Source organism: Streptomyces sp. 11x1 (assembly GCF_032598905.1).
GTDB lineage: Bacteria > Actinomycetota > Actinomycetes > Streptomycetales > Streptomycetaceae > Streptomyces.
Genome location: NZ_CP122458.1, coordinates 56,230 through 170,948, shown reverse-complemented (window position 1 = coordinate 170,948; position 114,719 = coordinate 56,230). Strand labels below are relative to the sequence as shown.

Below are 114,719 nucleotides of genomic sequence, written 5' to 3'. Positions count from 1 at the left end.
ACCAGCGCTCTGCCCACTTCGCCCCATCGTTCGTCGGGTACGCCGATCACCGCGCATTCGGCGACCGCGGGATGCTGGTAGATGAGTTGCTCGACCTCGGCCGGATAGACGTTCTCCCCGCCGGAGATGTACATGTCCTTGATTCGGTCGACGATCGTGACGTACCCCTCCTCGTCGACAGTGGCCGCGTCTCCGGAGCGGAACCAACTTCCTTCAACGAAGGCGTCCTTGGTCGCTTCGGGCCACTGCCAGTAGCCCTTCATCACGTTGAGGCCCTCGATGATCACCTCGCCGACCTCGCCCGGTGCGACATCGGTGAGGTCGGGCCGTACCACGCGTACGTCGGTGAAGAAGCAGGGTGTGCCGGCCGAGCCGGCCTTGCGGATGCTGTCCGGTGCGCGCAGGCCCAGCGCGGCGGGAGCGGTCTCGGTCAGGCCGTACGCCTGGAGGAAGGTCAGGCCACGGTCCTGGTATGTGTGGATGAGGGCCTTGGGTACGGGTGCCGCCGCGCACATCAGGATCCGGATCGACGACAGGTCGGCCGTCGCCCACCGCGACGACCGGGCCATGGCCTGGTACATCGCGGGCACGCCGAACATCCTCGTCACCCGGTGCTCGGCGATGACGTCGAGCACCCGTTCCGGGTCGAAACCGCGCATCAGCACCGACGTCCCTCCTTTGAGGAAGCCCGGCAGGAAGACGGTGTTGAGGGCGGCGGTGTGGAACATCGGTGCCACCACCAGAGCGACGTCGTCGGAGGCGATGTCCACGTCCAGCAGGATGTTGAAGCAGTTCCAGGCGATGTTGGCGTGGGTGAGCATGACGCCCTTGGGACGGCCGCTGGTGCCCGAGGTGTACTGGATCATGCACACCTCATCGAGGCCGACCGTCTCGTCCAGGGGGTTGTCCGGCGCGCTCGCGAGTAGCTCCTCGTACGCCTTCCCCACCTCGACGTAGTGCTTCACCTCGACGTCGCCCCTGAACGCGTCGACGATGTCGGTGAGTTCGGCCCCGAACACCAGCACCGGCGCTCCCGAGTCGCCCAGGATGAAGGCCAACTCGGGTGCCGCGAGGCGGGTGTTGAGCGGGACGAAGACGGCACCCAGCGCGTTCGCGGCGAACAGGGTCTCCGCCAGGGCCGGATGGTTCGCGCCCAGGTAGGCCACCCGGTCGCCGTGGCCCACCCCCAGGGCACGCAGGGCGTGAGCGAGCCGCGTCACGCGCGAGGCCAGCTCTCCGTAGGACAGGGATCCACCGTCGTGCACGACGGCGGTGGCCTCCGGTGCCATGCGGGCGCGCCGCGCGGGCCACGAGCCGAGCCCTTGATTGCGCATGGTGCGTCTCTCTTCTCTCAGGTCTCTCAGAGCCAGTCGGGCCAGGTGTAGTCGGCGGATTCGTCGTGGTCCCGGCGGGGCGGCAGCGGCGCGAGCCGCCCCCGGGAGAAGACCAGCGGCGAGACGCCGGTCTTCTCCACCCCGAGTTCCCGGACGCGGCCGAGGACGAAGTAGTGGTCGCCGAGGGTCCACACGTCGGCGATGTCGCAGTCGATCCAGGCGGCGGCGCCCGCCAGGACGGGGCTGCCCGAGGGCGCGCCGCGCCACGGGTGGCGCTCGAATACGTCGGGTGCCTTGGCGCTGACGTCCCGGCAGAGGTCCTCCTGGCCGGCGGCCAGCACGTTCACGCAGAAGGCGCCGCCGGCCATGATCCTCGGCCAGGTGGTGGAGGAGCAGCCGGGGAAGAACGCGACGAGCGGAGGGTCGAGGGACACCGAGGTGAACGAGCCGATGACCATGCCGACCGGGGTGCCGTCGGGTTCCTTCGCGGTGACCACCGTGACACCCGTCGGGTGGTGGCCGAGCACGTGCCGGAACCGGCCGGGGTCGTCCGCCGGGCCGCCGGGCGTCGTCGCGGCGGACGTCGACCGGTTCACGCCGGGTTCTCCACGCCGAGCAGGGAGCGGGCGTATCCCGTGGCCCACCAGCTGTGCTGGGCGTTGATGTGCGTCTTGTACGTGGCGATGTCGCGCAGGTACCGCTGCATGCGCTGGCCGTTCGCCAGCGCGCTGGAGCCACTGGCCGAGGCCAGCATCTCGACGGCCTGGCAGGCGAGTTGGCCGGACTGCCGGGCCGTGAGGGAGAGGGCCTGGTCGTCCAGTTCGGAGAAGGGCTCGCCCCCTGCCAGGCCCCGGGCCGCGTAGGCGGTGTAGTCGTCGGTGACCGACAGGATGATCCGCTGCGCGCTGTCGGCCAGGGCCGTGGCCAGGCCGAGGTTGCGCTGGTGTTCCGGATCGTGGCTGCGCGGCTTGAAGGGCGGCAGCGGGCTGTTCTTGGTGGTGATGATCCGCCGGTACTCGTCGACCGCGGCCCAGGCGGTGCCCGCCACGATCGAACACAGCTGGATGTTGAAGAACGACATCAGCCGGCCCGCGTACATCGGGTTCCCGTGCAGTTCCCCACCCGGTCCGTCGGTGGCGTCGCTCGCCGCGAGGTGGGTCCTGGACACGTACTCCTGCGGTACGAGGACGTCCTCGGCCACGACGCTGTTGGAGCCGCTGCCGCGGAAGCCCAGGATCTCGCCCCAGTTGTCGAGCATCCGCCAGCCGGAGGGCACGAGCACCATGCCCGGCGTGGGCATGCCGCCCTCTTCGTCGATGATGAGCACGCCACCCAGGAAGTGCGTGGAGACGTTGACTCCGGAGGAGTAGTCCCAGCGGCCGTTGACCAGGTATCCGTCGGGGGTCCTCGTCGCGGTGGCGCTCGGGGCGATCGGCAGCGGGGCCCGGAAGTCACCGTCCGGCCCGAACACCTCGCGCTGGGTGCTCTCGGGGAAGCGGCCGGCCACCACCAGGCTGTGGGAGGCGGCCAGACACAGGTTCCAGCCGCTGGACGGACAGCCGCGGGCCACCTCGGTGACCATCCGGGAGTAGGTCCGCAGGTCGAACTCGTAGCCGCCGAAGCGGCGTGGCTGGAGGGACCGGTAGAAACCCGCCTCTTGGAACGCCTTGTGCGTGTCCTCGGAGATGCCGGTCCGCTGTTCGGTCTCGTCCTGATGATCACGAAGCCAGGCCCTCATGCCGACGGCCCGGCGCACCAGTTCCTCCGGTGTCAGGTCCGGCTCCGGCTGCGGAATCTCGATCATTTTCTCGGCTGCCTCGGTTGTCTCGGACAATTCGCACCTCATCCGCTGCTGTTCTGGGTCGGCCTATAGGGAGTGTCGGCAGCGCGGCGGAGGACGGTCCAATGCCGGTAACTGCGGGCTTGATGAGTGCCGCGCATCACAGCAGGTCGGAGGGGGTGACGGGAATGCCGCACATTTCTTCCTGGTGACGTGCGGGGAAGCGCGCTGTAACCTGGCGCCGACCACGACGTCGTGGACCTCGCCTTCCTGGAGGGCTGAGTGGAACTCCGGAGCCTGCGCCATTTCTCGGCGCTCGCCGAGACCTTGAACTACCGGGTCGCCGCCGAGCGTCTGCACCTGACCCAGCCCGCGCTGACGCGATCGATCGCCGCCCTGGAGCGTGAGCTGGGTGTCCAGCTGTTCGACCGCGACAAACGGCATGTGGCGCTCACCGCCGACGGCGCGGAACTGCTCGAACGGGCGGGCGAGGTGCTGGCCGACGCCGAGCGGCTCTCCGCCGCCGCGGGCGCCATCCGGGCCAGGCGACGGGACGAGGTACGGGTCGCGTGCTACGGCGTGGCTCTGGCCGAACTCACGCATCCGGTCATCGAGGCGTTCTGCGAGCGGTATCCCAGCGTCACGATCCGGGTACACGAAGTGGACTTCCACCAGGGTCTCGCCCCGCTGCTGGTCGGCGACTACGACGTGGCGCTGGTGCCCCTGAACGTCGACATGCCGGGCCTGACACGCGTACCGATCTTCACCGAGCCCCTTTCCCTCGCGCTGTGGAAGGGACATCCGCTGGCCTCGGCCGCCGTGGTGGACGTGACCGAGGTCTTCGATCAGCCCTGGGTCACCCCCGAGCCGGGCCTCGACTTCTGGGTCGGCGGACGAAACGGGCACGACGACGCCCCGACGGTCGGCTTCCACGCCCGCTCGGCCCTGGACGTGTCCTTGAAGATCGCCTACCAGCACATGGTGGGACTGATGCCGCTGTCGGCCACCCGGATGTTCCCGCACCCGGGAGTGGAGAACGTCGCTCCGAAGGAGCCCCTCGGCCTGGTGGCCGCCGTCGCCTTTCCGGAGACCGGTCACTCGCCCGCCGCCCCGGCGTTCGCCGAGGTCGCACGCCGGGTGGCCCGACGTGCGAGCGGCGTTCCGTACGCCGAGATCTCCCGGTAGGAGGGGTCAGCCGCCGTACGGCGGCTCGCCCGCCCAAGCCGCGTGCAGGACGGCGCGCAGATCGTCGGCGGAGGCCGGGCGGGGATTCGCGTACGGCGCCCCGAGAGCGACATCGACCGCACGGTCCACGTCGGCGGCTGTCAGGCCCAGGTCGGCGAGCGATCGCGGGATGCCCAGCCGCTCGCCCAGCTCGTGCAACTCCCGTACCGGATCCGGGACATCGAGCGCCCGGCGCAGCGCCGCCAGTGCCTCGGGAACCGCCGGCGCGTTGAACGCCAGTACATGGGGCAGGACGACGGCGTGTGTCTCGGCGTGCGGCAGATCGAAGGTGCCGCCGAGCACATGGCAGAGCTTGTGGTGCAGCCCCATGGTGGTCGCGCCGAGACAGGCACCGCACAGCCACGCCCCGTACAGCGCGCGGCTGCGCGCGTCATGCCCCGAGGGGTCGGCGACGATCTCGGGAAGGGCCGCGGCCAGCGCCCGCACACCCTCCTTTGCCATGAGGGAGACGATCGGAGTGGAGTCCGGGGCGTACAGGGCCTCGACGGCGTGCGCGATCGCGTTCATGCCGCTCGTCGCGGACCCCACGGGCGGCATGGTGAGCGTGAGCAGCGGGTCGTACACGACGCTGCGCGGCAACACCTTCGGATCGCGCCCGGTGCGTTTGACCGCGCCCTCGGTCAGGCCCCAGACAGGTGTCATCTCCGATCCGGCGTACGTCGTCGGGACGGCGACGACCGGCAGGCCGGTCCGGAGCGCGACGGCCTTGGCCAGGCCGGTCACGGAACCGCCACCGACCGCCACGCAGCCGTCGGCCCGGGCTTCGCGAGCCGCCTCGACGGCCAGGTCGGCGACCTCCACCGGGACGTGCGTCACCGCCCCCGCGTGCAGCCCGGCGCAGGCGTCGCCGAGAGACGCGGCGACGGCACGGGCCGTGTCCAGGCCATGGTCGTCGCACAGCACGAGGACGCGGCGCAGGCCGAGAAGCGCGACCTCGTCGGGCACCGCGTCCGGGACGGCACCCGACCGGAAGAGGACGCGCATCGGCTGGGCCTGGTAGGCGAAGTCCAGGGCCTCCCCCTTCACACGATCACCGGTTGCAGCACGATGTCGAAGCGCGCCCGGCGGAAGGGGTTGGCCAGGCCCAGCTCCGCGGCCTCCTCGGGGGAGTCCACCTCGACGAACTCCTCGACCAGGCTCTCCTTCACGGCGAAGACGGCGTCCGAGTCCAGATAGTCGCTGCCCGCCACGAAGATGTGCGTCGTCACCGGGCTGTACCCCTCGGCGCCCACGATGAAGTGGACATGGGCGGGGCGATAGGGGTGACGGCCGGTCGCCTCCAGCAGCGAGCCGACCGGCCCGTCCGTCGGAATGGGATACGGGCTCGGAACGCACGAGCGGAACCAGAACCGCCCCTCCGCGTCCGCTGTGAACAGCCCGCGCCCATTGCCCGGCGGCTGCTTCTCCGGCTGCTGGACGTCGTAGAAGCCCTGGTCGTCGGCCTGCCACACGTCCAGCGTCGCGCCGGGCAGCGGGGTGCCGTCGACGGAGACGACCCGTCCGCTGATCACGCAGGGCTCGCCGCCGCCGACCACATCGATGGTCGCCCCGAGTTCCCGGACCGGGGACTCGGTCATGTGGAACGGGCCGAGCACCGTGGAGTCGGTCGCAGCGGCCGCCGTGTGGTCGTTGATCGTCTCGACGAGCATCGACACACCCAGGACGTCCGACAGCAGGATGAACTCCTGCCGGGTGTCGTCGCACATGTGCCCGGTCGCGGTGAGGAAGTCGATCGCCCGCTCCCACTCGGCCTGGGTCGGCTCGATGTCCCGGACGAAATCGTGCAGGTGACGCGTCAGAGAGGCCAGCACCTCGCGCAGTCGGGGATCGGAGGTGTGGGCGAAGCTTTCCAGCACCGCCGTCGTCGTCGTGGCGGTCGCCGTAGTCGTCGCGGTCTTCGCGGTCGTCACGGTCTTCGCCGCCTTCGCGGTCTTCGCGGTGAGGTCCATGGCCGCTCAGCCCCGTCCGAGGATCTGCCGCAGTGCGTCCCGCAGTGCGGTCGTGACGTCACCGGTGGCGTCCTGGCGGCGGAAGGCCACGTGGTTGTCCGGCCGCACCAGCAGCGCGCCCGAGTCGCCGGTCTCCCGTAGCCGGGCCCAGTCCCCGTACGGGTCCTCGTACTCCTGACCGGGGCCGATGACCGCCGTGGCGATCTCCAGGCCGAACTCCTTGCCGAGGATGCGGGCGGCCTCCGTCCAGGGCTCGCCGCCGATGCCGGTGATCAGGGTGAACCGGCCGTTCCCGCCCAGGTCCAGGGTGGACAGATCGCGGGTGCCCGCGGAGAGCCAGGCGTGCGGGAGCTTGGCGCCGGGGCGGGTGCTCGGCTGGAAGTGCAGCTCGGCGTTCCGTGCGAAGCCGGGGTCCTCGGTGCCGTCCGGGACGATCGCGGCGGAGGTGTAGCGCTGGTTGAGTTCGACGCCGTGGGCGTTGAACTCGTATGCCTTGAAGGCGATCGCCTCCCGCAGCCGCGCCCGCTGCTCCTCGGCCTCCGTAGTGGCGTCCTTGCGGGCGGCGATGTTCCGCCACAACTGCTCGGGGGTCTGCGGCGCCAGGCCGCCGAGCGCCTCGAAGACGGGTGCCGTCTCACCGATGGACTGGTTGGCCCGGGTGACGACCTGCTTGCCGACCGGAGCCCGCTCGTCACTGTAGGTGTCCAGCAGGGACGGGGACGCGGTGCCGTCCAGGACGAGCTTCAGCTTCCACGCCAGGTTGTAGGAGTCCTGGATGGAGGTGTTGGAGCCCAGCCCGTTGGACGGTGGGTGCCGGTGGCAGGCGTCGCCCGCGCAGAACACCCGGCCGCTGGAGTACGTCTCGGCGTACATCTCGTTGACCGTCCACGCGGAGGACGACTTGATGGTCACCGGGATCTCGTCGTCGCCGATCAGCTTGCGGACGACGGACAGGGCGTACTCCTCGGTGAGGTCCGGCGGCCCGGCGTCGACGTCGTAGCCCCACACGATCAGCCACTCGTTCCACGTCCGTACGCAGCGCACCAGGCCGGCGCCGATGCCGCCCACGGTCGCGCCGGGCGCCAGCACCCAGTAGAGGGTGGCGGGTCGGTGCGCCACGTACTTGCTGAGGTCCGCGTCGAAGACGATGTTGATGCTGCCGGCCACGCCCATCTGGCCGCCCATCGGCAGCCCGGCGTCCTCGGCCACCTTGCTGCGGCCGCCGTCCGCGCCGATCAGGTACTTGGCGCGGATGGTGTACGTGTCGCCGCGCAGCCGGTCACGGACCGTGGCGGTCACACCGTCGGCGTCCTGCTCGTGCGACAGGTACTCGGTGCCGAACCTCAGTTGGCTTCCGCGGGCTATGGCCGCGTTCACGAGCACCGGTTCCATGAGGTGCTGCGGCATGTCGCACATCCGGGTGGGGCTGGCCAGCTCGTGCGCGGCCTGCACGAGCGGTTCGTTGCCCCAGGACCTCAGCCGGCCGAGTTCCTCGCCCGCGAGGGCGGTGCAGAAGACGGTGTTGCCCATCAGATGCTGCGGGGTGGCCTGGGCGATCACCTCCTCTTCGACACCCAGGTCACGCAGCACTTCCATGGTGCGCTGGTTGGTGATGTGCGCCCGGGGCGTGTCCGCGAGGCGTGAGTAGCGGGTGACCATGACGTTCGGCACGCCATAGGTGCTCAGCGCCAGTGCGGCGCTCGCTCCCGCGGGCCCGCTTCCCACGATGAGCACATCGGTCTCGACGGCCGGCGCGGTCGGTACGGTTGTCATCGGGACGTTTCCTCCACATCCGCCAGTCGCTTGTCCAGCCAGGTCATCAGTGCCTCGGCCACGTCGTCGGAGTTCTTCTCGCCCATGGGCAGATGACCGTTGCCGGTGAGCCCCAGGTCCGCCAGGCGCAGCAACTCGACGTCCGCACCGGCCTGGGCGAGGTAGTCGGCGACACCGTGCTGGAACGGCGCGAACGGCGAGGTGTCGGCCGCGACCACGGCGATCGGGAAGCCCTGGAGCCCCGGCAGGGACCGCACGGGGCCTGCCTCTTCGTCCTGGACGAGGCAGTCCTGCAGCCCGTCGCCCCCCGCCTCGCGCAGCCGAAGGCGCAGTTCCTCCGGGGTCCGCGCCGGCGGCTCGTAGGTGATCGGGGCCGCGGTGAGCCCCCACTCCAGCTTTCCGAGGCCGGGCAGTTCGATGAACGGCGGCCCGATCGGCTCGATGGAGACAACGGCCTTCACCAGCCCGGGCCGGGCATCGGCGACCAGCCAGCCGAACGGCCCGCCCATGGAGTGGGTGATCAGCACGGCCGGTCCGATATGGTCCAGCAGCTCGGCCCCGCAGCGCCGCATCTGCTCCTCGTTCTCGGCGAAGGTGGGCAGCGTCGGGCCCTGGCTCGCCATCAACTGGTCCAGCGCGGAGTCGTCGCCGATCTCGCCGCTGCCGGGCCACTGGCTGCCGGGTCGTTCCGCCCCGTCGCAGAACAGCCAGCGGATGAACTCGTACGTCGGCGCCGCGCCCTCGATGGGCCCGAGGACATCGGGGTGGTACGGGGAGCGCCCGTGACCTGGCCGGTCGACCACGTACACGGCGTAACCGGCCTGGAGGAACCGGGTGGCCCAGCCGGGGCGGCCGTCAGGCGTCGACAGGTAGTCCGTGCCCTGGCCGCCGCCCCCGTGGACCATCACCACGGGCAGCGGATGCCGGAGATCGGCCGGGATCTGGTATTGGACGTACATCGCGGCCTCGGCGGCGGTCCCGGCCTCGGTCGGCTTGTGCCCGACGCCGACCCAGAACGCGCCTTGCTCGCTGATCGTCAACGGCGAGGCGGCACGGGCCGGCTCGGCGGTTCCGGGTGGTGGGGAGCTGGTCATCGGCGAACCTCCGTCACGGCGTCTGCGCCCATGCCCAGCACTATTGGTGACCGGCTCCGGGCCGGTCCAATGCCGGTTGGGGACGCCGTGATGCATGGCGCTCATCAGCGTCCCCGAGGGCGGCTACTTCACCGGGAAGGTGCGCGTGGCGGCGAGGGTGACCAGGGCGTCGGTGCAGAGCGCGGCCTCCAGCTGCTCGACGACCGGCAGTTTGTGCAGCGGGTCGCGGTCGGAGAGGCCGGTCACGTGGAAGCTGCCGGTGCCGACCCACCGCTTGGCGCGTACGACCTCGAAGGATCTGCATCCCCTTTTTCGCCGCGTCGGCCGCCATGACCGCGAGGTAGGCGTGGGCGAGCATGGCCAGGGTGATGTGCCGATACCAGCCGATGTAACGACGGACCTCGTACTGGTCCAAGCCGCACTCGTTCTTCGCCGCCTGAAAGCACTCCTTTCGGACCACGCTGTCGGCCGTGCGACCTCGGGCGCACGCAGACCGAAACTCCCCTTGTCCAGCGGGGGGCAAGGGGAGTTTCGGTGGGCTTGAACCGAATACCGGTGTCAGCGGGAGCGCGAGCCCGCGAAGCCGACGCGGACGAGCTTCCACTGCTGGTTCACGCCGCCCCAGTCCGAGTACTGGACGATGCCGGTCCCGTCGGCGGGGGAGAAGCCCGGTACCTCGACGGCCTTCCCGCTGTTGCGGTTGATCAACCGGACGTATCCGTCCGGTGAGTCCGCCAACCGGAACTGCTGGTTCGCGCCACCGTGGTCGCTCCACTGGTTGATGGCGGCGTTGTCGGCCGTCGACCAGCCGGAGACGTCCAGCAGCTTGCCGGAGTGCCTCGCCTTCAACCGGTAGTAGCCGTCACCGGAGTCCACGGACTGGAACTGCTGGTTGGTCCCGTCGATCCGGGCCCACTGCGTGACCGCGGCGCCGTCCTCGGAGCTCACGCCCGCCACGTCCAGTGCCTTGCCGCTGTTGCGGTTGACCACGACGTACCAGGCGTTCGTGTCCACAGTGCCCGGTTGCGCCGCCGGCGCGCACGCGCGCAACTCGAAGCGTTCCACCCGCACTTTGCCGCCGAGGGGGGTGCACCCGTCGGAACATGTCTGGATCTGGAGAAGGCGGCAGGGCGCGGTTCCGGGAGGAGCCTCGGCGCAACCTATTGACGCGATTCGGGCAGGGCCATAATCTCCGCTTGCATTTGTTCGGTACGCGGACGAATGTTCGCAATGCGCACGTACTCGTTCCTGTTCAGGAGGCCCCATGCAAAGGCGCGTTCTCGGGCTTGCCATAGCGGTAGTGAGCCGTTTCCAACCTGGGTGATCGGCAGGCGACTTGGCGTGGGAACGGCGATGGGGACGAGATGAAGCTCCTGGTAGATGGGTTGTCGACTAAGATCAACCTGTTCGCCTGGAGCTTCACGTGCTTGTCTATCCATCGGGAATCGATCTGTCCAGCGCGACCCTGCGTTACCTGACCGACCTACTCGCCGCTCGGCGTCGGGAGCACGGGACACGGTGGCGCAGGCTGACCTGCGGCCGACAGGCCCTGCTTGTTCTGGCCCACCTGCGGTGCGGTCACACCTACACCCAGCTCGCGGCCGGGTTTGGCGTCGGCGTCGCCACCGTCTATCGGTACGTCGCAGAGGCGGTTGAGATCCTGGCCGCCCACGCCTCCAACCTCGCAACTGCCGTCCGCTCCGCGACCCGCAAGGCGTTCGTGATCCTGGACGGCACCCTGCTGCCGATCGATCGCATCGCTGCCGACCGCCCCTTCTACTCTGGCAAGCACAAGAAGCACGGTATGAATGTGCAGGTCATCGCCGATCCCCTCGGTCGGCTACTGTGGGCCTCGCCCGCGTTGCCCGGCGCAGTCCACGACGTCAAAGCCGCCCGCACGCACGGCATCGTCGACGCCCTGACCGACGCCGGAGTGCGCTGCTGGGCCGACAAGGGCTACCAGGGAGCCGGCGGTACCGTCTGCGTCCCCTACCACGGCCGCTGGGACAAGCTCTCCGCAGGCCAGCGGGCCGTGAACGTCTCCCACGCCAAGATCCGCGCCCTCGGCGAGCAGGCCATCGCAGCCCTGAAGACCTGGCGGCTGCTGCGCAAGCTCCGCTGCAGCACCACGCGCATCACCGACCTGGTCAAAGCCATCCTCGCCCTCCATCGGGTGACATCACGCTGAGTCGAAAAGTGGCTCACGGCCATCCAGGGCATCATCACCCGGCGCCCGCACGGCGGCGCACCCTGATGTCGGACGAGACAGCGGTCACAGGGCACGCCACGCACGTGCCCGGCGCGACGATCACCATCGTCGCCGCCGGGCGTCAGCAACGATCTGAGCGGGTCCCATTTCGTTGACCGGGGCCGCGGACACCGTCCCGGCCCGGCTCAGGGCGCCAGCACAACCCTGCCGAACACCTTCCCCGCGTCCATCTCACGGTGGGCCAGCACCGCCTGGTCCAGCGGCAACACTGCATGCACGACTGTGCGCAGGTCTCCGTGCGCAGCATCGGCGAAGTGGGACGACCGCACGGCCTGCCGGTCGGGGCCGGGCATGGTGTCAGAGCTGAAAGTGGCGAACGACAACGACCTGCGGAAGGCGTCCATCAGCCGCATGCCGAAGTCCGCCGGCGGCTGCCCACCGACCACACCGACAGCCACGTACCGCCCGTTGGAGGTCAACTTGTCCAGGAAAAGGGAAAGCTGGGGACCCCCCACGACATCGATCACCACGTCGAAGCCCGCCGGTGCGTCCGAGCCGCCCTCACCGGAGCGGTCAAGGACATGAGTCGCGCCCAAGTCCCGCAGGCGGGCGCCACGCTCCTCCGACGAGGTGGTGACCGCCACCGCGTTCGCACCGCCCCTGGCTGCGAGCTGGACCGCTGTAATCCCGATGCTGCCCGCAGCACCGCGCACGAGCACCGTCTCGCCGGACGTGAAACGGGCCCGGTCCAGGGCGAAGTGGGCGACCACGCCGGAGCCGCCGAGGGTCACCGCGTCAGCGCCGGTCAGGCCGTCGGGCAGCGGAAGGACGTCCTCGATCAAGGCGACGGCCTGCTCGGCGTACCCACCGGACAGGCCGGTGAACGCCCACACCCGCCGCCCGATCCACGAGGCGTCCACGCCCCCTCCCACCGCTGTGACCTTTCCCGCGACCTCGCTGCCGAGGATATGGCCCTCCCGGAAGCCGTAGGCGGCAAGCGTTCCCCGGCGGATCACGGCGTCCACGCCGCCTACCCCGATCGCCTCCGTGGCGATCCGCACCTGCCCCGGGGCAGGAACGGGCACGGGCACATCGACGATCTCCAGGCCATCGGGGTCTCCGAACGTCCTGATCACGACGGCTTTCATCTCGGCTCCTCGGGTCGGTGGAAGGACGGATCGCAGCTGCTGCGGCCGCGGGCGTCGAGCCGGCCCCCACGGCCGGGGCACCACCGGCGAAGTGCCGGGACGGGGCGGCAGCACCGCCATCGGACCGTAACGGACGCCCCCGTCCGTTTGGCTAAAGTGAGAAACGATGACCACTCGTTTGCCTCAGACTGTGCGCTCCGACGCCCGTGACAACCGGGCCCGCATCCTGGACGCCGCCCGCGCGGTGTTCGGCGAAGAGGGCCTGAGTGCGCCCATGCGCGAGGTCGCCCGGCACGCAGGCGTCGGCCCCGCCACGCTGTACCGGCACTTCCCGGCCAAACAAGCACTGATCGCGGAGACCTTCGCCGAGCAGCGGCGAGCCTGCCACGCCGCCGTCCGCGACGCCCTTTCGGACCCGGACCCGTGGCACGGATTCCGGAGCCTGATCGAGCGGATCTGCGAACTCCACGCGCACAGCCGGGGATTCGCCGACGCCTTCATGACGGCCTTCCCCGAGGCCATGGACTTCGCCGCCGACCAAGAGCAGACTCTGCGCGCGGTCGGAGAACTGGCCCGCCGCGCCCAGGAGACCGGCCAGCTGCGCCCCGGCTTCGTCGTCGACGACCTGATCCTCATGCTCATGGCCCACCGGGGCCTCCAAGGCACGCCGCGTGCCGCCCGGGCCACGGCCTCCCGCCGCTTCGCCGCCTACGTGATCGAGGCGTTCCGCGCCGCACCAGAGACAGGAGCGCCTACGCCGCTGCCGCCAGCACCACGCCTGCAGCTCACAGACTCCCCCAGCACGCCGTAAATTCGTCACCTGCAGGTCCGTCAACCGCGCAGCAAGACAGCCTTGCCGGGTCCCTGCCGCAGCCAGGTTGGAAAGGGCTCACTTCCGGCTTTGCATCATCGTCGTGGCTCCACACGAACGCGCCCATCACCAGAATCCATGCCCACACGCCCACCAGCACGATTCCCGCCAGGGACAGCAGCCCGATCGCCGTCCACCGGAACCCGGCGCCCACTGCCTGCAGCGCCCTCCGCCACCAACTTCCCGAGCCCTTGCTCACGCCCGCCCCTCAACCGCCCGAATCCCGTTCGGATCGTAGTACCGCGCAGCAGCGAACGAGATCCTGGACGGTAGGCTCACCGAACCGTTGATTCCTGACAGGTCGCCGACGCTGTCGACCTGCGGTTTCGGGGTCTGTAAAGCGAGCGGCTCTGGCCCGTAGTCGGTGAGCGTACCGACCCTCCACCGATCGTCGGATAGGACGTCCGTCACTGTCAGTAGCAGCGGTGACCTGCCGTCTCACCGCAGACAGAGGTGAGCGGGGCCCGGACCGGTGGCGTAGTTGATTGCAAGGGCTCCCCCCTCGGCCTGCTGCGAGTCTGATGGCCGTGGTGGTAGGTGACCAGCCAGGGCAGCGGCTTCGGACCGAAGGCTGTCGTCTTCTGCGGCATGAGGACACCGTCCGCGGCCAGCCGGTGGATCTCATCCTCGCGCGGCGGAGCTAGCAGCACCAGGGTGTCCTCGGCAGTGGCCTCTGCGGGATCGTGCACGTAGGCAGGCCCGGGGACGCCCGTCCCGATCCGCCAGACGCGGCCGATGAAAAGGTAGTGGAGGACGGCCACGTCCAGGGAGACCCAGGCATCTGGACAGCCGTGGAGCGCGGCACGCACCCGCCTGGGACACACGTCACGAACCGACCAGCGGCGGCCGGAGCCGATCAGGACGAATTCCCCCGAGTGCGGCGCGGGCGGCGGGCCGGCGCCGGTGATCTCCTCGACCGTCGCCACCGCGGCGGCGCGTGCCGCGGCCTCCTCGGCCGGCAAGCCGGGCAGGCGGCGATGGATGGCCCGCAGTTCCAGCGGATGGCGGGAGGTGTCCACCACCAGGGCCAGGTGCCGATCCCAGGGACCGGGGCGGCCGCCGAAGCTCCGGTGGTGCTCAAGCGCCGCCGCCAGGCGGTGGTGGCCGTCGGCCAGCAGGGCGCCGTGTCGGGACAGACCGGCGGCGATGACGTTCCGCCGGTCCGGGTCCGTACACCGCCACAGGAGGTGGCGGCTGCCGTCCGGGCCGGTGACGGCTGTGTCCGGCGCGCCCTCGGTGATCCGCGCGAGCACGGAGTGGACGTCCTCGGTGCCGCGGCAGGCGAGCAGAATCGGTTCGGGATTGCCGCCGACGGCGCGCAGGACCGTGCGCTGCGTGGCCACCTTGTCCGCGAAGACCTGCTCGTGCGGATGTACCGCCCGCTGCGCCGATCCCAGGTCCAACGCACCGATCACGCCCCGCTGGAGCAGCGTCGGCCCGCGGCGCTGCTCCAGCACGTAGTAGGCAGGCACGTGGTCGCGCGCGAAGGCGTGCCGCGACCGGCGGATACCCAGGAAAGGGTGCAGGTCGAGTCCCGTCGGTGCTCCCCGGTCGAGGGTGTCCGCCGGATGGGGAGTCCGTACGCTCGTTCGCATTCGCTGCTTCCTCCTCGGTCCAGGGATGCCGCGCCGCCCGGGCCGGGGACGGCGTGCGGTCGGCGGGCACTCCCTAGAGGCTCAGCTTGGTGAAGGCTTCCTCAAGTCGGGCCAGCACGGCCGCGACATGGGGCAGGCTTCGTGCGTCGGCCGCCGCCAGAGACTGCTCCTGCTCTTCTGCCGTGTCGCCGTAGAGCATGCTCGTGGCGGCCTTGAAGCGCAGCGCCCCTTCGTCGTCGCCCAAGTGGTGACCGCCCAGGACCAACACCCCGTAGTTGTCGAGGAGATGGCGCTGGAGGCTGGGCGAGTCCGTCACGCCGAGCGAGGACAGGTGGGGGCGGAGCGGCTCGAAGTCGGGGTACACGTAGAAGCCGCCGGTGGGCGGACGGCAGGTGGCGCCCGCGTTCACCATGATCCGGTGCACCTCGCGGGCGACGGTGCCGTGCAGCCGGGCGCTGGCGGCGAGCCGCCGGCGGACATCCTCCGATTCCGCGAACGCGTAGGCCGCCACCGCCTGCATGGGGCCGGCCAGGGTCGACCAGACCTCACTGGCCACCGAGACGACGCCCTGCCGGACGGCCGCTCCCCAAGCGTTGCCGGGGAAGCGGCAGACGCCGATGCGCCAGCCGCCCAGCGCGAGCGTCTTGGACAGGCCGTTGGTGACGATGGTGCGGTCGGGGGCGACCTCGGCGGGGCTGAGGAACGGTGTGGCCGGATCGTGGACGATGTCGCGGTAGATCTCGTCGGACACGATGACGAGGTCCAGTTCCGCCGCCGCGGCGCACAGCTCCCTGACCTGCGCCGGAGGAGCGAGCGTACCGGTGGGGTTGTCCGGCAGGGTGAGGATGACGACCTGGGGGTCGCCGCCCGCGGCGCGGGCCTCGCGCACCACCTCGCGCACCGCGGCCGGGTCGGGGATGCCGCCGCACTCGGCCGGAATGGGCACTTCGTACGCCCGCTTGCCGGCGAGCCGGACCTGCGGAACATAGGAGTTCCAGGCGGGGCGGGGAAGCAGCACGTCACCGGGCAGAACGTGCTGAAGGGCCATCAGCAGGGGCTTGCTCCCGGGGCCGACGACGATCTGTTCCGGCTCGGTGGGCATGTTCCGGCGGCTGAAGTAGCCGGCGACGGCCCGGCGTACCGGCGCTCCACCGGCCACCGGCCCGTAGGCGTTGTGCTCCGCACCCTGGGCCAGGCGCGCGGCCAGCGGTGCGAAGGCGGGAAGCCGGGATTCGCCGAAGGCGAGGTGCACGATGTCCTGGCCGGCCGCGCGGCGGTCGGCGACCAGCTGGTTGAGGGCGAGGTTCGGGGAAGTTCGCCAGACGGAGGCCTCAGGCACGGGCGAGCTCCGGGCTGAGCCAGGACGCCGACTCGATGGCGTCGGTCACCGCGGGCAGGGTGCCGCCGATCGCGGCGGCGATGTCGGCGGGCGTGTCGTCGGCCAGCCGCAGGTCGTCCAGCCAGGCGGCGGTCTCGGAGTAGTGCGCCCGAAACGGCCGTCCGACCAGCCGGGGGTCGCGGGCCTGGAGCATGCGCAGCTGGAAGTACCGTCCGTCGGGCGTCTCGGTGACGCCGTCGACGACCACCTTGCCGGGCGTCGCCGACATGACCGGGCCGCGCACGGTGCGGGCCAGGCCGGGCAGGGTCAGGTACGCCGACCGGAAGATGTCGTGGGCGCGGGCGAGCGGCACCTTGAAGTACTCGTACGGGCCGGTGTCCCGCTCGACGAACATGTAGTAGGGCACGGCCCCCGCGGCCAGCTCGGCGCGCCAGGTCGCGCTCCAGGTGTCCGGGTCGTCGTTGACGTGAGCGACCAGCGGCGCCTGGCAGTAGGCGAGGGCGCCGGTGGCGCGGATGCGCTCGACGGCCCGGCGGGCGATGTCGGACTCCAGCTCGCGAGGATGGGTGAAGTGCATCATCACCGCGAGGTTGCGCCCGGACGCGACGACCTTCTCGAAGAGCCGGAGCACGTCGTCGGCGTCGGAGTCGGTGACGAAGCGCTGGGGCCAGTAGGCGACGGACTTGGTGCCGATGCGGATGGTACGGACGGTGGTTACGTCGAGCAGGGGCTCGAGGTGGCTGCGGAGCCGGTCGGTCGACATGATCATCGGGTCGCCGCCGGTGACGAGCACATCGTCGACCTCCGGGTGCCGGCCCAGGTAGTCGATCAGGCGGCTGGGCTCGGGAACGGCGAAGCGCAGGTCGGCGTCACCCACGAACTGAGCCCAGCGGAAGCAGTAGGTGCAGTACGCGTGGCAGGTCTGGCCCTGGCCCGGGAAGTAGAGGACGGTCTCCCGGTACTTGTGCTGCAATCCCGGTACCTCCTGCCCGTCCTCGGTGGGGACGTTGAGCTGCTTCTGGCCGGAGGGGTGCGGGTTCAGGCTGCCTCGGATCTGTTGGACCGCGAGCCGGAGCTCCTTCTTCGCCGCGGGGTCGTCCACCAGCTCCGCGAGCCGCCGCTCATCCTCGGCCGGGAGCATTCCGCTTTGCGGGAAGACCATCTGGAATATGGGGTCGCCCGGAATGTTGTCCCAGTCGACCAGATTCGCGAGAACGTATTCGTTGACGCGGAACGGCAGGACGGCGGCGAGGGCTTTCATGGACCTGGCGATTGGCTGAGGAATTCCGAACCGTGCGCTCAGTTCGTCCACGTGACGGGCACCATAGGCCCGGAACCTTTCCGTTTCCATGGCAGCGGGAGGCGTAAAAGGCATGCAAGTTCCTCCGGTTCAAGGAAGCTGACCCGAGCAATTTCCTTGATCGTAGGCTGTCGGCAGCCAGCTGGAACAGAAAGTTCGGCAGCCGGCCGATAGGGCCTTCGAATGCCCTGATAAACGGCTTGCAGGGGCGGGCGGACGAGCGGGACGCACACGGGTCAGTCGTGCGCGGGCACCGCGTCCGCCTCCGCGAGCGCGGCGGGGGTCACCGTACGCAGGAAGGGAACGATGGTCAGGACGGTTGCCACGGCGAATACGGCGAACGCGGTTCGCATGCCGAACCACTCGGCCAGCACGCCCACGAGGCCCGCACCGAGCGGCATGGCGCCCCAGCTGAAGAGCCGTGCCGCGGCGTTGTAGCGGCCGAACATCGCGTCCGGGACGAGGCGTTGGCCGATGGTGCGCGCGTTCACGGTCCACAGGATGCCGCCCATGCCTCCCAGGAAGGCGCCACCCGCCACCACCCACAGATTGGTGGTGATCACCGGAGTGGCGACCATGGCGGCGGTTCCGAGGAGGTCGGCGAACATGGCCCAGCGACGCCCGAGCAGTCGGTTGACGGAGGTGACGGTGAGCGCGCCGACCAGACCGCCGGCGCCGAGCGCGCTGAGCAGGATGCCGTACTCGCGCGCGTCGAGGTGCATCAGCGTGGTGGCGAGCAGCGGCATCAGAGCGAGCCAGGCACCCCAGCAGGCGGAGAGCACGGTCAGGGCGAGCGCCATCAGCCGAAGCAGCCGCTGCTGCCAGAGGAAGCGGAGGCCTTCGGTGATGCGTTGGTTGACGGAACCGGCCGGGCGCATGTCGTCGGACTGCGGCTTGAAACGGCCGACGAGCAGGATCAGGATCAGCGTGCCGATCAGGTAGCCCACCGCGGTCCAGCCGAGCGCCACACTGGCGCCGGCGGCCACCAGCAGCCCGCCGACGAACGGGCCGCAGAACTCGTTGCAGGCGGTCTCGGCGCCGGCCACCCAGGCGTTCGCCCGTTCCTGGCCGGCCGGGGCCACCGCTGAGGGGACGAGGGCGGCTGCGGAGGTCAGCGCGACGACCTCGGCGACGCCCAGGGCGAGGCCTCCGGCGTACAGGGCGGGCACGGTCACGTTGTCGCTCAGGGCCAGCAGGAGAAGCGCCCCGACGACGAGGAGGCGTGCGCCGTCGGCCAGCCACAGCAGCAGGCGGCGGTCGAAGCGGTCCACCAGGACGCCGACGTGCAGGGCGACGAGCAGCCAGGGCAGCGTGAGGGTGAGGCCCACACCGGCCACTTGCGCGGGGGAGTCAGTCAGTGCGGTCGCCATCAGTGGCAGGACGACCTTGGTCACGCCGTCGGCCAGGTTTGTGATCGCGGTGAAGCCCACCAGGACGGCGGTGTTGCGGCTGCTGTGATCGCGGGGCGCCGCCTTCCCGGGCGTCGGCCCGGCCACCGTTCCGTGCGCGGGCTGGTCCGTCGCAACGTCCATGTATAACCTCCTAAAGCCTTTTGGTGGTCAGTATGGCAGCGGTATCGTGGGGGTGCAGCGTCATTCGGACATCGGGCCATCACGACGTCCGATGGCCTCATCGGGGTCTTCCATCGGACCTCCCGTCAGTTCTCCACAGCGAGCAGGAAGGCGGCGCGTCCGTGCTCCAACCCTCCCCGGCCGCAGAGTTGGTCGAGGCCTTCACCAACACCGTCGACCTGGAGAGCGGTGACGACGACGTCGCGACCACCGACGCACTGGCGCGCTGGCTGACCGGCCGGCGCCTGGCGGAGCCGTCCCTCCGGCTGACCGCCGACGACCACCGGGGCTTCCTCGACCTGCGGGCCGGTATCCGCGAGGCTCTGGACACCGACGACCCCGTCGCGCCGCATCGACTCGCGGTCGCCGACGCGGCGCTGTCCCAGGTCCCGCTCCTGGTCCGCCTAAGCGACCCGCGCGCGCCTCTGGTTCCCGCTCCGGGCGGCCCGCCGGCCCGGACGGCCCTCGCCCGCCTCGCCGCCGCGTGGGCGGAAGTCGTGTTCACCGGTGAGGTCCATCGGCTCAAGCGGTGCGCCGAGCACACCTGCGGCTGGGTCTTCTGGGACTCCTCGAAGAACCACAGCCGCCGCTGGTGCTCGATGCGGGTGTGCGGCAACCGCACGAAGTCACGGCGGTACGCCGCCCGGCAGCGTGACCTCACCGTGTGACGCCCCGTGGCACGCGCGCGAACTGTACGGCGCTTGATGCCCATTGCGGCAAAGACTTCCGTGGGAATTCACATGAGGCCATAGGGGAAGCGAATAACCCCAGGCAGCGCATATCTTCGACTCTCGCCCGGATTTATCGCCGGCATCCATGCGCACCTGGCCCAGCGGTCGGTCATGATGACCTCATCCGCCATCCCTATTGCCTCGCCCTCGCATTACCTTGACCGTGATGGAGTCGATCTCCGTAGCATGGCCGTGCTTCATTCGGCATCCCGAATGAATTCCACGCACGCCATGACAAGGAGTCCGGAATGGCGGATAAACTCGCCGTTGTCACCGGCGGGACCAGAGGAATCGGACTGGCTCTGAGCCGGCGCCTGATCCGAATGGGACATCACGTCGTCGCCTTCTACGGGGCAGACCGGGAAGCGGCCGAGAAGGCGGAGCGGGACAACGCCGGCCATCTGACCGCGATCCGCGCCGACCTCTCCGACGCCCAGCAGGTGGCCGACGCCGCAGCCACCGTCCTGCGCGAGCACGGCACTCCCGCCGTCCTCGTGAACAACGCGGGCCTCAACCGCGACCGCTCCTTCCTCGAACTCACCGACGAGGACTGGCGCCGAGTCCTGGACACCAACCTGTCCGGGCCGTTCTGGCTGATTCGGGCGCTGGCCCCCGCGATGCTCGCCGCCGGCGGCGGATCCATCGTCAACGTCGGGGCGACGACCGGGATCCGCCCACGCGTCGACGGCGCCAACTACTGCGCGAGCAAGGCCGGCCTGCTGCAGCTGACCAAATGCCTCGCCCTTGAACTGGCCCCCACCATCCGGGTCAACTGCCTGATCCCCGGCATGATCGACACGGAGGAGCTGCGCACGCGCTGGCGCCTGGACGACCCACAGCGGATGGCCCAGACGCTGGACGAGATCCCCACCCATCGCATGGGGACGACCGAGGACATCGCCGACGCGCTGGAGTTCATGGTCGGTCCGGCGGCCACCTACCTCAACGGCCAGAAAATCATCATCGACGGTGGGCAGTTCATGTGGTGACCGAGACCTCCGACCTCATCCTCCGCCGGGCCCGCGCCGCCTTCGACTCCGCGCCCCCGCTCGGCGATCCGGCCTACGTGCGCTACTGCCAGGAACTCTGCCTCCGGCTCAAGGAGCACTGGCCCGCCATCCAGGCCGCCAACCAGGCCGACATCGCCCGCGCGGAAATGCGGGGCATACCGCCCACCCTCGTCAACCGCCTGCGACTGACCGACGAGCACCTCGACCGCATGGTGGAACTCACCGGTGCCGTGGAGCGGGAACTCGGCGTCGTCCTCGCCGATGGCGAGGGCATCCCTGCGGGCGACTGGGGCGTCGTACGGCGCGTGCCCAAGCCCCTCGGCGTAGCGCTGATGATCTACGAGGCCCGTCCGACCGTGACCGTGGACGGCGCACTGCTGCCGGTCGCCGTCGGCAACGCCGTACTCCTGCGCGGCGGCAAGGAGAGCGCGGCCACCGACGCCGCCCTCGCCACGGCCATCGAGGCCGCCCTCACCGCCGCCGGTCTGCCGGCCGGTCTGGTCACTGTCATGGAGGACCCGGACCGCTCGCTGATGAAGGCCGTGCTGGCCCGCCCGGACCAGGTGGACGTGCTCATCCCGCGCGGCAGCCCCTCCCTGATCGAGTACTGCCGTACGGCGAGTTCCATCCCGCTCATCGCCAGCGGCGGCGGGGTCAACCACCTGTACGTGCACCGCTCGGCCGACCTGGCGCTGGCCGCCCGGGCCACTCTGAACAGCAAGGTCCCCGAGCCGGCCGGATGCACCTCGGTGGAGATGGTCCTGGTCGACCAGGAGGTGGCGGCCGACTACCTGGCGGCCTTACTCGCCGAGTGCGAACGGCAGGAGGCCCCGCTGACGATCCGGCTGGACTCCTCCATGGCGGGCCCGCCCGCCCGCGGGGACTCGCCCTGGCGCACCGAGCCGCTCGAACCGCACGACCTGGGTCGGGAGTTCCTCGACCCGGTCATCGGACTGCGGCCGGTCCCGGGTCTCGCCGAGGCCGCCGAGCACATCCGCGCCTACGGCTCACGGCACACCGAGGGCATCCTCGCCCAGGACTCCGAGGTGTCCCGGCAGTTCGCACGGCTGGTGGACGCGGCAATGATCGTCGTCAACGGCTCGCTGCGGCTGCACGACGGCCCCAAGCTCGGCCTGGGCTCGGAGATCTCCATCGCCACCGGCCGGCTGCACGTCCGGGGCCCGGTGACGCTGGGCGCCCTCGTGACCAGTACCTGGGTCGTCGAGGCCAACGGCGAACTGCGCGGCTGAGCTCGGCCCGTCGAGACACCCCACCCCAGCACTCCATCCATCTCTGCGAGAGGCAGTCATGACCACCGTTTCGCACCTTGACCGGGCCACGGTCGGTGACACCGTCAAGCGGGTCGTCGTCGCCGAATCCCGGTTGTCCATCGACCCCGCCACGATCGCCGACAGCGAACCGCTCGTCGGTGAGCTGCTGCGCGTCAATTCCCTGGGTTTCGTGGGCATGCTCGTCCGCATCGAGGACGAACTCGGCACCACCCTGCCCGACGACCTGTTCGTCGGGCGCAGCTTCCAGACCGTCGGCGACCTCATCGACGTCGTCCTCTCGGGCACGGAGACCACCCGATGACCGTCGAGCTCCCCACCAGTTGGCGCAGCGCCCTGCCGCACCTGTCCGAGCCGATGCCCCCGGACCTCACCCCGGAGACGGCGGCCGGCAACGGCGTCGGCGTCAATCTGCCCATGGAACTGGTGCGGCAGAGCGTCCTGGAGCGAGAGTTCTGGAAGATCCCGGAGCCGGTGCTCGACGCCTACCGCCAATTCCGGCCCACCCCGCTGTGGCGGGCGACCGGCTTCGAGCGAGCCATCGGCGCCCGCGTGCCCGTGTACGTGAAGTACGAGGGCGGCAACATCTCCGGCAGCCACAAGCTCAACACCGCGCTGGCGCAGGCCTACTACTACAAGCAGGCCGGTGTGAAAGAGCTGGTCACCGGTACCGGAGCGGGTCAGTGGGGCACCGCGCTGGCCGCAGCGTGCGCGCTGTTCGGACTGCGCTGCCGAGTCTTCATGGTCGACTCCAGCCTGCGCCGCAAACCGTACCGCGGGGTGCTCATGCGCATGCTCGGCGCCGAGATCCACTCCAGCCCGAGCGGACTCACCTCGGTCGCCGACCGGCGCGGCGAGGGCATCGGCAACAGCCTGGCGCTGGCGATCGGCGAGGCGGTCGAGTACGCCTCCACCCATGACGGGGTCGCGTTCTGCATCGGCAGCGGAGAGACGTACAGCATCCTGCACCAGTCGGTCATCGGGATCGAGGCGCAGGGCCAGCTCGCGGAGTTGGACGGCCAGGTGGACATGGTCGTCGGCGCGGTCGGCGCCGGCTCCAACTTCGGCGGCATCGCCCTGCCCTTCCACGCCGAGGCCCGGTCCACCGGAACCCGGCCGCCCACGCTGGTCGCGGCCGAGTCCTCGACAGCGCCCAAGCTCACCCGAGGCGTGTACGCGTACGACAAGACAGACGCGACGGGCTCCGGGCCGCTGGAGGCGATGTACACCATCGGAAGCGACTACCCGATCCCGGACGCCCACTCCGCCGGCCTGCGCTTCCACGGCGCCGCCAAGATCATCTCCGCCATGCGGCACACCGGTGACGTGGCCGCCACCGCGGTCACCCAGCAGGAGGCCCTCGACGCGGGCCGGCTGCTCACCCGCAACGAATGCGTGCTCCCCGCGCCCGAGTCGGGCCACGCGCTCGCCGCGGCCGCCAAGCTCGCCACCTCCGGCGCGGACGGCATGCGGGCCGAGCAGGGCGTGCTGGTCTGCGTCAGCGGCCACGGCTACCTCGACCTCGCCGCATACGAGCAGCTGCTGAACGACGAGCTCGGTGACGAGGCGCCGAGCGAGCAGGCGCTGCTGCGCGCCGTCTCCGGGCTCACCCCCGCCGGCACAGGAGCCCCCGCCCCCCTGCTCGCCGGGGGTCCGCGGTGACCACGACCACCGAACCCGCCCCGCGGCGCGACCGCACGGCGCCGTCCGTCCGTGCCGAGCTCCTCGACTGCGTCCAGTCCAACCTGGCCGTGCTCGCCGACCGTCACCACGGGCCCGGCAGCCACCTGGCGCTCGGAGCCGTACTGCGGTTCACGCCCAGGACCGGACCGGACGGACTTCCCACGGTCGAGCCCGCCGCGGCCGACCAGCTGGCCGCCGTCGCGGACATCGGCCTGACGGAGCGCCTCCGTCTGCACGGGGTCGCACCGGCCCGACTCGCCGCCCTGGCCCGGGAGTACGGCCCGCTCTACGTCATGGCCGACACCTACGACATGCCGTGGCTGCCGTACCACCGGCAGCGGCACATGGAGCACAGCTACCTGGTGGCCGCCGAGGGCGACCGGGCACTGATCGTCGACGCCTACCACAGCCACACCCCCTGGGGCCTGGCCTCCCCCGGCGAGTGGACGATGGACTGGTCCGAACTGCCGGTGTCCTCGCTGGTGGTGGTGTTCGAGCCGGCCGCGGCTGGAGCGCCCGCGGTCGCCCCCGTCACCGAACACGGCGACATCGACGCCTACGTCGCCGCTTACGCCAACCACCCCGACCGGTTCGCCGCCCTCGACCGGTTGACCACCGAGACATGGCTGCTGGCACGTTCCCGGCGGTTGCACGCCGCCTTCCTGGCACGCGAGGGCCTGCCCACCGGACCGGAGACCGCCGCCTACCTGGAGCGGCTGGACCGCCTCGCCGAGCAGGCGTTCCTCGCCATGCGCCGAGTGCAGCGCGGACGCCCCGAACCGGACCGGCTCCTCACCGACCTGGCCGACGCACTGCGCGCCGACCGCGAGGTCTTCGCCGGCCCCGACCCACTGCGCGCCCGCGTGACCGACACCGTGGCGGACGTGCTCGGCACCAACACCGCCACGGTGCGGGCCGCACCCTCCCTCACGGAGATCCCCGGTTTCAACTCCTTCCAGGTCGTGGAGATCGTCGAAGCCCTGGAGGAGCGGCTCGGCGTCGAGTTCGCCGCCGAGGACCTGCTGCCGGAGAACCTCCACCGGATCGACGACCTGTGCCGGCTCGCGCAGGCTGCCCGGACCCGCTGAACCGACCCGACGTCCGACAGGAGCATCACCATGGAAGCCCGTTTCACCGAACTGCTCACCCCGTTCCTCAAGTACTTGGGCGACCAGGAACTCACCGAGGACTCCGACCTGCGCCGGCTCGGCCTCGACTCGATGCAGTCGATCGAACTGCTCTTCGCCATCGAGGACACCTTCGGCATCTCCCTGCCCGACGAGGACCTGAACGACGCGACCTTCGCCACGGCCGGCACGCTGTGGAAATCCATCACCGCGGCCGCCGGCGCGCAGGGTCTGGCGGACGCGGCATGAGCGCCACCCAGGCCGTGGCCCCCGGCACCGCGAGCCGCGCCCCGAACGACGGGCCCCTCATGGAGCGCGCCCGGTACGTGGCGGCCGTCGCCGCCGAGCACGCCCGTCGACACGACCGCGACGCCGACTTCCCTGTGGAGGCGCTGGCCGCCATGCGGGAGACCGGACTGCTGGGCCTGACCGTGCCCGGCGACCACGGCGGACTCGGCGGCACGCTCACCGACCTCCTCGACGTCTGCATCGAGCTGGGCCGAGCCGACATGTCCGTCGCGATGATCCTCGGCATGCACTGCCAGCAGGTCGCCGCGGTGACCGGACAGGCCGCTCCCCGGCTGCGCGACGAACTGCTGCCGCGGATCGCCGTCGGCGAGCTCTACCTGGCCTCCGTCACCACCGAGGCCGGCAAGGGTGGCCACCTGCTGACCGCCACGTCGGCGGCGAGCAGCGACCACTCCGGCATCGGCATCGACCGGTTCGCGCCGATCGTGACCGGCGGGGCCCACGCCGACGGATTCCTCATCACCGTGCAGGCTCCTAACGCCGCCTCGCCGAGCGAGGTCTCGCTCATCTACGCCGACCGCGGCCAGCTCACCATCGAGGAGAGCGGCGCCTGGAATCCCATGGGGATGCGGGCCAGCCACAGCGTCGCCCTCCGGCTCACCGGACATGTACCCGCCCATCAGGTGGTGGGCGAGCACGGCGCCTTCTCCGTCATCGCAGGCGAGGTGTTCGGACCGCTCGCCCACCTCGCATGGTCCGCCGCCTGGCTCGGCACGGCGACCGGCGCCCTGTCCCGGGTCGTGCGGATGCTGCGCAGCCCGGCCGGCCGACGCCGCTTCGACCTCGGCTCCGAGCTGCTGCTCGGCCGGCTCTCCGCCGCCCGTCAGAAGCTCGACAACGTGCACGCCCTGCTCCGCCACACCGAGCAGGCGGTACGCGCCACCGCGGACCTGTCCCAACCGAGGATGCAGCTGTTGCTCAACGCGTTGAAGATCACCGCCTCGGAGCAGTGCCACGCGGCCGTCGACGACCTGGTCACTGCCGTGGGACTGCGCGACGGCTACCTCAAGGACTCGGAGACCGGCCTGGAGGCCGCTCTGCGCGACCTCCGCTCGGCACCCATGAACTACAGCAACGACCGTCTGCACCAGGCCGACGGCCGCCTCACCCTGCTCGACCCGGAGGTACGTCTTGCCTGAACAGGCCCTGCTACGGCTCGCGCCACCGACGGCTTCCGACTCCGGTCGGCTGCCGATGGAGGCGGACGGGCGCGCAATATGGGCGACTCTCGGCGAGGCCGGCCAGCTGGCCGGCGTCTACCGCGACGGCGACCCGGCGGCCGGAATCCTCACGGACCACCTCGACCGGCTGATGACCGACCTGGACGCCCGCTTCGGCATCGCCTCCACGCTCCCGGTGTGCATCCAGATCGCCACGACCGTACCGCTGCTCGCCCTCGGCGGCGAACCGGCCGCCCGCGCTCTTCGGGACGCGCTCGCCGGCACCGCGGTCGTCGCCCTGGCCGCGACCGACGAGGGTTCGGGAGCCGACCTCGCGGGTCTCGGTACCACAGTGGCCATCGAGGACGACGTGCTGACGGTGACCGGCGGCAAACGGTGGATAGCCGGCGCCACATACGCCGACCACCTGCTGGTACTCGCCCGCCACCGGGAGAGCCGGCACTTCACCAGCTTCACCTGGGTTCTCGTGCCCGCCGACGCGGCCGGGGTGACGATCGAGCCCGCCGACACGACGCTGTTCGAGGGTTCCGGTACCGGACACATCCGGCTGGACGGGGTACGGCTCCCGCGCGAGCACATCGTCGGGCGGGTGGGGCGCGGACTGACCTCCTTCGCCTCGCACATCGCGGTCGAGCGCCTGGCCGGCGCCCTGTGGGCGGTGGCGCTGTGTGCCCGTACCCTCCGGCAGACCAAAGCACGGCTGGAGGAACGCGCCCACGGCGACGTAAACCTCTGGCAGCTGGAGAGCATCCAGCAGCGGTTCGCCCTCGCCCTGCTGCGCACCCACCAGCTCGACGCCGTCGTGCACCGGCTCGCCGAGCGCGTCGCCGGCAACCGGGACACCGCCGCCGCGGCTCTGCTCAAGGCCGCCGCGGCCACCACGGTGGAGGCCGTACTCACCGACTGCGCCCAGTTGCACGGAGCCGAGGGCTTCACTACGGCCGGCGCCCAGTGGACGAGGGCGCAGGCCGCCTTGTGGGGCATCGGCGGCGGCACCACAGAAATCGTCCTCGGCACCGTTGCCGGGGCCGCCGACGGACTCCTTGCGGAGTTGCCCGCATGAAACCGATCGAGATAGCCCCCGATGTCTGGGCCGTGTGGGGACGAGGCACCACGGCCACCCGCGGGCACCCGGACGACCATGCGGCGGCGGCCGGCATGGCGACCTGGCGGGCCCAGGAGTTCCTGGCCGGCCGGGCCACACTGCGCCATCTGCTCGCCGAGGTCGTGCCCGAGGCCGCCCTCCTGCCGGTGGTACCCGGACCGAACGGCAAGCCCTGGCTGCCCGACCGGCCCGACCTCGGCATCAGCATCGCCCACGACGAGGGCCACTTCGCCGCGTGCGTGGGGTTGGGCCGCGCCGTCGGCATCGACATCCAGCAGCCCGTCGCGCACCTCGACCCCGGTGTCGTACGGCGGTGTGTCCGCATCGGCCACGAGAACCTCAACGCACTGCCGGCCGCCGAACGCTCGCTGGCGTTCGCCTGGATCTGGACGGCCCAGGAGGCCTGCGTCAAGGCCGAGGGCAGCGGTCTGGCCGGCGGCCCGTGGACCGTGGACGTCAGCCCTGGCCAGAGCGCGGGCACCTGGAAGGGCTTCACCTGGCGCAGCCTGCGCGAGACATCGGAGACACCCCTGAGCTGCGCCTGGGAGGCCGCATGAGCAACAGCGTGATCAACGATCCGTCGAACGCTCCCGCCGATGGCATCGCGGTCCATGTGCCGGCACCGGAGTTGAGCTGCTACACGGCCAACCTCGTGGCGTACCTGGAACCGGAGCTGCCGCAGGTCACCGACCGGCTCGCCGAGGCGGTCCGACTGGCGGTCCGCACCGACCATCCCAGCGGCCGGCTGGCGTTCTCGCACCACCACCGCGTCGACGGCACGGCCAACCCCGGCCGGCTGGTCTACCGCAGCGCCGCCGACTGGTCCGCGGCCCGCGCGGCCCTGTACGAGGAGGCCGAGCGCAACGGCCGGGTGCTGGCCGTCGCCAACACGCGGACCGTGCCCTGGTCCCCGGCATACGGCACGTCCACCGCGGCGCACTGGGTGCTGCTGGAGCCCGCGCCCGGCGGCCCCGGCACCTGGCTCGTGACCGACCGGTTCGCCGCCCTGCTCCCTGAGGGCGAACAGCACGCGTACACCGGGGTCGTCGACGACGCCGCCCTGCGCGTGCTGCTCACCCCGCTCGGCGTGCTGCCCGCGCAGTATGAGCTACGGGACGTCCATGCGCTGGGCAACGCCTCGGAGCTGCCGGACCCCGCCCACTACCGGTGGCTGGTACGGCACTCGGCACCGCCCACCCCACCTCCCGTGGGCCGGTGGCTGTACCGGCCGCTGGAGGTCCTGGAGTTCGTCGCCGACCGGCTGGGCGCGGACCCGGCGCTGCTGGCAGCCCACGCCGACGACCTGTGGGCCGCCGCCCGGCACCAGCGGCTCCGGCTGAACCTCCTGGCGCGCACGGGTGCGGTCTCGCCGCGGGCGGCCGAGGCCGCCGCGGCCAGCTGGGGGGAGCTGCCGCGCTCCCTTCGCTTCGCCGTCACCTCGGCCGAACGCCGCCGTCCCCGGCCCGGCGTGATCGCCAAGGCCTTCGCCGACGTCGTCGCCACCATGACCCGCGTAAAGATGGAGGAACAGAGCTGATGTCCCACCAACCCCGGCTCCACGACTGGTTCGCGCGGTCCGCGAAACGGTACGCGGACACCCGCACCGCCCTGGAGGTGGACGGGCACCACCTCGGCTACGCGCAGCTCTCCACCCTCGCCGACATCGTCGCCGACGAGATCCTCGGCCGGCACGGCCGCCCGCCCGCCCGAGTGGGACTGCTCGCCTCTCGCTCGATCCTGGCCTATGCCGGCTACCTCGGGATCGCCCGGCTGGGAGCCACCGTCGTACCGCTGAACCCGGCCTTCCCCACTGCCCGCAACAGCGAGGTGGCCAAGGTGGCGGACCTGGACCTGGTGGTCGCGGACGCCGCTCTGCCCGGGCTGGACGAACTGCCCGTACCGGTGCTGCCGCTGATCGACCCGCTTCTCCTCGCCCGCTCCGCTGGCCCCGCCCCGCGGCTGCCGGAGGCGGACGTCGCCGGCACCGACCTGGCCTACATCCTGTTCACCTCCGGGTCCACCGGGCGTCCCAAGGGCGTCCCGGTCACCCACGACAACGTCGCCGCCTACCTCGGGCATGTGATTCCCCGGTACGGTCTCGGTCCCGCCGCCCGGGTCTCGCAGACTTTCGACCTCACCTTCGACCCGTCCGTGTACGACATGTTCGCGGCCTGGGGGTCGGGCGCCACGCTCGTCGTGCCCACCCGCAATGACCTGCTCTCCCCGGTGCGGTACGTCAACCAGCGACGCATCACCCACTGGAACTCCGTGCCGTCCGTCGCCGCCATCGCGCTGCGGCTGCGCGCCCTGAAACCGGGCGCCATGCCCGGCCTGCGGTGGAGCCTGTTCTGCGGCGAGGCGCTCAGGACGGCCCACGCCGAGGCCTGGCGCGCCGCAGCCCCCAACAGTGCCCTGGAGAACATCTACGGGCCGACCGAGATGACCGTGACCTGGACCGAGTACCGGCTCCCGGACCGGGTGCAGGACTGGCCGGACACCGGCAACGGGACCGTGCCCATCGGCACGCCGTACCCCGGCCAGGAGCACCTCGTCCTGGACGAGGAGGGCCGCCCGGCCGAAGAAGGGGAGCTGTGCGTACGCGGCACCCAGCGCTTCCCCGGCTATCTCGACCCGGCGGACAACGCGGGCCGGTTCCTGGTCTTCGACGGCCGACGGGCCACGGTGTACGACGGGACCGGACCGGTCACCGCCGAGCACTGGTACCGCACCGGAGACCGGGTGAAGCGACTCGACGGGGTGCTGGTGCACCTGGGCAGGCTCGACCACCAGCTGAAGCTCCACGGCTACCGGGTCGAACTCGGGGAGATCGAGTCCCTGCTGATGCGCCAGCCGGGCGTGACCGACGCCGTCGTGGTGGCCGTACCCGGCCGCAAGGGCGAGCCGGTGCTGCGCGCCGTGTGCGCGGGCGGCCCGGGCGACCCGGCACGCCTGCTCGACGTCCTGCGGGCCAGGCTGCCCGCCTACATGGTGCCCGCTGGCCTCGACTTCGTACAGGTATTGCCCCTCAACGCCAACGGAAAGGTCGACCGAGTCGCGCTCGTCGACTCCTTGCCCCGATCGACAGCGGCCTGATAGGCGGACCATGACCATCGAGACGACTATCCCCGCCGTCACCTCGCTGGACCAGGGCACCTTCCGGCGTGTCATGGGGCGCTTCCCCACCTTCGTGACGGTGATCACCACGGAGTCGCCCACGGGCCCCGCCGGGTGCACCGCCACTGCCGTGCTCTCCCTGTCCCTGGCCCCGGCCAGCGTCATCGTGTCGCTGCGCAGCGAGGGCCGGACGCTTCAGGATGTCCGCGCCTGCGGTAGCTTCGCCGTCAACGTCCTGTCCTGGGAACAGCGCGGCTACGCACAGCGGTTCGCCACCGGGGACCCCGGCCGGCGCTTCAACGGAGTCCCGCACTCCCGCCGGGATGGCGTGCCGGTGCTGGACGGCTGCCCGAGCACCGTCGTGTGCCGGCTGCGCGACACCATCGAGGTGTTCGACCACACACTCCTGATCGGCACCGCGGAACGGGCCGAGTGCTCCGACGACGACCCCATGGTGCTGCTGGACGGACAGGCGCACCGGCTTGCCCGGGCGGAGTTCCCCTCCCTGTGATCCCCGTGACCTCTACGATTCGTACAGGAGCTGCCACGTGACCCCTTCCGCAGCCTCCGCCGCGGTCGCCCACGCCGCGGCGGGCCAGACCACCGCCCACCACGAACTGCTGCATTCCCTACTGCTGTCCAAGGCGGCGGTGGACCCGGACGCTCCGGCCGTCGTCGAGTTCGTGGCCAACGGCAGCGTGCGTACCACCCGTTATCAGGAACTCGGCGACCTCGCCCGGGCGTACGCCGCGGATCTGCGCGCGCTGGGCCTCGACATCGGGGACCGGGTGATCCTCGAGTCCCACACCTCGGCGCACGCCATCGCCATGTTCCTCGCCTGCTCGATGGCGGGACTGCCGTTCGTGCCGGTCAGCCCCGAGACCCCGGACCAGCGACTGTCGACCATCATGGAGGCCACGGGAGCCGCCCTGCACCTGCAGACCGAGGAAGGAGCCCGGGAGGGCGTTCCCGCGGAGGCCGGCCTGGCCAGGTTCGGGTCCGGCCGGCTGGCCGTGGAGCGGGCACCGCGCCCGCGGACCCGTCGGCGGACCGAGCTCTGCCCCACGGACACCGCCTACATGATCTTCACCTCCGGTACCACCGGACGCCCGAAGGGCGTGGTGATGAGCCACCACGCCGTCACCTCCTTCTACCGGGGGATGCTGACCCAGGGCATCGTGGGCCCGGGCGACCGGGTCGCGACCACCTCCCCGCTCCAGTTCGACTTCTCGCTGCTGGACATCGGCCTCGCCCTGGGCAGCGGAGCCGCCGTGGTGCCGGTGCCGCGCGGCCTGCTGCGCTGGCCCAACCGGTTCCTGCGGGTCCTCTCCGACACGGGGGCCACCCAGGTCAACGGCGTGCCGTCGATCTGGCGGCAGAGCCTGCGGCACCTCCCGGACGGCATCGCCGCACTCACCGGGGTGCGCGGAGTGCTCTTCTGCGGCGAGGACTTCCCCCTGCCCGAACTGCGCCGCCTCCAGGAACTGCTGCCGCAGGCCAGGCTGATCAACTGTTATGGCGCGACGGAGTCGATGGCGTGCTCCTTCACGGACGTGCCGCGGCCGCTGCCGGCGGATCTGGAGAAACTGTCCATCGGCTACGCCCACCCGGGCGCCGAGATGCTCCTGGTCGACGAGTCCGGCGCCGTCCTGGAAGAGCCCGGGGTGCTCGGCGAGATCCATCTGCGCACCCCGGCGCTGTTCACCGGCTACTGGGACGACCCCGCGGCCTCGGCCGCCGCCCGGGTTCCCGACCCGGCCGAGCAGCGTTCGGGCCAGCTGGTGCTGCGGACCGGCGACCTGGCGTATCGCGGACCGCAGGGCGAGCTCTACTTCTGCGGACGCCTGGACTCCCAGGTGCAGATCCGGGGCAACCGCGTCGAACTCGGCGAGGTGGAGCGCAGGTTGCGGGACCACCCCGCGGTGGCCGAGGCCGTGGTGCTGCTCGTCGAGCGAGAAGGGCTCGAACTCCGGCTCGTGGCATGTCTGGTGACCCGGGACGGCACGGACCTCCCGGCCGACGGCCGGCTGACCGCGTTCTGCTCCGAGGCACTGCAGAGTTACATGGTCCCCGACGAGTTCCACTTCCTCGCCGCGCTGCCTGTCTCCCCGAACGGCAAGGCCGACCGCCGGGCGCTGGCCTCCCGTCTCGCCGAGGTGGCCTGACCGTGTGGGACGTGGAGACGGACCCACCCGACCGATCGGCGCACGGGGTGCCCGGCGAGCAGGTGTATTTGAGCTACGCCTATCTCAACGCCGGTGACTACGACGCCTTCGCATCGCTCCTCGCCGACGACGTCACCGTGCAGGGTCCGCACGGCACCGCGGGCCGCGGGCGCGACGGGGTGATTGCGGCGGAAACGAGCCGGCAGTTCCGGTACTCCGTGGAAGACGTGTGGGTCGCTGGACCACGCATTGTGGCGACCGGCATTATCTATACCCGTCAGGAACCCGTTAGGGAAACCGATTTCGCGGCCATCTTTACTCTGTCAAAATCTGGCCTGATCTCCTCTTGTCGGACATATGTATCGCACATCTCCGCTGATCAGGCCATGGAGGTCAATTGAACAGAAGGCCAGGTCCGCGCGGGGATCCGGATCACCGACTGCTTGCCGACCGGATGTCGGTACCGTGTTAGCTTGACGATCATCGCATTCGACCGGGGGGATCCGATAATGCCGACTACCGACAGCCCTGTATTCCGTGTCCTCGGGCCACTTGAGGTTACGGGAGCGTCGGGCGCGGTGTGTCGTATTCCCCGAGGTCGGCAACAGGTCGTACTGAGCGCGCTCCTTCTCGAGGCGAACCGAGTCGTCAGCACCGAAAGCCTTGTCGACGCGATCTGGGGCGACGCGCCTCCCGCGACCGCGCGTACGCAGGTGCAGACGTGCGTATCCGCCCTGCGGACCAATCTCGCCGTGATCGGTGAGCACACGAGTCTGCTCACCCGGGAGCCCGGATATGCCATGGAGGTCACCGGTGGCCGACTGGACGCGGCGCTGTTCTCCCGGTACCGCAAAGAGGCCCACGAGGCGGCCGAGTCGGGCAGCCTGGAGGAGGCCGCGGCTCTCACTCGAAGAGCGGCCGATCTGTGGCGCGGCCCCGCGCTGAGCGGGACCCGGAGTCACAAACTCCAGTCGATGGCCGCACAGCTCGACGAGTACCGGCTGATCAATCTGGAGACGTACGCCGACCTGGAACTCCGGCTCGGCCGGCACGCCCGGGTCGTTCCCGAACTCTCGGCCCTGGTGGCCGAGTACCCGCTACGCGAAGGACTGCGGGCGCGGCTGATGCTGGCCCTGTACCGGTCGGCCCGGCAGGCCGAGGCACTGGAGGTGTTCCGGGCCGGCCGGGCGATCCTCGTGGACCAGCTGGGCATCGAACCGGGCGACGAACTGCGGCGGCTGGAGTCGGCGATCCTGGCGGGCGACCCGGAACTGCGGCACCCGGACGCGGATTCCGTCCCCGGCATCGCGCCCGTCACCCCCGCGCCGGACCCGGCGTCGGCGCCCACTCCCGCCGCCGAGCCCCCGGAACCGTCCGGGCGGGTCGTGCCCTTCCAACTGCCGCCCGACAACGCGCACTTCACCGGACGCGTCAGCATGGTCGCAACGGCGAAGGACGTGCTCCTGGCGGGCGGGGAGAGCCGGCCCACCCCCGTACTGGTCCTGGCGGGCCCTTCCGGGGTGGGGAAGAGCACGATCGCCGTGCACCTGGGCCACCGGCTGATGCACGAGTTCCCCGACGGGCAGTTCTACTGCGACCTGGCCGACGCCGGGTCCTCGCCGGCCACGGCCCTCGACGCGCTGGGCCGGTTCCTGCGCGCCATGGGCATACCCGGCGCGCAGATACCCGAACCGCTGGACGAACGAGCCGAGATGTACCGCAGCCTGCTGGCCGGCCAACGGACGCTGATCGTCCTCGACAACGCCTCCAGCAGCCACCAGGTGCGCCACCTGCTGCCCGGCAACGGCACTTCCTCCGTCATCGTCACCGGCCGCTCCGGCATCACCGGCCTGCCGGGAGCCCGGTCGCTGTACGTGGACGTGTTCGACCCGGAGGAGTCGATCGAGATGCTGGCCGCGGTCGTCGGCGCGGACCGAGTAGCGGCGGAGCCGGACGCGGCCCAGGACCTGGTGCGCATGGTGGGGCGACTCCCGCTGGCCCTGCGCATCATCGCCGCCCGGCTCGCCGCGCGTCCCAACTGGTCGCTGGAATGGATGCGGGACCGGCTCTCCGACGAACGGCGCCGGCTGGACGAGCTGTCCCACGGTGAGCTGGTCGTCCGTTCCAGCCTCGCCCTCACCTACGACGGCCTGACCGAGGCGTGCCGCCGCCTGCTGCGGCTGCTGAGCCTGCAAGACGGCGGCTCGGTTCCCACCTGGGTGGCGGCCGCCCTGCTGGACACCGACCTGTACAGCGCCGGCGACCTGCTGGAGTCGCTGGTGGATGCCCAGATGCTGGAGATCGACAGCACGGGGGCGCCGGGAGAGCCGCACTACCGGTTGCAGTCGCTGGTGCGGCTGTTCGCCCGGGAGGAGCTGGAGCGGTACCGGGACGAGGATGGGGCAGACCTCGCGCTGACCCGGCTCGTCGGAGGCTGGCTGGCGCTGGCGGACGAGGCCCACCGCCGACTCTACGGCGGCGACTTCGCCATCCTGCACGGGCAGGCGCCACGCTGGCACATGCCCGGGGCACAGGTCGACCAACTGCTTCGCGACCCGATGGGCTGGCTGGAGAACGAACGGGCCAACCTCTGCCACATCGTGGACCTCTCCGCCGCGGCCGGACAGACAGAGGCGTGCTGGAACCTCGCTGTCACCCTCGTGACGATGTTCGAGTCGCGCTGCTACTTCGACGACTGGCAGCGCACGCATGAGAAAGCCCTGGAGGCGACATCCAGCGCGGGGCTGCTCCGCGGGCGGGCGGCCATCATGTGCTCCATGGGCTCGCTGTGCCTGACTCGTGCCCAGTTCACCGCCGCCCGCGCCCTGCTGGAACCGGCCCAGGAGTGCTTCGCCTCGCTGCACGACACCCATGGGCTGGCGTTGACCCGGCGTAACCTGGCCCTGCTGGCCCAGCGCCAGGGGGACGAGCAGGCAGCCCTCGCGCTGCACCGCCAGGCAGTCGCGGACTTCCAGGCCGTGGGCGACCTGGTGGGCCAGACCAACACCCTGGCCCACCTCGCCCGCCTCGCCCTGGAGCAGGGCTGCCTCGACGACGCGGAGAATCTGCTCGACGAGGCGCTGGACATCTCCCAGCACACTGGAAGCCGTCGTATGGAGAGCCAGGTCAGGTTCGTCATGAGCGACCTCATGCAGCGCCGCGGACGCTATCAGGAGGCTGAAGGCCAGTTGCGCGGCGTGCTGGAACTGGTGCGCTCCCGCGGGGACATCGCCGGTGAATCCCGGACCCTGCATCGCCTGGGAACCGTCAACGCCTGCTTGGGCCGGATTTCCACGGCGCAACGGCTGCTGAACGAGGTGCTGGCCATCCGAGAGCGAACCATGGACAGGGTGGGCGCGGCGGAGGTCCGTCTGGAACTCGCACAGCTGGAGGCCGAGCACTCGGCACACCCGCCCTACGTCGGATTCGGATCAAGTGGCACGGCCTTGGGATCCGCAGGCCGCTGACCCCCGCGATCCACGCCGCCCGGCCACGAGAAGTCCGTGAGCTACGCCGCCCTGACGGAGGGAGAGGGCCACGGCGTGTTGTCGGCCGCGTTCTGGTGGGCTGCGGCCGAGGGCCACGGGGTGTTGCCGGCCGTCACCCGGACCTGCTCGCGACCTGCGTCCACCACGTGCATGCCGAACATGGTGACGACGGCTGCGGTAGCGGTCAGGAGGGCGGTCGTGACGCCCGTGAAACGAGTACCCACTGAAGTCTCCCCTTGTGAGGTGTGAACGGTGAGCCGCATGGCTGGTTGGCTGTTCACGAACGTAGGAAGCCGCGCCACTGATCCGCTATCGCTCCCGCACCGTTCCACCCCTCACGACGCCGCCGAGGCCAGTGCCGGAGCAGTAGGGCAACGATAGGGAGCCTGCGCAGGGTGGAGGTCGACACAGCAGTCCTGTTCCGGACGGAGGGGATTTCGGACTGTGGACACTCCTCAACTCGACGCCTTCGTGGCCGTGGTCGACATCGGTAGCTTCACCAGGGCCGCGGCCCGGTTGAACCTTTCGCAACCGACGGTCACCACCCGGGTCAAGTCCTTGGAACAGGGACTCGGCGTCACCCTCCTCGAGCGTCTGCCGAGCGGTGTGAGACCCACTGCCGCCGGCCGTCAACTCCTGCCGTACGCACGCGAGATCATCTCTCTCACCGGCCGTGCCCGGCAGGCCATCGTCTCAGGCGGCCAGCCCCACGGCCGCGTGGACGTCGGGACGGTGGAGAGCCTGACCAGCTACCGGCTCCTGCCCATGGTCGAGTACCTCTACCGCCGCTACCCCAAGGTTCAGGTCGCGCTCCACGCGGGCGCCGGACCGGACGCCGTCGCGGCCGTCCGGGAAGGGCGGCTGGACTGCGCCTTCGTCGTCGGCTCGCCCGAGGAGCACGAGGGCCTGGACACCCTGATCCTCTGCCCCGAGCCCATGGTGCTGGTGAGCAGCCCCGGGCACTCGGCCGCCGGCCGTGGTCCCGTCTCCGAGGACGTGCTGCGGGCGACGCCGATCATCCGGGCCGACACCCGGGCCGGCTACCAGCTCCAGTTCGAGCAGGCGCTCGGGCTGGCCGGCCCGGATCGTCCCCGCGTCTTCGACCTGGACTCCATCGACGCGGCCAAGCGCAGCGTCGCCCTGGGCATCGGCATCGCGTTCATCCCTCTCGTCTCGGTAGAGCGGGAGCTCGCCGAGGGCACCTTGTCCGCGGTCGACTGGGCCCCGCCCTTCGAGACGTGGACCCAGGTCGTCCGCCGCAGGACCAAGACCCCGAACAGCGCGCTGGACGCGCTGGTGGCCGCCGCTCTGGACGTCGCCGCCGAACACATCGACGACCGCGTGCTCGCGGCCGGCTGAGAATGCGCCGCCCCGCGGGCCGGCGCCTCGACACACCATCCATCTCCCGTACCAAGGAAGGTCCGCACACATGACCGTCTCCGCCGAGGAGCAGTCCCCTGCCACCTCCACTCCGCCCGCCGTCAGCGAGAGGGTCCACGCCGCGATCGCCCGGCGCCTCGGGGACGAGCAGTTGACCCCCGACACGGAGCTCACCGCGCTTGGCATCGACTCCCTGCTGCTGCTGCGCATTCTGGGCGACCTCGCCGTCGACCCGTCCCAGGAGATCGACCCTTACGCACTCGCCGATGTCGTCACGGTCGCGGACCTCGTGGCATTCGTCGCCGCCTGGAACTGAGGAAGCAGCGAATGAGCGCCATTCCCGTCACCGCGTCGCAACGCAGTCTCCTCTTCATCCAGGAGGCCATGGAACGCAAGGATCTCTACAACATCAGCTTCCGCATCACCTTCGACGGCGAAGCGGACCCGGACATGATGCGCGCCGCGTTGCGCCGGCTGCTGGACCTCCAGCCCACATTGCGCACCGAGTTCGGATTCGATGGCGGTGAACCCCGGGCGCGGATCACCGAGACGTCGGACGTGCCCCTCGTCGTGACCGCCACCACGTCCACCGGTGCGGAATGGGAGCGCCTGCTCGAGGAGGAGAGCACCGCCTTCGCGCGGCTCGCGGTGGACCTGCGTACAGCACCGCTGTGCCGCTTCAAACTGCTCACCGCCCCTGGCCGCAGTGCCTTGCTGTGCAACATCCACCACTCGGTCAGCGACGGGGTCTCCATGAGCGCCCTGCTCGACGAACTGTGCGAGGGGTACCGTCTCGCCGACGGCACACCCGGAGCCGCCGCGGCCACCGCGGCGGACCGCGCGGAGCGGGAGCGCCTGCTCGCCGCCGAACTCGCTGCCCAGGTGCGGGCCACGGACGCCGCCGTGGCGGCCGACGAGGTCAAGCGGCTGGCCGCGCAACTGGACGGCGTCCCGCCCACCATGCTGTACCCGACGCCGACCCGTCCGGTGAACACCAGGTTCGCCGGCGCCGATCTCAGCCTGCTGCTCGGCATCGAGGAACGACGGCTGGTCGAGAGCACCGCGCGCATGCTGTCCACCACGCCGTTCGCAGTGCTGCTCGCCTGCTACGCGGCCCTGCTGGGCGAGTACGCCGGCCAGGAGCGGGTTGTCGTGGGCAGCCCGTTCTCGGCCCGCCGCACCATCGCGTCACACGACCTGGCCGGGTTCTTCGTCAACACCCTGCCGCTGGTACTGCCCGCTGAGGACGTCCCGTTCGGCGCGCACTGCGCAGCGGTGACCGAAGTGGTGCGTGAGGCCAAGCGCTACCAGTCGGTGTCCTTCGACGCGCTCGTGGCCGAGGCCGCACCGGAGCGCACCACCAACCGCAACCCGCTCTTCCAGTGCATGTTCGCCATGCAGGACGAACTGCGCACCCGGGTGAACCTCGGCGGCGGACTGAGCGGAAGACTGGAGTTCGTCTCGCAGCGAGCTGCCCGCTTCGACCTCTGGCTGGGTGCCACCCCCGTCGAGGACGGCCTGCTGATCGAGGTCGAGTACGACAAGGACCTCCTGCCCGCCTCCTACGCCGAGAGGTTCCTCGACGAGTACCGGCAGATACTGCTCCGTGCCGCCGCAGATCCGGGGATCGCGCTGCGGGAACTCGTCGCCGGGCTCGGCACCCGCGCCGTCACCGGATTCCGGCGCGGCCACGAAGCGCGCACCGACGCGCCGGGCGGCCTGGTCGGCCTGGTCCGGGAAACGGCTCGCCGCCATCCCCAGCGGCTCGCCGTCACCGATCCGGAGGGGGCCGGTCTCACCTACGCGGAGCTGCTGGAACGTACCGAGCACGCGGCTGCGGCGCTGTACGACCGCGGTGTGCGCCGCGGCGACGTGGTCGCCGTGGTGCCGGAGACCCTCCCGGACACCGTGGTCGCCATGCTGGCCATCCTGTGGTGCGGCGCCGCCTACCTGCCTCTGGACACCACCCTCCCCGCGGACCGGCTGAGCTACATGATCAGCCACTCGCAGTGCTCCTTGATCATCGGCTCCCGCCCCGTGGTGCCCGGAGAGCCGGAGCGGACCACCGTCGCCGAACTGCGGGAGCGGGGCCGCGGCGGCGCGGGGCCGGCGCTCCCCGACGGGACCGCGCCCGTTTACGTCATGTTCACCTCCGGCTCCACCGGGCGGCCCAAGGGCGTCCTGATGGGCCAGCCGGCCCTCGTCAACCTCCTGCACTGGCAGACCGACGAGCTGCGGATGGGCCCGGACACCCGCTTCCTGCAGTTCGCTCCGCTCGGCTTCGACGTCTCCTACCAGGAAATCTTCCCCACCTTGGCGGTCGGCGGCACGGTGTACGGGCTGGGCGCCGTCGACCGCCGCGACCTTTCCCAGGTCGCCGCGCTCGTCGAGGAACACCGACTGACGCACGTCTACCTGCCGGTCGCCGTCCTCGGTGCCTTCGCCGACGCCGTCCACGAGGGCGGCCACGCGCTGGAGCACGTGGGACACATCTGCGTGTCCGGTGAACAGCTCCATCTGGACAGCCGGTCGCGCCGCCTGCTGAACCACCACGACCGGCTCACCCTCGTCAACCTCTACGGCCCCACCGAGACGCACGCTGTGACCTGGCACGTTCTGGCCGGCGGCACCGACACCGAGTTGCCCGCGCACGTCCCGATCGGCCGGACCCTGCCGGGGGTCGACACCCACCTCCTGGACCCGCAGGGCCGCCCGGTACCCCCTGGCGCAATCGGAGAGCTGTACTTCGGCGGAATCTGCCCGGCCGAGGGATACCTCAACGATCCCGAACGCACCGCGGCCGCCTTCCTGCCCGCCCCCGACGGGACGAGCCGCGTCTACCGCACCGGCGACCTCGCGATCCTCACCGAGGACGGCACGCTGGTCTTCCTCGGCCGCCGCGACTCGCAGGTCAAGCTGCGCGGACACCGCATCGAACTCGGCGAGCTGGAGACCACGGCCGAGAAACTGCCGCAGGTCAAGGCCGCCGCCGCCGCGGTCCACGGAACCGGTGAACAGGCGGCCCTGTGCCTCTTCGTGCTCCCGGCGCCGGGCGCGACGGTGGACGCGCGAGCGCTGCGCGACACCCTCCGGGCGGACCTGCCGACCTACATGGTCCCGCGGCACGTCCTGACCATCGACGCCATGCCGCTGACCGGCAACGGCAAGGTCGACCGCAAGACCCTGCTCGACCGCTTCGCCGGCGGAGAGCTGACGGAGGCCGTCACCGGAAAGGCCGGCGACTGGGAGCCCACCTCGGCGGAGGCCGCGATCCGGGACGTCTGGACACGGCTGCTAGGCAGCGAGCCGAGCGGCCCCGAGGAGTCGTTCTTCCTGCTCGGCGGCAACTCCTTCGACGTCCTGCGGTTGCTCACCGCGGTCACCGAACAGACCGGCACCCGCGTCCCGGTGGCCGAGTTCTTCCAGAACCCCACCATCCGTGCGCTGGCCGACCACCTCACCACCGACCGCGGAGAGACCACATGACCGCCACCACTCCCTCCCTCCCCGGCGCCACGGTCCTCGACCTGATCGAGGCGCACGTCGAGCGCCACCCCGACAAGACCGCAGTCCTCTGTGGCCAGGACCGGATCAGCTACCGCCGTCTCTGGGACGCCGCGCACGAGACCGCCGACCGGCTCATGGCCAACGGCTGCTCCCGAGGAGACACCGTCGCCCTGGTAGGCCCCGGCAACGCCGAGTTCATGACCGCCGCCCTGGCCGCCTGGCTGGTGGGAGCCGCCTGGGTCCCGATCGACCCCCGGCTGCCCGAGGAGCGCATCCGGTACGTCCTCGACGACACGGGCGCACGGGTCGTACTGGCTACCGCCGAGGTGAGGACCGGCACCGGAGTTCCCACGGAACGGGTCCTCGCCGACGCGCCCGCAGCCGACCCCGCCCGCGTGGAGCGGCTGCGGCGGCAGCGGGCGACCGCCGACGACCGCGCGTACCTCATCTACACCTCCGGGTCCACCGGCCGGCCCAAGGGCGTGGCGGTCGGACACCACGCCCTCGCCGTCCACCTCCTCGGCACCCTGGACGCCTACCGGCTCACCGCCGACGACATCCTCCTGTCCTTCGCCTCCCCCAGCTTCGACGCCGCAGTCGAGGAGATGTGGGCCCCCGTGGCCGGCGGCGGCACGGTGCTGCTGCGCGGCTCGGCCCTGTGGACCGGCCGGCAGCTGTTCGAGCGTGTCCGCGCCCACCGGGTGACCTACGTGTCCTGCACCACCGCCTACTTCGAGGCCTTCTTCGGTGAGGAACTGACCGCCGAGGACGTGACCTCCCTCGCCTCGCTGCACGGGATCATCTTCGGCGGCGAGGCCGTGAACCCCGCGGTCGTCCGGCGCTGGGCCAACGGGCCCCTCGGCTCGGTGCCCGTGTGCAACACCTACGGCCCCACCGAGACGGTCGTCACCGCGACCCTGTACTGGATCGGGCAGGGCTGGCAGGGCGACAGGGTGCCGATCGGGCACTGCCTGCCCGGACACGTCGGTATCGTCCTGAACGCGGACGGCGAGGAGGTCGCCGACGGCGAGAGCGGCGAGCTGTACCTGGGCGGACCGTGCGTTGCCGAGGGGTACCTCGGGCGGCCCGATCTGACCGCGCAGCGCTTCGTCGAACTCCCCGGAAGGGACGGCATCCACTACCGCACCGGCGACCTCGTCGCCGTGCAGGGCCAGGAGCTGCTGTTCCTCGGCCGAGCCGACCGACAGGTCAAGATCCGCGGCTTCCGCATCGAGCTCGAGGAGATCGAGGCCGCGCTCCGCGGCACCGACGGGGTGCGCAACGCCGTCGTCGGGGTCGAACAGCGGCCGGACGGCGGAGACCGGCTGGTCGCCGACGTGGTTCCCGTGGACCTCGCCGACCGGGAAGCGCCCGCCGCGTTCCGCGCCGCCCTGCGCGGCGCCCTCGCCCGCTCCCTGCCCGACTACATGGTGCCCTCGGAGTTCAGGTTCCACGCCGACCTCCCGCTGGGCGTCACCGGCAAGGTGGACCGGGCGAGAGTACTGGCCGAGGCGGGCAGCACCGCGTGACACCGCCACCCGCCGGAGCCCCGCGCCAGATCGAGGCGGGGCCCGGCGTATGGGTGGCCACGGCCGGCGCACCCTGGGACACCCTCCTGGCCCGGTACGCGACCGGGGCCGACCGCACGGATGTCCGTCGGCCGGCCCACCGGTGCCACACGGAACGCCTGCGCGCCCGCGGCCTGTTGCGGACGCTGCTCGGCAGTCACTTCCCGGCGGTTGCCGACGTCGGCATCGGCTACGCGCGCTCCGGCCGCCCTGTGCTCGTCGGCCAGGCGCGGCTGGGCATCAGCCTCAGCCACGCGGATGGCGTCTACGCCGCCTGCGTGGCCTTGGACCGGACCGTCGGTGTGGATGTCCAGCCACCGCCGGCGGACCTCTCGGACCCGGTTCTCCGCTGGTGCGCGCCCGCCCGGCGGCACGCGCTCGCCGCACTGCCCTCGGAGGCGAGGGCCCGCGAATTCGCCTGGATGTGGACCGTCAAGGAGGCGTGCGGAAAAGCCCTTGGCACGGGGCTGGCGGGCCCCGCCCTCACCCTTGACGTCCCGCCTGGAGCGAACAGCGGCAGCTGGGGCGAGTACCGGTGGGTGAGCCTGCGTCAGCAGTCGTCGATACCTCTGAGCTGCGCCTTCAGCAGCGTCGTCGAGAGAGGAACACCACAGTGAACCAGCAACGCTGGCTACAGCCCTTGAAGGTGGACGGCGGCCAGGAGGCCGCGCCGCTTGCCACACTCGTGTGCCTGCCGCACGCCGGAGGCGCGCCCTCCTTCTTCCGGGACTGGCCCGAGGAGCTCGGCCCCCGCATCGAAGCCCTCGCGGTCTGCTACCCCGGCCGCCACGACCGGTTCGCAGACCCCGTCGTCACCGACATGACGGTCATGGCCCGCTGTGTGGCCTACGCACTCGCCGTCCTCGCGGACCGGCCACTGTGGCTCTTCGGGCACAGCATGGGCGCCGCCGTCGCATACGAGACGACCCGCCTTCTGATCGACGTCCACGGGGTCCGCCCCGCCGGCCTCATCGTCAGCGGGTTCCCCCCGCCGCACCGCGTCCAAGGCGGCACGGTCCACCTCCGGGGCGACGACGCGATCATCGCCGACGTACTCGACATGGGCGCCGCCGACAGCGCACTTTTCGCCGAGCCGGAGCTGCGAGAGCTGTTCCTGCCCGCCCTGCGGGCCGACTACCGGCTCATCGAGACCTACCGCCCAACCGCCGGGGAACCGCTCGAGGTGCCGCTCACCGTCTGCTACGGCGTCGACGACGAGGACGCCGCCGTCCGGGCAAGCGAGTGGGCCCGGTACACGACCCGCCCCACCGAGGAGCTGGCATTCCCCGGCGGCCACTTCTACCTCCAGGAGCAGGCCCCGGATCTGCTCGCCCGGCTGGAGGAGCAAATCCTGGCCGCACCATCCTCGCCTGCTTCGGAGAAGAATCGGGAGCAGTGGTGACCGAGGCGACCGGCCTACGCGGCAGGCGTGAGCGGGTCGGCGACCGGACCGCCGACCCGGTCGGCCGATGGCTGCTGTCCGGCCCACCCCGCCCCGGTGCCCCGCGGCTGTACTGCTTCCCACACGCCGGCGGCAATCCGGTCGAATACCTGCGGTGGGCCGAGCTGCTGCCCGGCACCGAGGTCCAGGTCGTGCAGCTGCCGGGCCGCGGCCCTCGCTACGGCGAACCGGATGCCGCTGACATGGCGGACCTCGTCGCCGGCATCCTCGACGGCATCCGAACCGAGGCGCCCTTCGCCTTCTTCGGCCACAGTTTCGGCGCCCTGGTGGCCTACGAGACAAGCCGGGCGCTGCGGGACACCGGCCGGCGTCTGCCTCGGGACCTCGTGGTGTCTGCCTATCCGGCGCCCCACTTGGCCGTCCCCTGGTGCGACCCGGGTGGTCTGTCCGACGGCGAACTGCTGCGCGCGGTGGCCGACCGGCATGGCGGCATTCCTGCGGAAGTCGTGGAGTCCCGGCTGCTGCATTCCCTGGTCGCCCGGCCGCTCCGGGCCGACCTGCGGCTGATCGCCGGGCATGGGCACCAGCCCGGGGTACCTATGCCGGTGCCACTGACGGTGTTCGGTGGTACCGGCGATCGGCTGTCCCGCCGTTCGCTGTCGTCCTGGCAGGATCACACCACCGAATCGTTCACGGTGCGGATGTTCCCTGGCGGACACTTCTATCTGCGTGAGCACGAGGAGCTAGTGCTAAGCGCCCTGCGCGACCTGATCGTGCCCCTCGGCGCAGAGCCCAGCCCAGCCGGACCGTCCAGCCTGCAGTGCTGATCCCGCTCGGCTCCGGTCCTGGACTAGCTGTTCTGTCCCGGGAGGTTGTGACGGGTGAGCCAGGTCTCGGTTGAGGGATCTTGAACAGGTGAGGGCCTTCCGGTTCGGTGTGGATTGCGACGTCTACACCTGACCGAAAGGCCCTCGTGCCCCACCGTAATGCACCCCTGACCGAGACCGGACGGCTGCGCCTGGCCCGCTGAGTGGTCGAGGACCACTGGCCCCTCAGGCGCGCCGCGGAACGCTTCCAGGTCTCACCGACCACGGCCCAGCGCTGGGCCGACCGCTACCGGCAGCTCGGCGAGGCCGGCATGAGCGACCGGTCCTCCCGCCCGCACGCCAGCCCGCGCCGCACCCCGACCCGCACCGAGCGCCGGATCATCAAGGTCCGCCTGCTGCGCCGCTGGGGACCGGCCCGCATCGCCCACCTGCTGCACCTGGTGCCCTCGACCGTGCACCGTGTCCTGAACCGCTACGGCCTGGCCCGGCTCACGCACCTGGACCGGGCAACGGGCCGCGTCATACGCCGCTACGAACGAGAACGTCCGGGCGAGCTGGTGCATGTCGACATCAAGAAGCTCGGCAACATCCCCGACGGCGGCGGCCACAAGGTCCTCGGCCGGGCAGCGGGCCGCAGGACCCGGTCCGGCGCCGGCTACAGCTACCTGCACACCGCCGTCGACGACCACTCCCGCCTGGCCTACAGCGAGATCCTCACCGACGAGAAGAAAGAGACCGCCACCGGCTTCTGGCAGCGGGCCCACGCCTTCTTCACCGAGTGCGGGATCACGGTCGAGCGGGTGCTGACCGACAACGGATCCTGCTACCGCTCACGCGACTGGCGCGACCTCATGGCAACAGCCGGGATCACCCACAAGCGAACCCGGCCCTACCGGCCCCAGACCAAACCTCTGTCATCACACTGCACCTCATCGGGTCGTTTCGGAGTATTCGGGGTCCAGGACGCTTCGCCGAGGTCGGCCGATGACGGGGCGGACGAACCCGGGTCCGGGCAGGTGGAAGACGTACTCGCCCTTGTCGTTGGCGAGGACGCCGGTGAGGTAGACCGGCTTTTGGTGCCGGTAGCGCACGGTCATCCGGCGGCCGCACTTGCCGCAGGAGACCACATGTCGGCGTACACGGAAAGTCCGTACCGACACCACACCCTGCAGCAGCGCGGCGCCCTCGCGGGGCGGGGAGGCTTTGCGGTCGCTGCCGCGGGCGGCGGCGAGTTCGGTGAGCCGGGTCTGATTGGCCGCGAACTCGCTCCAGGTGAGGTATCCGGGGTGGGCGTCGGTGATCAGCACGGTCCACTCCTCGCGGGGCAGCACGTGGCTGGTGGTCTTGCCGCCGGGGCCGCGGCGTTCGCGGCGCCGTCCGTCGAAGAACGCTCCGGCATAGCGCGGGTTGTGCAGAACCTGCAGGACTCGGTGGTGCTGCAGGATGCCCCAGGTCAGCTCGCCCTTGTTGGGGCCGGTGCGGATCCGACGGGGAAACTTCAGGCCCGCGCCGGCGAACGCCTTGACGACGGCGTAGGCGGAGCCGGTGGCGGCGAACGTGGTCAGCAGATGCCGGATGGCCTGCTGCACCTGGGCGTCCGGGTCGAGGATCACGCGGTCGGCGTGGTCATAGACCAGGCCGACGGGCAGCGGCTGGATGAGCTCGCCGCGTCTCGCCTTGGACAGTGATCCGCCCCGCAGACGGGCCTTGAGCAGGTGCAACTCTCCGTCCGCCCGCAGTCCGTAGATTCCGTCAGGAACGAGTGGGGGAAGCGGTGACCCGTTAGCGCGCGCCTGGGAGATGGCAAGGCGCCAGGACTCCGGCTGTATGGGGCCGTCCCGGTCCATGAAGCACGTGAGCTGGATCCCCGGGTACTGGGCGTCGGGCAGGACTTGGTCCTGGGTGACGAACTGCCAGCCGAACGCGCGGATGTCGGAGAGGGAGCCGCCCCTGTTCTCCACCACGACCGGCTCCGGCAGTACCAGTAGCCCTGTCGGGATGGGGATGTCCCTGTCCTTGGTGAGGGTGGCGACGTCTGCGGGCTCCAGGGTGGCGGCCGCCGCCATGACCGCCGTCCTCCGCCGTGCCGTTCTCGATGGCCTGCTGGGCGCCGGCGTAGTCGAGCCGGGCCCGACTTCGGATCATGGCCCGGCTCACGGACGAGTCGGTCAGATTGCCGTGGGCGTCGAGGTCGTGCTGCCACAACAGGGCGGGGCGGTCCTTGTTCGGCAGCAGGCTGGCCGCGCCCTCGGACAGGACGGGCGGGTACAGGGGCACCTTGAGATCGGGGAAGTACAGCGTTTCGATCCTGTCGTGCGCCTCGATGTCCAGAGGGCTGCCCGCCCTGACAAAGGTTGCCACGTCCGCGATGGCGTAGTACACGCGGTAGCCGCCGCCGGGCCGCCGTTCCAGGTGCATGGCCTGGTCGAGGTCCTTCGAGGTCGGCGGATCGATCGTGAAGAACGGCAGGTGGGTGGCGTCCTTGTCGGGCAAGCGCGCCTCACCCGCAGCCTTGTCGGCCGCTTTGAGTACGCGCTTGGGGAAGCTCAGGGGGACCTTCAGCTCCACGCGGAGTTCCTCCAGCGCGGTGCGCAGAGCGGCCTGGGCCTCGGCCGACAGGTGCATCCGGCGGCGTTTCATGCCCCGAGCCTAGTAGGGCTCCGTTAGGTTGCTCTGGCTCTTGGGTTCTGGCTGGTGGTGGATGTTCTGGGCAGGGGGCGGTGGCAGGTGGTGCAGGTGCCGGTCCAGCAGTTCAGCAGGTCCTGGATGGCGTCGAGGATCTGGTAGAGGGTGAGTCCGCTGTATCGGCTTTTGGGGACAGGCGCTGTTCGGTGAGGAAGGCGTGGGCGGCGGTGACCAGGGTGACGTGGTGGTGCCAGCCGTTCCAGGAGCGGCCCTCGAAGTGGTCCAGGCCGAGGCCGTGCTTGAGTTCCCGGTAATCGTGCTCGATGCGCCAGCGGATCTTGGACAGGCGGACCAGTTCGGTGATCGGTGTGTCGGCGGGCAGGTTGGACAGCCAGTAGTCGGTGGGTGCTTCGGCGCCGGCGGGCCATTCGACCAGCAGCGTCACCTCGGGCAGGACACCGTCCCAGTGGCCGTGCTCGGCAGTGGCGGCGGCTTGGGCCAGACGGCGGGCCCTCACCCCGGCCGGCCGCACCCGCAGCGCCAGAAAGCGTGAGTGCATCGGCCCGCGGGAGCCTTCACGCCAGGTCACCTCGGTGAACGCCTGCCGTCCGTGCTCCTGAGCCAGCGCTGCCACCGAGGACGGCTTGTCCCGGTAGCGGGGCTGCGGCCTGCGACCGTTCCCGGACCACGCCGGGGCGGTGGGCCGCACGTCGTGCGGGTGGACCGTCACGTCCGAACGGACCGCCACGACATAGCCGATGCCCCGCTCGCTCAGACCGTCGCGGAAGTCGGCGTTCTGCCCGTAGCCGGCGTCGGCGACCAGCACCGGCGGAACCAGCCCCCACCCGGCCAGCTCGTCGAGGATGTCCAGGGCCAGACGCCACTTCTCCCGGTGCCCGACCTCCGGCGGTATCCCGGTCTTCTGCCGCCGCACCGCATCGTCCGCCCACTCCTCGGGCACGAACATCCGCCACTGCAGCGGACAGGACGCCGTGTCGGAGACCGCGTGCACACTCACCGCGACCTGGCAGTTGGCCCGCTTGCCCAGCGCCCCGCAGTACTGGCGCGCGACCGCCACCGACATCTTCCCGTCCTTGGGGAACGACACGTCATCGACCGCCCACGCCTCCGGGCCGATTCTCGGCACCATCCGCTGGGCGATCCGCCGCCGCACCGGCACCGGATCCCACGTCGACTGGTTCACGAACTGCTGCAGGTTCTGCTCGTTGCCGTCCGGCAGCCGTTCCGCCATCGGCTGGATCGACTTCCGCCGTCCGTCCAGCATCAGTCCCCGCAGGTAGCAGTCGCCCTTCGCCCGCTGATCCTTACGCGGCACCGACGCGAACACGTCAGCCACGAACAACGCCAACGTCGCCCGAGCCCGGTTCACTTCATGTGCGTCCACACCTTCAGCGTTCCCCCAAACAGGACCGACAGACAGACGTAACGGAGCCCTACTAGGACGCTGATGGGAACGCGATCGCGGTGAAATGCGCCTGTGAGACTTCGTGCGTGGGCGCGCTCGAGTGGCATGGTCAGCCCTCTGGGTCGAAGCCTCGGTCGAAGCCGTGCAGCAGCGGCTCCAACTCCTGCGCCGCGCCGCACAGCGCACACAGCCGGACGCCAGCCTTCTCGGCAGCGTCCAGGGCGCGCTCCAGCTCCAGCACCGGCGCGCCTTCTGGCGCCTCGTCACAGTCCCGGGCGTGCAGGACAGCCTGGCCGGGCCCGTGGCCGCCGCTCAGCTTCTGCAGGACCCACCCGGAGGGTCGGCGCGGTCCCAGGGCCTCACGCACCGGTGAGGGCTGCTCCAGGGGCTCGGTGGGCACGGCGTCGTACGAGACGCCGTCAACGGGGCGTACGTGCTCGGGTGCGCGCACCCACACGCGATACTCGGCTGGCTCCACGCCGCCCTCCAACTGGTGGAGAGGCTGTATTCCGAGGGTGCGCTATTCCGGCGTGAGGACGACACCGAGGACTCCGCACAGGTGCGCCGCCGCCTGTTCACCGACAGCAGGATCGAGGTACGCACCTTCGACTGGCTGCTGCGAGCGGCCGAGCAAGCCGATTCTCGCACGCTCGGCCTGCTCGACCTCGAGGCGGGCGACGACACGGACGAGTGGTGACCCGCCTCCCGAACGCCGAGTCGCGCTCCCGGCGCGGGTCCGTTTGCGGGAGTCAGGAGGCGCCGGGTGCACGGCGACTTCGGCGGCGGCAGACGCGTACTCGCCAAGGGGGTCCAGGATGGGTTTTGGCGCGGCTTCTCATGAACTCACCGCGTGGTGTTACCTGACTTCGACGGCATACGAGGCGCCGGGAAACTCCCAGCCGTCGGTGCCTTCGCCGATGTCCTCAACGATGACGTCGTCGATGAAGTGGTCCTCGAACTCGTCGTCGGTGAGTTCGCCGGCGAGCCAGAGCTCCTCGATCTCGTCCCAGTTGCCCCTGCTGCCGTCGATCCGCAGGGGCGCGGCGTCCACGGTGCCGCGGGTGCGTTCGTCGTCCCCGGTTTTGACGACGCCGCTGATTTCGTACTGGCCCCGCTTGATGTGACGGGGGATCGGGTCGGCTGGGACGACGGCGACGTTCTCGTACGCGGTGTGGATGATGTCCAGGTAGCTGCGGCGGACGTTGTACTCGGCGTCGGACAACCAGTTGACGAGGGTCTTGGTCGTGACGTGGAGACCGGCGTCCGCCAGGGCCTGCTGCCCGCGGTGGGTCGCGGTGAGCTGACTGAGCTGGGCGTGCCAGTGCTTGGCGCTGTACGACGACAGCCGGTGGCGGGGAGTGACCTGGGAGCGCAGGAGGTCGTTGAGGGCGGCACCCAGGGATCCTCCGTGGCCAGTGGGGCCGGCCATCAGTCGTCACCTTCGAGGATGGTCTCGCCAGACTGGACGAACTTGCGCTTCACTTCGCCGAAGCCGGTCCCGATCCGGTACGTGGACGGCGGCGTGCCGGGCGGGGTCCAGAAGATGGCCTGGTCGACGTTGCGCAGCGCGACAAGGGTGTGGCCTTCCTGGACGGCCTTGAACGCGACCGTCCAGTGCCGGACGGAGGCCTCGGCGACCATGCTCATACGCCAGTCCGGCCGCCAGAACGGGGACCGCTGAGCGGGACGCTTGGGCCACAGCAGACGCAGCGCGATGGACAGCCGGGTCTTGTACGCCTTGTAGGGTTCGCCGCCGGCCTGGACGAGTTCGGTGCGTGCCTTGCGGGTGGCCTCGTAGAAGGGCTTGAACAGGGACTCGTTGGCCTTGCCGGTCCAGGAGTCGTGGATGGCCGGCATGCCGGCGAGGTGGCCTGCCCGGACGAGCTTCTCCAGTTGCTTGATGTGGGGGGTGGTGACCCACACGTGGCCGTTCTCGTCGGGTCGGTCGATGATCCGCCCCAGGGGGTGCGGCATGTCGGTGCGGGTCCACTGCGGGATGTCGATGAGGTAGATGCCGGCCCCGGCCTTGTCGTACGCGTCGAGCGGGCCGGTGTGCAGAAGCTTGTTCGGAGCGAGGGGAACGGCCGAACAGGCGGAGGGGAAGGACCCGTTGCGGTCGATCAGGCACAGCACGCCCTCTCCGAAGGAGTCGGGCACGTCGAGCTGATCGCGGCGTACCCGCTTGCCGTTCGCCCGGATGTGGGGAACACGGGTGGCGGTGACGTCGGGGTGGACCCAGCGGGGCTCACCGTCCATGTGCTCGCTGATCAGAGTCCACGGGGCGCTGTCGCGCGCCTCGGTGCGGATGACGGGGATCGGGTGCATCTTCGAGCGGCCAACCGAGTCCTTGAGGATCTTCAGAGCAGGGAAGACGTGACCCTCGGGCTCGTCCTCCTCATCCCCCGGCGTCAGACCGTCCTCGCCGTCTTCCTCGTCTTCCGCTACGTCATCCTGCCCCTGGCCGCTGCCTGCCGGGGCGTGCACAGGGGCACCGGCAGCAGCGGCCTGACCGGCGCTTCCGGCAGTGTCGGCGGACATGGGCGTGCTGAAGGGCCGCAGTGCGGCGGCGAGGCGGTGCCCTTCGTGAGTGTCCGGCATCTCCGATACCGCTGCGGCGGCCTGGAGCAGCGACGGCAGGATCTCCTTCAGGGCGTCCTGGTCGCCGCCTGCGACTGCGGTCCGCCATGCCGCCAGCTCGTGGGTGAGGGCGGCGGGGATCCCCTGGTGTCCGCCGGACGTGTAGGCAAGGGCGGCTTCGGCCAGTTCCAGCGCCGCGGTTCCCGTTCCGCCAGTGGCAGGCGAGAGCCCTGGGCCCGCCGGGCTGTGGGCGCGGTCGATGGGTCCGATTCCTACGTCGAGGAAGCGGGCGTGGAGCAGGTCGGGCTGCAGGTATGCCGAGCCGATCGCGCCGAAGTCGCGTTCGGTGACCGTCACTTGGACCTTGCCCAGGTCGGCGGTCGCAGTGAGCGTCACGACGACGTCGGCGTCCAGGAGTGCCAGGAGCGTGGGGTCGTCGCTGTCCACGACGGCGAGGACCGGTACGTGAAGGGCGCGTGCGAGGCCGGCCAGGACCTGGGAGGCATCGGGGAGACGCTCTCCGGACAGCGGGAGGCGGGCGCTGTGGGCGGCCTGGAGGCGGTCCACGACCACGAGGGCCAGGCCCTCCATGTGCGGCGCGGTTTCCGCGATGTCCTCGGCCCTCAAGTTGGTGCCGTCATCGATCATCAGCAGGTCGCCCGCCTGGACCAGCTGCCGGGCGACCTGCTGCTCCTGCTCGGTGAGACGCCCCTGCTTCAGGCGCGGGTAGTCGCCGCCGGTCTCGGCGGAGATGATCCGGCGGAAAATGTCGTCCCGATTCGGTCCCGACGCCGCATACAGGACCGTGTGGCGGTCGACGAGCGCGGTCTGCCGTGCGGCGGCAAGACCCAGCAGGCTCCCGCCGACGTTCGGGGCGGCCGCCACGAGCGTCAGCCGGCCCGGCTGCAGACCGCCCGTCGCGGCGTCCAGGCCGGGCAGCCCGAACAGGGCTTGGCCGACCGGGCCGTCGGTGAGTACGGAACCGATGGCGTCGCCCAGCGTGGCGAGCCTGCGCGGCGCGCTGCTGCGGTCCTGGTTGCCTTGGCTGTTCACCGCACCTCCTGCGGTCGCCGCGCCGGGGTACGCGGCCGTGTCGGACGAGAGGGCACTTGAGGCAGGGTCGGCGGGGAGCAGTACCGCGACCGGCGTGGTGTTGCGAAGGAGGACTTGTGGTTGGCCCTTCGCTGCCAGCGTGACGAGGTCACCGAAGTCCTTTTGTGCCGTACTCAGCACGTGGGCCGGGAAGGCATCGGCCTTCCGGGCTGCGGGGAACCGGTCCAGCGGCGCGAGCAGAGCGCGCACTTTGTGCTTGGTGATCATCGTGGTGCGCCCCTCCTCTTCGACGAGCTTCACCAGCGAGTACAGGTGGGTCCGTGCTGCGGACGCGCTGACAGCGCTTTCTTCCTGCGGTGACTGACTCACTCACCCTCCTCCACTCAACTCTCCATTACGGTAACGAAATCAACTCATTCAGTGAGTAAGGTCACTATATATTTTGAGAAACTCACTCATTAGTGGTGTGAATTGATGGGTCGGGATGCCTCCTGGGCCGATCGGTAGCTGACAGAGCGGCAGCCGGAGCCCCGGCTGCCGCTCCACACCGTCCGCCGAAAAGTCTGCGGAGGTCCGCCGCGAGGCGGAACGCGCCCGGGCGTTGGCGAGCACCAGTCCGCCGTCACCCTCCAGTACCAGGCCGCCCGCGCCTGGTGTGAACTGCGAGCGGGACCGGCTCACCGCCGGACTTGAAGCCCTCCGCACCGCGCGCCTGAGATGAACAAGCCCGACGCGGGGAGTCTCAACCAGGGGGAACCGGCTGAACAACTGCCCTGCATCGGGCGCTCCGCGCGTTATCTGGACGGTGTCAGTGCACAACCATCGACCACTTGCCGCGCGAGAGGGTGAGGACTCCGTCCAGGGCGATCCGGGCCTGCGCCCCGTACACCGGCAGGGCGCCCTCACGGTTGAGCCGGTTGCGGATCCGTTCCAGCTCGTCCCACAGACGCCTCGGGCCGCCCTGATGCACCGTCGGGGAGTTGAGGAAGCCGGTCGCGGTGGCGCGGGCCCACGAGCTGTCGGGGTGCAGGAGCCACACGGTGCGGGTCTCACCGTCCTGCCCGTAGCGGTAGTCGATGCCGGGCAGGTGCAGTGCGAGCATCGACATGACGTCCCATGCGTCCGGGGGATACAGCAGCGGGTACCGGCTTGTGTGGTGGCCTCGCCGTCGCCCTCCAGGGCGCCCTTCCAGAGGTCGTCCGCCGGGTGCTCGTAATCGGCGCAGTGCCGGGTGGCCATGAACCCGGCACGGTCCCACTCGATCCGGCCGACGGCGCCGCCGTCGGCGGTTTTGTCGGCGGTGAGGATCAGGCCCGTGCCGGCGAGCGTCGTCACGAACCGGCCGCCCGGCCGCAACGCCTTCAGCCAGGACACGGGCACAGACCGCACGGACACCGTGGCGACGATCCGGTCGTACTCGCCCGGCAGCGGCCCGGTGATGTCGCAGACCTCCACGCTCGGGGCCTCGTCGATCAGTGCGAGCCGATCCCGTTCGCTCGTCACCAGGTGCTCGTCGACGCCGACGCTCGTGACGTGCTCGCTGCCGAGCCGGGCACAGGCCAGGGCGGTGCCGTAGCCGGTGCCCGTGGTGACGAGCACCTCGTTGCCGTCGGCGATCATCGCGGCCGGTACATCCGCACGACGAGGCTGGGCAGCGTCGACGAGGAAGTAGGCGTGCCGTCGCTGACGATGCCGACGCCCTCGGCGGCCGCGATGTCGGCGTGACAGGGGCCGACACGGGTCACCAGCGTCTTGTCGGCGTAGGCCGCATCGAGCCAGGTCTCCAGATCGCTCGAGCCGTCGCGCAGCATCCAGACGCCGCCGTCCGCCTCCCACCACCGAGGCACGAACTGGTGGCGCGGCACGTTGGCCACGGCCGCGTGCCAGCGGGATTCCGGCCGTACAACCGCACATGCCAGGCTCTGTGCCCGGGGTAGCCAGTTCATCGGTTGCCTGCTCTCTCGGGTCTCAGCCGTATGCAGGGGCGCAGGCCTCGGTGTTCGCCGGGTCACAGTCGTTGGAGTCGGCCGGCGTGCAGTCGGAGGAGGCGGTCCTGCGGGGGATGCTTCCCGCGGTCGTCACCGTTCCTCCGAATCACTGCGGGGTTGACGTAAAGTGCAACCCCCTTCGTGTCCGGAACGTCAACCGCCGTGATCTGTTACACCTCTCGCCCTCCCCTGACGCCGATTTGTCCGCACGTGCGTGTGGAAGTCGGCGGCATGGCGGGCCATCGCTGCTTTCCACGGGGCGCTGTCCTGCCGGGCGATCTCCGCCCATGCGGCGGCGTTGGCGGCGGCGAATGCCTGCACCGCGCGTACGGGAGCGCTGCGCCATGAGGGGAGCTGCCGGGCGATGCTGTCCGCGGAGGCGAGGCAGTGCCCGGCCTCGAGCAAGCGCAGGATGAGCACGGCCGGGTCGATCCATGCCGCGCCGCGGGTGGGCCACGCCCAGTCGATGATGTGCGCCCTGTCGTTGACGAGGACGTTGTGCGGGGCGAGGTCGGTGTGCAGCAGGGTGTCCCCGGAGAACAGGTCGGCGGTGCCGGGGGGTGCGTATGCGGCCCACCGCTGCTCAGCCGATTTGATCGCGATGTCTCCCGGCGCGCTGATCTCCTGCAGCTCTTGGACCGCCGCGACGGCCAGCGGCAGGTTGGCGGAGCCGGGCGTGTAGTCGGCGTGCCGTCCCTGGAGGACTTCGTACCCGAGGAGGTCCCAGCCGGCCGTTTCGATGTGCCAGTACAGGCGGGGGCAGGCACGGGGAAGGTGCGGGGCGATGGCGGCCTCGCGGCGTTGCGCGGGCGCTTGGGGGTGATCGGTGGGGATGCCCTTGACGAATACCGGGCCGTTGGGGGTGTCGATGAACGCTGCGATTCCCGAGTTCATGCCTCCCGCGGCGGTGCGGGCCGTGAGCACTGGTCCCGCCTTGTCGGCGATAACCTGGCGTGCTTCAAAGGGGAGGTCGTGGAAGTGGCGGCGGAGCATGGACACGGCGCTGTTCCTCAAGGGGTGGGTGAGACGGGGCTGCCCCGGCCAGCGTACGGCCGGGGCAGCGAGGTGGAGCGGGTTACGGCCTAGTAGGGCTGATCGTCACCGGCCGAGCAGGAGCAGCTGGCGGACTCGGCGACGTCGACGTCGAGGTCGGCGATGACCTGGAACGTGCCCTCGGCGACCGAGGGGGCGGGCAGCGGCATGGGAAGGGTACCGGTGGCCTCCTCCGGAGGGCGCAGGTTGATGGTGACCGGCACCGGTGCCGGGCGGGTGAGGGCAGCTGCGGAAGGGCTCATGCTCCGTAACCTCCGTGTTGGCAGTACAGCGATCGGTTGTCCCCCGCCTCCTGGTGGAGCTTGGCCAGCGGCCGGCATGTCCTGCAGGTGCCGGCCTTGGAGCAGCCGGAGCAGCCACCGGTGCGGAGCTGTAGGGACTCGGCGATGCCGCCGAGCCGGGGGAGGGCAGCGAGGCCCTCCGTCATGAGGTTCACGCTGGGGTCGCGGCCGATCTTGCAGATGGATGCGACGCCGTGCGGGTCGACGTGGAAGAAGGTGTGGCCCGCGTTGCATCCGGTGAAGACGCGGCGGGTCTTCACGTACTTCTGCGCCTGGGAGGCAAGCGGCTTGGCCTCGCCGTTGATCGTCGGGGACATGTTCGTGAACACGTTGTACGGGAAGCCCCACCGGTCTTCGGCGAGACGGACCATGTCGTCGACTTCGTGAGCGTTCTCCTCGGCGACAATCAGGCTCAGCCGGACGGGCAGGCCTGCCTCGCGGGAGGCGTCCAGGCCGCGGGTGAACCGGTCGAAGGCGCCACGGTTGCGGGTCACGGCGTCGTAGGTCTCGCCGGTCGCCCCATAGAGGCTCACGGTCAGCCGGTAGGGCCGCAGCCGCGCGAACAGCTCCTGCATCCGTGGCTTGTGGAGTTGGGAGCCGTTCGTGGAAATCTGGATCATCATGCCGAGCCCGGTGGCGTACTCGTACGCCGCGGCGAACTCGCGGTCGATCAGTGCTTCTCCGCCGGTGATCTGCAGCCACAGCACACCGGCGTCCCGCAGCATGTCGAGCAGGCGGGCCTTGTCGTCCCAGACAAGGCCCTCGAACCGCTTCTTGCCGAGGTAACAGAATCCGCAGTCGTGGTCACAGCCGAGGTTGATCTCCCACGAGGCCTTCGCGTACCCGTACAGGGAGCGCTCGCGCACCAGGACGGCCTCCCGCAGCCCGCTGTTGGGGAGAGCCATCTGCCAGGCTTGTGCGGTCGCCTCGCGCAGCCAGGCCGGGGCTGGTCGGTCGTCGGTGACGGCCGCGCGGAGTTCCTCGTAGCGGGACTCGGGTATGCCCACGCCGCTGCTGTGGCCGGGCCGCAGGACGAGGAACTGCCCCAGGAACGGACTGGTGATCAGTCGATGCATGGTGCCTCCATGGGCAGGCGTGGTCAGAGGGTGGGCGGGCCCGGCGCAGGGGACCTGATCGTGGGGGAGCACGAGCGGGCAGTCGTCCCGCACCGGGGGTATCGCCCTGCCCGGTGGCCCAGGTCGAACGGCAGCGGGCCATCGGACAGGCGTCAGGGGATCGCGGCGCTGAACGCGACCGGGGTGGTCATACACGTCGCGTTGTCACCGCACCGCTTCTTGGTCGGTGCATCCGCGGGTATGTCGTACAGATTCTGCGTGGTCATAGCTGACGTCCAGCGATTCTGTTTACGGAGAGGCGGTCTCTGGCCGTGGTCCACCCGTTCCGAGGTTCGCCTTACCAGGGCTGGTGCTCGGGGCCGGGGGTCTGAAGAGCCCCATGGCCGGCTGCGTCGGATGGGAGGACGGGGCCCGTCTCTTGGCCGATAACAGCCGTCTACGCAGCGGCCGGCTGCCGCTGCGTGAAGTACTGCTCGGCCTGCGCCTGGAGGCGGCTCAGGCACGGCCCGCACGTCATGAACGGGGCGTGTTGTCCGTCCCACTGCACCGGGCCGAGCCAGGTCACCAGCACGCCGGTGCTCTCGCACCCGAGCCAGCAGTCGCCGAAGACCCACCTCGGCTCCGCGCGCCTGGTCACGTCTCGCCTCCCCTCCGCGGCGTCCACAACCGAGCAGCTCCGCAGACCGCTGCGACAGCGAGGCCGCCAGCCAGCAGACGTGAAGCCGAGGCCGGCGCCGTCCAGTTGGCCAGCACGGTGAGGTCGAACAGGAGGTGTCCGACGAGCAGGGGGACGACGCCGCCGTATCGCCGGTACAGCCAGACACGGCCTGCGGCATACAACGCGATCGTGAGAGCGACCGCACCCATGTAGACGTGGAGAGCGATCTCCACGAGGCAGACCACGCCGTAGACCTGCCACGCCGGGCGGCGAGCAGCGGCGAGCAGTGTGACGGCCGCCGCCACGATCACGACGTCCTCGATGGCGACCGTCGTGACGAACGCGAGAACGCCGTCCGCCACCGTCACCACACCGATACTGGAGCGCTGGTCCAGCCCCACGACGAGAGCCTCGCCGACCCCGAGGGCCTGCAGGCCAGCCGTGATCTGCGCAGTCAGGAAGCCCGAGACCACGCAGATCAGATACGACAGCGAGGTGACCATCCACGTCCGGCGCCGCTGCTCAGCGTCCCAGATGGCAAAGCCGGGACGCAGCCGAACCCCTTGCGAGCGGCACACCTCGACGGCCAGCCACGCCAAGGCGCATCCGTACACGGCCTCACCCAGGTGCTGGGCGAGCGCGGTCGAGGCCGGCGCCGTGGTGTAGAGGAAGACCGCACCGCCGAGGCCGAACCCGAGCTGCTGCGGTATCTGCCGGCGGGAGCCGTGTGACGTTCTGGCGATGACCACCCCGGCGAGCCAGACCGTCACGATCAATGCCCCGCCGAACCGGACCCACTCGGCCAGCACGTCCGGCGCGGCCTCCACGACCCGTGTCGTTCCGGTCGCCAGCGACGGACCGGAGGCGAGCGCCAAGAGCCCACCAGCCGGTAACAGCGTGCCGCGCGAGGTGGAGTGCTCGGAAACCTTTATGACGATGGGCGTACCGCCGGGTGGCATCATGCGCTCGCCGCCTCTCGTGCAGCCGGGCCCATCCCCAGCTCGTCCAGGTCGACGACGGTGACGTCCATGAGGGTGGCGGCAAGCTGCGCGCCAACCGTCCACTTCCTGCGCCAGTCGTCGGTGAACACGACCTTCTTCCCCACCGGAACGGGGAAAGGTCCACCGCTGCTGGCATAGACCGTGCCGTAAACGCCGTCGATGGAGACCCGACGGGCGCGAACGACCGCGACCTTGTCCCGCAGGTGCGGGCACAGCCGCGCGGCCAACGGCGCGCACGTGAGACACAACGGCGGATGCGCCGTGACCTCCCGCTCGGGCCAGCCGTCCACGCCGCTGTAGTCCTCCAACAGCCACAGTCGGCCCTGCTCGTTCTCGTCCGACGGCCCTCCGCACACCTGACACAGCAGCTTCCGCATCGCACGCTTCTGCCGGGGCGCATGCACCACGTCAAAAAGCGCCGCCCCGTCTCCCTGACGCAGCGCCCAGCGCTTCCACAACACCCCGGCCTTGTCACGGCCCTGCGCGTGGCCGTTGGCGCCCACAGCGTCTTCGAATGCGATGCCGTCGGCGGCCTGGACGACGGCCGGCTCCGGCAGGCGCTCGTTTCTCCAGGCGGCGATGTAGGGGACAGGAAGGCCCTTGTAACTGAGGGAAAGGGGTCGGGACATGTCTCTCTCACGATGACGGGTTGGGGTGGTGGAAGGCGCCGACCGTGCCGTACGAGGGGAGAGCACGGCCGGCGCCGGTCTATGCCCTGAAGGCCGACGGAGCGGCGCCTTCGGAACCGTCGGTTGCCTGCTGCGTCTCCACCTGCCGCAGCCTGCCGATCGAGACGAGCTGGGAGACCATGTCCGGGACAGCGAGGATGCCGGGCCCCTCGGGCGGCACGCACCAGTAGGAGCGCTCCTCAGGCCCGATCGCGTCTGGTCGCGGAACACCGATAACGCTGTTGATCCCGAGGAACTCAGCCTTCGGGGCGAGAAGGCCGCTCCTCCACTCCTGGCGCTCCCCAGTGCTCCTCGGCACGAGGACGTAGTACCGGTGAGCGTGCTGGTCCTGGAAGACCGGAGCGCCACGCAACGCCTCCGCGAGGAAGGCGTTGACCTCCGTGCTGTTCTTCGTGCCGGCCGCTGCGTGGATCAGGTCGGCCTCGATGCGGATCGCACCGAAGATGCCACCACAGCGCAGGAGCGCGATCCCGTTTCGCTTCGCCCACGCAGCCTTGGCCTGAGCCCCGTCCTGAGCCGCCACCAGAAGCCAGGTGGAGGACGCGAAGGCACGGTCGCTGCCGGAGTGCACGAGCACACCGGCCCCGGCCTCCACGGGCGTGCGCACCTCGACACGAATGGCGGGTTCTAGATCTCTGGGGTGGGGCATGGGGGACTCCCTGGTCCACGATCGTGCTCGTCCTGGGCATCCAGAAAACAGCCGCACCACCGCTGCTGTCGCTGCCGTATCGCCGAGATCTGCTTGCATGGAGCCTGCCGTTTTGACTGTCCCTTTACTCGTTGTTTTGACCGACGGATCTAACGTTCTGTTATGCCGGGTGCACCGAACGAAGTGCTTGCATCGTGGATGCGTACGCACGGGATCGTTGTCAGGGAGCTAACGTCCCTGGTCAACACCGAGGTTGAGAAGCTCACAGGCCACCCCGGTACGGTCCACGAGAGACACATCTACAAGCTCCTAGAGGGGAAACACCGTTCCCCCAACGGCCTGTTGAGGGCAGCGCTGGAGAGAGCCACGGGTCTCCCCGTCGCAGAGTTAGGCTTCCTTCCCCGGGGGAGTAAGACCCGCAGCCCTTCCCCAGCACCCGAGGACGACCCCTTGTATCGCCGTACCTTCATGGCCGCAGCCACCGCTGCCGGAGCAGCGCTCACCGCCCCGTCCGCTAGGCAGCGCCGACTCGGCTCTGCCGACGTCGACCGCATGAATGCCAAGCTGGCGGCCGTCGTCAGCATGGACAACAAGTACGGGGGAACGCAGGAACTCCAGGCGCACGCCGCCGCGCTCGCCGACGAGACCGTCCACCTGCAGAACACTCACATCTCCTCCGCCCGGATCCGGTCCGAGCTGTACGGGGTCGCAGCCGCGTTCACCGCGAGCGCCATGTGGGCGGCGATCGACGGCCGGCGCCTCAGCGAGGCAGAGCCCTACCTCAACCAGGCCGTTACCCTCGCCGGGCTGGCCAACAACAAGCACGTGCTCTTCCGGGTGTGGGGCCACGCCGGGATCATGTACCGTCACCTCGGGCGCCCCGCTGACTCCATCGCCGCCGCCGAAGCCGCGCGGGCCACATCCATCACCCGCACCGACCCGGTGTATGCCTCCCTGGCCATGGCCCGGCTCGCCACCTTCCACGCTGACATAGGCGACGAGCGCAGCGCCCTCCGAGCGATCGGCCTCGCCCAATCCAACTTCGACCGCGGCGACCTGGCGAAGAACCGGCCGCCGTGGATGGACTTCTACGACCAGGCCGAACTGGACAGCCTCGCGACGTTCGCGCATTTGCGGCTCGGGAAGTGGGCGGAGGCCGAGCGGCACGCCCACCGGTGCCTCGGCGCTCTGCGTCCGGAGCTCCAGCGCAACCGTGGCCTGACGTACGCGAACCTTGCCCTAGCTCAGCTCGGGCAAGGCGACATCGAGCCAGCCGTCGCCGCCGCCCGGAAGGTCCCCGGGGCGATGGCCGACAACGGCCGGGTGCGCATGCTCCTGAACGACTTCACCACCCGCCTCACGACCCTGGCGCCGCGCAACTCCGAGACGACCGCGTGGCTCGACTATCGAAGGGCAGCCGCATGAACGGCACGACCTACAGCAGGACTAGCGACGTAGCCGCCGTACGACAGCTCATCCTCGACATCCACGTCGAAGTGCGCGGTGAGTTCGGGCTCATGGATCGGCCGTTCTATCACCGTGACCGGTTCGACGAGCGACTGACGGCGTACTCGTCCCGGCCCGGCTGGGAAGCTGTCATCGCCTATCAAGGCGACGAGCCGATCGGGTACGTCTTCGCCGTGCCGCTCGGTGAGGGCACGGCATGGTGGTCTGCTGAGAAGGAACCGCTCCCCGACGAGTTCGTACGTGAGGATGGCCGACGGACCCTCGCCCTCAACGAGATTCTCGTCCGCCGGCAGTGGCGTGGCGCCCACGGCCAAGGTGCCGCACGCGCCCTGCATGAGGAACTGCTCTCGCAGCGGCAGGAGCAGCGCGTTACCCTGCTGGTCAACCCGACCCTGTCCGACGGACGCCTCAAGGCCGTCTACGAGTCATGGGGGTACAAGCAAGTCGGCCGTCAGCAGCCGTTCGCCGACTCCCCGGTCTTCGCTTCGATGCTGCGGGATCCCCTGCGCCAGTAGCGTCGGCGAGGGGCGGATTTCGGGGGATGCACACATCTGGGGCTCATAAGGCGCTCTCCGCGCGAGCGGAGGTGATCCGTGGGCTGCCCCATGGGGCTCGATGGTCGCGACTCCTTCTCTGTGCGCGCAGAGGTAGACGGGCCCTCGGCGACCGGGGCCTTCGTCGTGCCCGTCCTTGCAGGGTTGTCACAGGAGGCTCAGCAGCTCGTGCAGGACGGCGTTGAGCCGCACGGGCGCTGGCAGATCGTTCATGTCCAAGACCGGTACACGGGTGCCGATCTGCCGGTGCAAGGCCTCGTGGGCGATGCCCAGGCGGAGCGGCCGTCGGGAAATGCGCAGAGCAAGGGATGTATGCATTCCGATGAGCACCATCGGGGGTGTTGAAGGTCCTCGCAGCTCACACCCGGTTCACTGGGTGTATGAGCCCAGCATCACGCCGGCGAATGCCCCGGCGAGTAGGAACGGGCCGAACGGGATCCGGGTCGCCCGGCCACTGCGGCCTGCGAGCATGAGGGCGATGCCGTACAGGGCGCCGAGCAGGTACCCGGCAAAGGTCCCGATCAGGACGATGGGCCAGCCGTACCAGCCCAGGACAGCGCCCAGCGCGAGGGCGAGTTTCACATCACCGAATCCGAAGCCCTTGCTGATGAGGAAGAGCACCAAGAAGCAGGCTCCCAGAAGGAGGGAACCGAGCAGCGCGGGCGTCCAACTCCCTTCGGCATCGGGCAGCAACGAGGCACCACCGAGCAGCACGAGCGCCGCCGTGGCGAGCGGCAAGGTGAGCACGTCGGGCAGCCGGTGTGCCGCAAAGTCGACGGCGGCGAGTAGCACGCTAACCGGTGTGAGCAGCAGCCAGACCACCAGCTCGGGGCGTGCTCCGACGGCGGCCGCTAACGCTGCGCAGACCATGGCGACGACGATGGCGATGGTGAGCGTGCGCGGACCGTACGCATCCCCGTCGGAGCAGCGGGCCCTCCCGAGCCATCCGTTCCCGGCGCCGACGAAGGGGTGTCCGGCAGGACACGCTGTCCGCCACGGCTCATCGGGGGGCACGGAAAGCCGGTACGCGGCGCGCGGTATGAGCAAGCCCGTGCCGGTGCCCCACAGGACCGCCGCGGTGATGATCCAGAACGTCTCCACCGGACGGAGCTTAAAGCCGCTTCTTGCTGGCGTGGGTCTGGCCGACCTCACGGGGACGGAACGGGGGACCGATGCCTCAACGGGCGCTGAACAAGGGGTGGGCCGTCGGCGCCTGCATCGGGGGATGGCGGCTTCGGCGCCGTGTTCGAGGCGGACACCGCTGGCGAGAAGGCGGCGGTCAGGCCCGTGCCCAAGGTGCGGGGCACCGAGCGCGAGATGCGGTTCACCAGCCTGGACGGCGTCCGCAACGTGGTGCCGATCGTCGACAGGCACTCGACGATAACCTGGTCCAGCACGGTGACGGTGGCTGTGTAGACCGTTCGGGAGGCGCTGGCGGAGTGGCGTATGCGGCCTCCTGCCTCGGACGAGGCCGCCGTCAGTGAACTGCTCGCGTACGCAGCCCGCGACGTCGCCCACAGCCGATAGAGCGCTGCGCACCCAGCGGCTACAGGACCCTGCGCGCTGGCCCGCCCGAGCCGTTGAGGAGCTCGTTGATGAGCTGCTCGGTCTCCGTCTCCAGCGAGCAGTCCAGCGCCTGGTTGACCTGCTGGACGCGGGTGATGGCGGTGTGCAGTCCCTGCCGGTTCCCGGCCGCATACTCGAGCCGGCACCAGTCCCGATACAAGAGCTCAGCGGTGTCGTCGACGTCGAGACCGGTCGCGACGGCCTGGCGGGCGGCGCTGAGATCGTGGTGCGGGCCAGCGGGGGTTCGGTAGGTGGCCACGGTGTGCGCCACGTCGATGATGCGCGTGATCATTTCCTGCTGGTAGGGCTCGGCCCAGGGCAGGGGCTTGCCTCCGAACGGCCGACCGCGCACGAGAGTGAGAGCCCGTTCGAGATCGGTCAGGCCCGCCGACCCCAGTGGCAGCGCACGCTCGACGAGCTGCAGGAAGCGGCTCCAGTCGCTGCGCACACCGGGGGAGAGCCGGTACGGGTCCCCGCCGGAGCTCCGGCGAGGCACGTAGGGATTGCCAGCGGGATCGCTGCCCAGGGAGCGGCGCAGGCCCTGCAGCCGGGCGTTGAGGGTGCTCGGAGACCAGGGGCTGACGGGATCCATGTCGGAGCACAGCACGTCCGCGCTTCGCCCGGGCCGGAAGAGAAGCAAGGCGGCGAGCTGTGCCATCCGTGGGCCGTGGCCGGTGCTGTCCACACCGGTCACCTCGACCGGGCCCAGGACCCGGATCTCTGGCGCGTGGACGTCATGCGCCTCGCATACCTCACCCTCCGGCACTTTGCTGCACTCGACGGAGTCTTCGTGGCCGTCGGTCTCCGCAGCCTCTTCAGCGGCCGGGTTCTCCGCGGGCGTTGGCGGCGCGGCTTCGGTGTCCGGGGCGGGCTCGTCATCGGGCTGAGTCGACACCGTGGCGGTGGGCAGGAGACGAAGTCCGGACGGATCAGTGGTGGCGGCGAGCAGGGCCGGGAACACCTCGCCGCTCACGTCCGTTACCCCTGCCGGAGAAGGGCTCGCGGCAGCGGCGGCGGGAGGCGCGAGGGACGCCTCCGACGCGGGCTGATGCATGCTGTCGGGCTCGTCTGGGACCTCCCGCCAGGGACCCTCGGCCGCATGCGGAGGCTGCCCGGACACCTTCAACGCGGTGGTGATCTGCACGTAGGCGGCGTGTTCCAGGCGCTGCACCATGATGTCGACGCTGGCGTAGTCGAGGTGCTGCGGTTCACTCAGTGAGGCGTTGATGATCTCCGCCTCGGGCAAGTGGGAGGCCGCCGAACTCGCCGGAGCGATCAGAGTGACGGGGACTGCGCCGGACTTGTCGATGACATCGGCGATCTGCCAGGCCGTGTCAGCATCCAGCGACGACGCGCACAGCAGCAGATACGGCTGATGCTGGGTTTCGGGCATCTGGTGCGCTTCCAGCAGCCGTTCGGTCAGATCGCGCAGCGCGTGCGCAGCCTGCCGCATGTGAGCGATCCGTGCGGTGGGCAGCAGCTGTGGCAGATCCTCGCCGAACCCCACGGTGACGACTTCGACTTCACTCGCCCACGGGCTCATCCCGATCTCCAGGGCGAGCGAGGTGCACACTTCAGTGATGTGGACCGGGTTGCCGTCCAGCAGGAGCGTTGGCAGTTGTGCGAGGTTGAGCAGCAGAAGGTCACCCGCCTCGGTGCTGCCGATCGTCACCAGCCCGGGATACGGTGCCCGCACCTCGCGGGCGGAATCCTCGTCCAAGAGGACGGCATCAGAGGACAGAACCCACCAACCGGCCTGCCCGGACACGAACGGCGCCTGCGGCTCCTGGGAAAGATCGTCGGGCAACACCTCCAGCGCCCGGGCACCGATCCGCGCGGCCCGCAACGGGGGAAGCACGGCGTCCTCTTCCTGTGCCGCCAAGTGGGCCAGAGTCCGCAGTGCCATGTCCAGGCGGGCTGCGCCGCCCGGTTCGGCAGCTGCCGCCAACTGAGCCTCTGCCGTGGACGTCTCCGAGGCGATGGCGATCTTCTCGCCGGGCTTGCGGCGCCGGCGCTGCAGTGTCCTGCGCAGGGCGAGGGCACCGGTGATGGCGGCGGCCAGCAGCGCGCCGGCGCCGAGCACAGTGTGCAGGTTCAGCCGGCTGCTGGACGGAGCCGTCACCGGAGTCTCGGACGTTGTGCTGGTCGGGGAGGCGACCGAGCCGGATGAATCAGACGGCACCGACGGCGGGGCAGTAGAAGGCGAGAGGCTGACGCCGGGCCCGGGCATCGCTGGATCCGATACGGAAGGAGAGCTCTGATCCTGGCCGGGCTGTTCGGTAGGGCGGCTCGCCGGTGCGCTCGGGGCAGACGACTCTGGTGCAGGCGCTGCGGTGTGGCTGGGGACGGGCGCCTGCTCATCGCCCGTACCTTCGTCGGGCTTCTGCTCGCCGTCGGGCTTCTGGGTGTCCGGGGGAGGTGTCTTCGGGCTGCCCGGCTCATCACCCTCATCGCGGTCGGGGGGCATCTGGTCGGGCTGGGCGTCGGGCACAGAGACCTGCTGGCCCGTGTAGATCACATCCGGGTCGGAGATCTCGGGCAGGCCGTCTGGCTGCGGTTTGCCCTTGCTGGCCTCGAACAGCTGAGGCCACCTATTGCCGTCGCCGAGCTCCTCCTCCGCGATCTTCGACAGATAGTCGCCGGAGTGGACCGTGACGACGTGCTCGCCCTTCTCATCAGCAGTCGGGGCACCGTCACCCAGCTGTGTACGGGTTCCTCCCGCGACGGCCGTGGAGCCGGAGGACACCTCAGGCATCTGCAGCCTCCACCCGGGCTGCAGAAAGCTGTTGCTCTTGAAGACCTGTCCGTCGGTCATGGGGCGGCCCTCGTTGAGGGCGGCGATCTCCCGCCAGCGCTCACCGTCGCCGAGTTCCTGCTCGGCGATGCTCCACAGGCTTTCCGCCGGACGCACCTCCCTCACCGTGTACGCACGGGGTTCCGTCGCGTTCGTGGCGGCCACCGATTCTGCAGCCGCCCCGGCGGTGTGCTGTTCTCCCGGGGCCTGCCCGGGCACCCGGGCGTCGCTGATCGCCGGTGCTGCCTGGGCGGGGGAGGCCAGAGCCGAACTGGTGGGCAGCAGGACCAGAATGCCGCCGACCAACGCGGCCGCGGCCCGCTGGGAGGAGCCCAGGCCTCGGGGGGCATGCCACGTCCGGCCGCGCAGCTGCGCGGCCAGCTCTCGAACGACGCAGAACGTGAACTGCGCCCACCCGATCCAGCCCACAGCGACGAGCAGCAGGAGGAACACCGCACCGGTGTCCTGCCGGTCCAGCAGGTGCGCGAGATCGTCGTGGCTGGACGCCCAGATCACCGGGGTGGCCCAGGCCAGCAGCAGCGGCAGACCGGCGACCACGGTGGCCAGGACCAGCAGACTGCCCAAGGCCCTAAGGACTCGGGTCACGGCGGAGCCCGCGGCGGTGGGGGAGTGGGTGGCGCGCATGTCAGTTTCCTTCGGGAGCGGTGACGCCGTGCAGGAGGGTCGCCCTGGCGTGGCCGGTCACCGCGAGACTGCCAATTCCGACCACGGGCAGGAACTTCGTTTCGTACGCGTCGGCGACGGTGACGGTGAGCGTCTCGCCGTCCCCGGAGACGCTGACCGTGCCGCCGACGCCGGCGTCGGCGAGGTACGCCCGCGCTGCCGCCACGGCGGCCTGCGGGTCGACGACGATGGCTTCGCCGGTAATGGCCTGAGCCGGATCGATGGCCTGCCCGCCAGCCCGCGCGGCCTCCCCGGCGAGGTAGTCGGCGCGTTCGGTGGCGCGCATCTTGCTGCCGCCGTCGACGGCGACACCGATGATCCCGATCAACGCGACGACACAGACGGCGACGAACACGGTGACGCCGCCCCGGTCGTCGAGCCGCTCTAGGCGGCGAGCCAGCCAGTGCCCGCTCATCAATCCCCCCGCTGCCGGTACTGGTCCACCACCGAGGTCGCCGTCGACGTGAGCGTCCGCGCCCCGGGCACGCCCGGCAACAGCAGGTCCGAGAGGTTGACCGTGCACGTCACCGTCGCGGTCACGGTGCCGACCTGTCCCACCGGCACGCTCAGGCCACCGGCGTCGACGCTGACGCTGGTGGACGCGCACGTGATGCCTTGGTCGTCGAGGGATTCCGCGGCCGCCGTGTGGGCAGCACTCTGGGCGGCCGCCACCGTGCGGTGAATGGAGGCTTCCCGGGCCGCGTCCTCGGCAGCGGAGTCGATTTTCGAGCCGGAGGTGACGATTCGGCCCCCGGCGATCGCCAGACACACGAACATGATCAGTGCCGGCACGATGATGGCGGCCTCGATCGCGGCGCTGCCCTCATCGCCCCGGATTCGCTCGGACCACCGGGCCCTGTTACGCACGTTGTTCACTCCCCTGGGACCGTCCAGCGTTCCACGGCCCCGGACGCCGACTGGGTGACCTGCAGGCCGGAGACGCCCGGGATCATCGACATTGCCGTTCCGGAGACCTCTACCCGCACACGCTGCCCGTTGCTGCTGGCCACGACGCTGTAGCCGCGCAGGCTGTCACCCGCGGTGCGCTCCAATACGCTCCGCGCCTGGGCCGCACCATCGGCCGGGCTCGACTGGTAGGCGCGTGCTGCGGTGGCTCCTTCGCGGGCCGCGGTCAGGGCGATCTGCCTTGCGTAGTACCACATGGAAGCCTGGATGACGGCGACCGTGGCGAGCAGCACGAAGGGGAAGACGATCGCCATCTGGATGGACGTGTCACCGCGGTCGTCGCGCCATCTTCGCCCCTGCCACCAGTCCTTCAGCCGCTCCGGACGAGACATCCCTACAGCCCGCTGAGCTTGTCGTTGTACTTGGCGATCACGACGGCGATAGTCCCGGCGATCACCACGGCGCCGGTGACAGCGGCCACCCAGATGATGACGGTGGTGGTGCTGACGTCCCCGCGGTCCGGACGGCGCCTGGCTTCCTCCAGGCTCTCCTGCAGACGCGTGGTCAGCCAGTGCACCGCACGGTAGGTACGGGCTGCGGTGTGGTTCATGATCTGGGCTCCTTGCTCCTACAGCGGTTCCGAGTTGAGACGGTCTAGATGGTGAGCATGCGGATGACCGCAGGGAAAGCCATCAGAAGCATGACCAGGACGGCGAGCAGGGCTCCCGGGGCGGTCATCTTCTCGCTGGCGGCGTTGGCCTCCGCGGCTTGGTCGGCCAGCAGTTCGGCGTTGAGAGCGGCGGTCCGGGCGCGCAAGGCCTTGTAGACGGCGGCGCCGTCGGTGGCCGAGCTCCGCATGATGTCGGCGACGTCGTCCAGGACGGGCAGGTCATACTCGGCGGCCAGCTCCGTGAGCGCCTGATACGGCGGGATCTTCTCCAGCCGGGCCCGGCGCAGCGCACCCTGCAGATACAGGAATGGCCAGCCCGCGCCGACCTCGGCGGCCTTCTCCAGGGCCTCGGTGGGCCCGGCGTCGGCGGCCCGCTTGAGCGCGACCAGGTCCAGGTAGGCGGACAGGGCGTGCGCGAATTCCTCCCGCGCCCGCTTGGCCTGGTCCCGCACCGCGAGATCGGGCGTGATGAACAGCAGCCCCGCGACGAGGAGTCCGACCGCCCCGGGCACGTAGAACGGCAGGGAGACGCCCGCGATGATCCACGGGATCGTCGCGATCACCGGGCAGAGCAGGCCGAGCGCGGCGAGCGCCACCTTCTTCAGCATGAACTGGCCCGCCCCCTGGCCCAGGAGAGCCAAGTTGGTGGCGGGGATCCGCACTCCGGGCAGCCGCTCGAGGCGGGCCAGCAGCCAACGGCCCCACACCTCCTCGCGGTCCAGTTCCGGCTCGGGCATTGTCAAGGTGGCCGGGGCGCTGCGCGCGAGGGCGGGCGCCAACGCGGGCTGGGGACGCAGGAGTTCCCGCACCAGCAGCGCGAGGCCTGCACCGACCGTGCCGCCGGTCAGGAGGACGGGGGACAGGTTCACGAGCTGACTCCTTCCGGCTCACGGCCGGCGACCGGTACGACGTCGGGTTCCGTCGCGGGAGCAGGCAGCCGGACCGTGCTGGACGGATCGGTGATCAAGAAGCGGGGGATGCGGCGGAAGGAGCCCAGCTGCCGCATCAGGGCGAGCACTCCGATGAACCCGGCCGTCAGGAAGGCGAGCACCAGTTGTCCCAGCAGCGTCGAGTACGGCTTGGTGTAGCTGGGCACGAAGAACCCGGCCGCCACCACGCCCACGGTGATGATGGTCATCCACCGCACCGTGGTCCGCGGCTTCGCCCGGTCGGCCTCGATGGCGCGCTTACGGGCGACCTCGTCGCGCACTGTTCCGGCCAGGTCCTCCAACGCCTGCGCCAGGCCCGGGCCGCGGTCGTTGACCGACAGGATGAGCGCGGCGACCACCTTGTCCGCGGTCACATCGCCCAGCTCATCGGCGAACGCGCGTAGCGCTCCCTCCGGCCGCCACCCCAGACGCAGCCGGTCGGACAGGTTGATGATCTGCGGGGCAAGCTCTTCGGGAGCGCCCTTACGGCTGGTCATCATCGCCTGCTCCAGGCCCATGCCCAGCCGCAGCAGGCCGGCCAGCCGCTGGGTCCACTCGCTCAAGGCCTCCAGCTGGCCGATGCGCTCCTGCGCAGTCTGCGACGGGGTGATCAGCCAGGGCACGCCGATGACGGCCGCACCCAGCAGAACGCCGCCCACAAAGTTCCCCGAAACCAGCCACACGCCGGCGAAGACCACGACCGCCACGACCGCCAGGGTCCGCCGGCGCAGCCGGACGTCCTCACTCTGGTCCTTCCCCGCGCCCAGAGAACGCCACCGCTGCCACAACGGAGCCCGACGCGGAGCCGTCGTCCCCACGAACCCGGCCACGACACCGATCAGCCCGCCGACGACGGCCATGCCGCTCAGCAGCCCCCACAACAGGGTCATCGGCGCGCCCCCACCTTCAGCGGCAGCGGCGCCTGCCAGGCCCCGTAGGGCTGCTGCAGCAGGGCGGAGTCGAACCCGACACGCCGCAGGTCATCCACGCAGCCCGGATCCATCCGCGGGACCGCCCGCAGCTCGCCGAACTCCGCCCCAGGGGAGAAGACTTCGTTGGTGGCAGGGCGGCCGGACTCGCCGATCCCGGTCAGCTCCAGGACGTGAGAGACGTAGCGGTGGCGGCGCCCGCCGATCTGCGTCTCATCCGTCATGTCGACGTACACGATGAAGTCCAGGCCGTTCGCGGTCTGCCGGTAAGCCAACTGCTCGGACAGGTTGTCCTGGGCGAGCGCGTACAGCTCGGCGATCCGGTCGAAGATGATGTCCGGGCGGCGGGCGTGGATGGTGCACAGGTTGCCGCCCGAGCCGTTCGTCAGCGCCTGCATCATGGCGACGACTTCGGGCCCGCGGACCTCACCGACCACGATCCGCTCCAGCGACATGCGCAGCGCCGGGTGCATCAGGTCCAGGAGCGTGACCTCGCCGGCGCTGCGGCCGGTGACGTCCCTCTCCCCGTTCGACTCGCGCCCGACCAGGGAGACGACCTGGCGGTGGTAGCCGTTGGCGTGGGCGAACAGTTCGTCCTCGGTCTGGATGGTGGCAAAGCGTGTCTCGGGGTCGAACTCCTTGAGCATCGCACGCAGCAGCGTTGTTTTCCCCGCCTTCTGCTTCCCTGCGATCATGATGTTCTTCTCCGCGCGGACACACGCGCCGAGGAACTCCCGCAGGATCGGGTCGATCGTGCCCAGCGTCACGAGGTCGTCCAGGTCGGCGTGGGAGACCCGGTGCCGGCGGATGACCGCATAGGTCATCGGCCCGAGCCCGGTGATGGCCTGCAGGCGGGAGCCGTCCTGCAGGGAGAGGGCGAGGGTGGGGTTCGCCGTGGAGATGGTGCGCTCGTTGTGCCCGGAGCCCCGGGCCAACTCCCGCAGCAGTTCCAGGAGTTCTTCTTCCGAGTCGGCGATCGGTCCGACCATGCGGCGTTCGCCGTCGCCGTAGTCGAGCCACACCTCGTTCGGGCCCTGAATGATGATGTCCTCGACCCGGTCATCGTCCAGGTACGGCTGGAGCCTTCCGGCACGGAAAAGCAGGTCGTAGACGCCTCGCCGCAGGGCTTCGTCCTCCTGCGGCGCCATCGCCTGGGCGTCCGACCACAGGGCGACCGCCTCGTTGATCCATTCAAGGCAGCGCTGCTCTTCGCTCGCCCGGTCCATGTCCGGCGTGGTCTTCAGTAACTCTTCGCGCTGCTTGGCGACCTGGGCCGCGATGTGACGGGCGACCTTGTAGTCGACGGTGGCCTGAGGTGCCGCGGCGCCGAGCACATGCGTACTCGAGGCGGCACCGGCCGGTGCATGTGTGCCGTTCGCCTGGCGCGGCCACGCCTGCTGGGGGCGGCCGGGCGGCGAAGCCACCGTGGGATCGGTGTGCAGAGGCCTACCGCGCACGGGTCACCTCGCCCCCTGCGGTACGCACGCCGCCCGGATCGAGGCGCGCCCGCCGCATTACGGCCCGCTGCACCAGCAGCGTGGTGGCCGTCCGGGCGGCCTTCATCAGCGGCGACTTGGTGAAGTGACGCGGCTGTTCCACGCCGTCGGACAGGACCTTGGCGTCCTTCGGGGCGTACGGCAGGGTGGCCACCACGGGCACCTGAAGCACGCGCTGCACCTCGCCCGCGGGATACGGACCCTCGTTGATCATCAGCACGCTGACGTCGCCGACCCGTTCCTCCAGGGCGCGCACCCGGCCTTCGGCTGCCTGGAGGCAGCGCAGGGTGTTGCGCACGACCATGAACACGGCATCGGCCTGCTCAGCCAGGACGCCGGACGGCCCGAAAGCACCCCGGCGGCCGAGGTCGATCAGGACGTCGTGGCTGTGCTCGGCCTCGATGCCGCGGAAGATGACCCCCAGGGCTTTCCATACCGAGCCCAGGCTTGCCGCTTGCGCAGGATCGGTGATGCCCGGCAGCAGCAGCCGGTCGCGCGGCGATTCCTTCTTGCCGTCCTCGCTGCTCAGGTCGATCAGCTGACGAAAGAACGCATCCCCGAGTTCGCCCTGCCGGGCGGCGACCGAGAGGTTGCGCAGCCCGTAGCGGTCGCCGAGCGTGCCCTGCAGCAGTCCGTGCAGTACGGCGCTGCCGTCTGGGTCGCACTCGGCCAGGATCATCCGCCGGCCCGGCTCCAGCGGCCAGGACAGCAGCAAGGCGAGCGCGCTTGTGGTCACACCGGGTGCACCACTGCACCCGGCCAGCGCGATGACAGCCATCAGCTGCCGTCCGGAGCAGCGAGGACCAGGCGCAGCGTGTCGGACGCCACCCACGCGGCCGCCGTGGGGCCGTCCGTAGCAGATGTGGCAACGTCCACGACCACGACTCCGGTGCCGGGAGCAGCGGTGGACGCCTTCACCACCCGTCCGTCAATGGTCTGAGGGACGGCATCCGACGTCTTGCCGGTGTCCGTCGCACCCTGGGCCGGGACATGGACCAGCTGCACCTTCTGGCCCGGTACCAGCGCGGTGGCCGGGATCTGCTTGGGCTCCAGCCCGATCGGCACCAACTGCTCGCCAGCCTTCACCAGCGAGTCCTTCGTCACCTGTGACGGGGCGAGAAGGGAGCCGGGCTTGAGCTCCACGGCGGCCCGCTTGCCCACCACCGAGTCCAGGTCCTCGCTGGGCACCGCTTTGACGGCCGGATCCAAGGCGAGGGATGCCTTGCCAAGGTCGTCCTCCGTGAGGACCTGGCCGACCTGGACGTCCCGGACGACGGTCACCACCTCGGTGCGGTTGCCGACCTGCAGCAGCAGCACGGCAACACCGGCCCCGCCGGCGGCGATCAGCGCCAGGGACAGGGCAATGACACCGGGGCGCCGCCTGCGAGCCGACACCTGGGGCGGAGCCACCGGTCCGGCCACGCGCCCCTGCTGAGGGACTCCGTTCGGGGCTCTGTCTACACGTTCTTGGGTCTTGCTCACCGTTCTGTCCTTCCGGCGGCGTTACCTGACGACCTGTACTTCGCCGATTGCCACCTGCACGTTGGTCTGCCGGACCTCAATGAGCTGGCCGGCCGCTCCGCCGCCCTGCCAGTCGATCGTCCACGTCGAGGTCGCGGTCACCGGGAACTTGCCGTTCTGGGCACCAGCTGAAGTCTTGGAGTACACGTGTCCGCAGGTCGGTGACTGGGCCATCCCCTCGGAGGCCTGGTAGGGCGTACCGGGGCCGTTGCACGTCACGCTGGCGCTGTCACCCATCTGCCACACGATCTTCGACACCTTCGCCGTTGCGGTGACGGTTATCCCGCCCGCCGACGCCGACGCGGTGTTCGGTCCGTAGGTCGTGGCGCTCTGGTTGACCCACATCCACATGGGGACACCGACGGTGTACTTCCCGGCCGCCTTCGGGCTGACGATGTCCGGGCCGAGCAGCGTCATCGAGTCGACCGCGCGCTGCCCCAACTCCTGGGGGTCCACCTGCGGAACGGGAGGCTGCCCCTCTGGCACGACGATGAATCCGTCCGGGTTGTCCAGACCGCCGTCCGAGCAACCCCTGAAGTACATGTCGTACTTGGCCGGGTCCTGACCCTTCCAAGCCGGGTGCTCGGCCGGCGGCTTCGGGTCAACCTTCGTGTACTTGCACTTCAGCTTGCTCTCGCTGCTTTCACTGCTGCCCTGCGAGCCGCCCGCCTGCCCGCCGCTACCGCCGGTCTCGTCATCGACGCCGACACCGACACAGAACTTGACGACCTGGCACTTGCCGGCATCGACGTCGGGATCGTCACCTGCGTGCGCGATGCCGGCCGACCCCAGGACGAGGGCACCGGTGAGTACGGCGAGACGACGGGCTAACAGGCCTGCTCTTGAGCGGTCAACTTCGTGACCATCCACTTCGTCCCCCACTTTTCAAGCGTTGCGGTGCTGACGTATTTGGTGAGTCGCTCCGTTGGCAGCGGGACCGGCTTCTTCGAGGCCTCGTCGATCAGCGTCCAGTTCGTCGTATCGACGCAGTCCGCGACCGTGGCCGTGGGGATCTCGGCGTCTGTGACCTTGACGACCTTCGGATGGAGCACCGGTTTCCCGGTCGTGACCTGTCCTGCCTTACGCATGGCCGACAAGTCGTTCTCAATGTCGGCCAGGGCTTTGAAGGTGGTGTTCTTCTTCAGGTCGGTGCCCGTGGAGGAGGCCTTCTTGTACGCCTCGGTCTGCGCGTCCCATGAGCTGGTGTACGCCGCGATGACGGCGGCATCCTCGGCGTCGGCCGTGGAACTGGGGGACGACGAGCCAGCTGTCTGAGTGGGGCTCGGAGTGGACGGTGACGCGTCCGCGTCGCTGTCGCTACAGCCGGCCAATGCCAGCAGACTGCCCGCGAGAAGCAGGGCAGTTGCGTGCTTCCGGGTGCGAACAGCGGCGCTCACGATCCGTGAAGGGCGTGGTTGTGCTGCAGTCACGTTGTCTCCCCGTACGACGCGGTGCGGTTCGACCGCTTCCCCGGCCCCCCGGCGTTCGGCGGCCAAGAACTGCGGTCAGGCCCAGCTGCGGTAATGCGTTTGCGTGACCGCCAGATTACGCATATGCCAGTCAACTTCCCACCTTGATATTTGAGTTCACTCACACAACTCGGGACGTATCCGGTCGCTTTCGGAACCGGATGTCGATTTGTAGTTCTGTGTCTTCGCTCGTTGCGACCGCATGTGGTCCGTGTCGTTCGTCGGGCCGTCCGGGCGGCGTGAGCCCCCGCGCGCGAGAACGAGATACGGGCCGCCGGGTTCTTCCGGCCGAGGGGCGGGCTGAGCTGATGTCGCCCCAGGCATCATGGAGCGGGAGTCCCTGCCCCGTTGGGCGGGGAGGTCGGCCATACGGTGATCACGTCTCCGTCGAGCGTGACGCGCCGGCCCGGGAACTGGTGGCGTACCAGGTTCAGGTCGTCCAAGTGGAAGTCGCTGGCCCCTTCGGCCGCGCAAGCACTCCCGACGTAGGAGACGGCCTTCGTGTGTACGGGCCACGCGTCAGTGGGCTGCGTTTCAAGGGTGCGAATCTCACCAGTAGCTTGCCGCATCTGGATCTCCCAAGGTAAGAGCCTACGGGGACAGTTGCAGGACCGGGCCCCATTGCGCATAAGTAAACTTGTCATTCGCGTAAGCAAACATCAAGTGGATTCCGGAGCAGTTGCAAGGCTGCGACATTCGTTCGGCACCATGCCGCCGCGTCACAGGTCGGTCCACGGCCGCGGCTCGCCGCCGGCCAGAGGGACCCACACATCGCCGGTAGGCCCCTGGAGTTCGAGGTCTCCAAGGACCGCCGCGCCCAGCGGCACCTGCCGGGCCAGCGTGCCCACAAGCGGGTGCTGCGCGACCATGGCCTGCAGGTCGTTGATCCTGTTGCCCAGGACGTACCGGGAGGCACCGGTGAGCACGAACAGAACCCGGGGGAACACGGGATACCAGCGCAGCCAGACGGCACCGGGAACAACCGACTGACGCGCTCGGGACCGGCTGACAGGCTGCGGCTCGTACGACCACAGCCGCGCGTACTCGATCAACTTCAGTGCGAGCCGCTCGCTGCTCATGGTCGTCCGGTCGACTTCGACGAGTGCCCTGAGCTTCGTCCGCTGATCCTCACCGATGAGCGTGTAGTACATCACCGCATCCGTGATGATCTTCTCGCCGTCGCTGAGCGGGTGGGAGACCTCAGGCGTCCAGTCCAGGTGACCGTGCTCGTCGCCACGCCTGCGGGCATCGGCGACGAACGCCAGGTGGGTGCGGAGCACGGTCAGGGTGTGCGGCGTCTTCAACGAGGCAGCGGTGGCCGAGGCGATCGGATACGGCGGCCGTCCCCTCAGCGCGGGAAAGTCCCTCACCAGCCGGGCCCCCTCACCCGTCAGATACCAGGCACGGGACCGGTTGGAAGCGGGCAGCACCGTGTAATCCACCAGGCCCTCACGGCGCAGCTTGTTCAACGGTGTGGAGACGGTCTGCCGCGCCGTGCCGGGCCGCAGCAGGTCGTGGAGCTGACCGGTAGTCGCCATCCGGTGCTGACCCAGCACGGCCAGGAGCTGATGCGGCAGCGGCTCGACCGGACTCGGAGTGCGGCCGGACGACACGGCCTCGAAGGTGATGGTCACTCGTAACCCTTCTTCTGCAGCCGTCCGGCTGCCGCGGTGGTGGGGGCGAGTTGGGCAAGGAAGGCACCCACCCGGCCCAGCTGATCGGTGGCGCGAGTCGTGAGCTGGTCCAGGGGCGCGGCGCCGGCCGTGGCCCGGGCGGCGCGCTCCAATGCCGCCGCCTGGCGGGGACGGGCGTACTCCGCGAAGACCTCGTCGAGGTGCGGCCCGGTGATCCGGACGGGACCGACACGACGGCCCCTGACCGTCAGCGACATGTAGTGCTCGAACCGGTCCAGGGCGGCGACGACGTCAGGTCCGGGACTCTCGCCCCATTCCGAGGTGATCGGAGCGATAGCGGACTGCGAGCCGGCGGTGGACGCCAGAGTGGAGGCGTTCTGGACCAGGGACAGACGCACCGGGATGGGCAGGCGGGCCAGCAACTGAGTCATGCCGTGGACGTGGACTTTGTACTTGCGGAAGTCCTCAAACATGCTGGCGATCGTCTCTGCGGCCGCTCCGGTCAGGGTGATCAGCTCGTCGAAGTACGGGCGGAACGGCACCCGCCTGGCCTCGGGGGTATCCCGGCGGGAGCGCACCGCGCGCAGCAGGTCCCGGGCGAGCAGTGCGGTGATCAGCCGGTCGGTGGGCCCGTTTCCGCCCGGGCACACCCACACGATCATCTTCGAGTCCATCGCGGCGCGGATGTTGTAGCGGCCGGCCGGCTGCCCGAGGAACGCGCGGGTGACGGGGTTGGCGGCGAGGCGGGCGATCGGGTTGAGGACCACGGCGAAAGAGTCCGGCGGCAGCGTCGGGAACACCGTCTGCCACCAAGAGCGGGTCTCCTCGTCCAGGCGCCCCTTAACCCCGGCGAGCGCCGCAGCGCGGAAAACCGAGTCGGTGAGCAGCGCCCGCACATGGAAGACCGTGGCCTGGTCGTCGGGGCGCCCGGCCTGGCAGGCGGCTTCGTTGACGGCCACCAGCACCGCCAGGGAAGCGGTGAGGATGGTCAGCGCGCGGGGCGCGCTGGCGTCGTCCCAGCCGAGCGCAGACGCGAAGGCGTCCGCCGTTGCCTCGACGACCTCGTGTGCCACCTGGCCCTGGTGCATGCCGAGCGGGTTCCACGAACTCACCTGAGGCGCAGGCCCGTGGGCGTTGAGGTCGATGAGCGCGATCCGGTCCATCAGCGCGTCGTGGGCGAGGAACGGCACAGCGCGAGGCCAGGAGTCGCGATGCGGGTCGACGAACATCAGCCCGCCTCCTGCATGAGCCCAGCCGATGGCCTGCGCGAGGGCGCGTTCGGTCTTGCCGCCGCCCGCCTTGCCCACGCCGACCTCGAACAGCGTCTCCTTCGCATAGCTGGCGACCAGACGCCGACGGCCGTCGGGGCCGCGGTAGATGCCCTGCAGCAGCAACGTGGGGTTGTTGAACTCGAAGGTCGGCAGGTCCCCGGCGAGCAGCGGCAGCTGGCAGTGCACGGTGGGCGGCTTGAGCAGGCCAGTCAGTTCCTCCAGGCGTACCCAGTTCGGACGGGGCGGCTGGCAGTGACCCAACGTCCAGCGGCGCTCGAAACCGCGACGGCTGGGCCAGCGGTCCGCCCCGAACCGCCACGGGCCGACCCGCCATCCGCGCATCGCCCACCGCGAGCCGCCACCGAACACGTCGAAGGCGGCCTGGAGCTGGGCGAGCCGGGCCTGGGAGCGGCCTTCGGTGTTCGACGCGCACATCACCAGCAGCTGCACGCGGACAAGGTGGTCGTCGTCGGCGAGTTTGCCCAGCGCCTCAGCCGGCTCGACCCGGCGGGGGACGGGCGGCATGACCAGACGGCGCCCGCCCCCGGCCTGCTTGCCGCTGACCAGCTGCTGCAGCTGCCAGGCCAGTGAGTCCTCGATGCCGCCCGCGTCTTGGCGCACCCACCGGGCGGCGCGCTGGGCCTCGCGCCGCTCCCTGCGCCGGGCGTCCGACATCAGCTGCAGACGCCGGGCCCGCAGCGCCCATTTGGGGGCCCGCTGGATGTCGAGCCGTATCTCGGCCAGGTCCCCCAGTTCCGCCCGCAGATCGGAGACGGCGTCGATCAGCGGCTGCAGCGGGTCGGGGTCCAGCGGAACGTCCCGCAGCGGGGCGGTGGGCTTGCCGCGCAGGACGAACTCCGCCCGCACCACATGCTCACGCGGCTTGTCGACGAGCGGGCGGGCCCGGTTCACCGTGACGGCGGGACCGAACGGGGTGATCGACAGCAGGCGTTCACCGCCGGCAGGACCTTCGATCCGGTAGCGCAACGGGCTCGAGCCGTCGGCGCGCAGCCGGATCTGCACCGCCTTCGACCGCCTGGGCGCCCACCACGGCATGCTCGTTGAAGCTCGGGCGAGCTGAACCCCGCGGCGGAAGATCTCCTCCAGGCCGGGGTCGAAGTGCTGCGATGGCACGAGTTCCAGCGCCATCCGCTCGGCCGAGGCCTTCCTTGCCAGACGGCGCACCACCGTCTCGCTCACGGCCCAGCAGGCGGCCGCGGCCGCCACGGGCAGGTACCAATAGGTGATCACCCAGCCAGCGGCGTTGACCAGGCCGGCCAGCAGACCGAGGACCTGACTGGCTGCCGTGTCATCCGCCTGCTCGGTCAGGTACGGGGCTGAGGTGTCCACGTGGACCCTCCTTTCGTTGAAGTGCGGGTGAAGTACCAGTCGGTGATGCGCCGGTCGGTGTAGGTGCCGCCGCGGTCGGCAGCCGCCCACACCAGGTGCACTACTGCCTTGTCCCGGCTGCCGTCCCTGCGGGCAATGGCGGCCTGGATGCGGAAGCGGGCGGTGGAGAACGCCGGTGCGATCGCCTGGTCCGGGTTTCCGAAGATCGCGGGCCACTTGGCGCGGCCGATCCCGGTGGCGTCCGCCCGCAGCAGGCCACGGCCGGCCGCGAGGAGCCTTTGCTCCTCGTCGGCAGCAAGGTCGGCGGGCCAGGCGTCTTCCAACGACTGCTGGATGACGGCATCGCCGGCCACGCCCTCGCCGTGCGGCGGCAGCACGGACGCACCGGCTGACTGCGTCGACCCGGTGGAGGCCGTGGCCGACGCGGACCCGCTGGCCTGCGCAGTACGGCCGCGTACAGCGGTCGCCGAGGGATACGGCGTGGGAGCGGCCGTGCGCGGTGGCGCCGAGGTTGCCGGTGCGCTTGGTGTGTGCGGCACCGTCAGCAGGATCACCCCGGCCACGGCCAGGACCACGGTGGCGATCAGAAGCAGGCGCGGCGAGCGCGCCGGGGGGTTGGTCATAGCAGCCGGGCCCCTCCCGCGTATCCCGACATCGCGTTGACCGCGTCCAGGCGGACGACGGTTCCGGGACGGGGGGCGTTGACCATCTGTCCGCTACCCAGGTAAATCCCGACGTGATAAATCGTCGCGTCGCGGCCGGGCGCATCGGCGTAGAAGACGAGGTCGCCGGCCCTGAGCGCACCAGTGCCCAGACGGGCGGGGATGCGCTGGCCGACACCGGCCTGGGCGGCCGCGGTGCGCGGCAGCTGGATGCCGACCTTGGCGTAGGCGTACACGGTCAGCCCCGAGCAGTCGAAGCCCTTGATGCTTTCGCCGCTCTTCCCGCTGAGGGAGCAGCAGATCCCGGTCGACTTGCCCTTGGCGTTGCCGCCGCCCCACGAGTAGGGCACACCGCGCTGGGAGAGCGCCGCCTCGATCACGGTGTGGACCTTTCCGGTCACGTTCTTCAGGTCCGGGTCCTTCGCGGCCGCCGTGTACTGGTCGATCCAGCCCAGCACGTTCGAGACGTACTCAGCGGAGTGGTTGTACTGGAGGATCGCGGCCTTGAGCTGAGCCCGCTTGGTCAAGTCCCGGCCGCCTGCGCACAGGTAGACGGCGGCGCCGAGGGCTGCGTCGTCGGCGTTGTGCGGGTCGGCTGTCTTGTCCCCGCTGGCGTCCTCGCCGACGCCCTCCCAGGTGGACGGGAGGAATTGGAAGGGCCCGACTGCGCGCTCCCCGCTGGCTGTGCCGTCCCACTTGCCGCCGTCGGTGTCCGGGAAGACGGTGGTGTTCCCGCCGGCCCCGGAGCCGTTGAGGAGCACTCCGTAGATCTTCGGACGGATGTCGCCGCCTGCAGCGATGTTGCGGCCGACGGCGTGGTTCGACTCGACCTTGGCGATTCCGGCAAGGATCGGCCAGCGCATGCCCTGGCACTTGGGCACGTACTTCCCGACTTGCTGTACGGCCTTGTTATAAGCAGCCAGCATCCGGGCGGGGATGTCCGCCGCGCTGCCGCCGTCGGCGATCCCACCATCGGCATCGTCCTGGAGCCCGGTCTGCAGCGTGACGTACGCGCTGATCGCGTTCGAGACAGGAGCCGCGCAGCACACGGCGGTGAACAGCAGCAGCACACTCACGCATACCCACCGACCCAGGCGGCGCCGTGCCCGCTTCACTCGGCGTCACCGTCCTCGGCCGGCGGCTGCTGGCCCCGCTCACGGCGCAGACGCTCCGCTTCGGGAGCGGTCCGACGCATCAGGTCCTGCATCCGCCGACGCGCCTCGTCGCGCGTGGTGTTGCCAGTGCTTCCTGCGCCGGGAAGGGCCGAGTCCGTCCTGTTCGGCGCAGGACTCGCCGGACGCGGGGCGTTACCGCCCGCGAGCCGGTTCGGGGACATCGGCGTGGTGCTGCCTTCCGCCGGAGACGCCGGCGCGCTCGGCCCCGATGGGGTCGGCCCCGGACGGCCCGCGGGACTGCCGGTAGGCGCCGTCGGCGGCTGCACCGGGTTCGGCCGCGGGGAGGACACTGTCGTCGCTGTCGGCAGGCGGCGGCTGCGGAAGGGGCCGGACCGGGCTGCCTGCCAACCCGCCTCAGCCCAGGCACGGCCGTCCTCGCGGACGGTGTTGCTCCACACCCGCACCTGCTGGCGGGCGTCCTGCGCGTACTGCGATCCGCCCGATCGGGCCCGGCGGACGCCTGCCGGGAGACCTGCTGTCGCCCCGTACGCGGTGCGGCCGCCCCGGTTGAGGATGCGGTATCCGCGGAAACGGACCAGGCGGTTGTGTGCGCGCGTCGACAGCAGGGTGCGATCGGTGTTCTGGTCGTGCAGTACCTGCCCCGAGCGGCGGTCGACGACCTGGCCGTCCTCGTCGCGGTAGCGGTCGGGCGGACCGCCGGGACGACGGGGCCCTCCGCCGCCCGACCCGCCTCCTGGTCCGCCGGACGGGCCGCCCGCGCCGGGGTCGCCGTCGGCGGTGGGCTTGCGCCACTTGGCCAACTGCTCCTTGTCCGGCCGGCGGCCGATCAGCAGCCAGTGACCGCCCTTCGCACCGAGCCGAGCACCGGCCCCGCCCACAGCGGCCGCCGCGGTGAGCGGGGCGAGTCCGCGCCCTGCTTCGGCTGTGGCATCGGCCAGCACCCGTCCGGTGTCCACGGGCATGCCCGCGCCGTCGGCCAGCGACGTCAGCGCGCCCATCAGGCGCTGCCGGGTGCCGAGCAGCCCGAACCGGCCGCCCCCGCCACCGGTGAAGGCACGCAGGCTCCCGCCGTAACCGCCCATCGCGGCGGGCGAGTTCATGGCGAGCGCCGCGCCGAGCTCGGAGGTGTCGCCGGGCATGTGGGTGCCGCCGACCTTGGCGTAGCGCATCCGCATGGCCATACGCCGTCCGAAGGAGGCGATCCCGGTCAGGAGCCTGCGGTGTCCGGCCGCGCCCGCGACGGCCAGGACGTCGATCAGCAGGATCTGCTCCACCATCAAGTCGGGCCCGTCGGTGATGGTGGCGTCCACGGCGATGCCGAAGAACGGGATGAACGCACAGATCCCGACCACGGTCAGGACCGAGATGCCCCAGATCGACAGCCATTTCCACACGGACTGGCGTGCGGGCCCGGGCAGCATGCCGGCGATGAAGGTGACACCACCCGCAGCCGCGGCCGCCACGCAGATGCCCTGGGTGCCCAGCAGCACGATGGCGCTGGAGAGCAGCATGCCGCAGATGAACAGCGCGGCGATGAGCAGCAGGGCGGCGCCGCCGACGCGCCACCAGGTGGGCTTCTGCGCATAGTCCGCGCACGCTTTGCCGACATCGCCGGCTTTCTTCATGTCCTGCATGAAGGCGTAGAACTCGCGGTCCTCGTCCGTGACGATCGCATTCGATGCATCCAGCAACTCGCCGCCTGGTGTCAGGGACGGCAGGTCGTCGCTGGAGGGCGTATCGCCGTCGTTGCGCTCGCAGTACTTTTTAGCCTCGCCTCTGATCAGCTCGCAGGGGTCTTTCTCCTTGTCGTCGGTATCGCTCTCGCAGACCTTCCTCGCCTGGCCGTCGAGCAGGGAGCAGTTGTTCTTCTCGCCTTCGCTGTCCTTGCCGTCGGCCTTGTACCCGCCGGTGATCCATTTCAGGTGGACCGCGTAGGCCTTGCGGTCGGCGGTCTTGGCAGGGTCGAGGATGCGCCCGTACTGCAGCAGCATGTACGGCTTCACGATCAGCGCGTTGGTGATCGAGTCCTGGATCGGGCGGGCCACCTCTTCGGCGGAGACAGGTTTGTCGTCTTCACGTTCCAGGCACTTGACCTCCTGCATGCCGGCCATGCCGGCGCACGGGCCACGGCTGGCGAGCTTGCCGCCCCAGTCGTAGGAGTTGACGCTCTGCTGAGCGACCTCGGCAGCTACCTGCTGGGACTGCCCCAGGGGTCCGTCCTGGGCGAGCAGCGTGTCAGGGCGGATGAGAGCCGAAGCGGCGATCGCCCCGATGAGCAGGGTCAGGAAGATCTCGCCCAGACCGCGGCCGACACGACCGCGCACGATCATGAACCCCGCGAAAACAAACGCCCAGGCCAGCAGCAGACCCTTCAGCCCGAGCGTGTCGACGACCACGTTGTCGTAGGTGTCGGCGACCTTCTGAGCCGGACGGGTGAGGATCTTCAACAGCGGGAACCGGAAGGCCAGCTCGATCGCCCACCCCGCCAGGCCGACCAGCAGCCGGATCAGGGTGAAAAGCCCGGACAGGGCGAAGGCCAAGGCCTGCGTCTTGAAGGCGACGATGGAGCCGCCGTCGGCGTTCAGCTCGTAGCCGTTGATCGGCACCCCCTCGGAGGAGGTGATGTTCAGCGGCGCGAGCAGGTCTCCGGTCTCGCTGTTGCTGCTGGCCGCGTACACGACCTGGCTGTTCACCATGACGAACACGCCGGTGAGCAGCGTCACGAAGCCGGCCGAGCGCAGGGTTGCGCGGTCTGGACGGAACATCTCAAGCCCGCCCTCGTCCTGCCGGAGCGCGGCGCCAGATCACGAGCGCCCCGAGCACCGCCGCGGCGGGGGCCAGCTTCCAGGCGGCGGCGTCGCCGCTGCCCTGGGCGGGAGCGGCGCTCGTGGCGTGGCGGCCGCGCTCGCAGTACGCCTTGGCCGGACCGGCTATCAGATCGCACGCGTCTGCGGGCGTCCTGGCGGTGTCGGCGGCGAAGGCGTGTCCGGTGCGTGGCCACCAGGTCTCCGGCAGGCTCGCCCCGAACACCAGGACGAGCACGCCGACGGCGACGGCGATGGCCGTGAGGGCGCTCGCGGCTGCGGCGAGACGCCTCGAGCGACTGGGAGCGAAGGAGGTCACAGGAGTTCCTTCTGACGGTCGCCCGCAACGGCTCCGGCGAGCGGCGCGGGCGCGGTGGTGCGGCGTCCCGGCGTGGTGGTGATGGAGGAGGAGATCCGCTCGATGCGCGGGATGCTGACCTTGATCCGGCCGATGTTCTGCCGCGGGCAGGCGATGAGGAACTCGCCTTCGCGGCCGCGCTGTCCGACGGGGGACAGGCCGGTGGTCACCAGCCGCAGCAGCTCAGGGTCGTTCGGATCGAGACCGAGGAACTCCAGCCCCCGGCGGGCGCGTTCACGGTCGGTGGTGCGGGCGAGCGCGCGGTAGGCCATCAGCCCGCGGTCGGGGCCGAGTTCTTCCGCGTCGTGGGATCCGGCGATCAGCCCGGCGCCGTGCTTGCGGCCGTCGTGGAGGATCTCGTGGACCAGGGCGGTGCCTTCGGCGGACGAGGTGAGCCAGTACAGCTCGTCTGTCACTACCGCGGTGAACCGTTCGGGGTCCTCGAACGCGGTCTGCCGGGCGATCGCCGCGATCAGGTAGAGGACCGCGCGGCCGATCAGGGCTTCCAGGGGTTGCTGGTGGAGCACTTCGGGCTTGTCGAACGCGGCCTTGGGCGGCAGCTTCAGGCCGGTCGTCGTGATCACGATCATGTCGGAGGCGCTGGAGGCGTCCAGTCGCACGGGCGGCAGGGCGGGGTCGAACACCATCGCGGCGAGAGGGTTGCTGGCCACGACGCGGATGAGTCCGGCGAGGGTGGCGGCCGTGTCCTGCCGCTTGCCCGCCTCCGCCCCGCCCATCTCCTCGAGGACCTGAAGGACACGGTGCATGGAGGGGGCTTCGCTGGCTGCGGCCCGCTCCACGGCGTGGTGCAGGACTTCCCCGCTGGTACTCATGGGGCCGATGCCGAGCTGGAGGGTGAGGTAGGACAGGGCGTAGTGGCGGCCTTCGGGGCCGGTGAAGATGCGCAGGGGGTCGATGGACACCTCGGCCTGGGCGGCGTCGATGATCTGGCAGCGGCCCGCGGCCGCGGTGCGGGCGAAGCTCGCCCACTCCCGCACGGGAGTGCGGTCGATGCAGATCGCGACCCCGCCGCGTGCCCACACTGCCTCGGAGATCAGCTTCTCCAGGACGCTTTTGCCTGCGCCGAGATCTCCGACGACGCCCATGGAGGCGGAGGCGTCCTGTTTCGGCGCGTCCGCCACGTTGATCATGACGGGGCGGGTAGTGCCGCAGTCCAGGTCGATACCGAGGAACATGCCGTTGGGGTCGCCGACCTCACAGGCGGTGAAGGCTCCGCCCAGCGCCCAGTCTTCACTGACCTGGTGCTGCGTGAACTCCCGGACTACACCGGGCCGTGCGGTGCCGGGCAGACCGAGGGTGAACAGGGCCTCTTGAAGGCCAGCCGGGCGGACCGCCCGGTAGTCGGCGCCGCCAAGCAGCGCGGCCAGGGCCCGGGCGCGGGCGTCACAGACGGCGGCGGTCGGACCCCACACGGTCAGGACCGTCACGGACTGGACCTCGACCTCCACGCTGGTGCGGGACAGGCGGGCGTCGAGCTCGCCCAGGTCGCGGGCGGCATCGGTCAGCGAGGCGGGCATGCCGGTGGGGCGTGCGTCGTACTGGTCGGCCTGGTCGACGAGTTCGTTCTTCTTGCGACGCACCTGGTCGCGGGCCTTCTCGGCCGGCACCAAAGTGAGGTCGACGGTGTAGTCGACGGGGAAATCCAGGGTCTCCAGCTGGGCGAACAGGTCAGCAGCGTCCTGGCTCACCGCGGGCGGGCACTCGGCCAGCGCCAACTGAGCCTGATAGCCCACCCCGGCGTCGGACTCCACCTGCAGCCACCGCCGCTTGAGCGGCGACGACGTCCTCAGCCGCCACCACGCCTTGCGGCCCGACCGGCCGATCCGGTCCGCGCCGGTCAGATCGTCGGCGCTGTCGAGAGCCGGGTCGACACCGCCCTCCTGCAGGCGGGCCTGGCCGAGGTCGGCGTAGCTGGGGGAGTGCAGCATCCCCGCCCTCAGCTGTCCGCCGTACAGGTCGCTGGTCTCGGCCTCGGTGAGCAGCGGCTCGTCCAGGCCGCGGTGAAGAGCGTGCTGGATCATCCACACGATCTCTGCCGGGCGGGCAGGGCGCAGGGCGACGCCGCCGGCGAGCGCGGCCTCCACCCGCAAGGCCTGCTCGCGGTAGGCGGCCACCTCACGGCGCGCCACGGGTGCCGCCCGCATGCCCAGCATCGGTGCGACGTCCGCCCACATCGCGCCGAGCGATGCGGTCATCTGCCCGCCCGCGGCGTCGTTCTGCAGCGGCACCGCCAGCCAGAGGGTGCGCCGGTGCATCTCCTGGTCGTTCAGCAGGTCCAGGGTGGCTTCAACGTTCTCCACCCACGGATGCGCGTCGCCGGGAGGTTGGGCGCCGGGCTCGATGCCCTCGATCATGCGCAGGGCGATCTCGCCTGGGTCGACCTGTGCGCACAGCCCGAACAGGCGCGGCGCCCCCGCCAGCGAACGGATCAGGTGCGTGATCTTCGCGAGCTGCTCGTCGCGGACCGCGTCCGGAACGTAGGTGCCCTGGACGGTCTCCTCCCGGCGGCCGCGGGCGTCCGGACCGGGGTGCAGCCGGTAGAGGGCCCACACGCTGCCGTGCGTCGACCACACCAGATGCCCGGCGATGTGACGGATCGGCACCCTCACCGCGCACCCCCCGCCTGCTGGGCCAGGGCGAGCAACTGCTGCACACCCGACACCGGTACACCCGGCACCGGCCCTGTCGGTGCCGGGCGAGTCTGCGGCTTTGAGCGCGGTCCGGCGGACGGACGGGCAGCCCGGCCCCGGGGCGCGCTCCGGCCGACTGCCGGCTGGTCGGCGCGGGGCGGCGCCGCCACGGCCGGGACAGCGAGATCAGCTTCTTCGACGGTGAAGCCGCCGAGCAGAGGACGGGAGAGGCGGTCCCGGGCGGCCCTTCCGCCCATCCGGCCGCCCTGCGGCTGCCAGGCGAGCAGCACCCAGCCCAAAGCTGCCTGCAACGGGGCGCGCCCCTTGATCTTCGGCCGGCGTACCGCCCAGACCGTCAACACCCAGACCACGATGGGCACCGGGCCCATCCACGACCACCAGCCGATCGTCTTGACCAGCAGGAAGACGCCGCCGACCGCGACCGCGATCTGCGCGGGCGTGTACGGACCGAGCGGGATCTTCCAGTCGGCGACTTTGCCCAGCACCCACGGGTGGCGGCGGGCGGAAGTGTAGAAGCGTCCCACCCGCCCCGCGGCCGCCGCGCTCACAGCCGACCTCCCGCGCCGACCGAGTGCACACGGGCGAGCGGATCGGGACCCTGCACGATGCCGGGCACGGCGGGCGCGCCCTTGGCCGGGTTCTTCACCTCGTCGGTGAACATGTCCGCCAGGTCCTCGCGGGAGTCGTACAGCCCCAGCGCGATGATCATCAGAAGCAGGGCGCCGATCCCGGCCTTCAGGCTGAACTTCTGGATCATGATGACGACGACCAGCACGATCAGACCGGCCTGCAGGCCCTTGGTCGCCCAGTCCTCGAACATGTTGATCCAGCTGTCGCCGAGGTCGTCCAGCTGCCCGGCGAGCATCATGCTCTGCACCGTGTTCACCGGGCACCCCCGTCCTGGAGGGTCCCGGAGTCCAGCGCCGCGACTTCCCACCGGCCGGAGCGAGACGTGAGGGCGACGACGTACGCCAGCGGCCAGCGCCCGGCGTCATCCCGGGCCTCGACCTGGACGCGGACGCGGACCTCGGTACCGTCGGCAGGCACCTGCTCGGCGGCCGCGGCCTCCTCAGCGCCCCACACCTCCTGGACCGTGACCGCCTGGTACGGGGCGGGGGAGACCGGCGACAGCTTCACCCCGGGCGCTAGGTAGCGATCCACCTCCCCGGCCCCCGTCAGGTATGCGCCGAAGAACTCCCCGACCGCGGACGACAGGTCGCTGCCGGACGGCACGCTCACGCCGTACGGCGACGGGGTCACCGCGGCGCGCGCTGGGCCCGCCACCACCCCCGGGGCACCGGTCACGGCGAACGAACTCCCGCTCGCGTCGGCGGCCACGGGGACGACGAAGTAGCGCACCCGTCCGTCGGCGTACTGCGCCGACACCGTCACCGCCCACGCGCCGGCGTCGCGCTGCGCACTGCGCACCGCGGTCACCGACCCGAGCTCCGGCTGCGCACCGGCGACCGGGGCCGGCAGATCGACGTCCGGCGCGAGCAACTGCGCAAGCCGCGCCTGCGCACTGCCCTCGTCGTCGGAACTGCTGCGCAACCACGCGCCGACGAACACCTGCGCATAGCCCGCCGGGTCGGCCGCGGCGGCCGCGGTGCGCACAGCGGCCGGCTTGTCCGAGGGGGCGGCCTTGGCCGTGGTCGGGCCGGACATCACCGCCACGCCCAGGGCGACGGGACCGGCCGCGATCGCGGTGAACAGGGCCAAGCGCGACAGGCGGACGCGGCGCCTCATCTTCTCCAGCTCGATGCCTGCGGCCATCGGAGGAGCAGCGTCGCTCTCCGACGCCTGCTTGCCAGGGGACATGGCCAAACTCCCAGGTCAGAACGTGTACTTGCTGACCTTGAGAAAACCCGTCGGCCCCGACCCGACCACCGACCATGAGCCCCCGACCACGGTCACGATGGGGACACAAAGCCCGTGGTTGGGCCCATGGTCGCCCCGACCACAGACCCGACCACGACATTTCGCACCCCACGGAGCCCCGCTCCGACACGGCGGATCGCACGCCGATCGGGGCGGCCGGCGCCAAGTGCGCACGCCGTATGAAGCCTGCGGGCACGCCCCCCCGGACTTCCGCACTGGGGGCTGCGCAGCGGCAGGCGGATGCGCAGCCGGATCCCGAGGACCCCGGGCGGGGCTGCGCACTCACACGCGCAAGTCGATTGCGCACGATCCGCGACCCGGTGCGCAACGTGTGCGCAACGGCCCGCCCGCGACTGCGCAGTCGGCAGTGCGCACTGCTTGCGCAGCCGGGATCGGACCGTCATTCAACGCGGGCCGCGGAGCACAGCGGGTAGCCAGACCGCTGAAGCGGGCGGCCTCATTCCGTCCCGGAGTCCCCAAGGAGGGCGTCGCGGATCGAGGAAGCCACAACACGGAACGTTCCGGAGAATGCTCCGCCGATCGCAGCCAGGCCGGCCTTCTTCGCGAAGTCCTTCCGCTCCGAGGCCTTGTCCCCGGCCTCCTGCGAGGGCTGTGCCGGACGCCCACCGACCGCTGCGCCGGACGGATCCGGCCTGGGGATGCCCTGCTCGTTACTCACTGCTCCTCCAAGAGCTGTATCGGAATGGTGCGCCGTACCGGACCGGGACGGTGAAGAGGACGATGGAGAACCCAGGGGTTAGCCCCGCAACTCGACGTATCGAGGTGCACGGTCAGAGGAAGCACCGACCTCTTCGCGAGGGCCGTCCACGACCCACCACTCGTCCATGTCGGCTTCCGTCCGTTCCAGGGATCTCCCTCGGTGCCCCGACGGCCAGGCACGGAAAAACCCCTGCCGATGTGGCAGGGGCTCGCGTTGAGGCCAAGAGATCAGACCCGAGCCACCCATTCAATGGCGGGCGCGCAACACCTCGTGGCATGAGATGCGGCGGTGCACCGCGTCGGCCCAGACACACCTGAGCTGAACAACCCAGCGTCCTGCGGCCCCGAGCGACTACGCCGTGCGTGTGGCGCCTGATTGACGGCTGGTCGGCCCGACCACGGACCCGACCACGGCAGTCCAGCGCGCATGTTGCCGGATCGTGATCGATGGTCGGGGGTTGTGGCCGCCGCCCTGGTCGGCGTCGACGGGTGAGCTGCCTGTATGGATCTCACGCACGTCCCCTTGACCGCAGGCACCGGCCGTCTCGCTTCCGTGAGCGGTGTGGGATGTCCCGGCTGCCGCGCGCACAGCGCACTTGCGGACGCGCGATGAACGGAGCACGGATCCGTCGCGGCTCGATGGCCGCCGACCAGTTCACCCAGATCGCCAACGGCCTGTTCCGCGACAACCGCCTCAGCTACAAGGCGAAAGGAATCTTCGGGTACATCAGCACCCACCAGGACGGCTGGCAGGTGACCGTCGCCGGCCTCGTCCGCTCCGGACCCGACGGACGGGACGCGATACGCACCGGACTTCAGGAACTGGAAACCCACGGCTACCTGATCCGCGAACGCTTGCGCCGTACGAACGGCACCCTCGGCGAGATCGTCTACTCCATCACCGACCACCCCACCTTCGTCGACGCCCTCATGGCAGACGCCGCCACAGCACTCCACGCGCCGCCGGCCCCCAAGGACGGCCGGGGCGACTACGGCAAGGGCATCCGCCGCGGCGTGATGGCCAGCGACCAGTTCACCCAGATCGCCAACGGCCTGTTCCGCGACAGCCGCATGTCCTTCAAGGCGAAGGGACTGTTCGGACTGATCAGCACCCACCGCGAGGGCTGGCACATGACGGTCGCGGACCTGGCCCGGCGCGGCCGCGAGGGCATGGACGCAGTGACGACCGGACTGGAGGAGCTTGCGCGCTACGGCTTCCTGCAGCGAGACCGCGACCGCAACCCCGACGGCACCCTCGGCTCGGCAACGTACGTCATAACCGATCTGCCCGCCCTGCAAAGCACCAGGTCACAACCAGAGTCGGGAAATCCAGGACTGGATAACCCTACGTTGGCTGACCGCCCCACAAAGAACACCATCAGTAAGAAGACCAACAAGCAGAAGACCAGTTCCGTCCCTCCGTGCGCCCGCGGCGAGCGCACGAGTGGCCGCTCGGCTGCGGCTGCGAAGGGGACGGTGAGGCCGGCGCCGCAAGATCTGGATCCGGGCACCCGGCTGTTGCTGTCGATCGGGTCGGCCCACCCTGAACTGCTGCTGCAGGAGAAGGCCTTGTACGACCAGGGCCGGGTCATGACCGCGATGCTGGACGTCGGCTGGAGCTCAGAGCAACTGCGCCACGTCATCACCAGTCGCCCACTGCCGAGCAGGATCCGCACCTCCGTCGATGCGATCGTCGCCGCCCGACTGCGCTCCGCTCAGCTCTACCCGCCTCCTGTTGCCTGCGTCGACGACGTCGACCAGGGCGAGGCCTCGTGGGCGACACACCCCTCCACGACGTCCGCCGCCGCCCGCACGGTCGACCAGGCGATCACCTACCGGGCGCTCGTCGAATGCGCGGGCTGCGGCCGGCCCGGCACCGCCCCCGGTGAAGACCTCTGCCCGGCCTGCCTCGACTGGCCGCGATGCCGCACCTGCCCCGGGCCGACTCCCCGTCGTGCTCACCCCGAGGGCGACGGCCGCTGCGCCACCTGCACTTCCGCCCTGACCGCCGTGACCGACCTTCTGGAAGCGAGCACTTCATGACGGACACGCTCCACACACCCCGGACGGCACCCCAGCAACCTCTCCGTCCCTTCGCCCGCGATCCGCGACGGTGGGAGGAAGAACGATCTCGCGCGCTGCTGACCGGCCACCTCTGCCGCGACACCACGTGCGAACCCGCGCTCGTCTACGAGCGCACGGAGTGGGGCTGGCTGACCTGGACCGTGCCCGGTGACGGGACCCTGCCCGGCCTCCCTCGGCAGATAGGGGTGCTCACCCCGGGCGCGACGTTGACACAACGGCTCGCCGTGCGCTGGCTGACCCGGCGCCCCGCCAACCGCATCGCCCTGACCGCCACGAGCCCCGCATCCCTGCGGTTCTCCGCAGTCCTCGTGGGCGTCATCAGCCTCTTCGCCGCCCTGTTCGCCCTCAGCCGCGGCATCCCCGCCGACGTCGTGCTGCCGGCGATGCTGCTCGCCCCACTGCTCACCGAGCACCTGCCCGACCGATTCGACGACCGGGCCCGCGAGCACGTCCGCAGCGTCGAAGGCGACGCCGCCTGCCAGTACCTCCAGAGGCTCGCCGCCCTGCACACCTACCTCGTCCAGGCCGCCGCCGACAGCGACCGCTACGAACTGCGCCGCGCGGCCGAGATCGGCCAGAACCTGCTGTGGGACGCCGCTGACCTGCTCCAGACCCAGGACACCCGCACGGCCTCGCCTCACCTCATCGACCGGGAACGGCTGATGGTCCAGCTAGCCGACCAAGTCGCCCAGATGCTGGAGCGCACTCGCACTGAGGCCCGCTCCGGCGAAGCGAACCAGCCCCGCGGGCACGAAGGCCCGCTGGGCCCGCTCCCGCCCGGCTTCGAGCCAGCGGCACAACCAGGACCTCGACGCTCGCCGGGCATTTCACCGCTGAAGGGATACCGCCCCATGACCCAGGCCCAGTCCGACAACGCAGACCCCACCGCCGACGTCTACCTGCTCTTCGCGCACGAGCCGTACTACCCCGGCCCCGGCACCCAGGAGGTCAACGCCACCGTCGTCGCCGCCGGCTCGCTGCTCCACCCCCACGTGCTGCAGCCCGACGGCGCTCAGATCCACGACCGCCTCACCCAAGGGCGCCGGCCGGGCGAAATCGTCCCGCTGTCCACCCTCAATCACGAACTGAACGGCGGCGCCGACTGGCCGAAGGTCGGCGACTGGGAGAAAGTCACCACCGACCTCGTGCAACTCGTCCATGCAGGAGAGTGCGACGCCCTCAGCCTCGGCCTGCCGGATATCGCGCGCGCCCTGATCTGCACCGGACCCCACGGCCACGTCCGCACCTACGACCCTGCGGCCGGCGAACCCCTCGACCACGGGCCGACACAGCGCGACGAAGTCCTGGCCCAGATCGGCGCTTTCCTCGCCGACCTGGTGGCTGAGCGGGACCTGTGGCCCGGAGACAACCTGCTGCCTGCGCCGGCCCGTGACCAAGTCCGCTGATGTTCGGCTACGAACCGCGCGCCGTCTGGGCCGACCTGCGGCGACTGCTCCACCGACAAACAACCCCTGACTCCGCACACGCGGTCCGACCGCGAACCGTGCAGACACATCTCCCACCAGAGGAAGGAACCATGGCGAATCAGCCGCACCACCCCCCGCACCCGCACCCGGCCGACCCCGCTCCGCCTCCCTACGCGCAGTTCCGGCAACACCCGGGACAGGGATACGGCTACGCGCCGGGCTACGGAATGCCGACTACGCCGAGCACCACCGAGCCGGCCAGGCTGGCCAGCCTGGGTGCGCGCCTCGGCGCCCGGCTGCTCGACGTGATCATCTGGTATGCCGCGTACTTCATACCGGCCGTCCCGGTCATGATGTGGATCGACGAGGGCGGCGGCAGCACCGCGAGGACGGTGCTGTTCGCCTGGCTCGCAGTCTCCTTCGTCCTCTACTTCCCCTTCGCCGTCTGGAAGTTCGGCGCGACCCTGGGCAAGGCTGTGTGCGGGGTACGGATCGTGCGCCGGGAAACGGCCCACCCGGTGGGATTCTGGCGTGCACTCGGCAGGGAGCTGTTCTGGCTGTTCGCCTTCATCGTCCCGGTCCTCAGCCTGCTCAACCCGCTCTGGTGCTGCTGGGACAAGCCCTACCGGCAGTGCCTCCACGACAAGACCGCCGACACCATGGCCGCAGCAGCACCCGGACGGACGAAGTGACGCGGCCCCGGCGCCCGGCCCTTCACTGCTGCACCGCCCCCGCACCGAGCAGGGCTGAGAGGCGCCCCGGAAGAAGGCAACAAGGACAACAGGCCTTCGAGCACACCTCGTTGGCCGGCGAGCAGCCCGTCCGTGGTTGGATCTGCGGACGCCGGTCCATTCACGACAGGGAACGAGGAACGGGGACCATGCGAAAGACGCTTCAGGGCGCAGCCGCGCTCGTCACGGCTGTAGTGCTGCTGACCGGATGCGGCAGCGACAGCGAATCCGCCGACACCAGCGCGAAGGGCGACAAGGCCTCAGCACCGGCGAGTACGCCGCCGAAGACAGAGCCGGGCCAGGAGAACCACGAGGTCACGCTGCAGGTGAGCGGTGAAGGAACGACCCGGGTCATGTACCACGCGGCGACAGACGGTTTCGACGACCAGACGCTGCCGTGGACGAAGACGGAGACCGTCGAACTCACCGAAGCCCATCAGGAGGTGGGATACCTGGTGTCCGTGATCCCGGGCACGGTCAAGGCCGCCGACGGACTGCTGCAGTTCGCACCGTGCGTGATCAAGGTCGACGGCAAGCAGGTCGCGGACAACGACGGTGGCAAGAGCACCAAGGGCTGCAGCTACACGATCAAGTAGGAAACGGGAGACCGCGCACGGAACAGGCCGTGGTGCCCCGGGCAGCCTTCCCGGGGCACCACGGCGCCTGTGTCTACAGGGGCCCAGCACCCCTGAGGAGCCTCGGCACGATGGCCGGGGCGTCGGCGCCAGGAGCGGCCGCAACAGATCGCCCTCACGACAACCCTGCCTCCCGAAGTCAGCCTCCCTCGCCCTGCTGCCTTCGGCGGTGTGCTTCGATTCGCTGCCGTCGAGCGGCGGCCTCTGTCAGCGCACTGCGGTGCCGTTCGACGGCGTCGTATCCGCCGCCGCGGCGGCCCTCAAGGTCACTGGCGAGCAGGCTGGCGAAATCATTCGGCCCCAGTCCTCCTGAGGAAACCTGGGCGTACTCAAGCAGGTGGAGCAGCGCTTCCAACTCGCTGGAGCGCAGAGGTACTTCGACTATCGGGTCCTTGCCTTGCGGGGTCAGAGCGTCGAGGATGCGCCGGGAGTAGGCCTGGTCGCGAGCCGTCGAGAACCGCGGGCGAGCCTTGTATCCGGCAGAGTCGCGGGGCGGCACGTAGGCGGCCAGCCGCTGGAGCAGGGCGGGGAAGTCGCTGCCCTCGCTGCGGTAATACGGACGCTCCGTGCTCCCGGCCTGCTCGGGGCTGAGCCGGTAAGTGTCCAGAAAGGCTGCCACGCGCTCCGGTTCCGGCATCAGGCCGTTACCCATCCAGCGAGCATCCCCGTTGGGGGAATCAGGGACGTCCAAATTACTCAAACACCAGCCCGAGGTCCCTGCCCAGTGCAGATCGACGCCTCCACGGCCGTCCAGCTGCTCCGCGAAGCGCTTGGAGAAGTACAGCGTGCCTTCGACATCCGGGAAGACATGATCTTCCTCGGTGTACGGGCCGCAGCTGTGGACGAGGCTGATGGGGGCGCCCTTCGCCATCAGGTGCTCCGCCACCGCGATCATGTAGTGCTCGACATGAAACGCGAGGGTTTTCGACATCTGCTCGCCGGTCACGGCCGCCCCCTTCTGCCCGGCTCACCGGGATCCCGCCCCCAAGATCAGTTGTTGCTGTATCGAGGGTACGAGCTCACCACTCCTTCATGTCGGCCACCGAGCCGAAAGGGTCCGTAAATCACCCACCAACGCCGGGAGTTGCGAGCCGGGGCTCGCGCAGTCGCACTTGAGCTACCAGAAGGGAGGGCACCCGTGCCCACACCGGCCCACGCCCCTGCCGCGGAGGAGACCTCGATACTGTCGACGATGCCGTGAGCGACAATCTGCGGGCCGCCGTCGCCCGCTTGGTCCGCGACCGGCAGGCCGGCGCAGACGGCCGACCGCGACAGGTTCGATAATGCCAAATAGGCTCGGGTGGGGGTCCAGCCTGCGGCTCAGGTGCCTGACCAAAGCAGGGACGACGTGATCACAAGTCGGTCCACGGGCGAGGCTCACCCCCAGTCAATGGCACCCACACCGACCCCGATGGACCGTGCTCCTCGATGTCCTCCAGGACGACGGCTCCCAGCTGAACTTCACGGGCAAGGGCCGCGACGAGCGGGTGCTGAGCGACCATCGCCTGCAGATCGCTGATTCGGTCGCCCAGCCGTGCCCGGGAAGCGCCGGTGAGCACGAAGAGGACGCGAGGGAAGACCGGATACCAGCGCAGCCACGCCGGGCCGGTCGAGGCGGGCCTGCGTCGGCCGACAGGCTGGGCTTCGTACTGGAAGAGCCGCGCGTACTCGATCAGCTTCACGGCCAGGCGCTCGCTGCTCATAGTGCTGCGATCGACTTCCACGAACGCGCGCAGCTTCCGCCGGTGTTCGCCGTCGACGACGGTGTAGTGCATGACGGCATCCGCAACGAGCCGCTCGCCCTCACCGATGGGGTGAGCTACCTCAGGGGTCCAGTCCCACGGGCCGTGCTCGTGCCCGAGCCGGCGGGCATCTGCGGCGAACGGAAGGTGGGACCGTACGACGGTCAGTGTGTGCGGCGTCTTCAGCGACGCTGCGGTTGTCGAGGTGATGGGGTACGGCGGACGCCCCCGAAGGACAGGGAGATCGCGGGTCAGACGCGCCCCTTCCGGGGTGAGGTACCAGGCGTGCGTACGCGACCGGTCCGAGTCCGGCAGAGGGGTGAGGTCGACGAAGCCGGTCGAACGCAGCTTGTTCAGCACGCGGGAGAACAGCTGACGGGAGCTGTCTGGCCGCAGCATGAGCCGCAACTGGCCGGTCGTGGCCATGCGGTGCAGGGCGAGCGCGGTCAGGACCTGCAGACGCAGCGGTTCAGCGGGGCTCGGGGCCACCTCGGCGGCCGGAACACCTGATGTGGAACGAGTCATGGAGAGGAGACAACCCTCAGCCCCCGACCCAACCCCCGACCACGAGGCCCCGACCAAGGTCACGACCCAAGAACGCTCTCGTGGTCGGGGCCCACGGCCCCGACCACGAGACTGCGTGAGCTCAGAACCCGTCTTTGAACCTGCTTGTACGCAACAGCCGCGCCCAAAGTCACCTGATCGCACCGCCGATCAGATGGGCTACCGAGCAAGTCGGCGCGTCATCAACGTGATGGCTGCGAGGGTGAGCATCGCTTCGGAGTGCTCGGGCCGGGTCTCGTAGTCCCGGGCCGCCTTCTGCGCGAAGACTGTCCGCGTAAGATCACCGCTTGAGGGGTGGTGGCATGGCCATGAGGAACTACCGGTGGTGCGTGGCGATCGCGGTGGCTCTGCTGCTGGCCGGCTGTGGCGGTGGCGCGGAGAGCGACAGCTGGAACGGCAAGGCGGTGGCGCTCACGAAGGAACAGGTACGGGAGACGTTGCCGGATGGCGGGGCCATGAAGCATTGGAAGGAGTCCCATCGGCCCACGACCGTTGAGATCGACAAGCTCAACTACCGTTCGGAGGCCTGCCCCATCAAGGGCAACGCGGGCTGCGAGAACTCCCGCTTCTTCGGCGCCTCGACTTTCCGGCGCAACGACAACGCCGCCACCGTCACCGTCACCTTTCTGATCATCGCCTACGACAGCGAACAGGCTGCCCGTAAGGCGTACGACGTGCTCTGGGACGGCTACTACGGCAAGAAGGCGGGACAGCGGGCCAAGACGTTCAGCCTCGGCCCGATCGGAGACGAGCGCGACGCCCGGTTCGGTTCCTCCGGCTACTTCGGTGAGCCCGGCGCCGTGACCCAGACCCGGGTCGGCACGACGCTGCTGTGGACGCTGGCGGGTTCCGTGGACAAAGACACGGACGGCGTCAACGAGGACAGTGTCCGGGACCTTGCCACGGTGCTCGCCAAGCGGGCCCGACAGGCCCAGAACGGGGACGCGCCTTCCGCCGCACTCGACGGCTGACCGGGCGGCCACGCCGGGACCCGCCCGCTGCTGGAGAGCTCTTAAGCCGCAGTTCTTAGTTCAGAGAAGGTCGCCCGGACACGGTCGACGTTCTTGTGGTTCACCTCCCGCTCGTCCTCAGACAAACGGCGTCCGCGCATCTGCGGCACCAGGCGGCCGGTCGCGGCCACGAACTTGTGGCAGGCCCCGATCAGATCCAGGAAGTCGATAGTCCGGTCGAGCTGCCTCACCACCGGCGCGACCGGGCTCTCCGGCCGCCCGGGAACCAGTTCGACCTCGATGAGCTTCCGGTCCTCGACGACGATTTCTTCGTACCGCGCTCGGGATACGCTCCCGATCTTCGTGCTTGTGGGGCATGGTGCCCACCACCCCTCGGCACGGGACGCCGGCGCTCCCTCCGTCGGCGACAAATCCCGGCCTCTGCGGGCAGCATCCTGCCGCACGAGTGACTTCGGTGAGAACGAACACAGGTTCAAAGACGGGTTCTCAGGGACACCGGCGACCATGACGGATCACACGGAAGCGGCCCTGGAGGATCGGCGATGGCCGGTCCGCAGCAGCGGATGCTGCTGCGGGACGTGGTGGCGAGCCACGCCATGCCGGCCATCGTGCGACACCCGGCCCGCAAGGGACCAACGTCCAAAGCCGGCTGTCGCGTTCATGGGGCGGTGCGCGGAGGTCCGCTCACCGCCGGGTACTACTTCCTCGACCGCTGGGCGGCCTGCTGGAGGATGCGCCGGCGCGTCCACCGCCGGCGCCCGTTCTGGCGCCCGGCATTCTCGGCGACCCCGTCGGTGGTCTTCAGCAGCGGAAGGTTGCCCTGGGACAGGCTGCTGGAGAAGGAGCCAACGCTCTTGTACCCCAGCAAGGCGGCCGCCTTGCTCGCCCCCAGGAGTTCGTCGGGATCGCCGTCGACGGGAACGTCGGGCAGAGGCGGTGCCTCCTTGGCTCCGGCTCGTCTTCCGCGGCCGGGCCGGCTGGCCATCCACTTCTGCAGGGTTTGCACCTTCCAGAGCTGGCGGCGGTAAGGGTTCTCCGCCGTGCCCTTCTCTTCGACGACGTCCGGTTCGGGGAAGTAACCGGGGTGGTCGCGCACGAAGGTGGTGACCTGGTTGGAGTTCTTGTAGCCGAGGTACCTCGAGGCCTCCGCCGCGTTCAGCAACGTGTCCGGAGCGAGGGAGGGCGGTGCGTGTTCAGCGAGCCGTGCCGGCGCCCGGTGGGCGAACCACTTGGTGACCTCCGCGTGGTCCCACAGGCGGGCGCGGCCGCGCTTGTCGACAGGCTCGGGGAATGTCTCGCCGGCCGCGTTCTCAGCACGCTCGGTATAGAGGCCGGTGATCCGTGCGGATGTCAGGCCCTGTTCAGCCGCGATCTCGGCAGCGTCGGCCAGGCGAGGCTCACGGCGCGAGGTCATGGCAGAACCGTCCGTCCTGTCAGCAGTGAGCCGGCCAGCCCGACTCACAAAGCAAATAATGGCAGGAGTTTCGGTTGGAGGTCCAGCCCGCGGCTCAAGGTTTTTCCCCGACGACGCGCTCACGGCCCACGGCCTACTCCTCGGGGACCAAGCAGATACCGCGACGCGCGGCGGCCTCGGCCATCTCCGCATACGCCATGGCGGCCGGTGTCATCTCCCACTCGACCAGGGCCAGCAGCAGGATCACCTCGTCGCGGTCCTGCGAGGGATCACAGGGCATGCCGGCGGTGTCCGCGGCGAACATCAGATCCGCGGTGGCCAGCCCGCCGAGACGTGCTGCCACATCCCGGTGCAGGTCCTGAAGACCCTGCTGGTACAGCTCGTTCGCCTCGCTCAGGAGCAGCACCAGGTCCTCGCCGTGGCTGGCCGGTGCCGCCGCAGCGAGGTCGAGGATGCGCTGGGTCGTAGTCATCGTCATTGAGTATCCCTCCTGGATGGGGGTGAGCGCCGGTGTGGTGGTCAGCTGCAGCCATCGCACCCGGCGGCGCTGTGCAGGAGCTCGCCCGGCCCGGTCCGGGCCTTGGAGTCCCATGTGGGCGGCTTGAGCAAGGCGGCGTGGACGTCGCGCTCCATCCGCTCGAAGTCCTCGGTCTCCTCAACCTCGACGCCTGGGTCCGGGGCGTCGCGCCGACGGGACAGCGCGATGACCTCGGCCATGGTGATGTTCGGGTTGAACGGCACCTGGCGGACGCGTTCGACCAGCGCGCACAGCTCGGCGAGCCGCGGGCGGCGCCCGGCGGTCAGCAGTAGATCGCGGAGGTTGGCCAGGGTGCAGGCCGAGCACGAACAGCGACTGGAACCATGCCGGTCCTTGGCGCCGGGGTACGAGTCGTAGCACCAGTGGTAGGGCAGCCCGGCACTGATCGTGCGCTCCCAGACCTCCTCGGTGGTGACCTGGTGGGCGGGTAGCCACTCGTCGACGACCCGGGCCGAGTTGTCGGTCGTACGGCGCCACATCTCCCGGTTGCGGCGTTCCGTGCTTTCCTCAGCGCGCATCCCGAGCACGTTGGCGAACATCAGCGGGCCGTCCGTCTCCTTCCTGAGCGCGCGGACCTGCGGGGTGAACGCCTGGTACACCATCTTCGTCTTCCACGGGCCGGTGCAGGTGCGGGCCCGGCCGAGCCAGGGCCAGTCGCCTCGCTCCGCGATGAAGGTCAGCAGGTCGAATGGCACCCGTTCACCGTCGACTTCACGGCTGCGCCGGACCTCGATGTGCCGCTCGGGCGGCACGCCGAGGGCCTGGCTGTGCTGTGCGGCGAGTTCGCTGGCACTGGGCCAGCGGACTCCGTCCACGGTGACGGAGGGCCACTCCATCGGGCCCAGACTCGCGTGGGCGGTCCAGACGCGGTCGGTGACGCCGGCCTGGCGGGCGGCGTCCATCGCGATCGCTCCGGCCACGAGTCCGTCCTTCCCGCCGGACAGGTTGATGACAATGCGGTGCCGGGTCGCGGCGAACTCGACCGGGTCGGAGTACAGGGGGGTGGGGTGCGACATGGTTCCTCTTTCCTGGTGGGCGGGTTAGGGGGCGTCGCTGACGGGGCCGGTCTGGTGGGGCTGGGAAGCGGTGAAGTAGGTGCACTGGGCCTTGGGCGGACGGGCTTTGCAGTGCCAGCAGGGCCGTGCCTCGGGGTAGGCACGGATGTGGTGGTGGCACTGGTGTGCGGCGTACGAGCCGCTGGTGCGCAGGTGGGTGAGGAGGATGAGGTCGAATCGCGTGAGGGGAGCCCAGCCGGTGACGCCTCGTTGGGGGTGCGGGTACTCGGTGTCTCCGCCGGCGATGACGACGCTGCTGATCGACACGAGCAATTTGCTCTGGGCGGTGTCGACGGCGTGGATGCTGTATCGGGTTCGGTTCCCGGGCCGCGTCGACCAGGGGGCGGTGTCCTTGGGGCCGTGTGCGTGGCCGATCACGGGAAGGCCTTCGAGCTGGTGCACTGAGAGGGTCGGCGGCGGATTCCAGAGGGCGGGCATGGGTCTCCTCCTGAGGGAGCACGGGACAATGGGCGGCGACCCCGGCGGGCGGTACGGACTGCGCGGCTGAACAGCCCTCAGACCGCGATCGGTTCGGGGTCGGGCTGCTTGGGATAGGGCCGTTGGGCGGGGAGGCCGAGCTTGATCTGCTCGCGCTCGCGCCGGCTTCGGCCCAGCCGCCATACGTAGCGGTGTTCTGTGGACATACGCTGTGTTGCCTCAGGTCGTGTTGCGGCTGAGGGGGTCAAGTGGCGTACGAGTGGCAGCTGTTCTGGATTGGCGATGGGGGCCATCCCTCAGGAGACCGACCCGTCCCCGGTTGGGAAGACTTGCAAGAGCGCGAGCGGGCGCTCGGGCTGCGCGAGCGGCAGCCGATCCTCGTCTCGCCGGATGGCCGGGTCGATCCTCGGCTGAGTGAGTGCCTCCGACGCTCGGCGTTCTCGGCCAAGGCGCAGGGCACCCAGATCACGTACGCCCCGCTCTACCGACTGTTCTTCACGTTCCTGTGGCAGCGCGGACTGGACTGGGACGAGGCGTCGGAGGGCGACGTCGAGGACTGGGAGGACTGGCGCCGACGAGGGGCGACGAACCCGGCACCCGTCGACGGCGGAACGTGGGCGAAGGAGCAGGCCGCGTTGAAGCTGCTGTACGGCATCGCGGCCCAGCGCGGCCTCGTGCCGTCGAACCCGGTATTGCTCGCGTCGCCGTCGGACGTGAAGACCTCGGACGTGAAGTGGCTGTCGCCCCGTGCCTTTGGGCTGTGGCGCAACGTCGGGCTCGGCGGCATGCTGCCGGGCGGCCTGGAGGACGAGACATGGCGCGGCCGATCGGCCGGCCGGGACACGGCGTACGCCGACCTGATGTACTCCAGCGGCCTGCGGCGCCGTGAAGGTGGCACCCTGCTGCTCTGCGAGCTCCCGGCGCTCGGGCGACGGAACTACTACGCGGGCAGGGTGGGTCAGGCCGTGGCAAAGCGGGCCGGCTACACCTTCTACGTTGGCCATCCGGCGCTTCAGCGCGTCGAGGGCTACCGAGTGAGCACGCGCGCCTTGTCGGTGGCCCGTGCGCGACGGCGCGGCGTCTACGACCGGCTGCCCGACCTGCGGATTATCGAGCGGGTCAGCCGGGCGGGCCGCGTGCAGTGGAGAAGCCGGGACGGGAGTACGGGCGAGAGCGCGCTCGGGAGGTTGACGGCCGTCGATCGGATGCGGCTGTTCGTCGACGGCGAGGACGGCCTGGAGCCGGCGATGCTGTGGCTGACCGAGGGCGGGCTGCCGCTGCGGTACATGAGTTGGACGAAAATTTTCGAGCGGGCGAGCGATCGGTGTGCCGCCGCGGGGCTCGACGTCTTCGCGACGCCGAAGATGCTGCGGCATTCCATGGCCCTGCGGACGCTGATCGCGCTGCACAACGCGCTGGATCGTCGGCTCGGGCTGACGCCGGCCGAGCGCCTGCACTACGAGGAGGTGTACGGGCAGGTCTGGCTGATGGTCAAGGACATGCTCGGGCACCGCAGCGAGCAGGTGACGCGGGATGTGTACCTGGAGCCGGTGCGCGGGCTGCAGCTGGAGTCGCTGCTCGGCGACGACGACAACCCCGTGAACGCGGAGAAGATCGCGGAACTCGCGGCCCGTACGGGCCTGATCCTGGACGCGGCGTGAGCGGGCGGGGGCGCCGGGCGGCGCTGCCGCCGACGGACTACCGCAAGGCGCCGGTGCTGGACGCGGACGGCCTGGTCATCCGCCCGGTCAGCGGCGCCGGGACGCCGCTGGGCGTGTACGACTTCCGGGACAGCCCCGGACCCGTCGACTTCCGTCGGGCGCTGGTGGCCGGGCTGGCCGCGCAGGGCCGGGGCTGGGGCAGCGAGGACACCTACCAGACGAACGCCAGCACGCTGAGGCTGCTGTTCAGGGACGCCGCAGCGGCCGAGCCGTCCGTCGCCGCGACCGAGCAGATCACGGTGGAGTGGTGGAAGCAGTGGACCGGCGACATCCACGTCCGCCGTGTCCTGGCCGCGGTCGTCCGGCGGGCGCCCGGGGTGCCGGAGGCGACCCGGGTGTTCCTTCAGACCCCGCGGCGCCGGCCGCCGTCCCGGCGCGGACGGCCTCGCAAGCAGGGCCATACCCGGGAGGAACTGCGCCGGATCCGGGACGCGGCCGCCGCGACGGTGCGTGCCGGGAGGCTGCGGATCGCGGCGAACACCGCGGTCCTTCAGCGGTGGCGGGCAGGGGCGATCGAGCGTGGGGACGGCGACTGGCCCCTCGGTGAGGTGCTGGACGTGCTGGCACGCACCGGGGACCTTCCGCGCTACCCCACCGACCAAGCGGTGACCGCGTACGCGGAGCGCGCGTGCGGCTTCGAGGGCAACGCCGCCTCGCTGAGCCGGCTCTTCGCGACGCCGGCGGAGATCGGGGCGGCGGCCGTGCTGTTGATCGTGCACGAGGCGTGGAACCTGTCGGTGCTCAAGAAGATGGACGTGCCCACCTGGTGGCCGAACGCGGACCGCGAGGACCCTGCCGTGCACCAGGTCGACACGGACAAGGCGAGGCGTGGCCGTCGCCGGCACGCGAGCAACACGCTCGTCGACGTCGGCGAGGGCTCCAGCGGCCGGGCCCTGCGGCACGTGTTGGAGCTGACCGCGCCGGCCAGGACCACCCTGGAGGCGCTGGGCCGCCCGACGACGAAGCTGCTGGTTGGCCACCGCGGCCTGGGCGGAGGTGAGAATCTGCGCGACTACGCGCTCGGTGCCGCTCTGGACGGGGCGATCCGGCGCTGGCAGCAGCAGGTCCGCGCTGGCGGCGTCGACTTGCCCGCCCGGGTGAACTCCCAGGCGCTGCGCCACAGCGCGCAGGCGCACCACGGCCGGGCCCGCAACAACACCCAGGCTACCCACGAGCGCGACTACCAGCTCCAGGACGAAGACGTCCGCGCCGCCTCGCGCGGCGCGGTGGAGCTCGGTCTGGCCCAGGCCCTGGCCTCCGCCCGGCAGACGGTCGCCATGCGCCTGGTCGCGGAGGCCGACGCCGAGGGCGAGGTGAGTGCCGAGCTCGTGGCCAAGGAGGCCGGGATTGACCTGGAGGTGGCGCGCCGGATCGTGGCCGGCCGGCTGCGCACCCCGGTCGCCTCGTGCGCGGACTTCCTCAACTCCGACCACAGCACGGCCGGGATGCCGTGTGCGGTGTCGTTCCTGCTGTGCTTCGCCTGCCGCAACGCGGTGGCAACCGGCCGCGACCTGCCCCGCATCGCCTACCTGCACCAGGCGCTGGAGTCCCTGCGCTCAGCCGTGACATCGGCGGTGTGGGCCGCGGACTGGGCGACGCACCACGCGCGGATCGGCGACTTCCTGACCACCTACACCACCACCGACGCGCGGCCCCAGTTGGTCGCCGCCGTGGCCGACAGCGAGCGGGATCTTATCCACGCGATGCTGGAACGGAGGCTCGACCCGTGAGCGCGTCCTCGCCCCTGCCAGCCGGCCCGGAGGTCGTCGACCCGGCTCCGGACACCTTCGTCCTCCCGTTCAACCGACTGCGGCCCGGCTTCGACCCCGAGCAGCTGCCGCGCTTCCGTGACCTGGCCTGGCGCCTGGCGCTGATCAGCCCAAGGGAGTCGAACCGCTCCCTGGTCATCGACTGGAGCCGCTGCCCCGCCGGGCTGCGGCCCGGCTTGATGCGCGCGGCCTTCGCCGAACTGAACATCCCGACCCCGGCCGTGTTGCTTCAGCAGCGCGCCTCACGCTCCACCACCCAACCAGGCACCCTGCGCCACAACTTCCAGATCTGGACCCGCTTCGCCTCTTGGCTCGAGGAACGCGGCATCACCGAGCTCTCCAAGGTCACGACCGACGACCTGGAGGCCTACGCCGAGCACCTGCGCCCGCTCGGCCGCCGGTGGCGCACCGACGCCAAGGCCCTGTGGGCCATCTCGAGACTGTGGGCCTACGCCCCCTACCTGCCCGAGAGCGACCGGCTGGTCATGCCGCCGTGGGAGGACCCGGCCGCGGTCATGTCCGACTTCCTCGGCACCAACGACGACACCCCCAACGGCGAGAACAGCGTCGCGATCGTGCACCCGGCCGTCATGGCCCCGCTGCTGGTGTGGGCACTGCGCACGGTCCTGGACCTGTCCCCGGACATCCTGGCCGCGGCCCGCGAGCACCGCCGGCTGCTCGCCGCGATCCCCGACCGTGCTCCGCTCGGCGGCACCGAGGTTACGGTAGCCCACCTGCGCGGTCTGCTCGCCGCCGGGCAGAAGCTACCCTCCAGCGGTGCGCCCGGCGCCACGGCCGTGCGCGCCCGCTTCGGCGGGGCGCTGCCGCCGATGGCCAACACCTTCCTGGCCGGCACCCTCGGCGTCACCACCTCCCAGGTTGCCCGCGCCCGCGGCATCCTGTCCGACGAGCTCACCGCAGCCGACTTCGGCCCCGCACCGCGCCTCAACGTTCCGCTCGCCGCCCGGATCGGCGGAGCCCCGTGGCGAGAGGCGGTCGGCTTCGACGACGTGGACACCCTGATGTTGCACCTGTCCACTGCCGCCCTGATCTGCTGCGCCTACCTCTCCGGCATGCGGCCCGAGGAGGTCCTGGCCCTGCGCCGCGGCTGCTGCACCCGCGTGGAGCGCAACGACGGCACCGTACGGTTCGAGGTCCGCGGCCGGCACTTCAAGGGAGTCCTGGACGAGGACGGCAACGCGATCGGCGAAGGCGAACAGCGAGCGGACCCCTGGATCGTGCTGGAGCCCGTCGCGCGCGCCATCGCTGTCCTCGAGGAACTCGAAGACGGCGAGCAGCTGTTCACCCGCACCCTCTACCGGTACGCCAAGGGCACCTGCATGCCGCGCACCGGCCTGTCCTCCGACACCGCCGTGGAACGGATACGCGCCTTCACCGCCTGGGCCAACCAACTCGCCGCCGCCCACGACCGGCCTCACGAGCTGGTCCCGCCCGATCCCGACGGCGCCATCGTCCTGCGTCGCTTCCGCCGCACCGTCGCCTGGTTCATCTACCGCCAGCCCGGCGGCCGGATCGCGCTCGCGGTTCAGTACGGACACGCGGCCACCGCCATGTCCGAGTCCTACGCTGGCCGCTCGAAGGCCGACATGCTCGAGGTCCTGGACCAGGAGAAAGGCCTGGCCCTGGCCGAGACCCTCACCGAGGCCGGCGAACGCATCGCCGCCGGCGAGAAGGTCAGCGGCCCGGCCGCCCACCGCTACCGCGCCGCAGCCGCCGAGTTCTCCGACCGCTACGCCGGGACCTACCTCGGCAAACGCGAACTGCGCGCGCTGGTCGCCAACCCCCGCCTCCAGGTCTACGAGGACCCGAAGGCGTTCCTGACCTGCAACCACGACGCGTTCACCGCGCTGTGCAACCCGGATCGCGACCGGGCGGGCGACGGCGGACGCAGCACCCCCGACCTCTCCCGCTGCCACCAGGCGTGCACGAACATCAGCCGCACCGACAGCCAGATCACCGCCCTGCGAACCGAGGTCGCACGGATCAACGCGGACGCCGACGCCGGCCTCGCCCCCTACCCCATCGCCGCCCGCGAACAGCAGCGCAAGGGCCACCTCACCGCGATTATCCGCCGCCACGACGCGCAACAGCCAGCCGACACCGACGTTGAGGAGCGACGATGAACACCCCCGCCGCGGCCGCCTCCGGCCCGCGCGACGGCGCGGCGCTGGCCGAGCTCGTTGGCGACGCCCTCGCCCACGCCCAGGGCCACGCCGACAGCGAGGATGCCGCGGAAATCAGAGCCATCACCGACGCCATGGTGCGCCTGCTGATCGGCGCCCCGCTGCACTCCGACGGCAAGCTGACCGTCGTCTCGCTGGCCACCGAAGCCGGACTCCGCCGCAACAAGCTCACCCACAAGCACACCGGCCTCAAGGACCTGTTCTACGCACTGGTCAAGGCCCGCACCCCCGTCCCCGAAGCGCTGCCCGACTCGGCGCGGGCCCGCGCGGCCAAGCAGCAGAAGGACCTGGCCCGCGTCCGCGCCGAACGCGACGAGCTGCGCGGACAGGCGCAGCTCCTGGCCCGCATCGTCCACGTCCTGGAGATCGAGAACAGCCAGCTCAAGGAGACCAACGCGTTCCTGGAGCAGCAGGTAGCCGCCCAGGCATCCGTCCCCGACCTCACCCGCCGTCGGCGCCGACCCTGACCCCGGTGTCAACGCCGAGCGACGGCCCCCCTGGTGCCGCCGCTCTTGCGTACGGGGTCCTACAGGCCGAAGGCCCCGCCCTTGATGGAGATGAGCAGACCGATGCCGATCAGGACGACAGGCAGCAGGACGTGGCCCCAGCGGCTGAGCACCTTGGCGATCACCGGCCGGGCGGCGAAGGACCGGCCGGGCCGCAGTCCACACCGCGACCCGGATCAGGAAGACGACCGCGTATACGCTCATGCCGCCGACGCCAGCGGTGGCGAACACGGGCACGTAGACGCCGATGTTGTCGCTGCCATTGGCGAAGGTGACCGCGGCGGCCTCCAGCGGCCTGGGGCCGCGCTCGGCGTTCTCCTTCTCCTCCGGGTCGTTCCGGTGCCGCCCACTTCATCACAGAACGACACGAACAGTTACGTTACGTGGCGTAGTGGCTGCAGATGTCATAAAGTGGGGTCTGGCCGTCGTAGTGCTAGTTGACCACCGTGCCGAGGGCAGTTCCGCAGTGTCGGCCGACTGCTGAGAGAGGGTGATGGGATGAGAACGGTCACGCCCTCACGGGAGGACGTCGTTGCGGCGGTCGCCTTGGTGGACCAGGTTGACCTCGCGCCGATCAACCGCAAGTTGCAGCATGACGACCCGGAAGCATGGACCGAGGAGGCCCTCGGCGAGGCCGAGCAGAAGTACCGCCGGTTCCTGGTGCTGAACCTGCTGCACCCGCACACCACGCTCTCCGTCGACCGCGCGCTCGACGAATACTGGCACCAGCACATCCTGGACACGCGTAAGTACGCCGAGGACTGCGAGCGTCTTTTCGGCTACTTCCTCCACCACGACCCGTACTTCGGCCTTGACAAGGGCGGCGACGAGTGGCTGGAGAACATCGCGATGTTCTCGGCGACGCAGGATCTCTACGAGGAAGCTTTCGGTGAGCCGTACTCGACGAAGAAGCGACTCACAATCGACAAGACGGTCGGCGGTGCCGGATCAGCGGACAATCCGGAGCGGATGTATGCGTTTCCGCAAGCGTGCAAGAGCGGGCAGCACTGCAACAAGATCATCAGTCCGGAAACCTTCAACCCGGAAATCCCGGACCTGCCGCGGGAGCCGATCATGCCCCTGCCGCTCGAGCAGCCGGGCGAGTAGATAGTCCGCGAGTCTGGAAGGAAAACGACGCTGGACCGCCGACCTGTCATCTTCCTTGGTCCCTCGCTGCCTCGCTCGGTGGCCGAGCAGGTACTCCCAGAGGTCGACTACCGGCCGCCGATCCGGCGTGGTGACCTGGACGCCGTCGCGTCCGGGACTGTCGTCGGCATCATCGACGGCGTCTTTGCCGACACGCTGGCGATCAGCCCGGGCGAGATCCGCGCAGCCATCTCCCGCGGGGTAGTGGTTTTGGGAGCGGCCAGCATGGGGGCGCTGCGTGCCACCGAAATCCCGGCGGTGTCAGGCATCGGCCGAATCTACGAGATGTACCGCGATGGAGTGATCGAACGGGACGACGAGGTCGCGGTCCTGTTCGAAGAGGATACGTACAAAACACTGACCGTGCCGCTGGTCAACGTCCGCTACGCCGTCGAGCGCTTGGTGCGCAGCGGCACACTCGCCCCTCGCACCGGTGAAGACATTGTGGAAGCCGCTCAGGCGCTGCACTACACGGACCGGACATACGAGGCAGTCTTCAACGCGCCGTCGCTGGCCGCCAAGGCCGACGCAGAGGAGACCATCGCTCTGCTGCGACGGTTCGACCTCAAGCGAGAAGACTCCCAGCTGCTGCTCGAGTATGTGGCCGCCGGCCAGGTGCCGGAGGCTGTCCGTGTCGGGACCGGCGAGCTCGTCGTCGCCGACGCGCCTACGTACCCGACGGCGAGGGTACGGGACCGCGAGACCGCCGACGCGCGCCTGCACGTGTGGGAAAGCGGTGACGCGGTGTCCTTTGCCGACCTCGTGCAGTTCCTGAAGGTGACCGGTCGGTTCGACGCCGTGGCCCGTGCGGCACTGCTGCGTCTGACGACAGGCGGCGGGCGGCTGTCGGTGGCACCAGACGCGCTGGCCGACGGCGCGCAGGATCCGGCGCAGTCGCTGCTCGATTTCGTGCGGCTGCAGTGGGGCTGGGAGTCGCCCGAGGAGACGCACGTGACCATGGGCGACCTCGGGCTGGGGCTGGAGGACGTGTCGGACTCGCTGCACACCGAAGTCACGGTGGCCCGGCTGGTAGCGGCGGTCGGCAGACACCCCACGTCAGCGATGGGCAAGGCGCTGCGCACCGGTCTGTGGATCGACGACCTCGCGCTCAAGCGGGAGATCCTCCGACTGGGTGCGGTCCAGCACTTCGCCCGCCAGGCGGCAGCTCACGGCGAGCCGACCGCTGCGGAGTACGAAGAGGCCCGCCGGTGCATCACCCGGTTGCGCCCGGCCGTGTCCTGGTCGCAGGCGAGCTCGGACCTCGGCGTGCTCGGCGTTTCCCGCGCTGCGCTCGACGGCGCTGCACGGGAACTCGCGCTGGCTCGGCGTGCGGCCGCACCGCTCGTCAAGGTCCTGGAACGCCCGCAAGCCCCGGTCCGCCTGGCAGGGCCGTGGACCGGTATGGGGATCGGGCTGGTGCCGACCCCGAAGGCGAGTGGATCTCGCCGGTTCTCCTGCGACCCGGACAAAGCCCGCGTCATCGCGGACGATATCGCCCGGCAGTTGGGCGTGGTGCGCGTCGGGATGGTCGGAGAGCTGACCACCCTGGGCGTGCACATCGCCCAGGCGTTCGCGCAGCGCAGCGGCTGGTCGGCGAGCTTCGCGAGCGGTAAGGCGGAGACGGTAGACGCCGCGAAGACGGGCGCCATTATGGAGGAGGCTGAGATCCAGGCGCAGGACGCTTTCCGTCCAGCGACGGCGCTCCGGGCCTCGTATGAGCGTGCGGTGGCAGATGGGGCCACGGCCGTGGCGCCGGACCGGCTCGGGCTGCCGTTCGACAGCCGGTGGACCTCTCAGGCTGAGCTGGAGTGGGCGGAGACGGTCGATCTCGTCAGCGGACGGACGGTGCTGGTTCCAACCGCAGCCCTGGTCGGCGGCAGGTTGCCGGGGGACATCCTCTACTCGCCGCGGCTGGGAGGAAAGGTCTTCTCCTCCAGCGGTCTGGGCTCAGGCTTCAGCCTGGCCGAGGCGGCCACTCACGCGGTCGCCGAGTTGGTCGAGCGGCATGCCACCCGGCTTGTCGAGCTGGAGATCGACAATCCTGGTGGGGTCGGCTACCGAGAGTTCCGCTTCATCGACCTTGAGTCATTGCCGGACGTTCCGCGCCGGATCGTGACCAAGTACGAGCAGGGCGGGATGAGTGTGCGCCTACTCGACATCACTTCCGAGATTCGGGTGCCAACCTTGCACGCCCGGGTTTTCGAGGACCCCTTCTCCGGCGGGCGCAGCACGGTGTCCGACGGGTTCGCGGCCCACCCGGATCCCGAAGTCGCAGCGGCGATGGCGCTGCTGGAGGCCGGGCAGACCAAAGCCGGATACATCGCCGGAGGCCGGGAGGACTACTCGCTGCAGGCGCGGAGCCTCGGCCGCCACGAGAGGCCGCGGACCGCGCGTCCCGCTGCGCATGCGTTCTGGTTCGGCAACGACCGCCCGACCCAGGATCTCGACGCCGTCGCCGGGTACGTGGTGGACGACATTCTCGACGAACTGCGATGGATGGTGGGCGCTATCGAGGCCGCTGGCTTCGACCAGGTCCTCCTCACGGACCTGACGGTCGACAAGATCGCGCCGGCGTACGCGGTACGGGCCGTGATCCCGGGATCGGAGACGACGAACCCGCTCTGCACCGGGGACCGCGGGCGCGTCACCTGCATCCGGGACCTGTTGCCCAGGGGGAAACGATGACCGCACCGGCGGCGGTGGTCTGGGACATCACCTACGCCTGCCCGCTGCGCTGCGAGCACTGCTACTCCGAGGCCGGCCGTCGTCCCTCGCGACAGTTGAGCTGGCCCGACCTCGCCCGGGTGGTCGACGCCCTGGTCGAGCTGAGCCCGCGCACCGTGGTGCTGTCGGGCGGTGAGCCACTGGTGGTGCCGGAGGTCTTCCGGGTGGCCGAGCGGCTTCGTAGCGGCGGCGTGTCGGTTCACCTATACACGGCAGGTTGGCATCTCCCCGACCGCACCGTAGCCGCGGTGGTGGAGGCGATGTCCAACGTCACAGTCAGCATCGATGGGGCGAGTGCGGCGACACACGACCGGCTGCGCGGCCGGGCCGGATCGTTCGACCGTGCCATGGACGCCGCCGCGCGACTGACCGACGCGGCGGCTGGGCAGCCTGAGCTGGCGGTCGGTGTGGACTACACGGTGACGCGGTCGAACTTCGACGAGATTCCGGACTTCTGCCGTCTGGTGGACACGCGATTTCCATCGCTGGACTACGTGTTCTTCGGCGCGGCGATGCCGATTGGACTCGCCAGCCGCAAAGGCTTCGTCACCCATGAAATGGTGACATCCCGTCAACTTGAATTGCTACGCGATGAGTCCTACGCAGACACACTGCGAACCCACCTACGAGCCGACCTCGTGGTAAGCGACAACGAAATGTTCCAGATGCGCCCGGAAAGGCTCGTCCAGGGTGAGATCCCGGCAATGCAGGTGGAGCCCGACGGGCGGGTGCGGGCGATGCCGGTGTACGAAGGTACCGTAGGCAGCCTGCTGGACGAGCCCGGCACTACGCTGTGGCAACGAGCGATGGCCCGGTGGGACGACCCGCGCGTCACCAGCCTGCTCGAGCATGCACGGACAATGGAGGCGTGGGCGGACGCCACCCGTCGGCTCGACCTAATGTTCGGCGATGCGGACGACCAGCGGCGGATCGAGCGTCGGCCAGCGTTCCCATGAACACGTCGCTGGTCATCTCGCCGCTGGCAAGGGTCCGCTGGGTGAGAGGACGGCTGGAGATCTCGGCCGCCGGCCACGCCGTGACGCTCTCCACCTCGGAAGCCGAAGCGCTCGCAGTGATGAACGCCTTCGCCCGACCCAGAACGGTATCTGAGGTACGAGCGCAGTTCCCTCTTGTCGACGTGGCTCCGCTGGTCTCGGAACTGCGGGCGGCTGCTGTCCTGGTGTCGCCCGCACAGGTCGCAGTGATCGAGTCCGCACGGTGGGATGTCGACTCACTCACGTTCCACCGCCGCTCCCGAGCAGCGGCCCGCGGCGGCCTGCCGCCAGTGTCACCACCTGTCGTACCGGCCCGGCCGGCGAGCGTAGTGTTCCGGCTCCAACAGCCTCCCGAGCCGATGTCCCAGAACCTGCCGCTCCTCCTCAACGCCCGTACGTCTCGGCGGTCATGGCCGGAGGGGCTCATGCACGATCTCGGCCACCTCCTATGGCTGACCGCTCGCAACCGTACTGGTGGACCCGATGTGGTGTCCCGTCCATACCCCTCCGGCGGCGCGGCATACAGCCTTGAGCTATATCCCGTCGTCGCGCCGGACTCGGTCGCCGACGTGCCAGCAGGGATCTACCGGTACCTGCCGGACACTCACGCACTTGAACTGATCTCACCGGACGCGCACACGCCGGTGCTCGCCGGAGCGGCCGCCGCTGCGGGCTCCGAGCGGGCACCCGTCGCGATCGTGATCACCAGCCGCTTCGAGCGGGTGAGCAGCAGCTACGGCGAGCTCGCCTACAGCCTGGTACTGAAGGAGGTAGGCGCGCTGTTCCAGACGTTCTACCTAGTGGCCGAGTACCTAGTAGTGCTTGGTCAGGTCGGTATCGGTTCTGGCATGTTGCGGTGACAGGTGGGGCAGGCGCCGGTCCAGACCGCGAGGAGTAGCTGCAGTTCGCGGGCGACCTGGTAGAGGCTCAGGCCGGCGCCGTCTCTTTTGGGGACCGGGTGATGCGCTGAAGGGTGCAAAAGGCGTGTGCGACGGAGACGAGGGTGACGTGGTGGTGCCAGCCTCGCCAGGTGCGGCCTTCGAAGTGGGCCAGGCCCAGGGTCTGCTTCATCTCGCGGTAGTCGTGCTCGATGCGCCAGCGTAGTTTCGCGGTGCGCACGAGGGTGGCCAGCGCCGTGTCGGCGGGAAGGTTGGACAGCCAGAACTGGACGGGTTCGGGCTGGTCGGCGGGCCATTCGGCCAGCAGCCAGCAGACGGGCAGTTCCGGGCCGTCGCAGGCTTTGCGGATCTCGCGTCCGGCGGGCCGCACGCGCAGGGCCACGAAGCGGGAGTACATGCGCTTGACGCCGCTGCGGCCGCTGCCCGGGCGGGAGCCTTCCCGCCACTGCACCGGCCGGGCTGTCTGCTTGCCGGCCTCGATGACCAGCTTCTTCACCGTCCTGGCCGCCTCGGGATAAACCGGCTGGGGCCGAGGGCCGCGACCGCCGTAGGGCGGGGTATGCGGCCGTGCCGTTTCCGGGTGGGCGGTGGTCGTGGTGGAGATGCCGACCGCGTAGCCGAGCCCGCGTTCTTCCAGGCCCAGCCGGAAGGCTGCGGTATCGCCGTAACCGCCGTCGGCGACGACGATCGGGACGTCGATGCCCCACGACCTGGTCTCGTCGATCATGTCCAGGGCCAGCTGCCACTTCTCGACGTGTCCGACGTCGGTGGGGATGCCGCACGTGGTGCGGCGGGCCACCTTGCCCGGATCGGCCTTGGACGAGGCGGGATCCCAGCTCTCGGGCAGGAACAGACGCCAGTCGACAGCAGCCGACGCGTCGTCGGAGGCCAGGTGCAGGGACACCCCGGCCTGACAGTTGGTGACCTTGCCCGCGGTGCCGGTGTACTGCCGGGCCACACACGCCGAGGCGTCCCCGTCCTTGAGGAAGCCTGTGTCATCCACGATCAGCGCGGTCGGCTTGACCACCTGCTGCATCCGCCAGGCCAGGCGGGCGCGGACATGCGCCGCGTCCCACGGGCTGGTGGTGATGAAGTTCGCCAGGGCCTGCCGGTTGCCGTCCTCGCCCAGGCGGGCGGCCATCGGTTCCACCGACTTGCGCCGCCCGTCCAGCAGCAGGCCCCGCAGATAGACCGTTCCCCACCGGCGTTGATCCGCCCGCGCGAACGGCTCGAACATCTCTGCCGCGAAGTCCTCCAGATCACACCGGACCGCGGCAAGCTCCCCACCCATCACAACAGGTCAACGGAACAAGCGATCAAACGGACACGCCACCGGCGAGTGAACCTGACCAAGCACTACTAGGCCTTGCAGTATGTGCGCTTGGCGGCGGGTGCCCAGACCGCCTATTCGCCGAGGTGATCGGCGCGGGCGACCTTATCGAGCCCGTGGTGGGAGAACTGGTCCTCGGGCCCGCTAGCTCCCGACTGGCGCGCCCTCAGTGTCGAACAGCTCGC

105 protein-coding genes and 6 pseudogenes (2 of these 111 only partly in view) are annotated in these 114,719 nt (G+C 70.2%); 44 read left to right on the top strand and 67 right to left on the bottom strand.

The annotated features are described in order from the left end of the window. The 3 genes in view from P8T65_RS00840 to P8T65_RS00830 are tightly spaced (at most 26 nt apart) and all read right to left on the bottom strand, a layout consistent with a single transcriptional unit that may run on beyond the window. Positions 1–1,334, bottom strand: partial view of a long-chain fatty acid--CoA ligase gene (locus P8T65_RS00840; protein WP_316723490.1) — the 5' portion only. It extends 196 nt beyond the left edge of the window; 1,334 of the gene's 1,530 nt are visible here — the first part of the coding sequence; its start codon is at positions 1,332–1,334; its stop codon lies off the left edge, out of view. A gap of 26 nt (positions 1,335–1,360) precedes the next feature. Continuing rightward, positions 1,361–1,930 (bottom strand): flavin reductase family protein, encoded by a 570-nt coding sequence (locus P8T65_RS00835; RefSeq protein WP_316723489.1) that lies wholly within the window; start codon positions 1,928–1,930, stop codon positions 1,361–1,363. Next, positions 1,927–3,168: an acyl-CoA dehydrogenase family protein gene (locus tag P8T65_RS00830; RefSeq protein WP_316723488.1), complete on the bottom strand. Its 1,242-nt coding sequence runs from the start codon at positions 3,166–3,168 to the stop codon at positions 1,927–1,929. The genes P8T65_RS00835 and P8T65_RS00830 overlap by 4 nt, the downstream gene beginning before the upstream one ends. A gap of 228 nt (positions 3,169–3,396) precedes the next feature. On the opposite strand from P8T65_RS00830, the gene P8T65_RS00825 reads away from it, so the two are divergent. Further along, the gene (locus P8T65_RS00825; protein ID WP_316723487.1) at positions 3,397–4,299 is read left to right on the top strand and encodes a LysR family transcriptional regulator; all 903 of its coding nucleotides are present in this window, start codon (positions 3,397–3,399) and stop codon (positions 4,297–4,299) included. Positions 4,300–4,305: 6 nt separating this feature from the next. Here P8T65_RS00825 and P8T65_RS00820 read toward each other — a convergent pair whose 3' ends face one another. The 7 genes and pseudogenes from P8T65_RS00820 to P8T65_RS00790 form a co-directional block, all read right to left on the bottom strand. Next, a complete protein-coding gene (locus tag P8T65_RS00820; protein ID WP_316723486.1) occupies positions 4,306–5,385 on the bottom strand; it encodes a maleylacetate reductase in 1,080 nt (359 codons plus the stop codon). Then, positions 5,382–6,308, bottom strand: coding sequence for an intradiol ring-cleavage dioxygenase (locus P8T65_RS00815; protein WP_316723485.1), 927 nt, complete (start codon positions 6,306–6,308; stop codon positions 5,382–5,384). The genes P8T65_RS00820 and P8T65_RS00815 overlap by 4 nt, the downstream gene beginning before the upstream one ends. A 6-nt stretch (positions 6,309–6,314) precedes the next feature. Next, the gene (locus tag P8T65_RS00810; RefSeq protein ID WP_316723484.1) at positions 6,315–8,081 is read right to left on the bottom strand and encodes an FAD-dependent monooxygenase; all 1,767 of its coding nucleotides are present in this window, start codon (positions 8,079–8,081) and stop codon (positions 6,315–6,317) included. Further along, positions 8,078–9,175 carry an alpha/beta hydrolase gene (locus tag P8T65_RS00805; protein ID WP_316723483.1) on the bottom strand — a complete coding sequence of 366 codons (1,098 nt, stop codon included), beginning with the start codon at positions 9,173–9,175 and terminating at the stop codon, positions 8,078–8,080. Before P8T65_RS00805 ends, P8T65_RS00810 begins: the two co-directional genes overlap by 4 nt. A gap of 123 nt (positions 9,176–9,298) precedes the next feature. After that, on the bottom strand, positions 9,299–9,421 hold the full coding sequence (locus tag P8T65_RS00800; protein WP_316731954.1) for a hypothetical protein: 123 nt from the start codon (positions 9,419–9,421) through the stop codon (positions 9,299–9,301). 64 nt (positions 9,422–9,485) lie between these two features. After that, positions 9,486–9,626 (bottom strand): annotated as a pseudogene (locus P8T65_RS00795) (IS701 family transposase); the annotation flags it as partial. A 107-nt stretch (positions 9,627–9,733) separates the two neighbouring features. Continuing rightward, positions 9,734–10,189, bottom strand: a complete 456-nt coding sequence (locus P8T65_RS00790) for an RICIN domain-containing protein (protein ID WP_316723482.1) — start codon at positions 10,187–10,189, stop codon at positions 9,734–9,736. 409 nt (positions 10,190–10,598) lie between these two features. Between P8T65_RS00790 and P8T65_RS00785 the strand changes: the two genes are divergently transcribed. Next, on the top strand, positions 10,599–11,363 hold the full coding sequence (locus P8T65_RS00785) for an IS5 family transposase (RefSeq protein WP_316723481.1): 765 nt from the start codon (positions 10,599–10,601) through the stop codon (positions 11,361–11,363). 206 nt (positions 11,364–11,569) lie between these two features. Here P8T65_RS00785 and P8T65_RS00780 read toward each other — a convergent pair whose 3' ends face one another. Next, complete coding sequence (locus tag P8T65_RS00780) at positions 11,570–12,532, bottom strand: zinc-binding dehydrogenase (RefSeq protein WP_316723480.1); 963 nt, start codon at positions 12,530–12,532, stop codon at positions 11,570–11,572. Between the two features lie 166 nt (positions 12,533–12,698). Between P8T65_RS00780 and P8T65_RS00775 the strand changes: the two genes are divergently transcribed. Further along, positions 12,699–13,343 (top strand): helix-turn-helix domain-containing protein, encoded by a 645-nt coding sequence (locus P8T65_RS00775; protein ID WP_316723479.1) that lies wholly within the window; start codon positions 12,699–12,701, stop codon positions 13,341–13,343. A gap of 473 nt (positions 13,344–13,816) precedes the next feature. Here P8T65_RS00775 and P8T65_RS00770 read toward each other — a convergent pair whose 3' ends face one another. The 4 genes from P8T65_RS00770 to P8T65_RS00755 form a co-directional block, all read right to left on the bottom strand. Next, the gene (locus tag P8T65_RS00770) at positions 13,817–14,998 is read right to left on the bottom strand and encodes a DUF1015 family protein (protein WP_316723478.1); all 1,182 of its coding nucleotides are present in this window, start codon (positions 14,996–14,998) and stop codon (positions 13,817–13,819) included. Between the two features lie 73 nt (positions 14,999–15,071). Beyond that, positions 15,072–16,337 (bottom strand): aminotransferase class I/II-fold pyridoxal phosphate-dependent enzyme, encoded by a 1,266-nt coding sequence (locus P8T65_RS00765; protein WP_316723477.1) that lies wholly within the window; start codon positions 16,335–16,337, stop codon positions 15,072–15,074. Continuing rightward, a complete protein-coding gene (locus P8T65_RS00760) occupies positions 16,330–17,712 on the bottom strand; it encodes a lysine 2,3-aminomutase (RefSeq protein WP_316723476.1) in 1,383 nt (460 codons plus the stop codon). The genes P8T65_RS00765 and P8T65_RS00760 overlap by 8 nt, the downstream gene beginning before the upstream one ends. A 161-nt stretch (positions 17,713–17,873) precedes the next feature. After that, positions 17,874–19,169 carry an MFS transporter gene (locus P8T65_RS00755; RefSeq protein ID WP_316723475.1) on the bottom strand — a complete coding sequence of 432 codons (1,296 nt, stop codon included), beginning with the start codon at positions 19,167–19,169 and terminating at the stop codon, positions 17,874–17,876. 161 nt (positions 19,170–19,330) lie between these two features. On the opposite strand from P8T65_RS00755, the gene P8T65_RS00750 reads away from it, so the two are divergent. The 16 genes from P8T65_RS00750 to P8T65_RS00675 all read left to right on the top strand — a co-directional run bounded on the left by P8T65_RS00750 (position 19,331) and on the right by P8T65_RS00675 (position 36,389). Beyond that, complete coding sequence (locus P8T65_RS00750; protein ID WP_316723474.1) at positions 19,331–19,876, top strand: CGNR zinc finger domain-containing protein; 546 nt, start codon at positions 19,331–19,333, stop codon at positions 19,874–19,876. Between the two features lie 311 nt (positions 19,877–20,187). Then, the gene (locus P8T65_RS00745) at positions 20,188–20,928 is read left to right on the top strand and encodes an SDR family oxidoreductase (protein WP_316723473.1); all 741 of its coding nucleotides are present in this window, start codon (positions 20,188–20,190) and stop codon (positions 20,926–20,928) included. Beyond that, positions 20,925–22,199, top strand: a complete 1,275-nt coding sequence (locus P8T65_RS00740; protein WP_316723472.1) for a glutamate-5-semialdehyde dehydrogenase — start codon at positions 20,925–20,927, stop codon at positions 22,197–22,199. Before P8T65_RS00745 ends, P8T65_RS00740 begins: the two co-directional genes overlap by 4 nt. A 58-nt stretch (positions 22,200–22,257) precedes the next feature. Further along, on the top strand, positions 22,258–22,542 hold the full coding sequence (locus P8T65_RS00735) for an acyl carrier protein (protein WP_316723471.1): 285 nt from the start codon (positions 22,258–22,260) through the stop codon (positions 22,540–22,542). After that, entirely contained in the window at positions 22,539–23,900 is a 1,362-nt protein-coding gene (locus P8T65_RS00730) for a TrpB-like pyridoxal phosphate-dependent enzyme (protein WP_316723470.1), read from the top strand. Before P8T65_RS00735 ends, P8T65_RS00730 begins: the two co-directional genes overlap by 4 nt. Next, a complete protein-coding gene (locus P8T65_RS00725; protein ID WP_316723469.1) occupies positions 23,897–25,009 on the top strand; it encodes an acyl carrier protein in 1,113 nt (370 codons plus the stop codon). The genes P8T65_RS00730 and P8T65_RS00725 overlap by 4 nt, the downstream gene beginning before the upstream one ends. A 30-nt stretch (positions 25,010–25,039) precedes the next feature. Next, positions 25,040–25,297, top strand: a complete 258-nt coding sequence (locus P8T65_RS00720) for a phosphopantetheine-binding protein (protein ID WP_316723468.1) — start codon at positions 25,040–25,042, stop codon at positions 25,295–25,297. Further along, positions 25,294–26,496: an acyl-CoA dehydrogenase family protein gene (locus tag P8T65_RS00715; protein ID WP_316723467.1), complete on the top strand. Its 1,203-nt coding sequence runs from the start codon at positions 25,294–25,296 to the stop codon at positions 26,494–26,496. Before P8T65_RS00720 ends, P8T65_RS00715 begins: the two co-directional genes overlap by 4 nt. Beyond that, the gene (locus tag P8T65_RS00710; protein ID WP_316723466.1) at positions 26,489–27,601 is read left to right on the top strand and encodes an acyl-CoA dehydrogenase family protein; all 1,113 of its coding nucleotides are present in this window, start codon (positions 26,489–26,491) and stop codon (positions 27,599–27,601) included. The genes P8T65_RS00715 and P8T65_RS00710 overlap by 8 nt, the downstream gene beginning before the upstream one ends. Further along, on the top strand, positions 27,598–28,200 hold the full coding sequence (locus P8T65_RS00705) for a 4'-phosphopantetheinyl transferase superfamily protein (RefSeq protein WP_316723465.1): 603 nt from the start codon (positions 27,598–27,600) through the stop codon (positions 28,198–28,200). The genes P8T65_RS00710 and P8T65_RS00705 overlap by 4 nt, the downstream gene beginning before the upstream one ends. Next, complete coding sequence (locus tag P8T65_RS00700; protein WP_316723464.1) at positions 28,197–29,180, top strand: hypothetical protein; 984 nt, start codon at positions 28,197–28,199, stop codon at positions 29,178–29,180. Before P8T65_RS00705 ends, P8T65_RS00700 begins: the two co-directional genes overlap by 4 nt. Further along, positions 29,180–30,736: an amino acid adenylation domain-containing protein gene (locus tag P8T65_RS00695; RefSeq protein WP_316723463.1), complete on the top strand. Its 1,557-nt coding sequence runs from the start codon at positions 29,180–29,182 to the stop codon at positions 30,734–30,736. Before P8T65_RS00700 ends, P8T65_RS00695 begins: the two co-directional genes overlap by 1 nt. A gap of 10 nt (positions 30,737–30,746) precedes the next feature. Further along, on the top strand, positions 30,747–31,268 hold the full coding sequence (locus tag P8T65_RS00690) for a flavin reductase family protein (RefSeq protein WP_316723462.1): 522 nt from the start codon (positions 30,747–30,749) through the stop codon (positions 31,266–31,268). A 37-nt stretch (positions 31,269–31,305) separates the two neighbouring features. After that, positions 31,306–32,922 (top strand): AMP-binding protein, encoded by a 1,617-nt coding sequence (locus P8T65_RS00685; protein WP_316723461.1) that lies wholly within the window; start codon positions 31,306–31,308, stop codon positions 32,920–32,922. An 11-nt stretch (positions 32,923–32,933) separates the two neighbouring features. Further along, positions 32,934–33,323, top strand: coding sequence for a nuclear transport factor 2 family protein (locus P8T65_RS00680; RefSeq protein ID WP_316723460.1), 390 nt, complete (start codon positions 32,934–32,936; stop codon positions 33,321–33,323). Positions 33,324–33,431: 108 nt separating this feature from the next. After that, positions 33,432–36,389 carry a BTAD domain-containing putative transcriptional regulator gene (locus P8T65_RS00675; protein WP_316731444.1) on the top strand — a complete coding sequence of 986 codons (2,958 nt, stop codon included), beginning with the start codon at positions 33,432–33,434 and terminating at the stop codon, positions 36,387–36,389. A gap of 41 nt (positions 36,390–36,430) precedes the next feature. Here P8T65_RS00675 and P8T65_RS00670 read toward each other — a convergent pair whose 3' ends face one another. Then, entirely contained in the window at positions 36,431–36,634 is a 204-nt protein-coding gene (locus P8T65_RS00670) for a hypothetical protein (RefSeq protein WP_316723459.1), read from the bottom strand. Between the two features lie 220 nt (positions 36,635–36,854). On the opposite strand from P8T65_RS00670, the gene P8T65_RS00665 reads away from it, so the two are divergent. The 8 genes and pseudogenes from P8T65_RS00665 to P8T65_RS00630 form a co-directional block, all read left to right on the top strand. Continuing rightward, positions 36,855–37,769 carry a LysR family transcriptional regulator gene (locus tag P8T65_RS00665; RefSeq protein WP_316723458.1) on the top strand — a complete coding sequence of 305 codons (915 nt, stop codon included), beginning with the start codon at positions 36,855–36,857 and terminating at the stop codon, positions 37,767–37,769. Positions 37,770–37,839: 70 nt separating this feature from the next. Further along, positions 37,840–38,106 (top strand): phosphopantetheine-binding protein, encoded by a 267-nt coding sequence (locus P8T65_RS00660; protein ID WP_316723457.1) that lies wholly within the window; start codon positions 37,840–37,842, stop codon positions 38,104–38,106. 11 nt (positions 38,107–38,117) lie between these two features. Further along, positions 38,118–41,276 (top strand): amino acid adenylation domain-containing protein, encoded by a 3,159-nt coding sequence (locus tag P8T65_RS00655; protein ID WP_316723456.1) that lies wholly within the window; start codon positions 38,118–38,120, stop codon positions 41,274–41,276. Next, positions 41,273–42,826: an amino acid adenylation domain-containing protein gene (locus tag P8T65_RS00650; RefSeq protein ID WP_316723455.1), complete on the top strand. Its 1,554-nt coding sequence runs from the start codon at positions 41,273–41,275 to the stop codon at positions 42,824–42,826. The genes P8T65_RS00655 and P8T65_RS00650 overlap by 4 nt, the downstream gene beginning before the upstream one ends. Further along, on the top strand, positions 42,823–43,482 hold the full coding sequence (locus P8T65_RS00645; RefSeq protein WP_316723454.1) for a 4'-phosphopantetheinyl transferase superfamily protein: 660 nt from the start codon (positions 42,823–42,825) through the stop codon (positions 43,480–43,482). The genes P8T65_RS00650 and P8T65_RS00645 overlap by 4 nt, the downstream gene beginning before the upstream one ends. Further along, on the top strand, positions 43,479–44,267 hold the full coding sequence (locus P8T65_RS00640; RefSeq protein WP_316723453.1) for an alpha/beta fold hydrolase: 789 nt from the start codon (positions 43,479–43,481) through the stop codon (positions 44,265–44,267). Before P8T65_RS00645 ends, P8T65_RS00640 begins: the two co-directional genes overlap by 4 nt. After that, positions 44,264–45,094 (top strand): alpha/beta fold hydrolase, encoded by an 831-nt coding sequence (locus P8T65_RS00635; RefSeq protein ID WP_316723452.1) that lies wholly within the window; start codon positions 44,264–44,266, stop codon positions 45,092–45,094. Before P8T65_RS00640 ends, P8T65_RS00635 begins: the two co-directional genes overlap by 4 nt. 203 nt (positions 45,095–45,297) lie before the next feature. Next, positions 45,298–45,999 (top strand): annotated as a pseudogene (locus P8T65_RS00630) (IS481 family transposase); the annotation flags it as partial. A 24-nt stretch (positions 46,000–46,023) separates the two neighbouring features. Here the strand turns inward: P8T65_RS00630 and P8T65_RS00625 are convergent. The 4 genes and pseudogenes from P8T65_RS00625 to P8T65_RS00610 form a co-directional block, all read right to left on the bottom strand. Continuing rightward, positions 46,024–47,160 (bottom strand): recombinase family protein, encoded by a 1,137-nt coding sequence (locus tag P8T65_RS00625; RefSeq protein WP_316731443.1) that lies wholly within the window; start codon positions 47,158–47,160, stop codon positions 46,024–46,026. Between the two features lie 70 nt (positions 47,161–47,230). Next, positions 47,231–47,719: pseudogene (locus tag P8T65_RS00620) on the bottom strand (ribonuclease catalytic domain-containing protein); the annotation flags it as partial. A gap of 127 nt (positions 47,720–47,846) precedes the next feature. After that, positions 47,847–49,124 carry an IS701 family transposase gene (locus P8T65_RS00615; protein WP_316723451.1) on the bottom strand — a complete coding sequence of 426 codons (1,278 nt, stop codon included), beginning with the start codon at positions 49,122–49,124 and terminating at the stop codon, positions 47,847–47,849. A gap of 130 nt (positions 49,125–49,254) precedes the next feature. After that, positions 49,255–49,632: pseudogene (locus tag P8T65_RS00610) on the bottom strand (DUF6233 domain-containing protein); the annotation flags it as partial. 6 nt (positions 49,633–49,638) lie between these two features. Between P8T65_RS00610 and P8T65_RS00605 the strand changes: the two are divergent. Beyond that, a complete protein-coding gene (locus tag P8T65_RS00605) occupies positions 49,639–49,842 on the top strand; it encodes a hypothetical protein (protein WP_316723450.1) in 204 nt (67 codons plus the stop codon). Positions 49,843–50,001: 159 nt separating this feature from the next. On the opposite strand, the gene P8T65_RS00600 is transcribed toward P8T65_RS00605, so the two are convergent. The 12 genes and pseudogenes from P8T65_RS00600 to P8T65_RS00545 form a co-directional block, all read right to left on the bottom strand. Beyond that, the gene (locus P8T65_RS00600) at positions 50,002–50,574 is read right to left on the bottom strand and encodes a hypothetical protein (protein ID WP_316723449.1); all 573 of its coding nucleotides are present in this window, start codon (positions 50,572–50,574) and stop codon (positions 50,002–50,004) included. Next, positions 50,574–53,144, bottom strand: coding sequence for a DnaB-like helicase C-terminal domain-containing protein (locus P8T65_RS00595; RefSeq protein WP_316723448.1), 2,571 nt, complete (start codon positions 53,142–53,144; stop codon positions 50,574–50,576). The genes P8T65_RS00600 and P8T65_RS00595 overlap by 1 nt, the downstream gene beginning before the upstream one ends. Before the next feature lie 439 nt (positions 53,145–53,583). Continuing rightward, positions 53,584–53,883: a hypothetical protein gene (locus P8T65_RS00590; protein ID WP_316731953.1), complete on the bottom strand. Its 300-nt coding sequence runs from the start codon at positions 53,881–53,883 to the stop codon at positions 53,584–53,586. Between the two features lie 233 nt (positions 53,884–54,116). Then, positions 54,117–54,395, bottom strand: a pseudogene (locus P8T65_RS00585) (protein-L-isoaspartate(D-aspartate) O-methyltransferase); the annotation flags it as partial. Next, on the bottom strand, positions 54,392–54,721 hold the full coding sequence (locus P8T65_RS00580; protein WP_316723447.1) for a hypothetical protein: 330 nt from the start codon (positions 54,719–54,721) through the stop codon (positions 54,392–54,394). The gene P8T65_RS00580 and the pseudogene P8T65_RS00585, both read right to left, overlap by 4 nt. A gap of 195 nt (positions 54,722–54,916) precedes the next feature. Continuing rightward, positions 54,917–55,756 carry an aminoglycoside phosphotransferase gene (locus tag P8T65_RS00575; RefSeq protein WP_316731442.1) on the bottom strand — a complete coding sequence of 280 codons (840 nt, stop codon included), beginning with the start codon at positions 55,754–55,756 and terminating at the stop codon, positions 54,917–54,919. An 89-nt stretch (positions 55,757–55,845) separates the two neighbouring features. Continuing rightward, positions 55,846–56,058, bottom strand: coding sequence for a hypothetical protein (locus P8T65_RS00570; protein ID WP_316723446.1), 213 nt, complete (start codon positions 56,056–56,058; stop codon positions 55,846–55,848). Beyond that, a complete protein-coding gene (locus P8T65_RS00565; protein WP_316723445.1) occupies positions 56,055–57,173 on the bottom strand; it encodes a radical SAM protein in 1,119 nt (372 codons plus the stop codon). Before P8T65_RS00565 ends, P8T65_RS00570 begins: the two co-directional genes overlap by 4 nt. Before the next feature lie 436 nt (positions 57,174–57,609). Next, complete coding sequence (locus P8T65_RS00560; protein ID WP_316723444.1) at positions 57,610–57,810, bottom strand: hypothetical protein; 201 nt, start codon at positions 57,808–57,810, stop codon at positions 57,610–57,612. Then, entirely contained in the window at positions 57,807–58,706 is a 900-nt protein-coding gene (locus P8T65_RS00555) for a hypothetical protein (RefSeq protein ID WP_316723443.1), read from the bottom strand. The genes P8T65_RS00560 and P8T65_RS00555 overlap by 4 nt, the downstream gene beginning before the upstream one ends. A gap of 83 nt (positions 58,707–58,789) precedes the next feature. After that, positions 58,790–59,461, bottom strand: a complete 672-nt coding sequence (locus P8T65_RS00550; RefSeq protein WP_316723442.1) for a hypothetical protein — start codon at positions 59,459–59,461, stop codon at positions 58,790–58,792. A 79-nt stretch (positions 59,462–59,540) separates the two neighbouring features. Beyond that, positions 59,541–60,170 carry a hypothetical protein gene (locus P8T65_RS00545; protein WP_316723441.1) on the bottom strand — a complete coding sequence of 210 codons (630 nt, stop codon included), beginning with the start codon at positions 60,168–60,170 and terminating at the stop codon, positions 59,541–59,543. A gap of 468 nt (positions 60,171–60,638) precedes the next feature. Between P8T65_RS00545 and P8T65_RS00540 the strand changes: the two genes are divergently transcribed. Both P8T65_RS00540 and P8T65_RS00535 read left to right on the top strand, forming a co-directional pair. Next, entirely contained in the window at positions 60,639–61,595 is a 957-nt protein-coding gene (locus tag P8T65_RS00540; protein WP_316723440.1) for a Tat pathway signal protein, read from the top strand. Further along, the gene (locus tag P8T65_RS00535; protein WP_316723439.1) at positions 61,592–62,152 is read left to right on the top strand and encodes a GNAT family N-acetyltransferase; all 561 of its coding nucleotides are present in this window, start codon (positions 61,592–61,594) and stop codon (positions 62,150–62,152) included. The genes P8T65_RS00540 and P8T65_RS00535 overlap by 4 nt, the downstream gene beginning before the upstream one ends. A gap of 186 nt (positions 62,153–62,338) precedes the next feature. On the opposite strand, the gene P8T65_RS00530 is transcribed toward P8T65_RS00535, so the two are convergent. Together P8T65_RS00530 and P8T65_RS00525 are read right to left on the bottom strand one after the other, a co-directional pair. After that, positions 62,339–62,509, bottom strand: a complete 171-nt coding sequence (locus tag P8T65_RS00530; protein WP_316723438.1) for a hypothetical protein — start codon at positions 62,507–62,509, stop codon at positions 62,339–62,341. 51 nt (positions 62,510–62,560) lie between these two features. Further along, entirely contained in the window at positions 62,561–63,292 is a 732-nt protein-coding gene (locus tag P8T65_RS00525) for an A24 family peptidase (protein WP_316723437.1), read from the bottom strand. Between the two features lie 141 nt (positions 63,293–63,433). Here P8T65_RS00525 and P8T65_RS00520 point away from each other — a divergent pair, with 141 nt between their 5' ends. After that, entirely contained in the window at positions 63,434–63,607 is a 174-nt protein-coding gene (locus P8T65_RS00520; RefSeq protein WP_316723436.1) for a hypothetical protein, read from the top strand. Positions 63,608–63,737: 130 nt separating this feature from the next. Here P8T65_RS00520 and P8T65_RS00515 read toward each other — a convergent pair whose 3' ends face one another. The 22 genes from P8T65_RS00515 to P8T65_RS00410 all read right to left on the bottom strand — a co-directional run bounded on the left by P8T65_RS00515 (position 63,738) and on the right by P8T65_RS00410 (position 88,860). Further along, positions 63,738–67,196 (bottom strand): LysM peptidoglycan-binding domain-containing protein, encoded by a 3,459-nt coding sequence (locus P8T65_RS00515; RefSeq protein WP_316723435.1) that lies wholly within the window; start codon positions 67,194–67,196, stop codon positions 63,738–63,740. A gap of 1 nt (position 67,197) precedes the next feature. Next, positions 67,198–67,650 (bottom strand): pilus assembly protein TadG-related protein, encoded by a 453-nt coding sequence (locus P8T65_RS00510; protein WP_316723434.1) that lies wholly within the window; start codon positions 67,648–67,650, stop codon positions 67,198–67,200. Beyond that, the gene (locus P8T65_RS00505) at positions 67,650–68,102 is read right to left on the bottom strand and encodes a pilus assembly protein (RefSeq protein WP_316723433.1); all 453 of its coding nucleotides are present in this window, start codon (positions 68,100–68,102) and stop codon (positions 67,650–67,652) included. The genes P8T65_RS00510 and P8T65_RS00505 overlap by 1 nt, the downstream gene beginning before the upstream one ends. 5 nt (positions 68,103–68,107) lie before the next feature. Then, complete coding sequence (locus tag P8T65_RS00500) at positions 68,108–68,533, bottom strand: pilus assembly protein (protein ID WP_316723432.1); 426 nt, start codon at positions 68,531–68,533, stop codon at positions 68,108–68,110. Positions 68,534–68,535: 2 nt separating this feature from the next. Then, the gene (locus P8T65_RS00495) at positions 68,536–68,751 is read right to left on the bottom strand and encodes a hypothetical protein (protein WP_316723431.1); all 216 of its coding nucleotides are present in this window, start codon (positions 68,749–68,751) and stop codon (positions 68,536–68,538) included. Positions 68,752–68,795: 44 nt separating this feature from the next. Continuing rightward, positions 68,796–69,680, bottom strand: coding sequence for a type II secretion system F family protein (locus tag P8T65_RS00490; RefSeq protein ID WP_316723430.1), 885 nt, complete (start codon positions 69,678–69,680; stop codon positions 68,796–68,798). Next, complete coding sequence (locus P8T65_RS00485; protein WP_316723429.1) at positions 69,677–70,630, bottom strand: type II secretion system F family protein; 954 nt, start codon at positions 70,628–70,630, stop codon at positions 69,677–69,679. The genes P8T65_RS00490 and P8T65_RS00485 overlap by 4 nt, the downstream gene beginning before the upstream one ends. Then, the gene (locus P8T65_RS00480; protein ID WP_399098059.1) at positions 70,627–72,126 is read right to left on the bottom strand and encodes a CpaF family protein; all 1,500 of its coding nucleotides are present in this window, start codon (positions 72,124–72,126) and stop codon (positions 70,627–70,629) included. The genes P8T65_RS00485 and P8T65_RS00480 overlap by 4 nt, the downstream gene beginning before the upstream one ends. Next, entirely contained in the window at positions 72,116–72,943 is an 828-nt protein-coding gene (locus P8T65_RS00475; protein ID WP_316723428.1) for a hypothetical protein, read from the bottom strand. The genes P8T65_RS00480 and P8T65_RS00475 overlap by 11 nt, the downstream gene beginning before the upstream one ends. Beyond that, entirely contained in the window at positions 72,943–73,587 is a 645-nt protein-coding gene (locus P8T65_RS00470; protein ID WP_316723427.1) for an SAF domain-containing protein, read from the bottom strand. The genes P8T65_RS00475 and P8T65_RS00470 overlap by 1 nt, the downstream gene beginning before the upstream one ends. An 81-nt stretch (positions 73,588–73,668) precedes the next feature. Beyond that, entirely contained in the window at positions 73,669–74,568 is a 900-nt protein-coding gene (locus P8T65_RS00465; protein ID WP_316723426.1) for an ATP/GTP-binding protein, read from the bottom strand. Beyond that, positions 74,514–75,083, bottom strand: a complete 570-nt coding sequence (locus tag P8T65_RS00460; protein ID WP_316723425.1) for a hypothetical protein — start codon at positions 75,081–75,083, stop codon at positions 74,514–74,516. Before P8T65_RS00460 ends, P8T65_RS00465 begins: the two co-directional genes overlap by 55 nt. Positions 75,084–75,874: 791 nt before the next feature. Then, positions 75,875–76,789, bottom strand: coding sequence for a replication-relaxation family protein (locus P8T65_RS00455; protein ID WP_316723424.1), 915 nt, complete (start codon positions 76,787–76,789; stop codon positions 75,875–75,877). Next, positions 76,786–79,410: an ATP/GTP-binding protein gene (locus P8T65_RS00450; protein ID WP_316723423.1), complete on the bottom strand. Its 2,625-nt coding sequence runs from the start codon at positions 79,408–79,410 to the stop codon at positions 76,786–76,788. Before P8T65_RS00450 ends, P8T65_RS00455 begins: the two co-directional genes overlap by 4 nt. Then, a complete protein-coding gene (locus tag P8T65_RS00445; protein WP_316723422.1) occupies positions 79,386–80,033 on the bottom strand; it encodes a hypothetical protein in 648 nt (215 codons plus the stop codon). The genes P8T65_RS00450 and P8T65_RS00445 overlap by 25 nt, the downstream gene beginning before the upstream one ends. Then, positions 80,030–81,148 carry a bifunctional lytic transglycosylase/C40 family peptidase gene (locus P8T65_RS00440; protein ID WP_316723421.1) on the bottom strand — a complete coding sequence of 373 codons (1,119 nt, stop codon included), beginning with the start codon at positions 81,146–81,148 and terminating at the stop codon, positions 80,030–80,032. Before P8T65_RS00440 ends, P8T65_RS00445 begins: the two co-directional genes overlap by 4 nt. Positions 81,149–81,183: 35 nt before the next feature. Then, positions 81,184–83,973 (bottom strand): hypothetical protein, encoded by a 2,790-nt coding sequence (locus tag P8T65_RS00435; protein ID WP_316723420.1) that lies wholly within the window; start codon positions 83,971–83,973, stop codon positions 81,184–81,186. A 1-nt stretch (position 83,974) separates the two neighbouring features. Then, the gene (locus tag P8T65_RS00430) at positions 83,975–84,331 is read right to left on the bottom strand and encodes a hypothetical protein (protein ID WP_316723419.1); all 357 of its coding nucleotides are present in this window, start codon (positions 84,329–84,331) and stop codon (positions 83,975–83,977) included. Then, positions 84,328–87,000, bottom strand: coding sequence for an ATP-binding protein (locus P8T65_RS00425; RefSeq protein WP_316723418.1), 2,673 nt, complete (start codon positions 86,998–87,000; stop codon positions 84,328–84,330). Before P8T65_RS00425 ends, P8T65_RS00430 begins: the two co-directional genes overlap by 4 nt. Further along, positions 86,997–87,590, bottom strand: coding sequence for a hypothetical protein (locus P8T65_RS00420; RefSeq protein WP_316723417.1), 594 nt, complete (start codon positions 87,588–87,590; stop codon positions 86,997–86,999). The genes P8T65_RS00425 and P8T65_RS00420 overlap by 4 nt, the downstream gene beginning before the upstream one ends. Further along, entirely contained in the window at positions 87,587–87,928 is a 342-nt protein-coding gene (locus P8T65_RS00415) for a hypothetical protein (protein ID WP_316723416.1), read from the bottom strand. Before P8T65_RS00415 ends, P8T65_RS00420 begins: the two co-directional genes overlap by 4 nt. Beyond that, a complete protein-coding gene (locus tag P8T65_RS00410; RefSeq protein WP_316723415.1) occupies positions 87,925–88,860 on the bottom strand; it encodes a conjugal transfer protein in 936 nt (311 codons plus the stop codon). The genes P8T65_RS00415 and P8T65_RS00410 overlap by 4 nt, the downstream gene beginning before the upstream one ends. A gap of 1,389 nt (positions 88,861–90,249) precedes the next feature. Here P8T65_RS00410 and P8T65_RS00405 point away from each other — a divergent pair. The 4 genes from P8T65_RS00405 (at position 90,250) to P8T65_RS00390 (ending at position 94,479) form a co-directional block, all read left to right on the top strand. Next, on the top strand, positions 90,250–91,683 hold the full coding sequence (locus tag P8T65_RS00405) for a hypothetical protein (protein ID WP_316723414.1): 1,434 nt from the start codon (positions 90,250–90,252) through the stop codon (positions 91,681–91,683). Then, positions 91,680–93,131 carry a hypothetical protein gene (locus P8T65_RS00400; protein WP_316723413.1) on the top strand — a complete coding sequence of 484 codons (1,452 nt, stop codon included), beginning with the start codon at positions 91,680–91,682 and terminating at the stop codon, positions 93,129–93,131. The genes P8T65_RS00405 and P8T65_RS00400 overlap by 4 nt, the downstream gene beginning before the upstream one ends. A 131-nt stretch (positions 93,132–93,262) precedes the next feature. Next, positions 93,263–93,844, top strand: coding sequence for an RDD family protein (locus P8T65_RS00395; protein WP_316723412.1), 582 nt, complete (start codon positions 93,263–93,265; stop codon positions 93,842–93,844). Between the two features lie 188 nt (positions 93,845–94,032). Further along, complete coding sequence (locus P8T65_RS00390; RefSeq protein WP_316723411.1) at positions 94,033–94,479, top strand: hypothetical protein; 447 nt, start codon at positions 94,033–94,035, stop codon at positions 94,477–94,479. A gap of 178 nt (positions 94,480–94,657) precedes the next feature. Here P8T65_RS00390 and P8T65_RS00385 read toward each other — a convergent pair whose 3' ends face one another. The 3 genes and pseudogenes from P8T65_RS00385 to P8T65_RS47100 form a co-directional block, all read right to left on the bottom strand. Next, positions 94,658–95,464, bottom strand: coding sequence for a DUF6292 family protein (locus tag P8T65_RS00385; RefSeq protein WP_316723410.1), 807 nt, complete (start codon positions 95,462–95,464; stop codon positions 94,658–94,660). A 406-nt stretch (positions 95,465–95,870) separates the two neighbouring features. Beyond that, a complete protein-coding gene (locus P8T65_RS00380) occupies positions 95,871–96,785 on the bottom strand; it encodes a replication-relaxation family protein (protein ID WP_316723409.1) in 915 nt (304 codons plus the stop codon). 201 nt (positions 96,786–96,986) lie between these two features. Further along, positions 96,987–97,085: pseudogene (locus P8T65_RS47100) on the bottom strand (IS5/IS1182 family transposase); the annotation flags it as partial. A 41-nt stretch (positions 97,086–97,126) separates the two neighbouring features. Here P8T65_RS47100 and P8T65_RS00375 point away from each other — a divergent pair. Further along, the gene (locus tag P8T65_RS00375; protein ID WP_316723408.1) at positions 97,127–97,795 is read left to right on the top strand and encodes a hypothetical protein; all 669 of its coding nucleotides are present in this window, start codon (positions 97,127–97,129) and stop codon (positions 97,793–97,795) included. A 41-nt stretch (positions 97,796–97,836) separates the two neighbouring features. Here the strand turns inward: P8T65_RS00375 and P8T65_RS00370 are convergent, their stop codons facing one another. From P8T65_RS00370 to P8T65_RS00345, 6 genes are all read right to left on the bottom strand, one after another. Then, complete coding sequence (locus P8T65_RS00370; RefSeq protein WP_316723407.1) at positions 97,837–98,301, bottom strand: DUF6192 family protein; 465 nt, start codon at positions 98,299–98,301, stop codon at positions 97,837–97,839. A gap of 191 nt (positions 98,302–98,492) precedes the next feature. Then, positions 98,493–99,209 carry a hypothetical protein gene (locus tag P8T65_RS00365; protein ID WP_316723406.1) on the bottom strand — a complete coding sequence of 239 codons (717 nt, stop codon included), beginning with the start codon at positions 99,207–99,209 and terminating at the stop codon, positions 98,493–98,495. A gap of 133 nt (positions 99,210–99,342) precedes the next feature. Further along, positions 99,343–99,681 carry a hypothetical protein gene (locus P8T65_RS00360; RefSeq protein WP_316723405.1) on the bottom strand — a complete coding sequence of 113 codons (339 nt, stop codon included), beginning with the start codon at positions 99,679–99,681 and terminating at the stop codon, positions 99,343–99,345. A 47-nt stretch (positions 99,682–99,728) separates the two neighbouring features. After that, a complete protein-coding gene (locus tag P8T65_RS00355; RefSeq protein ID WP_316723404.1) occupies positions 99,729–100,763 on the bottom strand; it encodes a phosphoadenosine phosphosulfate reductase in 1,035 nt (344 codons plus the stop codon). A gap of 24 nt (positions 100,764–100,787) precedes the next feature. Then, positions 100,788–101,240 carry a hypothetical protein gene (locus tag P8T65_RS00350; protein ID WP_316723403.1) on the bottom strand — a complete coding sequence of 151 codons (453 nt, stop codon included), beginning with the start codon at positions 101,238–101,240 and terminating at the stop codon, positions 100,788–100,790. 77 nt (positions 101,241–101,317) lie between these two features. After that, positions 101,318–101,446 carry a hypothetical protein gene (locus P8T65_RS00345; protein ID WP_256965015.1) on the bottom strand — a complete coding sequence of 43 codons (129 nt, stop codon included), beginning with the start codon at positions 101,444–101,446 and terminating at the stop codon, positions 101,318–101,320. A 123-nt stretch (positions 101,447–101,569) separates the two neighbouring features. Between P8T65_RS00345 and P8T65_RS00340 the strand changes: the two genes are divergently transcribed. The 8 genes from P8T65_RS00340 (at position 101,570) to P8T65_RS00305 (ending at position 113,165) form a co-directional block, all read left to right on the top strand. Further along, positions 101,570–102,901, top strand: coding sequence for an integrase (locus tag P8T65_RS00340; RefSeq protein ID WP_316723402.1), 1,332 nt, complete (start codon positions 101,570–101,572; stop codon positions 102,899–102,901). Next, positions 102,898–104,691: a hypothetical protein gene (locus P8T65_RS00335; protein WP_316723401.1), complete on the top strand. Its 1,794-nt coding sequence runs from the start codon at positions 102,898–102,900 to the stop codon at positions 104,689–104,691. Before P8T65_RS00340 ends, P8T65_RS00335 begins: the two co-directional genes overlap by 4 nt. Further along, positions 104,688–106,874 (top strand): hypothetical protein, encoded by a 2,187-nt coding sequence (locus P8T65_RS00330; RefSeq protein WP_316723400.1) that lies wholly within the window; start codon positions 104,688–104,690, stop codon positions 106,872–106,874. Before P8T65_RS00335 ends, P8T65_RS00330 begins: the two co-directional genes overlap by 4 nt. Continuing rightward, on the top strand, positions 106,871–107,401 hold the full coding sequence (locus P8T65_RS00325) for a hypothetical protein (protein WP_316723399.1): 531 nt from the start codon (positions 106,871–106,873) through the stop codon (positions 107,399–107,401). Before P8T65_RS00330 ends, P8T65_RS00325 begins: the two co-directional genes overlap by 4 nt. A 537-nt stretch (positions 107,402–107,938) precedes the next feature. Beyond that, the gene (locus P8T65_RS00320) at positions 107,939–108,547 is read left to right on the top strand and encodes a hypothetical protein (RefSeq protein ID WP_316723398.1); all 609 of its coding nucleotides are present in this window, start codon (positions 107,939–107,941) and stop codon (positions 108,545–108,547) included. 78 nt (positions 108,548–108,625) lie between these two features. Continuing rightward, positions 108,626–111,271, top strand: a complete 2,646-nt coding sequence (locus P8T65_RS00315) for a YcaO-like family protein (protein ID WP_316723397.1) — start codon at positions 108,626–108,628, stop codon at positions 111,269–111,271. Beyond that, positions 111,268–112,266 carry a radical SAM protein gene (locus P8T65_RS00310; protein ID WP_316723396.1) on the top strand — a complete coding sequence of 333 codons (999 nt, stop codon included), beginning with the start codon at positions 111,268–111,270 and terminating at the stop codon, positions 112,264–112,266. The genes P8T65_RS00315 and P8T65_RS00310 overlap by 4 nt, the downstream gene beginning before the upstream one ends. Continuing rightward, positions 112,263–113,165, top strand: coding sequence for a SagB family peptide dehydrogenase (locus tag P8T65_RS00305; RefSeq protein WP_316723395.1), 903 nt, complete (start codon positions 112,263–112,265; stop codon positions 113,163–113,165). Before P8T65_RS00310 ends, P8T65_RS00305 begins: the two co-directional genes overlap by 4 nt. Before the next feature lie 67 nt (positions 113,166–113,232). Here P8T65_RS00305 and P8T65_RS00300 read toward each other — a convergent pair whose 3' ends face one another. Together P8T65_RS00300 and P8T65_RS00295 are read right to left on the bottom strand one after the other, a co-directional pair. Beyond that, complete coding sequence (locus P8T65_RS00300) at positions 113,233–114,495, bottom strand: IS701 family transposase (RefSeq protein WP_198655123.1); 1,263 nt, start codon at positions 114,493–114,495, stop codon at positions 113,233–113,235. A gap of 183 nt (positions 114,496–114,678) precedes the next feature. Then, positions 114,679–114,719, bottom strand: the final stretch of a protein-coding gene (locus P8T65_RS00295; RefSeq protein ID WP_316723394.1) for a hypothetical protein. Its footprint extends 613 nt past the window's final position; the window shows 41 of its 654 coding nt (coding positions 614–654); the start codon falls outside the window, past its right edge; its stop codon occupies positions 114,679–114,681.

What these genes read in the sequence shown, in the direction of transcription:
- P8T65_RS00815 (WP_316723485.1), bottom strand. Translation starts at nt 6,308, where the DNA reads ATGGACCTCACCGCGAAGACCGCGAAGGCGGCGAAGACCGTGACGACC.
- P8T65_RS00810 (WP_316723484.1), bottom strand. Translation starts at nt 8,081, where the DNA reads ATGACAACCGTACCGACCGCGCCGGCCGTCGAGACCGATGTGCTCATC.
- P8T65_RS00805 (WP_316723483.1), bottom strand. Translation starts at nt 9,175, where the DNA reads ATGACCAGCTCCCCACCACCCGGAACCGCCGAGCCGGCCCGTGCCGCC.
- P8T65_RS00780 (WP_316723480.1), bottom strand. Translation starts at nt 12,532, where the DNA reads ATGAAAGCCGTCGTGATCAGGACGTTCGGAGACCCCGATGGCCTGGAG.
- P8T65_RS00775 (WP_316723479.1), top strand. Translation starts at nt 12,699, where the DNA reads ATGACCACTCGTTTGCCTCAGACTGTGCGCTCCGACGCCCGTGACAAC.
- P8T65_RS00770 (WP_316723478.1), bottom strand. Translation starts at nt 14,998, where the DNA reads ATGCGAACGAGCGTACGGACTCCCCATCCGGCGGACACCCTCGACCGG.
- P8T65_RS00760 (WP_316723476.1), bottom strand. Translation starts at nt 17,712, where the DNA reads ATGCCTTTTACGCCTCCCGCTGCCATGGAAACGGAAAGGTTCCGGGCC.
- P8T65_RS00755 (WP_316723475.1), bottom strand. Translation starts at nt 19,169, where the DNA reads ATGGACGTTGCGACGGACCAGCCCGCGCACGGAACGGTGGCCGGGCCG.
- P8T65_RS00745 (WP_316723473.1), top strand. Translation starts at nt 20,188, where the DNA reads ATGGCGGATAAACTCGCCGTTGTCACCGGCGGGACCAGAGGAATCGGA.
- P8T65_RS00735 (WP_316723471.1), top strand. Translation starts at nt 22,258, where the DNA reads ATGACCACCGTTTCGCACCTTGACCGGGCCACGGTCGGTGACACCGTC.
- P8T65_RS00730 (WP_316723470.1), top strand. Translation starts at nt 22,539, where the DNA reads ATGACCGTCGAGCTCCCCACCAGTTGGCGCAGCGCCCTGCCGCACCTG.
- P8T65_RS00720 (WP_316723468.1), top strand. Translation starts at nt 25,040, where the DNA reads ATGGAAGCCCGTTTCACCGAACTGCTCACCCCGTTCCTCAAGTACTTG.
- P8T65_RS00715 (WP_316723467.1), top strand. Translation starts at nt 25,294, where the DNA reads ATGAGCGCCACCCAGGCCGTGGCCCCCGGCACCGCGAGCCGCGCCCCG.
- P8T65_RS00705 (WP_316723465.1), top strand. Translation starts at nt 27,598, where the DNA reads ATGAAACCGATCGAGATAGCCCCCGATGTCTGGGCCGTGTGGGGACGA.
- P8T65_RS00700 (WP_316723464.1), top strand. Translation starts at nt 28,197, where the DNA reads ATGAGCAACAGCGTGATCAACGATCCGTCGAACGCTCCCGCCGATGGC.
- P8T65_RS00695 (WP_316723463.1), top strand. Translation starts at nt 29,180, where the DNA reads ATGTCCCACCAACCCCGGCTCCACGACTGGTTCGCGCGGTCCGCGAAA.
- P8T65_RS00690 (WP_316723462.1), top strand. Translation starts at nt 30,747, where the DNA reads ATGACCATCGAGACGACTATCCCCGCCGTCACCTCGCTGGACCAGGGC.
- P8T65_RS00675 (WP_316731444.1), top strand. Translation starts at nt 33,432, where the DNA reads ATGCCGACTACCGACAGCCCTGTATTCCGTGTCCTCGGGCCACTTGAG.
- P8T65_RS00660 (WP_316723457.1), top strand. Translation starts at nt 37,840, where the DNA reads ATGACCGTCTCCGCCGAGGAGCAGTCCCCTGCCACCTCCACTCCGCCC.
- P8T65_RS00655 (WP_316723456.1), top strand. Translation starts at nt 38,118, where the DNA reads ATGAGCGCCATTCCCGTCACCGCGTCGCAACGCAGTCTCCTCTTCATC.
- P8T65_RS00650 (WP_316723455.1), top strand. Translation starts at nt 41,273, where the DNA reads ATGACCGCCACCACTCCCTCCCTCCCCGGCGCCACGGTCCTCGACCTG.
- P8T65_RS00625 (WP_316731443.1), bottom strand. Translation starts at nt 47,160, where the DNA reads ATGGCGGCGGCCGCCACCCTGGAGCCCGCAGACGTCGCCACCCTCACC.
- P8T65_RS00600 (WP_316723449.1), bottom strand. Translation starts at nt 50,574, where the DNA reads ATGGCCGGCCCCACTGGCCACGGAGGATCCCTGGGTGCCGCCCTCAAC.
- P8T65_RS00590 (WP_316731953.1), bottom strand. Translation starts at nt 53,883, where the DNA reads ATGTCGATGCTCGCACTGCACCTGCCCGGCATCGACTACCGCTACGGG.
- P8T65_RS00580 (WP_316723447.1), bottom strand. Translation starts at nt 54,721, where the DNA reads ATGAACTGGCTACCCCGGGCACAGAGCCTGGCATGTGCGGTTGTACGG.
- P8T65_RS00575 (WP_316731442.1), bottom strand. Translation starts at nt 55,756, where the DNA reads ATGCTCCGCCGCCACTTCCACGACCTCCCCTTTGAAGCACGCCAGGTT.
- P8T65_RS00570 (WP_316723446.1), bottom strand. Translation starts at nt 56,058, where the DNA reads ATGAGCCCTTCCGCAGCTGCCCTCACCCGCCCGGCACCGGTGCCGGTC.
- P8T65_RS00565 (WP_316723445.1), bottom strand. Translation starts at nt 57,173, where the DNA reads ATGCATCGACTGATCACCAGTCCGTTCCTGGGGCAGTTCCTCGTCCTG.
- P8T65_RS00550 (WP_316723442.1), bottom strand. Translation starts at nt 59,461, where the DNA reads ATGTCCCGACCCCTTTCCCTCAGTTACAAGGGCCTTCCTGTCCCCTAC.
- P8T65_RS00545 (WP_316723441.1), bottom strand. Translation starts at nt 60,170, where the DNA reads ATGCCCCACCCCAGAGATCTAGAACCCGCCATTCGTGTCGAGGTGCGC.
- P8T65_RS00540 (WP_316723440.1), top strand. Translation starts at nt 60,639, where the DNA reads ATGGCCGCAGCCACCGCTGCCGGAGCAGCGCTCACCGCCCCGTCCGCT.
- P8T65_RS00535 (WP_316723439.1), top strand. Translation starts at nt 61,592, where the DNA reads ATGAACGGCACGACCTACAGCAGGACTAGCGACGTAGCCGCCGTACGA.
- P8T65_RS00530 (WP_316723438.1), bottom strand. Translation starts at nt 62,509, where the DNA reads ATGCATACATCCCTTGCTCTGCGCATTTCCCGACGGCCGCTCCGCCTG.
- P8T65_RS00515 (WP_316723435.1), bottom strand. Translation starts at nt 67,196, where the DNA reads ATGCGCGCCACCCACTCCCCCACCGCCGCGGGCTCCGCCGTGACCCGA.
- P8T65_RS00510 (WP_316723434.1), bottom strand. Translation starts at nt 67,650, where the DNA reads ATGAGCGGGCACTGGCTGGCTCGCCGCCTAGAGCGGCTCGACGACCGG.
- P8T65_RS00500 (WP_316723432.1), bottom strand. Translation starts at nt 68,533, where the DNA reads ATGTCTCGTCCGGAGCGGCTGAAGGACTGGTGGCAGGGGCGAAGATGG.
- P8T65_RS00495 (WP_316723431.1), bottom strand. Translation starts at nt 68,751, where the DNA reads ATGAACCACACCGCAGCCCGTACCTACCGTGCGGTGCACTGGCTGACC.
- P8T65_RS00485 (WP_316723429.1), bottom strand. Translation starts at nt 70,630, where the DNA reads ATGACCCTGTTGTGGGGGCTGCTGAGCGGCATGGCCGTCGTCGGCGGG.
- P8T65_RS00475 (WP_316723428.1), bottom strand. Translation starts at nt 72,943, where the DNA reads ATGGCTGTCATCGCGCTGGCCGGGTGCAGTGGTGCACCCGGTGTGACC.
- P8T65_RS00445 (WP_316723422.1), bottom strand. Translation starts at nt 80,033, where the DNA reads ATGACCAACCCCCCGGCGCGCTCGCCGCGCCTGCTTCTGATCGCCACC.
- P8T65_RS00435 (WP_316723420.1), bottom strand. Translation starts at nt 83,973, where the DNA reads ATGTTCCGTCCAGACCGCGCAACCCTGCGCTCGGCCGGCTTCGTGACG.
- P8T65_RS00410 (WP_316723415.1), bottom strand. Translation starts at nt 88,860, where the DNA reads ATGTCCCCTGGCAAGCAGGCGTCGGAGAGCGACGCTGCTCCTCCGATG.
- P8T65_RS00405 (WP_316723414.1), top strand. Translation starts at nt 90,250, where the DNA reads ATGAACGGAGCACGGATCCGTCGCGGCTCGATGGCCGCCGACCAGTTC.
- P8T65_RS00400 (WP_316723413.1), top strand. Translation starts at nt 91,680, where the DNA reads ATGACGGACACGCTCCACACACCCCGGACGGCACCCCAGCAACCTCTC.
- P8T65_RS00395 (WP_316723412.1), top strand. Translation starts at nt 93,263, where the DNA reads ATGGCGAATCAGCCGCACCACCCCCCGCACCCGCACCCGGCCGACCCC.
- P8T65_RS00390 (WP_316723411.1), top strand. Translation starts at nt 94,033, where the DNA reads ATGCGAAAGACGCTTCAGGGCGCAGCCGCGCTCGTCACGGCTGTAGTG.
- P8T65_RS00380 (WP_316723409.1), bottom strand. Translation starts at nt 96,785, where the DNA reads ATGACTCGTTCCACATCAGGTGTTCCGGCCGCCGAGGTGGCCCCGAGC.
- P8T65_RS00375 (WP_316723408.1), top strand. Translation starts at nt 97,127, where the DNA reads ATGGCCATGAGGAACTACCGGTGGTGCGTGGCGATCGCGGTGGCTCTG.
- P8T65_RS00370 (WP_316723407.1), bottom strand. Translation starts at nt 98,301, where the DNA reads ATGGTCGCCGGTGTCCCTGAGAACCCGTCTTTGAACCTGTGTTCGTTC.
- P8T65_RS00365 (WP_316723406.1), bottom strand. Translation starts at nt 99,209, where the DNA reads ATGACCTCGCGCCGTGAGCCTCGCCTGGCCGACGCTGCCGAGATCGCG.
- P8T65_RS00360 (WP_316723405.1), bottom strand. Translation starts at nt 99,681, where the DNA reads ATGACTACGACCCAGCGCATCCTCGACCTCGCTGCGGCGGCACCGGCC.
- P8T65_RS00355 (WP_316723404.1), bottom strand. Translation starts at nt 100,763, where the DNA reads ATGTCGCACCCCACCCCCCTGTACTCCGACCCGGTCGAGTTCGCCGCG.
- P8T65_RS00350 (WP_316723403.1), bottom strand. Translation starts at nt 101,240, where the DNA reads ATGCCCGCCCTCTGGAATCCGCCGCCGACCCTCTCAGTGCACCAGCTC.
- P8T65_RS00345 (WP_256965015.1), bottom strand. Translation starts at nt 101,446, where the DNA reads ATGTCCACAGAACACCGCTACGTATGGCGGCTGGGCCGAAGCCGGCGC.
- P8T65_RS00325 (WP_316723399.1), top strand. Translation starts at nt 106,871, where the DNA reads ATGAACACCCCCGCCGCGGCCGCCTCCGGCCCGCGCGACGGCGCGGCG.
- P8T65_RS00320 (WP_316723398.1), top strand. Translation starts at nt 107,939, where the DNA reads ATGAGAACGGTCACGCCCTCACGGGAGGACGTCGTTGCGGCGGTCGCC.
- P8T65_RS00310 (WP_316723396.1), top strand. Translation starts at nt 111,268, where the DNA reads ATGACCGCACCGGCGGCGGTGGTCTGGGACATCACCTACGCCTGCCCG.
- P8T65_RS00305 (WP_316723395.1), top strand. Translation starts at nt 112,263, where the DNA reads ATGAACACGTCGCTGGTCATCTCGCCGCTGGCAAGGGTCCGCTGGGTG.
- P8T65_RS00300 (WP_198655123.1), bottom strand. Translation starts at nt 114,495, where the DNA reads ATGGGTGGGGAGCTTGCCGCGGTCCGGTGTGATCTGGAGGACTTCGCG.